134 protein-coding genes, 1 other RNA gene and 1 riboswitch (2 of these 136 only partly in view) are annotated in these 113390 nt (G+C 43.1%); of the genes, 23 read left to right on the plus strand and 112 right to left on the minus strand.

Annotated features, from left to right (window positions below; genetic code table 11):
• Positions 1-470: the final stretch of a spore maturation protein CgeB gene (gene cgeB, locus NSQ09_RS16700; protein WP_042976310.1), read on the plus strand. The gene continues 484 nt to the left of window position 1, outside the view; 470 of the gene's 954 nt are visible here — the last part of the coding sequence; its start codon lies off the left edge, out of view; the stop codon is at positions 468-470.
• Between the two features lie 70 nt (positions 471-540).
• Here the strand turns inward: cgeB and NSQ09_RS16705 are convergent, their stop codons facing one another.
• Positions 541-1689 carry a phytase gene (locus NSQ09_RS16705; RefSeq protein WP_024572012.1) on the minus strand — a complete coding sequence of 383 codons (1149 nt, stop codon included), beginning with the start codon at positions 1687-1689 and terminating at the stop codon, positions 541-543.
• A 370-nt stretch (positions 1690-2059) separates the two neighbouring features.
• Here NSQ09_RS16705 and NSQ09_RS16710 point away from each other — a divergent pair, with 370 nt between their 5' ends.
• The gene (locus tag NSQ09_RS16710; RefSeq protein WP_014477115.1) at positions 2060-3085 is read left to right on the plus strand and encodes an SDR family NAD(P)-dependent oxidoreductase; all 1026 of its coding nucleotides are present in this window, start codon (positions 2060-2062) and stop codon (positions 3083-3085) included.
• Positions 3086-3128: 43 nt separating this feature from the next.
• Here the strand turns inward: NSQ09_RS16710 and msrB are convergent, their stop codons facing one another.
• Entirely contained in the window at positions 3129-3563 is a 435-nt protein-coding gene (gene msrB / locus NSQ09_RS16715; protein WP_024572009.1) for a peptide-methionine (R)-S-oxide reductase MsrB, read from the minus strand.
• On the minus strand, positions 3564-4097 hold the full coding sequence (gene msrA, locus NSQ09_RS16720; RefSeq protein ID WP_041336395.1) for a peptide-methionine (S)-S-oxide reductase MsrA: 534 nt from the start codon (positions 4095-4097) through the stop codon (positions 3564-3566).
• Between the two features lie 131 nt (positions 4098-4228).
• Here msrA and NSQ09_RS16725 point away from each other — a divergent pair, with 131 nt between their 5' ends.
• Positions 4229-4654, plus strand: coding sequence for a MarR family transcriptional regulator (locus NSQ09_RS16725; RefSeq protein WP_004398634.1), 426 nt, complete (start codon positions 4229-4231; stop codon positions 4652-4654).
• A gap of 49 nt (positions 4655-4703) precedes the next feature.
• Here NSQ09_RS16725 and NSQ09_RS16730 read toward each other — a convergent pair whose 3' ends face one another.
• The 7 genes from NSQ09_RS16730 to ilvA form a co-directional block, all read right to left on the minus strand.
• Positions 4704-6041 carry an MATE family efflux transporter gene (locus NSQ09_RS16730; RefSeq protein WP_129093371.1) on the minus strand — a complete coding sequence of 446 codons (1338 nt, stop codon included), beginning with the start codon at positions 6039-6041 and terminating at the stop codon, positions 4704-4706.
• Between the two features lie 71 nt (positions 6042-6112).
• On the minus strand, positions 6113-6307 hold the full coding sequence (ypmT, locus tag NSQ09_RS16735; RefSeq protein WP_017696912.1) for a protein YpmT: 195 nt from the start codon (positions 6305-6307) through the stop codon (positions 6113-6115).
• A gap of 12 nt (positions 6308-6319) precedes the next feature.
• Positions 6320-6883 carry a YpmS family protein gene (locus NSQ09_RS16740; RefSeq protein ID WP_015251867.1) on the minus strand — a complete coding sequence of 188 codons (564 nt, stop codon included), beginning with the start codon at positions 6881-6883 and terminating at the stop codon, positions 6320-6322.
• 9 nt (positions 6884-6892) lie between these two features.
• Complete coding sequence (locus NSQ09_RS16745; RefSeq protein ID WP_041336393.1) at positions 6893-7660, minus strand: SGNH/GDSL hydrolase family protein; 768 nt, start codon at positions 7658-7660, stop codon at positions 6893-6895.
• 77 nt (positions 7661-7737) lie between these two features.
• On the minus strand, positions 7738-8319 hold the full coding sequence (gene scuA, locus NSQ09_RS16750) for a cytochrome c oxidase assembly accessory protein ScuA (RefSeq protein WP_017696914.1): 582 nt from the start codon (positions 8317-8319) through the stop codon (positions 7738-7740).
• A gap of 146 nt (positions 8320-8465) precedes the next feature.
• Positions 8466-8717 (minus strand): YpmP family protein, encoded by a 252-nt coding sequence (locus tag NSQ09_RS16755; protein WP_004399020.1) that lies wholly within the window; start codon positions 8715-8717, stop codon positions 8466-8468.
• An 85-nt stretch (positions 8718-8802) separates the two neighbouring features.
• Positions 8803-10071, minus strand: coding sequence for a threonine ammonia-lyase IlvA (ilvA, locus tag NSQ09_RS16760; protein ID WP_014480067.1), 1269 nt, complete (start codon positions 10069-10071; stop codon positions 8803-8805).
• 248 nt (positions 10072-10319) lie between these two features.
• Here ilvA and NSQ09_RS16765 point away from each other — a divergent pair, with 248 nt between their 5' ends.
• Positions 10320-11315, plus strand: a complete 996-nt coding sequence (locus tag NSQ09_RS16765) for a sigma-54-dependent transcriptional regulator (protein ID WP_341032126.1) — start codon at positions 10320-10322, stop codon at positions 11313-11315.
• A gap of 20 nt (positions 11316-11335) precedes the next feature.
• Positions 11336-11977 (plus strand): PAQR family membrane homeostasis protein TrhA, encoded by a 642-nt coding sequence (gene trhA, locus NSQ09_RS16770; RefSeq protein ID WP_004398522.1) that lies wholly within the window; start codon positions 11336-11338, stop codon positions 11975-11977.
• A 38-nt stretch (positions 11978-12015) separates the two neighbouring features.
• Here the strand turns inward: trhA and NSQ09_RS16775 are convergent, their stop codons facing one another.
• The 10 genes from NSQ09_RS16775 to NSQ09_RS16820 all read right to left on the minus strand — a co-directional run bounded on the left by NSQ09_RS16775 (position 12016) and on the right by NSQ09_RS16820 (position 20339).
• Positions 12016-12636 carry a 1-acyl-sn-glycerol-3-phosphate acyltransferase gene (locus NSQ09_RS16775; RefSeq protein WP_257986030.1) on the minus strand — a complete coding sequence of 207 codons (621 nt, stop codon included), beginning with the start codon at positions 12634-12636 and terminating at the stop codon, positions 12016-12018.
• On the minus strand, positions 12637-13143 hold the full coding sequence (gene dfrA, locus NSQ09_RS16780; protein WP_017696917.1) for a dihydrofolate reductase DfrA: 507 nt from the start codon (positions 13141-13143) through the stop codon (positions 12637-12639). It lies immediately after the preceding gene.
• Positions 13144-13285: 142 nt separating this feature from the next.
• The gene (locus tag NSQ09_RS16785; RefSeq protein ID WP_003230797.1) at positions 13286-13819 is read right to left on the minus strand and encodes a phosphatidylglycerophosphatase A family protein; all 534 of its coding nucleotides are present in this window, start codon (positions 13817-13819) and stop codon (positions 13286-13288) included.
• Between the two features lie 17 nt (positions 13820-13836).
• Entirely contained in the window at positions 13837-14448 is a 612-nt protein-coding gene (locus NSQ09_RS16790) for a YpjP family protein (protein WP_129137751.1), read from the minus strand.
• Positions 14449-14707: 259 nt separating this feature from the next.
• A complete protein-coding gene (locus tag NSQ09_RS16795) occupies positions 14708-15481 on the minus strand; it encodes a class I SAM-dependent methyltransferase (protein WP_029318014.1) in 774 nt (257 codons plus the stop codon).
• Positions 15482-15522: 41 nt separating this feature from the next.
• Positions 15523-15957: a bacilliredoxin BrxA gene (gene brxA, locus NSQ09_RS16800; protein ID WP_003230794.1), complete on the minus strand. Its 435-nt coding sequence runs from the start codon at positions 15955-15957 to the stop codon at positions 15523-15525.
• A 108-nt stretch (positions 15958-16065) separates the two neighbouring features.
• Entirely contained in the window at positions 16066-17742 is a 1677-nt protein-coding gene (gene ilvD, locus NSQ09_RS16805) for a dihydroxy-acid dehydratase (RefSeq protein ID WP_009967560.1), read from the minus strand.
• Positions 17743-18030: 288 nt separating this feature from the next.
• Positions 18031-19164, minus strand: coding sequence for a conserved virulence factor C family protein (locus NSQ09_RS16810; RefSeq protein WP_004398677.1), 1134 nt, complete (start codon positions 19162-19164; stop codon positions 18031-18033).
• A 59-nt stretch (positions 19165-19223) separates the two neighbouring features.
• On the minus strand, positions 19224-19841 hold the full coding sequence (gene hdhQ, locus NSQ09_RS16815; protein ID WP_003230787.1) for an Mn(2+)-dependent (deoxy)ribonucleoside pyrophosphohydrolase: 618 nt from the start codon (positions 19839-19841) through the stop codon (positions 19224-19226).
• Positions 19842-19856: 15 nt separating this feature from the next.
• A complete protein-coding gene (locus tag NSQ09_RS16820) occupies positions 19857-20339 on the minus strand; it encodes a glutathione peroxidase (protein ID WP_003230784.1) in 483 nt (160 codons plus the stop codon).
• 342 nt (positions 20340-20681) lie between these two features.
• Here NSQ09_RS16820 and metA point away from each other — a divergent pair, with 342 nt between their 5' ends.
• The 4 genes from metA to cspD all read left to right on the plus strand — a co-directional run bounded on the left by metA (position 20682) and on the right by cspD (position 23408).
• Complete coding sequence (metA, locus tag NSQ09_RS16825) at positions 20682-21587, plus strand: homoserine O-acetyltransferase MetA (RefSeq protein WP_015714134.1); 906 nt, start codon at positions 20682-20684, stop codon at positions 21585-21587.
• A 230-nt stretch (positions 21588-21817) separates the two neighbouring features.
• Positions 21818-22966 carry a diglucosyl diacylglycerol synthase gene (locus NSQ09_RS16830; protein WP_341032129.1) on the plus strand — a complete coding sequence of 383 codons (1149 nt, stop codon included), beginning with the start codon at positions 21818-21820 and terminating at the stop codon, positions 22964-22966.
• A gap of 79 nt (positions 22967-23045) precedes the next feature.
• On the plus strand, positions 23046-23192 hold the full coding sequence (locus NSQ09_RS16835; protein ID WP_123373170.1) for a hypothetical protein: 147 nt from the start codon (positions 23046-23048) through the stop codon (positions 23190-23192).
• Positions 23193-23207: 15 nt separating this feature from the next.
• Positions 23208-23408 carry a cold-shock protein CspD gene (cspD, locus tag NSQ09_RS16840; RefSeq protein ID WP_003230776.1) on the plus strand — a complete coding sequence of 67 codons (201 nt, stop codon included), beginning with the start codon at positions 23208-23210 and terminating at the stop codon, positions 23406-23408.
• 51 nt (positions 23409-23459) lie between these two features.
• Here the strand turns inward: cspD and degR are convergent, their stop codons facing one another.
• Positions 23460-23642, minus strand: a complete 183-nt coding sequence (gene degR / locus NSQ09_RS16845) for a transcriptional regulator DegR (protein WP_003230774.1) — start codon at positions 23640-23642, stop codon at positions 23460-23462.
• Positions 23643-23797: 155 nt separating this feature from the next.
• Here degR and NSQ09_RS16850 point away from each other — a divergent pair, with 155 nt between their 5' ends.
• Complete coding sequence (locus tag NSQ09_RS16850) at positions 23798-24067, plus strand: DUF2564 family protein (RefSeq protein ID WP_004398863.1); 270 nt, start codon at positions 23798-23800, stop codon at positions 24065-24067.
• A 27-nt stretch (positions 24068-24094) separates the two neighbouring features.
• Here NSQ09_RS16850 and NSQ09_RS16855 read toward each other — a convergent pair whose 3' ends face one another.
• Both NSQ09_RS16855 and NSQ09_RS16860 read right to left on the minus strand, forming a co-directional pair.
• The gene (locus tag NSQ09_RS16855) at positions 24095-24277 is read right to left on the minus strand and encodes a zinc-finger domain-containing protein (protein ID WP_004399003.1); all 183 of its coding nucleotides are present in this window, start codon (positions 24275-24277) and stop codon (positions 24095-24097) included.
• Entirely contained in the window at positions 24270-24950 is a 681-nt protein-coding gene (locus NSQ09_RS16860; protein WP_014477138.1) for a ribonuclease H family protein, read from the minus strand. Before NSQ09_RS16860 ends, NSQ09_RS16855 begins: the two co-directional genes overlap by 8 nt.
• Before the next feature lie 82 nt (positions 24951-25032).
• Here NSQ09_RS16860 and NSQ09_RS16865 point away from each other — a divergent pair, with 82 nt between their 5' ends.
• The 3 genes from NSQ09_RS16865 to sspL are packed head-to-tail and all read left to right on the plus strand — an operon-like array spanning position 25033 to position 26290.
• Positions 25033-25722 (plus strand): queuosine precursor transporter, encoded by a 690-nt coding sequence (locus tag NSQ09_RS16865; RefSeq protein WP_014477139.1) that lies wholly within the window; start codon positions 25033-25035, stop codon positions 25720-25722.
• Positions 25722-26120, plus strand: coding sequence for a reverse transcriptase-like protein (locus tag NSQ09_RS16870; RefSeq protein ID WP_015251853.1), 399 nt, complete (start codon positions 25722-25724; stop codon positions 26118-26120). Before NSQ09_RS16865 ends, NSQ09_RS16870 begins: the two co-directional genes overlap by 1 nt.
• A 41-nt stretch (positions 26121-26161) precedes the next feature.
• Positions 26162-26290, plus strand: coding sequence for a small, acid-soluble spore protein L (gene sspL / locus NSQ09_RS16875; protein ID WP_003218255.1), 129 nt, complete (start codon positions 26162-26164; stop codon positions 26288-26290).
• A 7-nt stretch (positions 26291-26297) separates the two neighbouring features.
• Here the strand turns inward: sspL and exnP are convergent, their stop codons facing one another.
• From exnP to kdgR, 14 genes are all read right to left on the minus strand, one after another.
• Positions 26298-27188 (minus strand): 5'-3' exonuclease ExnP, encoded by an 891-nt coding sequence (gene exnP, locus NSQ09_RS16880; protein WP_003230763.1) that lies wholly within the window; start codon positions 27186-27188, stop codon positions 26298-26300.
• A 101-nt stretch (positions 27189-27289) separates the two neighbouring features.
• On the minus strand, positions 27290-27436 hold the full coding sequence (locus tag NSQ09_RS16885) for a hypothetical protein (protein ID WP_072557089.1): 147 nt from the start codon (positions 27434-27436) through the stop codon (positions 27290-27292).
• 74 nt (positions 27437-27510) lie between these two features.
• On the minus strand, positions 27511-27768 hold the full coding sequence (locus NSQ09_RS16890; RefSeq protein ID WP_041053144.1) for a YpbS family protein: 258 nt from the start codon (positions 27766-27768) through the stop codon (positions 27511-27513).
• Between the two features lie 64 nt (positions 27769-27832).
• The gene (gene dynA / locus NSQ09_RS16895) at positions 27833-31414 is read right to left on the minus strand and encodes a dynamin GTPase (RefSeq protein WP_341032133.1); all 3582 of its coding nucleotides are present in this window, start codon (positions 31412-31414) and stop codon (positions 27833-27835) included.
• 175 nt (positions 31415-31589) lie between these two features.
• Complete coding sequence (fbpC, locus tag NSQ09_RS16900) at positions 31590-31679, minus strand: Fur-regulated basic protein FbpC (RefSeq protein ID WP_100069434.1); 90 nt, start codon at positions 31677-31679, stop codon at positions 31590-31592.
• Positions 31680-31749: 70 nt separating this feature from the next.
• Entirely contained in the window at positions 31750-32256 is a 507-nt protein-coding gene (gene bpsB / locus NSQ09_RS16905; RefSeq protein ID WP_004398552.1) for an alkylpyrone methyltransferase, read from the minus strand.
• A gap of 3 nt (positions 32257-32259) precedes the next feature.
• Positions 32260-33357 (minus strand): type III polyketide synthase BpsA, encoded by a 1098-nt coding sequence (gene bpsA / locus NSQ09_RS16910; protein WP_250622038.1) that lies wholly within the window; start codon positions 33355-33357, stop codon positions 32260-32262.
• Positions 33358-33429: 72 nt separating this feature from the next.
• Positions 33430-34746: a xanthine permease PbuX gene (gene pbuX, locus NSQ09_RS16915; RefSeq protein WP_015714141.1), complete on the minus strand. Its 1317-nt coding sequence runs from the start codon at positions 34744-34746 to the stop codon at positions 33430-33432.
• Positions 34743-35327, minus strand: coding sequence for a xanthine phosphoribosyltransferase (xpt, locus tag NSQ09_RS16920; RefSeq protein WP_015714142.1), 585 nt, complete (start codon positions 35325-35327; stop codon positions 34743-34745). The genes pbuX and xpt overlap by 4 nt, the downstream gene beginning before the upstream one ends.
• Positions 35328-35417: 90 nt before the next feature.
• Positions 35418-35517, minus strand: a riboswitch (purine riboswitch).
• A gap of 141 nt (positions 35518-35658) precedes the next feature.
• Positions 35659-37164 carry a carboxypeptidase gene (gene ypwA, locus NSQ09_RS16925; protein ID WP_076458046.1) on the minus strand — a complete coding sequence of 502 codons (1506 nt, stop codon included), beginning with the start codon at positions 37162-37164 and terminating at the stop codon, positions 35659-35661.
• A 111-nt stretch (positions 37165-37275) separates the two neighbouring features.
• A complete protein-coding gene (kdgT, locus tag NSQ09_RS16930) occupies positions 37276-38268 on the minus strand; it encodes a 2-keto-3-deoxygluconate transporter (protein ID WP_014477146.1) in 993 nt (330 codons plus the stop codon).
• 44 nt (positions 38269-38312) lie between these two features.
• The gene (gene eda / locus NSQ09_RS16935) at positions 38313-38903 is read right to left on the minus strand and encodes a bifunctional 4-hydroxy-2-oxoglutarate aldolase/2-dehydro-3-deoxy-phosphogluconate aldolase (protein ID WP_328206755.1); all 591 of its coding nucleotides are present in this window, start codon (positions 38901-38903) and stop codon (positions 38313-38315) included.
• Position 38904: 1 nt separating this feature from the next.
• Complete coding sequence (gene kdgK, locus NSQ09_RS16940; RefSeq protein ID WP_015251846.1) at positions 38905-39879, minus strand: 2-dehydro-3-deoxygluconokinase; 975 nt, start codon at positions 39877-39879, stop codon at positions 38905-38907.
• 37 nt (positions 39880-39916) lie between these two features.
• Positions 39917-40936: a pectin utilization transcriptional regulator KdgR gene (gene kdgR / locus NSQ09_RS16945; RefSeq protein ID WP_086344003.1), complete on the minus strand. Its 1020-nt coding sequence runs from the start codon at positions 40934-40936 to the stop codon at positions 39917-39919.
• A gap of 221 nt (positions 40937-41157) precedes the next feature.
• On the opposite strand from kdgR, the gene kduI reads away from it, so the two are divergent.
• Together kduI and kduD are read left to right on the plus strand one after the other, a co-directional pair.
• A complete protein-coding gene (gene kduI / locus NSQ09_RS16950) occupies positions 41158-41985 on the plus strand; it encodes a 5-dehydro-4-deoxy-D-glucuronate isomerase (RefSeq protein ID WP_086344004.1) in 828 nt (275 codons plus the stop codon).
• Position 41986: 1 nt separating this feature from the next.
• A complete protein-coding gene (gene kduD, locus NSQ09_RS16955; protein WP_095843796.1) occupies positions 41987-42751 on the plus strand; it encodes a 2-dehydro-3-deoxy-D-gluconate 5-dehydrogenase KduD in 765 nt (254 codons plus the stop codon).
• A gap of 41 nt (positions 42752-42792) precedes the next feature.
• Here the strand turns inward: kduD and NSQ09_RS16960 are convergent, their stop codons facing one another.
• Together NSQ09_RS16960 and NSQ09_RS16965 are read right to left on the minus strand one after the other, a co-directional pair.
• Positions 42793-44718 carry an ATP-dependent DNA helicase gene (locus NSQ09_RS16960; RefSeq protein ID WP_095843797.1) on the minus strand — a complete coding sequence of 642 codons (1926 nt, stop codon included), beginning with the start codon at positions 44716-44718 and terminating at the stop codon, positions 42793-42795.
• 102 nt (positions 44719-44820) lie between these two features.
• Complete coding sequence (locus tag NSQ09_RS16965; RefSeq protein WP_003246090.1) at positions 44821-45012, minus strand: hypothetical protein; 192 nt, start codon at positions 45010-45012, stop codon at positions 44821-44823.
• Between the two features lie 163 nt (positions 45013-45175).
• Between NSQ09_RS16965 and NSQ09_RS16970 the strand changes: the two genes are divergently transcribed.
• Entirely contained in the window at positions 45176-45328 is a 153-nt protein-coding gene (locus tag NSQ09_RS16970) for a YpzG family protein (RefSeq protein WP_010327933.1), read from the plus strand.
• A 52-nt stretch (positions 45329-45380) separates the two neighbouring features.
• Here the strand turns inward: NSQ09_RS16970 and NSQ09_RS16975 are convergent, their stop codons facing one another.
• The 9 genes from NSQ09_RS16975 to NSQ09_RS17015 form a co-directional block, all read right to left on the minus strand.
• Complete coding sequence (locus tag NSQ09_RS16975) at positions 45381-46538, minus strand: THUMP domain-containing class I SAM-dependent RNA methyltransferase (protein ID WP_017696986.1); 1158 nt, start codon at positions 46536-46538, stop codon at positions 45381-45383.
• A gap of 100 nt (positions 46539-46638) precedes the next feature.
• Positions 46639-47019, minus strand: an RNA gene (rnpB, locus tag NSQ09_RS16980) — RNase P RNA component class B.
• Positions 47020-47084: 65 nt separating this feature from the next.
• The gene (gene gpsB / locus NSQ09_RS16985) at positions 47085-47381 is read right to left on the minus strand and encodes a cell division regulator GpsB (protein WP_003225629.1); all 297 of its coding nucleotides are present in this window, start codon (positions 47379-47381) and stop codon (positions 47085-47087) included.
• A gap of 75 nt (positions 47382-47456) precedes the next feature.
• The gene (locus NSQ09_RS16990; RefSeq protein ID WP_026113706.1) at positions 47457-48002 is read right to left on the minus strand and encodes a DUF1273 domain-containing protein; all 546 of its coding nucleotides are present in this window, start codon (positions 48000-48002) and stop codon (positions 47457-47459) included.
• A gap of 88 nt (positions 48003-48090) precedes the next feature.
• Positions 48091-48318 (minus strand): spore coat protein CotD, encoded by a 228-nt coding sequence (cotD, locus tag NSQ09_RS16995; protein ID WP_072557090.1) that lies wholly within the window; start codon positions 48316-48318, stop codon positions 48091-48093.
• 83 nt (positions 48319-48401) lie between these two features.
• Positions 48402-48530 carry a hypothetical protein gene (locus NSQ09_RS17000; RefSeq protein ID WP_003230707.1) on the minus strand — a complete coding sequence of 43 codons (129 nt, stop codon included), beginning with the start codon at positions 48528-48530 and terminating at the stop codon, positions 48402-48404.
• A gap of 100 nt (positions 48531-48630) precedes the next feature.
• Entirely contained in the window at positions 48631-49872 is a 1242-nt protein-coding gene (gene mrfB / locus NSQ09_RS17005; RefSeq protein ID WP_069837596.1) for a metal-dependent exonucleaseMrfB, read from the minus strand.
• 20 nt (positions 49873-49892) lie between these two features.
• Positions 49893-52142 (minus strand): ATP-dependent helicase MrfA, encoded by a 2250-nt coding sequence (gene mrfA, locus NSQ09_RS17010; protein ID WP_014480101.1) that lies wholly within the window; start codon positions 52140-52142, stop codon positions 49893-49895.
• Between the two features lie 102 nt (positions 52143-52244).
• The gene (locus tag NSQ09_RS17015; protein ID WP_009967573.1) at positions 52245-52751 is read right to left on the minus strand and encodes a PTS sugar transporter subunit IIA; all 507 of its coding nucleotides are present in this window, start codon (positions 52749-52751) and stop codon (positions 52245-52247) included.
• Positions 52752-52888: 137 nt separating this feature from the next.
• Here NSQ09_RS17015 and NSQ09_RS17020 point away from each other — a divergent pair, with 137 nt between their 5' ends.
• Positions 52889-53308 (plus strand): Hsp20/alpha crystallin family protein, encoded by a 420-nt coding sequence (locus NSQ09_RS17020; RefSeq protein ID WP_004398640.1) that lies wholly within the window; start codon positions 52889-52891, stop codon positions 53306-53308.
• A gap of 20 nt (positions 53309-53328) precedes the next feature.
• On the opposite strand, the gene NSQ09_RS17025 is transcribed toward NSQ09_RS17020, so the two are convergent.
• Positions 53329-53706, minus strand: coding sequence for a YppG family protein (locus NSQ09_RS17025; protein WP_144453358.1), 378 nt, complete (start codon positions 53704-53706; stop codon positions 53329-53331).
• 187 nt (positions 53707-53893) lie between these two features.
• Between NSQ09_RS17025 and NSQ09_RS17030 the strand changes: the two genes are divergently transcribed.
• Positions 53894-54082: a YppF family protein gene (locus tag NSQ09_RS17030; RefSeq protein WP_003230690.1), complete on the plus strand. Its 189-nt coding sequence runs from the start codon at positions 53894-53896 to the stop codon at positions 54080-54082.
• A 38-nt stretch (positions 54083-54120) separates the two neighbouring features.
• On the opposite strand, the gene NSQ09_RS17035 is transcribed toward NSQ09_RS17030, so the two are convergent.
• Entirely contained in the window at positions 54121-54492 is a 372-nt protein-coding gene (locus NSQ09_RS17035; RefSeq protein WP_003246080.1) for a YppE family protein, read from the minus strand.
• A gap of 45 nt (positions 54493-54537) precedes the next feature.
• Complete coding sequence (locus tag NSQ09_RS17040; RefSeq protein WP_004398488.1) at positions 54538-54783, minus strand: YppD family protein; 246 nt, start codon at positions 54781-54783, stop codon at positions 54538-54540.
• Positions 54784-54981: 198 nt separating this feature from the next.
• Between NSQ09_RS17040 and sspM the strand changes: the two genes are divergently transcribed.
• Positions 54982-55086 carry an acid-soluble spore protein SspM gene (sspM, locus tag NSQ09_RS17045; protein WP_003225606.1) on the plus strand — a complete coding sequence of 35 codons (105 nt, stop codon included), beginning with the start codon at positions 54982-54984 and terminating at the stop codon, positions 55084-55086.
• A gap of 32 nt (positions 55087-55118) precedes the next feature.
• On the opposite strand, the gene NSQ09_RS17050 is transcribed toward sspM, so the two are convergent.
• On the minus strand, positions 55119-56045 hold the full coding sequence (locus tag NSQ09_RS17050; protein ID WP_144453356.1) for a DUF2515 domain-containing protein: 927 nt from the start codon (positions 56043-56045) through the stop codon (positions 55119-55121).
• Between the two features lie 40 nt (positions 56046-56085).
• On the opposite strand from NSQ09_RS17050, the gene recU reads away from it, so the two are divergent.
• Positions 56086-56706, plus strand: coding sequence for a Holliday junction resolvase RecU (recU, locus tag NSQ09_RS17055; RefSeq protein ID WP_004399067.1), 621 nt, complete (start codon positions 56086-56088; stop codon positions 56704-56706).
• Between the two features lie 21 nt (positions 56707-56727).
• Positions 56728-59466 (plus strand): PBP1A family penicillin-binding protein, encoded by a 2739-nt coding sequence (locus tag NSQ09_RS17060; protein ID WP_144461803.1) that lies wholly within the window; start codon positions 56728-56730, stop codon positions 59464-59466.
• Positions 59467-59541: 75 nt separating this feature from the next.
• Here the strand turns inward: NSQ09_RS17060 and NSQ09_RS17065 are convergent, their stop codons facing one another.
• From NSQ09_RS17065 to NSQ09_RS17150, 18 genes are all read right to left on the minus strand, one after another.
• A complete protein-coding gene (locus NSQ09_RS17065) occupies positions 59542-60036 on the minus strand; it encodes a YpoC family protein (protein WP_041351582.1) in 495 nt (164 codons plus the stop codon).
• Positions 60033-60692: an endonuclease III gene (nth, locus tag NSQ09_RS17070; RefSeq protein WP_009967580.1), complete on the minus strand. Its 660-nt coding sequence runs from the start codon at positions 60690-60692 to the stop codon at positions 60033-60035. Before nth ends, NSQ09_RS17065 begins: the two co-directional genes overlap by 4 nt.
• An 18-nt stretch (positions 60693-60710) precedes the next feature.
• The gene (gene dnaD, locus NSQ09_RS17075; protein WP_004398499.1) at positions 60711-61409 is read right to left on the minus strand and encodes a DNA replication protein DnaD; all 699 of its coding nucleotides are present in this window, start codon (positions 61407-61409) and stop codon (positions 60711-60713) included.
• Positions 61410-61501: 92 nt separating this feature from the next.
• Positions 61502-62794 carry an asparagine--tRNA ligase gene (gene asnS, locus NSQ09_RS17080; protein ID WP_004398777.1) on the minus strand — a complete coding sequence of 431 codons (1293 nt, stop codon included), beginning with the start codon at positions 62792-62794 and terminating at the stop codon, positions 61502-61504.
• A gap of 143 nt (positions 62795-62937) precedes the next feature.
• Positions 62938-64119 carry an aspartate transaminase AspB gene (gene aspB / locus NSQ09_RS17085; RefSeq protein WP_003230667.1) on the minus strand — a complete coding sequence of 394 codons (1182 nt, stop codon included), beginning with the start codon at positions 64117-64119 and terminating at the stop codon, positions 62938-62940.
• Between the two features lie 22 nt (positions 64120-64141).
• Positions 64142-64627 carry a cell wall elongation/penicillin-binding protein regulator TseB gene (gene tseB, locus NSQ09_RS17090; RefSeq protein WP_003230665.1) on the minus strand — a complete coding sequence of 162 codons (486 nt, stop codon included), beginning with the start codon at positions 64625-64627 and terminating at the stop codon, positions 64142-64144.
• Positions 64628-64635: 8 nt separating this feature from the next.
• Positions 64636-64806 (minus strand): YpmA family protein, encoded by a 171-nt coding sequence (locus NSQ09_RS17095; RefSeq protein ID WP_341032152.1) that lies wholly within the window; start codon positions 64804-64806, stop codon positions 64636-64638.
• A 142-nt stretch (positions 64807-64948) separates the two neighbouring features.
• Positions 64949-67744, minus strand: coding sequence for an ATP-dependent DNA helicase DinG (dinG, locus tag NSQ09_RS17100; protein WP_041336369.1), 2796 nt, complete (start codon positions 67742-67744; stop codon positions 64949-64951).
• 125 nt (positions 67745-67869) lie between these two features.
• Positions 67870-68253: an aspartate 1-decarboxylase gene (panD, locus tag NSQ09_RS17105; protein WP_003225586.1), complete on the minus strand. Its 384-nt coding sequence runs from the start codon at positions 68251-68253 to the stop codon at positions 67870-67872.
• Position 68254: 1 nt separating this feature from the next.
• Complete coding sequence (gene panC, locus NSQ09_RS17110; protein WP_024571841.1) at positions 68255-69115, minus strand: pantoate--beta-alanine ligase; 861 nt, start codon at positions 69113-69115, stop codon at positions 68255-68257.
• A 1-nt stretch (position 69116) separates the two neighbouring features.
• The gene (gene panB / locus NSQ09_RS17115; RefSeq protein ID WP_003230652.1) at positions 69117-69950 is read right to left on the minus strand and encodes a 3-methyl-2-oxobutanoate hydroxymethyltransferase; all 834 of its coding nucleotides are present in this window, start codon (positions 69948-69950) and stop codon (positions 69117-69119) included.
• Positions 69951-70195: 245 nt separating this feature from the next.
• Positions 70196-71173, minus strand: a complete 978-nt coding sequence (locus NSQ09_RS17120; RefSeq protein ID WP_341032157.1) for a biotin--[acetyl-CoA-carboxylase] ligase — start codon at positions 71171-71173, stop codon at positions 70196-70198.
• Positions 71158-72351: a CCA tRNA nucleotidyltransferase gene (locus tag NSQ09_RS17125; protein ID WP_131227536.1), complete on the minus strand. Its 1194-nt coding sequence runs from the start codon at positions 72349-72351 to the stop codon at positions 71158-71160. Before NSQ09_RS17125 ends, NSQ09_RS17120 begins: the two co-directional genes overlap by 16 nt.
• Before the next feature lie 4 nt (positions 72352-72355).
• On the minus strand, positions 72356-73489 hold the full coding sequence (bshA, locus tag NSQ09_RS17130; RefSeq protein WP_014480111.1) for an N-acetyl-alpha-D-glucosaminyl L-malate synthase BshA: 1134 nt from the start codon (positions 73487-73489) through the stop codon (positions 72356-72358).
• Positions 73486-74196: a bacillithiol biosynthesis deacetylase BshB1 gene (gene bshB1, locus NSQ09_RS17135; RefSeq protein ID WP_014480112.1), complete on the minus strand. Its 711-nt coding sequence runs from the start codon at positions 74194-74196 to the stop codon at positions 73486-73488. The genes bshA and bshB1 overlap by 4 nt, the downstream gene beginning before the upstream one ends.
• Positions 74189-74602 (minus strand): methylglyoxal synthase, encoded by a 414-nt coding sequence (mgsA, locus tag NSQ09_RS17140; protein ID WP_014477171.1) that lies wholly within the window; start codon positions 74600-74602, stop codon positions 74189-74191. Before mgsA ends, bshB1 begins: the two co-directional genes overlap by 8 nt.
• 15 nt (positions 74603-74617) lie before the next feature.
• Positions 74618-75421, minus strand: coding sequence for a 4-hydroxy-tetrahydrodipicolinate reductase (dapB, locus tag NSQ09_RS17145; RefSeq protein ID WP_003230638.1), 804 nt, complete (start codon positions 75419-75421; stop codon positions 74618-74620).
• A gap of 11 nt (positions 75422-75432) precedes the next feature.
• Positions 75433-75768: a nucleotide pyrophosphohydrolase gene (locus NSQ09_RS17150; RefSeq protein ID WP_004398044.1), complete on the minus strand. Its 336-nt coding sequence runs from the start codon at positions 75766-75768 to the stop codon at positions 75433-75435.
• A 139-nt stretch (positions 75769-75907) separates the two neighbouring features.
• On the opposite strand from NSQ09_RS17150, the gene NSQ09_RS17155 reads away from it, so the two are divergent.
• On the plus strand, positions 75908-76780 hold the full coding sequence (locus NSQ09_RS17155; RefSeq protein ID WP_003230635.1) for a YitT family protein: 873 nt from the start codon (positions 75908-75910) through the stop codon (positions 76778-76780).
• A gap of 41 nt (positions 76781-76821) precedes the next feature.
• On the opposite strand, the gene ypjB is transcribed toward NSQ09_RS17155, so the two are convergent.
• The 36 genes from ypjB to NSQ09_RS17335 form a co-directional block, all read right to left on the minus strand.
• The gene (ypjB, locus tag NSQ09_RS17160; RefSeq protein WP_015251822.1) at positions 76822-77616 is read right to left on the minus strand and encodes a sporulation protein YpjB; all 795 of its coding nucleotides are present in this window, start codon (positions 77614-77616) and stop codon (positions 76822-76824) included.
• A 68-nt stretch (positions 77617-77684) separates the two neighbouring features.
• Positions 77685-78278, minus strand: coding sequence for a DUF1405 domain-containing protein (locus tag NSQ09_RS17165; RefSeq protein ID WP_003230630.1), 594 nt, complete (start codon positions 78276-78278; stop codon positions 77685-77687).
• A gap of 110 nt (positions 78279-78388) precedes the next feature.
• Complete coding sequence (locus tag NSQ09_RS17170; protein ID WP_004398051.1) at positions 78389-79156, minus strand: menaquinol-cytochrome c reductase cytochrome b/c subunit; 768 nt, start codon at positions 79154-79156, stop codon at positions 78389-78391.
• Between the two features lie 34 nt (positions 79157-79190).
• The gene (gene qcrB / locus NSQ09_RS17175) at positions 79191-79865 is read right to left on the minus strand and encodes a menaquinol-cytochrome c reductase cytochrome b subunit (RefSeq protein WP_003225560.1); all 675 of its coding nucleotides are present in this window, start codon (positions 79863-79865) and stop codon (positions 79191-79193) included.
• Position 79866: 1 nt separating this feature from the next.
• A complete protein-coding gene (locus tag NSQ09_RS17180; protein WP_003230627.1) occupies positions 79867-80370 on the minus strand; it encodes a ubiquinol-cytochrome c reductase iron-sulfur subunit in 504 nt (167 codons plus the stop codon).
• A 142-nt stretch (positions 80371-80512) separates the two neighbouring features.
• A complete protein-coding gene (locus NSQ09_RS17185) occupies positions 80513-80959 on the minus strand; it encodes a YpiF family protein (RefSeq protein WP_341032164.1) in 447 nt (148 codons plus the stop codon).
• 54 nt (positions 80960-81013) lie between these two features.
• Entirely contained in the window at positions 81014-81553 is a 540-nt protein-coding gene (locus tag NSQ09_RS17190; RefSeq protein WP_014477176.1) for a ReoY family proteolytic degradation factor, read from the minus strand.
• A 71-nt stretch (positions 81554-81624) separates the two neighbouring features.
• On the minus strand, positions 81625-82896 hold the full coding sequence (locus NSQ09_RS17195; protein WP_341032169.1) for a tetratricopeptide repeat protein: 1272 nt from the start codon (positions 82894-82896) through the stop codon (positions 81625-81627).
• Positions 82897-83206: 310 nt separating this feature from the next.
• Positions 83207-84493: a 3-phosphoshikimate 1-carboxyvinyltransferase gene (gene aroA, locus NSQ09_RS17200; protein WP_003246068.1), complete on the minus strand. Its 1287-nt coding sequence runs from the start codon at positions 84491-84493 to the stop codon at positions 83207-83209.
• Between the two features lie 10 nt (positions 84494-84503).
• Complete coding sequence (locus tag NSQ09_RS17205) at positions 84504-85619, minus strand: prephenate dehydrogenase (protein WP_341032173.1); 1116 nt, start codon at positions 85617-85619, stop codon at positions 84504-84506.
• 48 nt (positions 85620-85667) lie between these two features.
• Positions 85668-86750: a histidinol-phosphate transaminase gene (gene hisC / locus NSQ09_RS17210; RefSeq protein ID WP_041336360.1), complete on the minus strand. Its 1083-nt coding sequence runs from the start codon at positions 86748-86750 to the stop codon at positions 85668-85670.
• A gap of 10 nt (positions 86751-86760) precedes the next feature.
• Positions 86761-87564, minus strand: coding sequence for a tryptophan synthase subunit alpha (gene trpA, locus NSQ09_RS17215; protein WP_124058510.1), 804 nt, complete (start codon positions 87562-87564; stop codon positions 86761-86763).
• Entirely contained in the window at positions 87557-88759 is a 1203-nt protein-coding gene (gene trpB / locus NSQ09_RS17220) for a tryptophan synthase subunit beta (RefSeq protein WP_128737986.1), read from the minus strand. The genes trpA and trpB overlap by 8 nt, the downstream gene beginning before the upstream one ends.
• Positions 88740-89387 carry a phosphoribosylanthranilate isomerase gene (locus NSQ09_RS17225; RefSeq protein ID WP_017696539.1) on the minus strand — a complete coding sequence of 216 codons (648 nt, stop codon included), beginning with the start codon at positions 89385-89387 and terminating at the stop codon, positions 88740-88742. The genes trpB and NSQ09_RS17225 overlap by 20 nt, the downstream gene beginning before the upstream one ends.
• Positions 89388-89391: 4 nt before the next feature.
• Positions 89392-90144, minus strand: coding sequence for an indole-3-glycerol phosphate synthase TrpC (trpC, locus tag NSQ09_RS17230; RefSeq protein WP_041053208.1), 753 nt, complete (start codon positions 90142-90144; stop codon positions 89392-89394).
• The gene (gene trpD, locus NSQ09_RS17235; RefSeq protein ID WP_069837599.1) at positions 90137-91153 is read right to left on the minus strand and encodes an anthranilate phosphoribosyltransferase; all 1017 of its coding nucleotides are present in this window, start codon (positions 91151-91153) and stop codon (positions 90137-90139) included. The genes trpC and trpD overlap by 8 nt, the downstream gene beginning before the upstream one ends.
• Positions 91125-92672, minus strand: a complete 1548-nt coding sequence (gene trpE, locus NSQ09_RS17240) for an anthranilate synthase component I (RefSeq protein WP_087614598.1) — start codon at positions 92670-92672, stop codon at positions 91125-91127. Before trpE ends, trpD begins: the two co-directional genes overlap by 29 nt.
• 215 nt (positions 92673-92887) lie before the next feature.
• Positions 92888-93271, minus strand: a complete 384-nt coding sequence (gene aroH / locus NSQ09_RS17245; RefSeq protein ID WP_004398675.1) for a chorismate mutase — start codon at positions 93269-93271, stop codon at positions 92888-92890.
• Positions 93268-94356 carry a 3-dehydroquinate synthase gene (gene aroB / locus NSQ09_RS17250; RefSeq protein WP_341032185.1) on the minus strand — a complete coding sequence of 363 codons (1089 nt, stop codon included), beginning with the start codon at positions 94354-94356 and terminating at the stop codon, positions 93268-93270. Before aroB ends, aroH begins: the two co-directional genes overlap by 4 nt.
• A complete protein-coding gene (gene aroC / locus NSQ09_RS17255) occupies positions 94356-95528 on the minus strand; it encodes a chorismate synthase (protein WP_004398727.1) in 1173 nt (390 codons plus the stop codon). Before aroC ends, aroB begins: the two co-directional genes overlap by 1 nt.
• Before the next feature lie 74 nt (positions 95529-95602).
• Positions 95603-96373 carry a protein-glutamate O-methyltransferase CheR gene (gene cheR / locus NSQ09_RS17260; protein WP_003230589.1) on the minus strand — a complete coding sequence of 257 codons (771 nt, stop codon included), beginning with the start codon at positions 96371-96373 and terminating at the stop codon, positions 95603-95605.
• A 236-nt stretch (positions 96374-96609) separates the two neighbouring features.
• Complete coding sequence (gene ndk, locus NSQ09_RS17265) at positions 96610-97059, minus strand: nucleoside-diphosphate kinase (protein WP_010886554.1); 450 nt, start codon at positions 97057-97059, stop codon at positions 96610-96612.
• A gap of 115 nt (positions 97060-97174) precedes the next feature.
• Positions 97175-98137 (minus strand): heptaprenyl diphosphate synthase component II, encoded by a 963-nt coding sequence (gene hepT / locus NSQ09_RS17270; protein WP_003246013.1) that lies wholly within the window; start codon positions 98135-98137, stop codon positions 97175-97177.
• Positions 98138-98162: 25 nt separating this feature from the next.
• Positions 98163-98864, minus strand: a complete 702-nt coding sequence (gene menG, locus NSQ09_RS17275) for a demethylmenaquinone methyltransferase (protein ID WP_041053214.1) — start codon at positions 98862-98864, stop codon at positions 98163-98165.
• 6 nt (positions 98865-98870) lie between these two features.
• Complete coding sequence (gene hepS / locus NSQ09_RS17280) at positions 98871-99626, minus strand: heptaprenyl diphosphate synthase component 1 (RefSeq protein ID WP_004398550.1); 756 nt, start codon at positions 99624-99626, stop codon at positions 98871-98873.
• Positions 99627-99789: 163 nt separating this feature from the next.
• Positions 99790-100017, minus strand: coding sequence for a trp RNA-binding attenuation protein MtrB (gene mtrB / locus NSQ09_RS17285; RefSeq protein WP_003230576.1), 228 nt, complete (start codon positions 100015-100017; stop codon positions 99790-99792).
• Between the two features lie 21 nt (positions 100018-100038).
• The gene (gene folE, locus NSQ09_RS17290; RefSeq protein ID WP_003225516.1) at positions 100039-100611 is read right to left on the minus strand and encodes a GTP cyclohydrolase I FolE; all 573 of its coding nucleotides are present in this window, start codon (positions 100609-100611) and stop codon (positions 100039-100041) included.
• A gap of 187 nt (positions 100612-100798) precedes the next feature.
• Positions 100799-101077, minus strand: a complete 279-nt coding sequence (gene hbs, locus NSQ09_RS17295) for a non-specific DNA-binding protein Hbs (RefSeq protein WP_003153447.1) — start codon at positions 101075-101077, stop codon at positions 100799-100801.
• 373 nt (positions 101078-101450) lie between these two features.
• Positions 101451-102929 carry a stage IV sporulation protein A gene (gene spoIVA / locus NSQ09_RS17300; RefSeq protein WP_003230572.1) on the minus strand — a complete coding sequence of 493 codons (1479 nt, stop codon included), beginning with the start codon at positions 102927-102929 and terminating at the stop codon, positions 101451-101453.
• A 180-nt stretch (positions 102930-103109) separates the two neighbouring features.
• Positions 103110-103844: a hypothetical protein gene (locus NSQ09_RS17305; RefSeq protein WP_341032189.1), complete on the minus strand. Its 735-nt coding sequence runs from the start codon at positions 103842-103844 to the stop codon at positions 103110-103112.
• A 21-nt stretch (positions 103845-103865) separates the two neighbouring features.
• Positions 103866-104069 carry a DUF2768 domain-containing protein gene (locus NSQ09_RS17310; RefSeq protein ID WP_004399143.1) on the minus strand — a complete coding sequence of 68 codons (204 nt, stop codon included), beginning with the start codon at positions 104067-104069 and terminating at the stop codon, positions 103866-103868.
• A gap of 338 nt (positions 104070-104407) precedes the next feature.
• Positions 104408-105445 (minus strand): NAD(P)H-dependent glycerol-3-phosphate dehydrogenase, encoded by a 1038-nt coding sequence (locus NSQ09_RS17315; protein ID WP_129137763.1) that lies wholly within the window; start codon positions 105443-105445, stop codon positions 104408-104410.
• A 17-nt stretch (positions 105446-105462) separates the two neighbouring features.
• A complete protein-coding gene (der, locus tag NSQ09_RS17320; RefSeq protein WP_003230565.1) occupies positions 105463-106773 on the minus strand; it encodes a ribosome biogenesis GTPase Der in 1311 nt (436 codons plus the stop codon).
• A 153-nt stretch (positions 106774-106926) separates the two neighbouring features.
• Entirely contained in the window at positions 106927-107121 is a 195-nt protein-coding gene (locus NSQ09_RS17325) for a capping complex subunit for YIEGIA (protein ID WP_341032192.1), read from the minus strand.
• Positions 107118-108011, minus strand: a complete 894-nt coding sequence (locus NSQ09_RS17330; RefSeq protein WP_029946258.1) for a YIEGIA family protein — start codon at positions 108009-108011, stop codon at positions 107118-107120. The genes NSQ09_RS17325 and NSQ09_RS17330 overlap by 4 nt, the downstream gene beginning before the upstream one ends.
• A complete protein-coding gene (locus NSQ09_RS17335) occupies positions 108008-108607 on the minus strand; it encodes a YphA family membrane protein (RefSeq protein WP_129137764.1) in 600 nt (199 codons plus the stop codon). Before NSQ09_RS17335 ends, NSQ09_RS17330 begins: the two co-directional genes overlap by 4 nt.
• Positions 108608-108684: 77 nt before the next feature.
• On the opposite strand from NSQ09_RS17335, the gene NSQ09_RS17340 reads away from it, so the two are divergent.
• Positions 108685-108816 (plus strand): YpzI family protein, encoded by a 132-nt coding sequence (locus NSQ09_RS17340; protein WP_003225499.1) that lies wholly within the window; start codon positions 108685-108687, stop codon positions 108814-108816.
• 42 nt (positions 108817-108858) lie between these two features.
• Here the strand turns inward: NSQ09_RS17340 and fni are convergent, their stop codons facing one another.
• The 6 genes from fni to ypeB all read right to left on the minus strand — a co-directional run.
• A complete protein-coding gene (gene fni / locus NSQ09_RS17345; protein WP_341032196.1) occupies positions 108859-109908 on the minus strand; it encodes a type 2 isopentenyl-diphosphate Delta-isomerase in 1050 nt (349 codons plus the stop codon).
• A 12-nt stretch (positions 109909-109920) separates the two neighbouring features.
• On the minus strand, positions 109921-111069 hold the full coding sequence (gene rpsA / locus NSQ09_RS17350; RefSeq protein ID WP_014477197.1) for a 30S ribosomal protein S1: 1149 nt from the start codon (positions 111067-111069) through the stop codon (positions 109921-109923).
• 232 nt (positions 111070-111301) lie between these two features.
• Positions 111302-111976, minus strand: coding sequence for a (d)CMP kinase (gene cmk, locus NSQ09_RS17355; protein ID WP_128993068.1), 675 nt, complete (start codon positions 111974-111976; stop codon positions 111302-111304).
• 78 nt (positions 111977-112054) lie between these two features.
• Positions 112055-112231, minus strand: coding sequence for a YpfB family protein (locus NSQ09_RS17360; RefSeq protein ID WP_341032199.1), 177 nt, complete (start codon positions 112229-112231; stop codon positions 112055-112057).
• A 44-nt stretch (positions 112232-112275) separates the two neighbouring features.
• Entirely contained in the window at positions 112276-112929 is a 654-nt protein-coding gene (gene dgrA / locus NSQ09_RS17365) for a cyclic di-GMP receptor DgrA (protein WP_341032202.1), read from the minus strand.
• Positions 112930-113021: 92 nt separating this feature from the next.
• A protein-coding gene (ypeB, locus tag NSQ09_RS17370) for a germination protein YpeB (RefSeq protein ID WP_003230547.1) crosses the window boundary here: on the minus strand, positions 113022-113390 show its 3' end. Its footprint extends 984 nt past the window's final position; 369 of the gene's 1353 nt are visible here — the last part of the coding sequence; the start codon falls outside the window, past its right edge; its stop codon occupies positions 113022-113024.

A 113390-nucleotide genomic window follows, 5' to 3' on the forward strand; every position in this document is an offset into this window, starting at 1 on the left:
CGGTCCATCTGCCATTCACGGTTCGGGTAATCGGCAAGGAATGGGGAAAATATCTGCCTAAAAAAGTGCTCAAACAGCCGCATATTGATGTCGTCAGCACATGGGTTCCACCCGAACAGGCCGTTCATTATTATAATGGGGCAGACATCGTAATTAATGCGCATCGTCCCTATCATTTTGCTTTCAACCAAAATACTATGCACATCAAAAATGCCAGTTTTAATAACCGAACGTTTGATATCGCTGCATGCGAAGCATTTCAATTAACAGATTTACCCGCGGCGCATCCTTTTTCATCCTTTATTTCTTATCACGGCATGAACGACTTTAAGGAAAAAGCCGCTTTCTATATCAACCACCCTGAAGAACGGCAAAAAGCTGCAGCAGCTAATTATAAAGAGATCGTACCCGCATTTACGTTTGATGAGCTTCCTGCAAAACTAAAAGCGATTCATCTGGCGCTCTCATGAAAAATCGTTCATTGCTATGAACGATTTTTTTATTCATAGAAAAAAGCAGCCGCACAAGCTGCTTTCTTTTCTAGCCGTCAGAACGGTCTTTCAGCTTCCTCGGGTTCACCTGTTTATGAAGATCAGGCATTTCGCCGAGATGCTGTGCAATTTGTTCCCACGATACAATTTTGAAATTTTGATTGACGGCTTGTCCGTTATCGATATTTTCGCCATCCTGCGCCACAAAAATCCCGTACGGATATTTTGGGCCAAGTCCGAAACCGAGAACATCAATACCATCCGTGTCACTAGTACCGTCTATCTTCTCGCCATCTGTAATCTCAAAGTTGGCTACATAGCGATTTTTCCCCTGCCGTTCATACATTGCATAGCTGTTATTTCCTTGACTTGAAGCCATGAGATATCCTTTGCCATTTGGTGCATAATAGATTGTCAGTCCTTCAATATCAGCTGTCAAATGATCTCCTGTCGCACGGTCAACTACCTGCCCCTTTGATCCTCCGCCAGGCTCAGCGTTAAATTTCCAGATGGCCTCATCTTCCTCTGCTATGTATAGGTTTCCGTACTCATCATCCGCAACAAGGCCTTCGGTCTGAGTATTCAACTTAAATTCACGCACCTTTTTCCCTGTTACATAACCCTTTCCACCATCAACAATTTCATACTGCTCAAATTCCCCTTGTTTGCCTGTCACTAATGCGTAAAATGCTCCTGTTTTCTGGCTGTGATACAAGCTGAATCCATAAACCTCAGAAATATTGGTGGAAATAGGATGTTTCGGATCTGTAATGCTTTTCAATTTTCCTTTATCCCCGTCTATTGCATATACTTCAATTGTATTTTTTCCTTCGGACCGGTTGGATGCGGCAGCAATATCAATTTTTTCGCCGTTCAATGGAAAATCATAGCGCAGATCGACATTATTGAGCTTGCCAAACTCATAAGAATGAAGCTGTTTTCCGTCTAAATCATACACGACGAGCCCTGACTTCTTATTTGTCGTAATCAACTTGCTTTTTTCCGGGTGTTTTTCATGAACCCAAATGGCCGGGTCATCTGCTGCGTCATCGCCAGATGCGACCGGATCTGTCTCCGTGTGTGCAGTCACTTTGAAATGATGTTCCTCATTCACATAATGAGCCGACACCGATGTTGCTGTCAGGCTAAGCAATAAACCCGCGGCAGTGCTTAGCAGCATTGTTTTTGAAACCTTCATTTGGTACCCTCCTCTTTTATCACTATCACTACTATTGTAAAATATATACAGGTGATTACCGTGAGGAAAATGAACCTTTTTTTATAGGGTTTCTGACTCATAAACAACTTTTCCCCAAAGAGGTACGTGAGATGGACTTTGTCAGGTTTGCTTTTGCGGAGCGAAATAAAAATATGTTGAATATTTAGTACATTGTTTATTTAGTTTCGTTGTTCCTTAGTTACGTCCGTTTTTCCATTTTCTATTAAAAAAGAACACTTTGTGACATGATCATTCCCCTAAATTTTGTTTTATTGGTTGCTTTCATTAATTCGATTACAAAGTTGAACATATGATGCATGGTAGAGAAACGAGAGTTGGAGGATAAGCCATGCCTAAACAGCAAACAGCAGAACTAAAACCATTTTTCCATAACAAAACAGTTTTAGTCACTGGCGGAACGGGTTCAATCGGGAGTCAAATTGTCAAACGCCTTTTGCTGCTTACACCTAAACAGGTGATTGTATTCAGCAAAGACGACAGTAAACAGTATGTCATGAGCCAAAAGTATGCGGAGGATAAGCGGCTATTATTTGTACTCGGAGATGTACGCGATCACAGAAGGGTGAATCAGGTGATGAAAGGCGTCGATATCGTCTTTCACGCGGCTGCGCTGAAACAGGTTCCGACATGTGAGGACCATCCATTTGAAGCGATCCAGACCAATCTCATCGGCGGACAAAATGTGGTGGAAGCTGCCCTTTCACACCGAGTGCAGCATGTCATTAATATCAGTACAGATAAAGCTGTATCTCCTGTGAACACAATGGGTGCCACCAAGCTATTATCTGAAAAGCTGTTTCATCAAGCAAACCGCCACGTCCAAAACAAAGGAACCTTGTTTTGTTCGGTCCGCTTTGGAAATGTTCTCGGTTCCAGAGGTTCGGTCATCCCCATATTATTTGAACAGATGATGGAGGGTGAACCTCTGACCATCACAGACAAAAACATGACCAGATTTTTCATGTCAATAGACGATGCAGCTACATTGACATTACAATCAGCTGCTATTACAAAAGGCGGAGAAACCTTTATTTTCAAAATGGAATCACTGAAACTTGAAGAACTGATTCATGGGTTTGAAGAATATGCATCGCAGCACGGGCTCCCGCGGCCGGCTGCAGTAGAAGTGGGCAAGCGTCCAGGTGAAAAGCTTCACGAAGAATTAACATCTCCACATGAAATTGAATCACTGTATGAATGGGGCAACCTTTATGCGATCCTTCCAGAGCCGGAAAAACATCCTGACTTTCGCAAAGTCAATCTGCCTGGGTATCAATCAGATCAAGCCCCGCTCATTACGAAAGAAAGGATTGCTCAGATTATTGAAGAATTGCATCAAGAGAAAAAGGCATAAAAACAAGCCTGTCTATCCATTAGGCAGGCCTGTTTTTAACACTTTATTTATTAAAGAGATGCAGATAGCTTTCGTATCCTTCTTCTTTCAGCTTATGCTTCGGAACAAACCGCAGCGCTGCTGAATTTATGCAGTAACGAAGTCCGTTTGGCCCCGGTCCGTCATTAAATACGTGGCCAAGATGAGAATCAGCAGTTCGGCTTCTTACTTCTGTGCGAATCATGCCGTGGCTCGTGTCCAGTTTTTCTTCCACTTCTTCTTCTTCAATCGGCTTTGTAAAGCTTGGCCAGCCGCAGTGGGAATCAAATTTATCCTTGGATGTAAACAATGGCTTGCCTGACACAATGTCTACATACAACCCTTCTTCCTTATGATCCCAATATTCATTTTGAAATGGCGGCTCCGTGCCGTTATTTTGCGTTACTTCATATTGCATGCGATTTAATGACTTCAATTTTTCTTCTTTATTGTACGCCATTTATTTAGCCCCCCAATGCTCGCTGATAAATCCCGCTCGTCCGGAACCTGTCCGGTAGCGCTGATAATGTGCTGGATTCTTTTTATAAAAATGCTGATGGTAGCCTTCCGCTTCATAGAAAGATTCAGCTTTTAAAATGTCCGTTACAATCGGATCTTTAAAGATGCCGCTTTCAGCCAGACGTTGCTTGGAAGCTTCCGCAAGCTCCTTTTGTTTATCATTATGATAAAAAATGGCTGCGCGATAGGAACTGCCGCGATCAGCAAATTGCCCCCCGGCATCTGTCGGATCGATTTGCTGCCAAAATAATTCAAGCAGTTTTTCATAAGGGAATACATCAGGATTAAACGTGATTTGAACGGCTTCACGATGTCCCGTCGTTTCACTGCACACCTCTTCATACGTAGGGTTTTCAGTATGGCCGCCTGTATACCCGGACACCACTTTTTCAATTCCCGGCTGTTCGTCAAAAGGTTTAACCATACACCAAAAACAGCCTCCTGCAAATGTGGCGATTTCTTTTTTTTCAGACATACTGGTGCCTCCTTTGTTAATACGTGGTATTATTATATTATAGCATGTAAAAATAGAATGAAAATGATTCTGCTTTTCAATAAAATCTATAGGTTTTAAGCAATATGCTTATGTAATGGAGGTTCACAAATTTGAAAGTAAGAACACAGATGATGTACGATATGGAAACTTTACTCCGTAAAGTCTTTAAACAAATACGCAATGAAATCAATGAAATTTTAGATAAAGAGCTGTCGCGGAATGAATTCACCATTCTTCGGATTCTCAGTGAACAAGGGCCTAAAAAAGTCACTGAATTTGCGCCTATTTTAGAGGTATCGGCAAGCCACATTACGGCTGTGACCGATGCGCTGGTAGAAAAGGAATGGATTACGAGAATCAGATCGAAGGAAGACAGACGCATCATCCGCATTCATATCACTGAAGCGGGCGAAAAAGTCCTTCAGCACTTTAACGAGAAAAAAACGGAATATTTCTTTAAACGCTTTGACTGCTACACTGATGCTGAACTTGCCACGTTAATCGAGCTCTTCAGCAAACTTGATAAAAAACGGTGAAAAAAAGCACATACCGATATATAGGTATGTGCTTTTCGCAGTGCTTCACTTATTTTTCAGTAAACAGCTTCATTGCTTTCCAGCGGCCATATCTATAATACAAAAATGCCGCGCAGCTGCTAAATAAAAAACTCATTCCGATTCCAAGCCCGATTCCTTTTTGTCCAAGCCAAGCTGAAAATAGAGCTGTGAAAGGATATCTCAACACCCAAAACGAGATCAAGTTTAATACCAGAACCTGCAGCATCGCTCCCGCGGCCCTGACGATTCCGTTCAGCACAAAATTAATCCCAATAAAAGGGTAGAAAAACGCGATCCACTTCAAATATTGTTCACCAAATGCGACCGCATCGGGCTCACTGATAAATAACCTTATGAGATATTTACCAAATACCCAAATCATAACCGCAATCACCAGCATGCAGGAAATAACAGCCATCACACCCAGCCTTGCAATTGTTCCCACTCTTTTTTCGTTTCCGATTCCAATATTTTGCCCTGCCATACTATTGACGGCCGTACCGGCAGCCATTGCTGGAAGCGTGATGATGCTATCAAGCCGCTGCACCGCGCCAAAGCCTGATACCACGTGATCTCCGTATGAGTTGACAACACTCATAATCGCCATCATACCGCCTGTAATCACCATCATCTGCAGACCTGCCGGAATCCCGAGTTTCAAAATCAGCGCGGACTCTTCCCACTTGGGCATTCTCGGAATCGAGAATGGCACAAGCTTGTGTTTGATGACATAAAACAACCCATACAAAAACGCAATGCCCTGTGACAAAATCGTTGAATAAGCCGCTCCCGCTATTCCCATGCGGAACACAGAAATAAAGAGCGGCGCAAGCACTGTATTCAGTACAACAGCAAACGCAATAAACCGGAGAGGTGTCTTGCTGTCACCCAGCGCACGAAGCACAGTACTGATAAAGTTATAACCAAACAAAAATAAAATGCCGATAAATTGAATCTGTAAATACGTCTCAGCAAGCGGAATCATTGACTCCGGCGTTTTTAGAAGACGCAGCAAAAGCTCTGAGAGAAAAAAACCGGCAACGCCGAATCCGATGCTTAGGCCTGTTAATAAAACAACAAAAGCGTTAATATACGACGCCATTCCTTTTACATCATCTTTTCCTTTTTGCTGAGATAAAATGGTTAACGTCGCATTGTTAAGGCCCAAAATAAAAGACAGCATGGTCAAAACAATCGTGCTTGATACCGCGGCTGCTCCAAGGGCCTTTGCCCCCAGTAAATTGCCGATCCACAAGCTGTCTATAAATTGAAAGGAAACCTGCAATGCGTTTCCGAGCATAATAGGCATTGAAAACAGTACAAGCTGTTTCAGCACGTTCCCCTGTGTAAAATCGTATGCTTTCATCTTTTCTCCTTGTGTTCTCAAATTTTCTTCGGACCGCACGAAAAAAGAGACGTTGTTTCATGTCTCTTTTTTCATGACTTATCGGTTTTTTTTCGGTCTCGCATACCGAATGTAAACACCATCACACTTAGGAACAAGGCACAATAGGAAACATTCAAATACATTTGATCCATGTCTTCAGCAGTCAGATGATGATAAGCAAGCCAGCCGAAGTACAGGGAAAATGTAAAGGATAATAAACTGAAATACTGGTAAATCCGTTTCATTTTCAGTCACCTCTATTGTTTAGGATGGTAATAGGAAAACTCAATTTCATCTTTTTCTAAATTTATCTTATCCGCTTTGACATACATTCCATTCGTTAAAGGCATTTCTGACAAACGCACTTCAATGCTTTTATCTCCGGGGTGAACATGGACAAATGACGGCAATTCATAAAAGCTGTCCATATAATTTAACACAAAGCTAATTGGTATACTCAATTTCCCTAACGAAAATTTCGTGACATTCAGCTCTACATCACCGTTTTTTTTCACGGTCGGTTCAAAAGCGATAAACGCATCAATAGACGTGGAAAATGCCTTGATTTTCCCTGCGACATGAACATCATCATCAATCTCTACTTTATAATCAAGCTTGTTTGATGCTTTGTCGTTTAAATATGAGTTAACAAACGCAGCTAATGATTCTTTTGTGCTTGTCACTTGAAATCCATACTCGCTCTCAGATGAATCCTTCACCTGAGCCTGTTCCCCCGGGAGCAAAACAAGTGCCACAAACCCGGCGGCGAGGATAAAATTAATTGCAAGCAATATAAAAAACAGTCGCTTCCACTTATTCATGCTGTCACCCTACTCTTTCGGTAATCCTTCTTTTTTAATGGCTTGATAGACGCGCTTTGCGATAAGAGAATAACCCGTACCATTAGGATGAAAATCATCTTCCTCAGAAATTCGGTTGCTGTCACTTTTTTGATTGAACAAATCTTCGATATGAACGATTTTTGCATGTTTATCTTTTTTCAGCTCTTTTTCAGCAATATGGTTCCAATCCGTGACGACACCATTTATTTCATTTAGTTCTGATAATGTAAACGTAAACGGATTGTACATGCTGACATAAACCAGCTCAGCGTGATCATTCAGCTCGCGAATTTCAGAAATGATTTTTTCAAAGCGCTTTTCGTACGGTTTTTCCGCTTCCTGAAACGGTTCAACGGTTAATTGCAGAAAGTTTTGGCGAAGGATTTTCATCAAATCATTACCGCCAATTGTAAAAAAGACATAATCTGCGTCCTTTATGCCTTTTTGAACCTTTTTATCTTTTAGTTTTTCTAATAAATCATCCGAACGGTTCCCTTTTACGGCATAATTTTTCACGTCGACCGTTTTGACTTGTTTATCTGACCGGATAGAATCCACCACCTTGCCGACATATCCCTTTCCGTCGGGATCTCCGATTCCTTCTGTCAGCGAATCTCCGACAGCCGCTATGACAATGTGTTCTTTTGTTTTCGTTTCATGGGCTTTTTGTTTTCCCTCAGATGATGTACGTATGCTCGTACACGCAGTAAGAAGCAAAATCAAACTGGCCATGATTGAAAAAATGCGCAGCTTCAATCTTGTTGCTCCTTCCCATTCTACTAGTGGAAAGTGTATCATGTTTTAGAAGATTTGCAAATGCCTAGTCTTCTAACTTACTTGAGTGCGCCTGCTGATTTTACATCGGCGATAATTTCATCGTACGGTGTATTTTCCACTCCATTATAATCTTTCAGCACCTTGCCGTTCGGGCCTACTAACCAAAAAGAAGATTGATGAATCACTTGGTCCTCTCCCTCCGGCTTCTTTACGATCGCTTTAAAGCTCTTAAGTGCGAACTCCTCAATCTCACTCTGGCTGTATCCAGTGAGAAAATCCCAGTTATCAAAAGATAATGGATAATTTGCGGCAAATTTCTTCAGCTGTTTCGGCTTATCGTTTTCTGGATCAACACTAAATGATATGATGCGGACATCTATATTTTCAGCTTTCAGTTTTTTTTGCAGATCGGTCATATGAGCGGTCATTGGCGGACATATAGTTTCACAATTGGTAAAAATAAAATCCGCCAGCCATACTTCTCCTTTTAAACTCTCTAAAGAAACGTTCTTGCCGTCTTGGTTTTGAAATGTAAAAGGCTCCACCTCGTAATTGAGCGGATTTTTAATCTGCTGTCCTCCGCATGCACACAAAAACAGAAAAAACAGCCCAGCCGTTAACCCCTTGATAACCTTCATGACATCCACCCTTTCCAGCCAGCATAAAAACGCTTTCTAAAACCGTCCTTACTGTCCCGTGTTTGTATTCGATACTGAGCAAAAAAAATCCTGCATGCCTCCCATTAACGATTACAAAGGAGGGCATGCAGGTAAAAAACGGCATGTTACGCGTTGTGCTTTAACACCTCTTGATGAAATACAGCCTGATAATCTGCCCACTTCATCCGGCGCTTCATATAATGTCGGAAAGAATACACTTTTGCCCTGCTGTTTGATGAAAACACTTCTTTTAAGTAGAATTGCAAATGGTGATGTAACATAAAGAAATAGTGCTCATCTTCCTTTAATACAGGTATTTCTGTCACTTTCACCTGAATCCCGTCACCGCGTTTGAACTCTAGGCTTTTGAGTAACAAGCTATCAATCCTCTTTTTTGTTTTTCTACTATTATATATGATGCCAGCCGGGCTGTCTGTCATTTTGCGCGGTTGTGTAAAAAAATTAGATTAGCAAATGGAACAAGTCCTCATCCTTGTTCACCTCTACATAATGAAACGGTTTTTTGTTCATCCGTTCAATCAGCGGCCCATAATCGGCTTTGTTCTGCAGCTCGATGCCGACAAGAGCAGGTCCGTTGCTTTTATTATTTTTCTTCGTATATTCAAACCTTGTAATGTCATCATTCGGTCCGAGGACTTCGTCAAGAAATTCGCGGAGCGCCCCCGCTCTTTGCGGAAAGTTGACGATAAAATAATGCTGAAGACCTTCAAAAATTAAGGAACGCTCCTTCATTTCCTGCATTCTTCCGATATCGTTATTGCCCCCGCTTACCACACACACCACGTTTTTCCCTTTAATTTCATCCTTGTACAAATCAAGCGCTGCGACAGAAAGAGCTCCAGCCGGTTCAGCAACAACCGCACATTCGTTATATAATTCAAGAATGGATGTACATACTTTTCCTTCAGGCACAAGGAGAATGTCATCAACGACAGTTTCCAGCGTCCGGAAGGTTTCTTCGCCAATTTTTTTAACAGCCGCACCATCTACAAACTTATCAATTTTATCAAGTGTGACGACATGCCCAGCTTTGTTTGATTCAAAGTAGGATGCCGCTCCCGCCGGCTCAACAGCAATTACCTTTGTATCAGGAGACACGTTTTTCAAATATGTACCTACCCCAGAGAGAAGGCCGCCGCCTCCGACACTTGCAAAAAGAAAATGCGGTTCTGTATCAATGTCGTTTAAAATCTCAACTGCGAGCGTTCCCTGTCCGGCCATCACATCCGGATCATCGAACGGATGGATAAACGTCCGAGATTCCGCCTCACAGCATTCAGCAGCGCTTTTATACGCGTCGTCAAACGTATCGCCTGTCAAAATAATATCGATAAATCCTTTTCCGAATAGTTCAACTTGAGATACTTTTTGTCTCGGTGTAGTAGACGGCATAAAAATTTTTCCGTGAATGCCAAGATGTTTACACGAAAATGCCACACCTTGAGCGTGGTTTCCGGCACTTGCACACACAACTCCGTTCTCTGTCTGCTCGCTGGAAAGCTGTTTCATTTTATGATAAGCCCCTCTGAGCTTAAAAGATCTGACAACTTGCAAGTCTTCGCGTTTTAAATAGATATTGCATTCATATCTCTCAGAAAGTCTGTCATTCCTCTGCAAAGGTGTGTGAATGACAACGTCCTTTACGTTTTGGTGAGCCTTCAAAATGTCTTTCACTTGGATGAGAGAGTTTTCTTTAAGCAACGGTTTCATGTACAGATTCCTTTCTTGTTTTAAATCCCTATTTAATATGCCATTATAACATGAATATTCAAAAAATAAGACAATTATTTTTATTTAATATTTAAAAAAATACAGACTATGTCCACCACATCTTGTGGTAACTTCTGTTCAACCATTATCCTGCAGAGCCAAGAAAAAAGATGATCGTAAAATAAAGGGTGTTTTCAACCAAAAGGCATGATATAATGAAACCAATTAGAACCAAAAGGAGCCAATTGATGAATAGTGCACCAAAACTCAATACATTTCAACATCTAATCGGAGAACATCAAACTTTTCTGGAAGCGAAGCGAATCGCCAAGCAGTTCTCGTTATCGGAGCTTCCTGTCTTAATAACAGGAAAAATCGGAACAGGCAAAAATCACTTCGCACATGCCATACACTTGGAATCTTCGAGATACAATGAACCGTTTATAAGCGTCAATTGCAGCACCCATTCGGAAGAAACCCTTATTCATGAGCTTTTTGGCCCTAACGGAAACACAGGTGTTTTTCAAAAAGCGGTACGAGGAACCCTTTTTCTTGATGATGTATGGCGCATGCCTGCTTCTGTACAAGCTCAGCTGTTAAAAGCGCTTGATTCAGACACGGAGAAACCGCGAATGATCTGTGCTTCTGCAGACCGATCCGTGGAACATACATTCAGGCAAGACTTATTCTACAGACTGAACATTTTAACGCTCACACTGCCCGAATTATCGGAACGAAAAAGCGATATTCCGCTTTTGACACAGCATTTTCTCTCAAATTCCGGTCAGCAATTGTTAATCGATCCCTCCGTTTTTCCCGTGCTTGAGAAGCATGCATTTGAAGGCAATGTCAGGGAATTAAAAAACGCTGCAGATTATATGGCGGCAGTATCAAGCGGAGGAACGATTCAGTCATATGACCTGCCGCCATATATTAGAGGCGCGATAGACGGAAAAACGTCGAAGAAAAAAGCGAAGCTGCTGACTTTAATGGAAAAAGCTGAGTTTTTGTTTATTTTGGAAACAATAAAAGTATTGAACGAAAAAGGAGAACCTGCCAGCAGACGGATCATTTCTGAACACAGCAAAAATACCCCAACCTCGTTAACTCCTCAGCAGGTCAGAAGCCGTCTCGACTATTTGGAGAAAAAAGATTATGTCACCAAAAGCCGCGGACGCGCAGGCACAAAAATTACCCTTGAGGGCTTGAGCTTTATAGAGACGTTAAAAAATCAAATGATCTAGCGATCGAAAGGAGAATGTACTTGTTTACAATCAAAGAAGAGATCGCCAATGCGATTACACACGGCATCGGTGTCCTCTTATCCATCCCAGCATTAGTGTTTCTAATCATATTTGCGGCTAATTACGGGTCTGCATGGGACATTGTCAGCTTTACAATATTCGGTGTCTCTATGCTGCTGTTATATTTGAGCTCCACCCTGCTTCACAGCATCACACATAAAAAAACGAAGGACATTTTGGAGATTATTGATCATAGCGCGATTTACGTACTCATCGCCGGAACCTACACGCCTTTTTTGCTTGGGCCGCTGAAAGGCACACTCGGCTTTACCCTGTTGGTTATCGTATGGTCACTTGCCCTAGGCGGAATCGTTTTTAAAATTTTCTTTGTGAAACGGTTTATCCTATTGTCAACCTTCGTGTATTTAGTCATGGGGTGGCTGATGATTATTGCAGTTAAACCTTTATATGCTTCACTGAGCGGAGCGGGATTCAGCCTCCTTTTTCTCGGCGGCATTTTATACTCTGTCGGAACCATCTTTTACATTTGGAAAAAGATCCCCTTCCATCACGCCATTTGGCATAGCTTTGTATTGGGCGGGAGCGCTGCCATGTTTTTCTGCGTGCTCTTCTATTGTGTAAAGGTGCCGTTCCTTTCGTAACAGTAACAGAAAAGCGCAGTCTTCACGACTGCGCTTTTTTATGCACGTAATTGTTTTTCATTGGCAGGTATATAAGCTTTTGAAAAGGACAATTCAATGTCTGCCGGTTTTAAGCGTTTAAAAAACGAGCCCTTTTGCATGTTATCTGTTCCTTTCGTTTCCACCATCACCAACGGAAGATGATAGCGGGCCGCAAGTTCTATAGGATCAATAGAACCATCTAGTGAAAGAATCAGGCTTTGTCCCTTTTCCAGCTGTTTTGTCACATCTTCATATACCTTTTCTGAATCACCGTCTGAAATCACATCCATCCGATCCAGCCATTGCCCGATAAAAGGCAAGCGGAACACTTTTGGGTTGGCGATAAAGCCGGCCGGTTCCTCAATATATCCAGCAATTAAGGCCAGTTCAGCCAAACGCAAACGGGGATGCACATACAAAACAGGACCGTGTGGTATTGGCTCTGGCTGATGGATCGTCACAACTGAACCGGAGATGCCGATACAGCCTTCCAAAAACGCCTTTGGCTGTTCGTACACAAGAGTCATCTGTTTTTTGTATGACAGACGGGGATCAAGCATTGTTCGATTAAATAATTGTTTCATATTTTTTAACAGCATATACACAATGTAAACCACTAGAAGGCTGTAGCGAACCAATTAAAATCCTCCCGCTTTAGAAGAATTCTTTTTTTCATACATTAGAAATTCGTAATCATACGGGTTTTTTACGTCTTTGATCCCCTGCTCAGAAGAAACCAGCTTCCAATTGGATTCATCAAATTCAGGGAAGTGACGGTCACCCTCAAACTCGTGATGAATTTTCGTCATATACAGTCTGTCCGCATAAGGGAAAAGGTCCGTATAGAGCTGAGCCCCTCCGATCACAAAGCATTCTTCAGGGCCTGAACAAATGTCCAGTACATCTTTTAATGAACCGACAACCGTGCATCCTGGAAATTCTGAAGCCGGCGCTGAGGTAACGACAATATTTTTCCGATTTGGAAGCGGACGTCCGATCGATTCAAATGTTTTTCGGCCCATAATGATTGAATGGCCCGATGTTACTTTCTTAAAGTATGCAAGATCATTGGGCAAATGCCACGGCAAATCATTATCTTTGCCGATAAGCCTGTTGGCATCCATCGCAAAAATGAATGAAATCATACGCTGACCGCCCCTTTTTGCTCTAAAACATGTCTGCATAAATCCTTATACTGTTTCATTTTTTTCATCCTTTAAAAGTAGTCTTCTAGTAGTGTAACACAATAAAAAATCATTTCTGAACCCAGAAATGATTTTTTTATAGTCAGCTGACGACAGGCTTTTCATCCTGTTCTTTTTCTTCATCTTGCAGATCCTGATGCGTATGTGCAATTCTGCTCGCCGCTGCTGCAGCAAGAGCTGCCACAATATCATCCAAAAAGGTGTGAATACCGTCTGGACTTTCATCAAGTTCCTTAATAATTCCAATCTTCTCTTTATCCAAATAACCGAAATTGGTCAAACCGATCGACCCGTACACATTAACGATTGAAAGCGGGATAATTTCATCTATGCCGTAAAGCGGTTCATCCGTTTCAACAAGGTGCTGCAGCGGTTCGGGGAGAAGTTTCTGTTCTGCAAGCTGATCGAGTGCAAGGCCTGTCAAAACAGCATGAATAATTTCACGTTTGTTCAGGACTTTTTCTACATTCTCCATGCAAACACTGAGCGGCAGATTTGGATTGTATTTTTCCTGAAGTTTTTGAACAATCCGTGCAATATCTTCTATCATAACGCCCCGTTTGTTCAGCATATCCTTTGTTATATCGACCATTTCATTCATTGTGTACTTTTTCATGTCTAATGGCATCTCCTTTAGGCACTCATCCAGTTGGGAGGCATGTTGCGGTCCCAATAAATGCTCCCAAGCTCATGATGTGATTGAAATCCATCTTCTGCTGTATGATAATGAAAATTAAACCAGTAGCCGTCATGAGGCGGGTGGTCTCTTCGCACATGGAATCTGAGAAGATCTTCTCCAGTTGTCCGATTGTAAACGTTGAAAATTTTTTCCGTTTTGCCCGCTGAAGGCATGCTTGAGATCACAACATCTTGGTACGCCTCATCATCTTGCAATGTCGCTAAATAATCACTAATCACATTTTCGATTTTTGGCAGGATCTCTTTCCGATAGTCATCCTCAATGACAGGAGCGATTCTGCTGCCGAATTTTAAAAAGGACTGATCCTCAGCGCTGTCAAGGAGCTGTTCCTTGTACGATTGAAAAAGCAGTTCAGGATTTTGCCTGTCATCCGACTCATCATCGTACAGGTCATGCTCATCATAAAAAGCGGTGTAATCATTCTGCTCAAGACTGCTCGGCTGTCCGGAAGGCTTGTCCGCCATAAGGGCAGCCGGAGGAGATACGAGCCCGAACGTTACAATGGTAAATAAAACCACAAGGGTCTTTCTCATCCACAATTTCATGACTGCTTATTCCTCTCTATTTTATTGTCATGTTTCTCTTATTTTAGCACATCCAAAACATGCAAGTCATGTACTATATGAAACTGATATGCAAATTAGGAGATTCGTTGCTATGCACTTTGTGTAAAAACGCTTACAATATTCCATGAAAGGAGGCTTTCCGCATGATTGACGCTCTGTTTGCCACAGTTTCACTCTTAACATTATTATACTTTGTCGTCATGGAGGTCACCGATTAACAGAAAGCCCGTGATATGAATCACGGGCTTGTTTGAATGACGCCATAATGGAACAGTGCTGTTTTTCTTTTCATGACGTTAAAACCAAACTGTTCAAACCGCGGACTTTTCCAGTGGTCTTTTAGCACAACGCTTTTTCTGGCGACTCGTACCGCTTCATTGATACATCCTTCGTGTAAAACTGAATCCTCTGCCAAATCACGTAAAGGCGCGATGCCGTCAGAGGTCTCTACAGGTTCATGAAACATTGGATCGAAATAAACCACATCAACAGAGTTGTCAGGAAGCTGTTTGATGTATTCTAAGCAATCACCATTCTTCACCTGGATTCTTCTCATCGCAGCTTGAAGCTCTTCTATACCCGTTTCCCATGAATGCAGCCCCGTCCTCACTAAAACAGACACAAGATGGTTTTTTTCAATCCCAACAACAGAACCCGTTTCGCCTACTGCCATACTTGCGATAATGGCATCTGACCCCAGCCCGAGTGTGCAATCTAAAAACGTATCCCCTTCAGATAATCCGGCAGCCCGAAGCATAGGCTCTTGCTCTCCCTGTAAGAAGCGTTTGGCTCTAAACATCGCTGTATTCGGATGAAAAAAGAATTTGGCACCTTGTTTCGTATACAGCTCAAACCGCTCTTTGCCGACCACAAGCAAATCACGTTCAGCTGACCTCAGCAGGTGTTCAACCGTTTGTTTATTCCGGCCGCAGTATGGCATATTTAGCTCTTTAGAAAGCTGCTTTGCGGTTTTTATGGTGTGTTCAGACGGTCTATAGCTTGTTGTTATCATCTTCTATACTCCCAAAAAGAAAATGCCCGGAAAACGGGCATTTAGCAGTGCGCATCGAAGGCAGCAGTCAGATTTTTCATGATTTCTTCCATATCGTGTCCTTCAATTTCATGACGCGGAATAAAATGTACGACTTCTTTGCCTTTCAAAAGAGCCATTGATGGTGAAGAAGGCTCCTGGCCAGTAAAATACTCACGCATTTTCGCAGTAGCTTCTTTATCTTGGCCCGCAAAAACAGTCACCGTATTGTCAGGTGTTTTGTCATTCTGGAGGACTGCCTGTGTAGCCGCAGGACGCGCAAGGCCTGCCGCGCAGCCGCATACAGAGTTAACGACTACAAGAGTTGTGCCCTCTGCCTTTTCCATAAAGTTTTCTACTTCTTCTGCTGTTGTTAACTCTTCAAAACCTGCTCCAGTCAGCTCGCGGCGCATCGGTACGACAAGCTGGCGCATGTATTCTTCATAAGCCATTGACATAAAAAAAGCCCCCTCTAGTATCCTTCATCTGAAGTAAAGGATACTATAGAGAGGGCCGGATTTCAAATGTTCACGCCTTAAAATATAGAAGTAAGTGTCCCCAGCTGTCTAGATTTTCATAATACCGCCGGTGTTGGCACTTGTCACAAGTTTAGAATAACGTGCCAGGTAGCCGGTTTTCACTTTCGGTTCAAAACCTTTCCAGTTCGCTTTTCGTTTTTCCCACTCTTCTTCTGGCACTTGTACATCCAAGATACGTTTTTCAATATCAACGATAATATGGTCTCCGTTTTCAACAAAGGCAAGTGGCCCGCCCTCAGCGGCCTCAGGTGATACGTGGCCGATTGAGAGGCCACGGGAGGCTCCGGAAAAACGTCCGTCCGTAATCAATGCCACTTTTGGCCCGAGTCCCATTCCAACGATTTGGGATGTTGGCGCCAGCATTTCCGGCATGCCAGGTCCGCCTTTTGGCCCTTCGTATCTGATGATGACAACGTCGCCTTCTTTTACTTTTCGGTTGATAATGCCGTCAAGCGCCTCGTCCTGAGAATCGAATACGACAGCCGGCCCTTCGTGTCTTGTAATCCCATTCTGTACGCCGCCTGTTTTAATGATAGCGCCGTCCGGAGCTAGATTACCGAATAAAACAGCAAGGCCTCCCTTTTCAGTGAATGGTTGATCCAGCGGGTGAATGACGTCATAATCCTTTACTTCATGTCCGGCAATGGTTTCTCCAAGAGTTTTTCCTGTAACAGTCAGCGCATCTAAATGAAGCGCTCCTTCTTTCTTCGAAAGCTCATTCAGAGCCGCTGAAACGCCGCCCGCTTCGTGAAGATCTTCAATAAACACATCCGATGCAGGCGCCAGCTTAGCCAAGTGCGGCACGCGCTCAGCGACTTCGTTAATGCGTTCTAAAGAGTATTCAACGCCGGCTTCGTTTGCAAGGGCAAGGGTATGAAGAACGGTATTTGTAGAACCTCCGAGCGCCATATCGAGTGCAAACGCGTTATCAATCGCTTTTACTGTAACAATATCACGCGGTTTGATATCTTTGCGAATCGTTTCCATTAATTGCGCAGCCGATTTTCTCACAAACTCTTTGCGTTCCGGAGATGTTGCCAGAATGGTTCCATTACCCGGCAAAGCAAGACCAAGTGCTTCTGACAGACAGTTCATTGAGTTCGCCGTAAACATGCCTGAGCAAGACCCGCACGTTGGGCATCCGAACTGCTCTAGTTCTTGAAGCTCGTTTTCGTTGATTTTCCCTGCTTGGTAGGCGCCTACCCCTTCGAATACTGAGGAAAGGGAGATTTTTCGCCCGTCACTTGTTCTTCCTGCCGCCATCGGTCCGCCGCTGACAAAAATCGTCGGAATGTTGATGCGCATTGCCGCCATAAGCATTCCCGGTGTGATTTTGTCGCAGTTCGGAATACAGACCATTCCGTCAAACCAGTGTGCGGATACAACCGTTTCCACAGAGTCTGCGATAATTTCACGGCTTGGCAGCGAATATCTCATACCGATATGCCCCATTGCGATGCCATCATCTACCCCAATGGTATTAAATTCAAACGGAACGCCCCCTGCTTCTCTGATTGCTTCTTTTACGATTTTCCCAAACTCCTGCAAGTGAACATGACCGGGAACGATATCAATGTATGAATTACACACCGCAATAAACGGCTTGCCGAAATCCTCTTCTTTTACCCCTGCTGCACGAAGCAAACTGCGGTGCGGAGCTCTATCGATTCCTTGTGTGATCATATTACTGCGTAATTCTGCCATGGTGATCCTCCTAAATTCTTTCAATTGTTTGATTGGATTTTATTTTGACAATTTTCAGTTTATTTATGGGCTGTTTTTGCAAATAAGATAAATACAGGCCGCCCTCACCTTGTTTTGTTCTTTCGTGTTTTTATATTTATATAGCTTTCTTTCGATTTGAACCCTCCAACTATTAATATTGTTACTTACTATAAATAGTTTTCGGATATTTTTCAACAATATTCGAAATAATTTTTATAAAAAGTGAATTCACATAAAAAAGGTGCATGATCTGCACCTTTTTTATCTTTATTCGCCTTTTTTTCTGCTTTCCGTCATTTGTTTCCAAACAGAACCTTTTGCTTCTTCTCCATGCTCAATACGTTCAAGCGCCATTTTGACTTGAAGGCTGACCTCAAATTCGGGATCATCTTCGGCAGCGCGCAAAGCTTCAATTGCACTTTCATCGCCGACTTCGTACAGGAACATGGCGGCACGCCAGCGAACAAGCTTGCTGGAGTCGCTTAATGACTTGATCATAGCAGGAATGGCTTGAGGATCGCCGATATCAGACAGGCAGTCTCCGGCCGTTCTTCTGACTGATACAGCTTTGTCCTCAAGTGCTTTATACAATAGAGGAAGAACATCAGGTGTTTCAATCATTCCTAAGTACACAACAGCCTGTCTTCTGATGGACACCTTTGGATCATCCAATGCCTTCTGTAAAACCGGGATATCCTCTTCTTTCGGATCCATCTGTTCCAAGTGTGCATAACGCTTTTTCCAGTCCTCATCATCCAGCATATCAAGCGTTACTTTATACGCTTTGCGCTGTACAGCTTGTTTTGCTTCGCCCTTTCCTTGAGCGGCTGCTTCAGTCAGTCGTTTCAGCCGTTCATCACTGTATGCCGCTTGAAGCTCTTCTGTCACATCATGGCCGATTTCATCAAAGTCACCGAATCTGACACCTTGTTCTTTCCAAGCCCGCTCAAACACAACATTGGAAGCTTCAGATCTAAGTTTTAAGATCGCCTGCTGAAAGCGTTCAGGTAAGCCGAAGCGTTCTTCCCGCTCTCCATCGGTTAATTTAACTTGCATAGGAATGCCGCTGAACATCTGCACAAAAACTTTTACCTCTCCAAAAGATTCTTGATCAGAACGATTTTCTTCTGCGCTTTCAGCACTTTCCATCCCAAATGCAGTGCGGACTTGCGGTAAAATGTCTTTCCAGTCGTATCTTGCATTCCGTTCAACAGCAAGAAAATCTGCGACGTGATATACCCCTTTAACTCCATCTATTTTAAGGATTTCCGCTATAACAAGCGGTGCACCTTCTGCTTGCTCAGGTTTATAGTTATTGCTTTTGCCCGCCGGAAGCTCTTCCGTTAAGATGACTTTCATTGTATTCGGGCTTGGTGTAGGTTCAATTGATTTTATCTTCATGATCGTCCTCCTATAGCATATCTGTGACTTATTCTATCATAGTCGCTCCAAGCCTTCTATTACGACGTTTCGGCATCAATCCCGGGTATGTCTTTTTCTAATTGGCGGACAAATTGAAGCATAAAATTGTGTCTTTCTTCTGCCAGTTCCCGTGCAGTGTCTGTATTCATCATATCTTTCAGCCGCAGCAGCTTATGAAAAAAATGAGCGTAGGCGCTTTGCTCATCTCCATAAAGGCCATGCCCTTTTGCGCCCGCAAACATGAAAGCTCTCGCAATGCCGACAGCACCAATCGCATCAAGTCTGTCAGCATCCTGTACGGCTTTTCCTTCAATTGAGAGCGGCTCCTTCGCCAATTTCCCCCTGTCCCGAAAGGACATCCTTGTTATAATATGAATCACCCTGTCAGCATTCTCTTTTCCTACTCCGAAAAAAACGAGCTGATCATATACTTCGCTCACAGAAAGCCTGACCGTGTCAGGCAGCTTCACATCAATTAAATCATGAACCAAAGCCGCCGTTTCAACAATGAACAAATCCGCTTTTTCCTTTTCTCCAATATACGCTGCAAGATCTGCTACTCTTGATACATGATGCCAGTCATGTCCAGAGCTTTCGTCAGTCAGGATAGATTGAACCCATGTCCTGATTTGCTCTGCCTGCTTCAATTCCTTCACAAAAACACCCTCTTTTTATTGCTCTAATAGCTTCACGATATCGTCTTCCAACTCTTTCGGATTTGTATTTGGTGAATAACGGCCAACGATTTCTCCATTTCTATCCACTATAAATTTCGTGAAATTCCACTTGATCGCCTTAGTTCCCAGCATCCCTTTCGCATGTTCTGTCAAATACACAAACAGCGGGTGGGCGTTTTTCCCGTTTACATCCACTTTTGAAAACATAGGAAATGTAACACCGTAATTTGTTTCACAAAATTCCTGTATGTCAGCCTCTTCACCAGGCTCTTGGTTCATGAATTGATTGCAGGGGAACCCTAAGATCTCCAGCCCCTCCTGCTGATATGTATCATATAATTCCTGCAGCTGCTTCAATTGGGAAGTAAAACCGCACTTACTTGCTGTATTCACGATCATCAGTACCTTTCCCGCGAAAGGCTGAAGTGTCATGTCTTTCCCTGTGATTGTACGTACCTTCATATGATAAATAGACATGTAAGTCCCTCCTATGTCCCTGGTGCTGATTATTTTACCTTTTTTAAATCGCAATTCAAAATGTAAACATCAATTAAGAACTCATAAGAAACCTAACGATATAAGCGTCCGTTCATTATCAATTCATATGGCTCGTTTTTTATCTTATCATTCTATAAAACATTACAATTCCCTCTGACATCTTTGAAAATCATCTTACTGTGAAACCAAAAGGCGTGTCAGTGCGTTTTATTTAAAGAGTTTTCTGTTGTTTCCCCCTCAACACGTATAGATAGATTGAAAATTGGCGTGAAAATTCCTATAATGAAGAAAATTAAACGGGGAAATAATGGAGGTGGCACGTTGCCTATTAATATACCAACACACCTGCCGGCAAAACAGGTGCTTGAAAGTGAACATATATTTGTAATGGATGAAAGCAGAGCATTTCATCAGGATATCCGGCCGCAAAAAATTATTATATTAAATTTGATGCCGAAAAAAATCCAAACAGAGACTCAGCTTCTCAGATTGCTTGGAAATTCGCCTTTACAGGTTCATTTCACATTTTTAATCCCAAGCACACACACGCCGAAAAATACTGCGAGAGAACACCTTGACGAATTTTACACGACTTTTTCCAATATCCGTCACAAGAGGTTTGACGGCATGATTATCACCGGTGCGCCGATCGAGCATTTGGCGTTTGAAGAGGTTTCATATTGGGAAGAGCTCAAGGAAATCATGGAGTGGAGCAAAACAAATGTCACTTCAACCTTGCATATTTGCTGGGGTGCTCAAGCAGGTTTGTACTACCATTACGGTGTGGAAAAAATTCAAATGCCGAAAAAAATCTTCGGTGTGTTCGAACATACCGTTCTTTCAAAACACGAAAGATTGGTAAGAGGTTTTGACGAGCTATACTACGTGCCGCATTCCCGGCATACAGATATAAATATGGAACAGCTTCAAGCAGTGCCCGAGTTAAACATTCTTACCGCATCAAAGGAAGCCGGGGTGTGCTTAATTGTGTCTAAAGACGAAAAACAAGTCTTTTTGACAGGGCACCCTGAATATGATACAAATACGCTTCTTCAAGAGTATGAAAGAGATTTGGAACGAAACCTTTCTACTGTCGAGGAGCCTAAACATTATTTTGCAAAAGGCAGCAACGAGCCAGTGAATCGCTGGAAAGCGCATGCCACATTATTGTTTATGAATTGGCTGAATTATTACGTTTACCAAGAAACTCCTTATGAATGGGACTAATTTTTCTTTTTTTAGTGATACGCTGAGCAAAAAATATGATAAAATACATCTGATTCAGTCTGCGTATAACAAAAATTTAAAATACTGGAATACAAATCATTTAAAATTAGCTTAACTTTTTCACTGCATTAATAATTCGATTATGTATTTGTGTTATGTTTATGTATAGACAATAACTCCTTACGATGCATGAAGCTTGCTTGTTGTTGATTACATTGAGGTGAATTTACTTGAATACCAATAAAAGAGTATTAATTTTGACTGCAAATTACGGAAATGGACATGTGCAGGTAGCCAAAACACTTTATGAACAATGTGTACGGCTCGGCTTTCAGCATGTAACAGTTTCTAATTTGTACCAAGAGTCAAATCCGATTGTTTCAGAGGTAACTCAATACCTTTATTTAAAAAGCTTCTCAATCGGGAAACAGTTTTATCGTTTGTTTTATTACGGAGTTGACAAAATCTATAATAAACGTAAATTCAATATTTACTTTAAAATGGGTAATAAAAGATTGGGCGAACTTGTCGATGAACATCATCCCGATATTATTATTAATACATTTCCGATGATCGTCGTGCCGGAATACAGACGCCGAACTGGAAGAGTCATTCCTACCTTCAACGTTATGACTGATTTTTGTCTTCATAAAATTTGGGTTCACGAAAACGTGGATAAATATTATGTGGCGACAGATTACGTGAAGGAAAAACTGCTGGAGATCGGCACTCATCCAAGCAACGTAAAAATCACAGGAATTCCAATCAGGCCGCAATTTGAAGAATCCATGCCGGTTGGCCCGATATATAAAAAGTACAATCTTTCACCAAACAAAAAAGTGCTTCTGATCATGGCAGGTGCTCACGGTGTATTAAAGAACGTAAAAGAGCTGTGCGAAAACCTTGTCAAAGATGACCAAGTGCAAGTGGTTGTCGTGTGCGGGAAAAATACGGCTTTAAAAGAATCTTTGAGTGCGCTTGAGGCGGAAAATGGTGACAAATTAAAAGTTCTGGGCTATGTGGAGCGCATTGATGAGCTATTCCGAATCACAGATTGCATGATTACCAAGCCCGGCGGCATTACTTTGACAGAAGCCACAGCCATTGGAGTGCCTGTCATTCTGTACAAACCCGTGCCTGGACAGGAAAAAGAAAATGCAAACTTCTTTGAAGACCGCGGAGCTGCCATCGTTGTGAACCGTCATGAAGAGATTCTCGAGTCAGTCACTTCCCTTCTTGCAGATGAAGATACCTTGCATCGCATGAAGAAAAACATTAAGGACCTTCATTTAGCAAACTCCTCTGAAGTGATTTTAGAGGATATCCTGAAGGAATCAGAAATGATGACTACCAAACAAAAAGCCAAAGTGCTATCGTAATGGCGTACTTGAGAGCATACGAAAATCGTGTGCTCTTTTTATTTATATTCAGCCATTAATAAAAGCGGTTACATTTTTTATGAAACTTGCCCTTCTTTTGAAAAATAAGCCGTTTCGAAACTTGACGGGTGCTCCCAGATGGTGTATAGTTGAACCATCATTTAACAATGAATCAAAGTTAGATGATGACAAAATTTTTTTTAGCACATGGGTGCTACAGTACTAGGAGGAATTAAGCAATATGCAAAACGGTAAAGTAAAATGGTTCAACAACGAAAAAGGATTCGGCTTCATTGAAGTTGAAGGCGGAGACGATGTATTTGTTCACTTCACAGCTATCGAAGGAGATGGATACAAATCATTAGAAGAAGGACAAGAAGTTTCTTTTGAAATTGTCGAAGGTAATCGTGGACCTCAAGCTTCTAATGTTGTAAAACTCTAAACTCAATACATGATGATGAGATGACAAATAGAGGAGAGGCATTCGCCTCTCCTATTTGATTTTCATCTGGATTTCAATCGCCAAAATGTTTTGTTTACACCTCTGTTCAATCTCTTCAACATACTTTTCCATTGATGGTTTTCCTTTTTTCGCGATATCCGCCAGTTCTTCTAAATCACTGTATATTTCTATAAATGTTTTGTGAAGGATCAACTTCAAGTCTTTATCATCCATAGCTGCGTTCCCCTTCTCTATCAAGATACCTCAAATAGTAAAACAGTCCTATTTATTCTGGTTCAATAGTTATATCGGCTTATTTTTATTTTCTTTTCTATTTTGGTACATAAATTTCAAAAAAACTCTGCAAAATAATGGCGGAGGTGTTTTTTGTGACTTCAGAATTTCATAATGAGGATCAGACTGGCTTTACGGATAAGCGGCAGCTGGAACTAGCGGTGGAAACAGCGCAGAAAACAACAGGAGCCGCGACGAGAGGCCAAAGCAAAACATTAGTCGACTCTGCATACCAAGCCATTGAGGATGCTAGAGAACTGTCACAATCTGAAGAGCTGGCAGCTCTCGATGATCCTGAATTTGTAAAGCAGCAACAGCAGCTGCTAGATGACAGCGAGCATCAGCTGGATGAATTCAAAGAATAAAAACCGCAGCTTCTGCGGTTTTTATTTTTAGTGATTGGTTAAGACATCTCCGTATTGTTTCAGCTTTTCACCAACCGTACATTTATTGATACAAAATGAATGCGCATAAGTTTTGCCAAATTCTTTGCGAAACTGCTTCTTAATAAAACAGTCCTTGCAATATTCATCGTGCAGTTCTGTCAGTTCTTTAAAGATCATTTTCTTATCCAATATCGTCATCTCCGTTACGGTCTAATTTCGTGTGGCTTTCTACGAATTGATGGGATAGAATTTTTTTAGCGAGGCCGTCAGCTTCCTGATTGTCTTTTCGTTGTATTGTTTCGTAGGTTGGAGTAAGCTTCAGCGATTCAAGGAGTGCTTCTATTTTGTCCAGCCATTCATTATGAGATGGATCATAACAAGGCCAGCTGCCGTCAAGCTGATTCAGCACAACAAGCGAGTCCCCTTTGATTGTAATTGAATTTCTGCTTGCCCCAAGCTCTCTTACTTCTCTTATTGCTTCATAAAGCGCTGCGTATTCAGCTTCATTATTGGTTTTCAGCCGGAAGCTTTTATTTTTTCTCAAGCGATGCCGGGTTCCTCCCAGTGAATAATAGATGACGATCCCGAGACCGGCCAGTTCGCTCTCCTTATCGAAACTGCCGTCAAAATAAACAGTAATGTCATCAGGCTCTTGAGCAAGCTCCTCTGTCAGCTTTTCCAATTCCTTCAGCGTCCAGCTGCCGCCTTTCTCGTCTTCGAACTCTAGCTCTTTCATGTATGGAAAACGTCCAAGTTCTCTGGCGAGCATACGTGCCTGCTGTGCTGTCAGCCAGTCTTCGCTAAAAAATGAGACGGATCCTGTTCCTTTTGCTTCTATTTTCAAATGCGGTCTGAGCTTCATTACAATCACCTTACCATTCATTAGTTGCCGGGCTTATGCTATAATCAAACCAATCTTACCCCGGAAAGGAAGCTTTTTCATCTTGTTTAATAATTCGTTTTGGATCTTTTTTGCGATCATTCATTTTATCATTGTTCTTTTATTTTATAAAGGATTTGGCAAAATGGGACTGTTTGTTTGGATCGGTTTTGCGACAGTCTGCGCCAACCTCCAAGTCGTCAAAACAGTGGAACTGTTTGGCTTAACAGCGACACTCGGGAATGTGATGTATGGCACAATCTTTTTTGCGACAGATGTGCTGAATGAAAAATACGGACCAGCTGAAGCCAGAAAAGCGGTATGGCTCGGATTCTCAACGCTCCTGACGCTGACATTTGTCATGCAGGGCGTGCTGCTTTTCGAACCGGCTTCCAGCGACATATCACAAACAGCGCTGGAAACGATCTTCGGATTCCTTCCGCGAGTTGCGTTAGGAAGTCTGCTTGCCTTTATCTTCAGCCAAACGCTGGATGTTTATGTATATTCGGCAATTAGAAGGATATTTCCTTCTGATCGGCTTTTATGGCTCAGAAACGGCGGCAGTACAGCAGTCAGCCAGCTGTTTGATACATTCATATTCACTGCAGTCGCCTTTCTCGGCATTTATCCGGCAGGCGTGTGGCTTCATATTTTTATTTCTACATATTTGATTAAGTTTGCGGTATCTTTGATTTCATTGCCTTATGCTTATGCAGCCAAAAAAATGATACCTAAAGATGAAAGGAGTTCATAATGCCTACAGAAATATACGTAGACGGCGCAAGCGCTGGTAATCCCGGACCTTCCGGTATCGGCATTTTTATCAAACATGAGGGAACAGCAGAATCCTTCTCTATTCCAATCGGAGTGCATACAAATCAAGAAGCGGAATTTCTTGCATTAATTGAAGGGATGAAGCTATGTGCAACGCGCGGGTATCAATCGGTTTCCTTTCGAACCGATTCAGATATTGTGGAACGCGCCACTGAGCTTGAAATGGTTAAAAATAAAACGTTTCAACCGTTCGTAGAAGAAATCATCCGATTAAAAGCGGCATTCCCTCTATTTTTCATCAAATGGATACCGGGCAAGCAAAACCAAAAAGCCGATCTTCTGGCAAAAGAAGCGATTCGGCTGAATGAAAAGAATTAAATCTTGATCATTGGTTCATCCTAATGGCGAGGTGAACTAACATGAAAAAGAAAGATAAAGGCCGGCTGACCGGCGGTGTTACTCCGCAAGGCGACCTGGAAGGCAATACACATAATGACCCTAAAACAGAGCTTGAGGAGAGAGCAAAAAAAAGCAATACAAAACGCTAGAGAAGATCTAAACGATCTCTCTAGCGTTCAGCTTTTCAAGCATACGCTCAATTCCTTTGATTTGGTGGCGGCGAAGCATGTCAGCCGCCTGCTCCATTTGCAAAGTAAATAAAGCGTCTTTCAGTGTGCAGGCCAGCGGCACTGAGCAATGAATTTCCGCAAGCTTCCTCGACATCTCCAAATCGCTTAAACCTTGCTGAATTTTTCCCTGCTGTCCTTTTGGAAGAAGAGAAAGATTTTCCAATAAACGGTCAATCGTTTCGTATTCACGAATCAGTTTGTAGGCTGTTTTTTCTCCAATCCCTTTGACTCCGGGATAGTTATCACTGGAATCACCCATAAGCGCTTTAATATCAATCAAAGCCTTCGGCATTACGCCTGTTTCTTCATAAAAAGTCTCTTTTGTATAGACTTTATAATTTCCGATTCCTTTTTGAAGCAAAGCAACGCTTACTTTATCCGTTAACAGCTGAAGTAAATCTCTGTCCCCTGTTACGACCGTAATGTCCGCTTCATTCGCAAATAAATCGGCAAGAGTACCGATACAGTCATCCGCTTCATAGCCGGCAAAGCCAATATTCATGATTCCAAGCTCTGCGGCTGCTTCCTTTGCCAAATCAAACTGCGGAATCAGCTCCACAGGCGGCGCGCTGCGGTTGGCCTTATAATCTTGGAACAAGTCATTTCGGTACGTTTTGCTCCCCATGTCCCAGCAGCAGACGACGTGTGTCGGCTGGAATGTTTCCACAGCTGTAATCAAATGCTTTAAAAAGCCGTTGACGCCGTTCGTCGGCACCCCGCTGTCATTTATCATAAAGTTGCGATGTACGGCCGTGGCAAAAAAGGCCCGGAATAAAAGAGCCATGCCGTCAACCAGCAATAGTTTATTATTATTCATTAAATAACTCCCTTTTCTTTCATTCCTTCTATTTTATCATAAAGCAGCCCAAAAATAAAAAACAGTATCTCTTTTAACTAGAGATACTGTTTGGATATTTATCAATCGCTGTGTCTTTTGTTGCTGGCGATCAGCTTTTCAGCTTCGCGTCCTGCGTAAGAGTCAAAATGGGTTTGAAATCCGTTTTTCTTTTTGGCATTGTTATTCGCCTGTGCATTTCTGTTTCCGAGCTTTGTTCTGCCCAACATGAATCCCCCCTTACGTCGGATGCATATAGTATATGCTTCCGGCAGGAGGTTCACTCGCGACAGGATCATCCAGCTTACATGCGGCTTACGTATTCTCTGACCATTTCTTTTGATACAAGCCGTCTTGTCGGGACGATGCCTTTTTTAGCGAGCTGATTCATTTGCTCGGTAATTTCATTAATTGCATCTGTAGTATAAGGTTCATCGTTTTTGCATTTCGCAATAGCTTCTTCAATCGCCAATTCACGCATATTTTCAAGACGCATAAATGCTTTGATATGCTCGTGCTGTTTTGATGAATGTGCTGAAATTGCTTTATGTACCTCTGACATTAATCGTTCATCTCGCTTTTTTCTATTTAGTCTATCATGACTTGAAATACAAGCCAACTGAATTTTACATTTTTATTGTATTGTCTGAATTTTTCCAGGAGATGCACGCCTGGTACGCCATTTCAATCTCTTTCGCATGTTCCCCTTCCGCATACCCTCTTAAATATGTCTCTTTTTGATCCGTTATTTGCGCGATTGCTTTTTCACCCATATCTTCCTGTAAGCGTCTGAGGTGAGCAGTGTAATGAAAGATCAGGCTTTCTTCTTCATTTTTTATCCATGCCTCTGTGATTTTCGTAAGTTTCATCCGTACAGCTTCGATAAAGGCCGCTTTTCCTTTCTGCTCAAAAAACTGCTTCGGTGATTTGATCTCTTTTAGTTCCTGCTCAAAAGCACGTTCTTCTATTTCCGGTTCAACTTCCTTCAACTGTATGCCGTTCGAATGCTGATCACCCGCATAAACGGAAAAATAACCGTCCTCGTTTAATGTTTTTTGAAAATGATCCAGCCATTCTTCATTGATATACCGTTCGATGAAACCGCTCATGCGAACATCAAGCGTTTTGATTTCCTGAATATATTCAAATTGATATTCATGTAAGGCTGTTGTCATCGCCTTACTGACGTTCTTTTTCCAATCCCCGTTTTGCAGCCCGGGATGAAATGCCGATTTTAATAAATCATTTGCAAAATATGATAATCGCTGTGCAATGTGATATAGCTGCTCTCTTGTATCTTTTTTTACTTTTTCAATGATGGTTTCTGAGTTCCGCCGTTTCTCGATATCGGCCGCTGTCCGCTCAAATGACAGCATAAGACGCTGTTTCTGCGCTTCCTTCTCTTCTCGGGACTGATGCTGGGATTGGTGAAGCTGAAAAACGGTTCCGCATAGTTTGTCTGCCTCCGAACTGAGCTGCGCTGCTGACGCTTTTTTTACATCCACTTCGATAAACCGGTCTAAGTGTTTTCTTACTTTCGAGAACTGATTATAAAATGACTCCGGTTTTCCCACCAGTTCCTCCTTACTTGATACAGTAAAGAGCTGCGGTTCATAAACCCCTTCTTTTACAAGCTCTGCGCTGACATAATCGGTCACTGTTTCGAGTTCTGTTTTATCTTTTGCAAGGTCTGCAGCATTAATAATAAAAAACATTTTATCCATGCTGAGCGATTCTTTCACAAGTCCAAGCTTTCGCAAAAATGAACGGTCTCCTTTTGAAAACGAGTGCTGATAGTAAGTCATATAAAAAAATGCATCAGCATCTTTGATATATTGGAATGCCAGCTCTGTATGCCGTTTATTCATGCTGCTCGCGCCGGGTGTATCAACGATCGTAATCCCTTTTTCAGTGAGCGGACATGTATAGTAGACCGTTACCTCTTTCACAGCACAGGCCGTTGTTTCCTCTGCTACATACGGCTTTAATTCAGAGAGCGGAATCGTTAATTTCTTCTGTTCCTGTATATACTGCTGATACTTCTCGTATGCAAGCAGAAAATTGCTGATCAATTTCACGTGTTCTTCCTGCAGCCTGTTTTTTTTGACTGCCTTTTCCCACTTCTCTGTGAAGGAACGGCCTGCCGGTTCCTTTGATATTCCGGTGAGCTGCAAAATCTCAGCCGTTATGTCATCCTCTGTCTTAAACACTACATCCGCTGTTTTGTTTAAGTTGCCATTGATTGGCTTTGTGATCTTGTTAATTGTCGCTGTGGTTGGCGTTGGTGAGGATGGCAGCACTCTTTCGCCGACAAGCGCATTGGCAAATGATGATTTCCCCGAGCTAAAGCCTCCAAAAAGAGCGAGTGTAAATTTCCGTTCCTCAAGCCTTTTCACCCTTTCACGAAACGCTGAAGTTTGCTTTAACAACATGCTGTATTCGCCTAAAAGGTCAGACAAAGTGTAAAAGCTTTTGATTTGGTCTTGAAGCGGCATTTCTTGTTCCATTTTGATTTCTGATTTCGGCATCGGCTGCGCCGTCAGCTGGCTTCGGCCTTGTTTCTGCTCTGGAGCCGCCACTCTTGTTTTCTTCGATTTAAACCATTCTGTGTCTATATGCATTGGGCATGCGGACTCTTCTTCCCAAATGGCCCACAGGCGATCGGTTTTCTCTCGGGCATTATTCTCTAAACGCGCCTGTTCTTGAAGAAAGACAAGTTTTTCTGATTCTTGGACGAGCCGGTCGTTAATTGTTTGCACATCTTTGGAAACACGCTCTTTCACCATAGCGGAGAGCACCTTTATGATGTCTGCGGCTTCTCTTTTCGCCTCTTTCCGGATGAGCTCTGCCAAGTCTTTTGTATATTGCAATACATATTCAGAGGAAAAGGCTGCACCATGCTTGACCGCGCGTTCAATGATGCTTATATCAAGCGGTGTGCGATAGGCCTGAATCAGCTTTTCACTTTCAGCGGTATAGACATCAAATACCTTGGCGAGTTTATGAAGCGTGTCTATCATATGCCAATCCGCTTCGGCCTCTGTTCGTTTTGCCACATCAGAGAAAAAAGCATTCCGCCTTTTATCTCTTTCCTGTGCAGTTTTCGCTTTAGAAAAGAAAAAGCCGGTTTTAAAAGAAGGCTCTTGTGATTCTAAAAATGCAGCTGCCAATTCACGCATTTCAAAAGGCGTCAGGTTTGCGTTTTTTAAAATACGATTGATTTCTTCCTGCATCCTCTTCTCTGCCTCAGTCGTTTGTTTTTCGGCCTCATTCAATTGATCACGCAGCGATTGGACCAGTCCAATTTGGATATTAAGCTGTTCAGCGAAACTCGGAGCACCTGTTTCGTCTTTCTTCAGCATTTCCGTATGTTCCTTTAGCAGATTACGGACTTTTTGTTCCGTTAAAGCCTGCATATTGCTTTTTGATTGCTGTTCTATTCTTCTTAACTCTTCTCTCAGGGCCCCCATCTGATTGAACGGGTGATCCGGTTCTGTTACTGATGTAAAATAGAGCGCTTCCCTTGAAATCCCTTCATTGCAAAGCATCTCCTCTACCTGCGCTTGATAGTCTCCAAATTTCGTCTCCGTCTCATCATGGCGGTCAATTTGATTGACGATAAAATACACATTCGGAATGCTTTCTTTTATTGATCTGAGAAACTTTACATTTTCCTCAGAGTGCACGTGATTATAGTGAACGACGTAAAACAGCGCATCCGCTTGGTGAAGAATAGAAGCAGCCGATAGAAAATGAGCATCATCTGTTGAATCTATCCCTGGAGTATCAATATACGCAACCCCGGAATCGATCTCAGTATACCTGTCAAAAATTTCGACGCTTTCAATCTGTTCCCCGTCTTTACAATATTGCTGCACCTTGTCTTTCTGGTAAGTCCCTTCCAGCTCAGCACACGCTCCGTCTGTTGTATGAAGCAGAACTCGCTTTTCCCCGTTTCTGATCACAACAAGGTTAGCGCTTGTCGGAATCGGGCTTGTCGGCAAAATATTCTCCATTAACAGGCAGTTCAGCAGTGACGATTTTCCCGCTGAATAATGCCCGGTAAACGCGATATAAACCTCTTCATCAGCCGCTTTTTTCATGACCGCAGCCAGTTTAGCAGCCCTTTGTTCATCTTGATTCTCAATAAATTGCTTATAAATTTCCCCAGTTTTTTGCAAAAGCTCTTTTCTGTTTTGATCTGTCATAAGTCTGAACCCCTTTGTGCCGTTTCAATTGTGAACCTTTTTCGAAAGATCTGAATTCATTCCCTTTACATTTTACACAAGAATAAACCAAATTTCTTTAGGAGAATAGAAAAAAGCCGCCATTACGGCAGCTTCTATAAAAGAAAATCTGCAACTTTTACAAGTTCCAGATTCATCAAACAGATTTATTAGAGATTCCTTTTAATACAAAACCAATTAATACACTATATGTACAAACCGCTCCAAGCAAAAACAGCATTGTCATTTGCTTCACCATCCTGATTGAGAATCTTTTTCAAATTCATTTTAACATGGTTGAGAATGATTTTCAATCGCTATTTTACGCTGTATTCCTGTAATGCTTTGTCTTCTGCGCGAATTCTGACGCTTAACAACACGGCATTGAAAATGGAAAACAGACACATGGTGACGTATGCTTGATAAAGCAGCGGAATCAGCAAAATTTCGAGTATAACAACGGCATAGTTTGGATGTTTCATCCATTTATATGGACCTTTTTTTACAAGCTCTACACCTGGAACAACAAGGATTTTCGTATTCCAATATGCCCCTAAGGAACAAAGCGCCCAATACCGTACGATCTGTACGCTTAAAATCACTGCAGCGATACCGAGCCACCAGCTGGACGGCTGTTTATTCATCAGCAGCACTTCGGCAATTAAGGACAGGAAAAAAAGGATATGCATCGTAATGATATATGGATAGTGGCTCTCGCCAAATTCAATTGCTCCTTGCTTCTTTACCTTTTGTTCGTTTTGCCTGGCCACTGCCATTTCTGCTGCTCTTTGAACAATGAGAATGGCGATCAACAACCAAAACATGAGTCAGGCCCCCTTTTCCCAGCTGAATAATAGCAACTCTGATGAAAAACCTGGCCCTAATGCGCCAATCAGTCCTCGTTCATCTTCCTTTTTATGTCCGTTCTGCAGATGGTCTTTGATCACATACAAGATTGTGGCTGAAGACATATTTCCGTGCTTTTGCAAAATGCTTTGCGCAGATGAAAGCTTTTCTGACGACAGCCCGAGACTTTTGATGTATGCATCGATCACTTTTTTTCCGCCTGGATGCGCCAAAAAAACACTGATATCATGGAATGACAACTTATGTTTGTCCAAAAAAATCTGTACATTTGTTTTGAGCCATTTTTCCACCAAGGTCGGAATATCTCGTGAGAAAATGACTTTGAATCCTTGATCGGTAAAGTCCCAGCCCATGACATCTTCTGATTGTTTCATCAAAACAGATTGGGCGTCCATTATCTTCGGCGCAAGCTTCAGCTTTGACATCCTGCGGTCCGCCTTCTCTCCGCATAATAAAGCTGCGGCAATGCCGTCACCAAAAAGCGAGGTGCCAATCAGATTGCTTTTCGTTTTATCTTCCGGCTGGAATGTCAGGCTGCACAGCTCGGCAGCAATGACAAGCACAAAAGCCTCAGGATACGCTTTGCAGTATTCGGCTGCACGCGCAAGTCCGCTGGCTCCTCCTGCACAGCCAAGCCCCCAAATCGGAATCCGCTTCGTATATGGAGAAAACGGAAGTTCATTCATAAGCCGCGCCTCGATACTCGGTGTGGAAAGACCTGTGCTGGAGACGAAAAAAACAGCTTCCACTTTCTCATAAGGAATGGCTTCTTGAAAAAATTCCGGATGAGAGAGGCACTCACGAACAGCCGCTCTGCTGTGTTTAAGTGTTTCTTCTATGTATATTTGATTTTTTTCTTCAAAGCTGTGCCCCTCTTTATACCATTCAATCGGCTTAACAAACTGTCTCGAATGGATTTGCCCGTTTTTAAAGGAGGATAACAGCCGGTCAATATCCTTAAAAGAATGCTGAAACATATAGCGGGCGAACTCGGCCGCTTTCTCTTGGTTTACATTATACGCAGGAAGACTTGTTCCAATGGATAAAATAAACGCCATGCGATCACCTCTTTGCATACATTGTGCCGCAACAATCTTTTTTATATGCAAAAAAACTCCGCCGCGGCGGAGTTAGACTGCTGTTTTTTGTTCAGCGAGGTCAGCTTCTTGTTCTGTTTTTTTAGCTTTAGAAAAAACGTTATATACAATATTTAAGACGACTGCAGTAAAGCTGCCCGCCACAATGCCATTCGTTGTAAGCAGCGTTAAGGCACTCGGAAGCTGTTTGAAAATATCCGGCACAACGGTCACACCGAGCCCCAATCCCACTGAGCAGGCAACAATCAGCAGATTTTCCTGTTTCGCAAAATCAATGCGGCTGAGCATTTTAATTCCGTAAGCGATCACCATTCCAAACATCGCCACCATTGCACCGCCCAAAACAGCGGATGGAATAATGGTCGTGAAAGCAGCGATCTTTGGAAACAGCCCAAATGCCATTAGTATCACACCTGTGACCACAATGACGGCATTTTTTTTGATCCCTGTGAGCTGAACAAGCCCGACATTTTGAGAGAATGCCGTATAAGGAAAAGCGTTAAAAATACCGCCCAGAAGCACAGCCAGTCCTTCAGCTCGATAGCCTTTAGACAAATCTTTCTCTGTCAAACGGCGGTTTGTCAGGTCACCTAAAGCAAAGTAAACACCAGTTGACTCCACAAGGCTGACAATTGCAACGATGGACATCGTAATGATAGGCGCTGCGTGAAAAGACGGCGCGCCGAAGTAAAATGGCTGAATCATTTGAACAACTGCCGCGTCCGAAACATTATCAAATTGAACTTTCCCCATAAAATAAGCGATGAAGGTGCCAATCAAAATACCGATCAAAATCGAGACGGACTTGATAAAGCCTTTTGTAAAACGGTACAGAAGCACAATGATACTCAACACGGTAAAAGCAAGAGCAAGGTTGGAGAGATCTCCGAAATCTGCACTTCCTTCTCCGCCGGCCATGTTATTCATGGCAACCGGCATCAATGTAATACCGATAATCGTAACAACAGAGCCTGTCACGACCGGCGGAAAAAACGATACGAGCTTTCCAAAGAAAAATGAAATAAAAATGACAAGAATGCCTGAAGCGATAATGCTGCCGTAAACTGTTGAAACCCCATATTCAGATCCAATCGCAATCATTGGCGATACAGCTGTAAAGGTACATCCAAGCACTACCGGAAGCCCGATCCCAAAAAATCGGTTGCTCCACACTTGCAGAAGGGTAGCCACACCGCACATAAAAATATCAATCGATACTAAGTAAGTCAGCTGCTCGACAGTCAGTCCCATTGCTTTTCCAACAATCAGAGGAACAACAATAGCGCCGGCATACATGGCAAGAACATGCTGAATCCCTAAAGACAGCGTTTTGCCGAATCCATTTCTCATGAATGAACCTCCTGTACGAAGGACACTTTCCCTTCTTCTAAAGACTGAATTCTTGCCAAAGATTCCACTCGGTAGCCCAGTTTCACAAGTTCATCTCTTCCCGGCTGAAATGACTTTTCAATAACAATGCCAATTCCCGCAATAGAAGCTCCCGCTTGCTTCACAATCGACACAAGCCCGTGCGCTGCCTGTCCATTTGCCAAAAAATCATCGATAATCAGCACATGATCCTGATCCGACAGGTGGGTCCCAGACACTGCGATTTGGCTTTCTGTTTGTTTCGTAAAGGAATAAACAGACGCTGTCAGCAAATTGTCGGTGAGTGTTAACGATTTATGCTTTCTCGCGAAGACAACTGGCACACCCAGCTTCAAGCCCGTCATTACAGCGGGAGCGATACCTGATGATTCGATTGTCACAATTTTGGTAATACCGTCTTTTGCAAACCTGGACGCAAATTCGTCACCAACTCTCTGCATAAGCAGCGGATCAATTTGGTGATTCAAAAAAGAATCCACTTTCAATACCTGATCAGATAATACGACGCCTTCTTCCTCTATTTTCCGTTTCAGTGCTTCCATCTTGTCTTACCTCCGTTATGAGAATAAAAAAAGCATTGCCCGCTCAAATAAAGAGCAAGCAATGCTGATATCACAAAAAACCGTACACGTGCGGTTCCATTGCTCACCCATAGTCGGACATTTACGGTGCCCGGTAGAAACTTGCGTGCCATATCCACGCGATTATATGAGTGTTCCTATTACATTGTAATAAATTATATCAAGATTCTAATCCCTTGCATAGGCTGAAAATAAAAATTCCCGAACTTTATTTTTGTTTTTTTAGATATCATTCGTATTTCAAGGGAATTCGATATAAAAGAGCCTGACGACCGCGCCGCCAGGCTTTTGATTATGACAGATAGAGATTTGAATATTTGTTTGATAAATAATCAATTAAATAGCGGACATTCAGCTCTTCTCCTGTTGCATCTTTAATAATGTCTAACGGCTTTTTCCGTTTTCCGTGAATGTGCACCTTTTCCGTCAGCCATTGCTTTATCGGATGGAACTCTCCTCTTTCCAAGAGAGCGTCAAATTCAGGGAGATCCTCAAGCATTTTTTGTTTCAGCTGAGCCGCATACATGTAGCCGAGCGCATAGGATGGGAAGTAGCCGAAATCACCACCTGCCCAATGGACGTCCTGTAAAATCCCCTCTGCGTCGGTCTGCGGTGTAATCCCTAAATAATCTTGGTATTTTTGATTCCAAAGCGACGGCAGATCTTCCACAGACACTTCATTGCTGAAAATCGCTTTTTCAATTTCATAACGGATGATGATATGAAGAGGATACGTTAATTCATCCGCTTCGACCCTGATAAATGAAGGTTTTGATTCATTGATTGCCCGGACAAAATCATCCAGGGAGATGTCCTTGAACTGTTCAGGTGATGCTTCTTGAATCTTCTGATAGTACGGTGTCCAAAAATGCTTGTTGCGGCCGATAAAATTCTCGTAAAATAATGATTGCGATTCATGAATTCCCATTGATGCGCCGTCTGACAAATTCGTGCCACTGAGTGCTTCATCAATATTTTGCTCGTAAATCGCGTGCCCGCACTCATGAATGGTGCCAAAGATCGCCGTCCGGAAATCTTTTTCATCATATCTCGTCGTGACCCGGACGTCTCCCCGATTCAGCGTAGTTGCAAACGGATGAACGGTTTCATCAAGTCTTCCGCCATCAAAATCGTAGCCAAGCTCCTGTAAAAAATACAGACTGAGCTCTTTTTGCTTTTCTTTCGGGAACGCTTTTGTAAGAAAGCTTGTATCTGGTTTATTTCCGGAAGCTGTCACCTGTTTAACAAGAGGGATAATCGCTTCCTTCAGCTCAGCAAACAGCTGATCAAGCACCTTTACCGTGACGCCGGGCTCAAACAAATCAAGCAATGCATCATAAGGATGCTCTTGATATCCCCAATACGTAATAAAACGTTTATTGAATTCAATCAGCTGTTCTAAATAAGGAGAAAACAAGCTGAAATCAGATTTTCCTTTCGCTTCCTCCCACGCTGTTTCTGCCTTTGAACACAGAATCACGTATTCTTTGTATTCAGCCTCAGGGATTTTCTTATTCTCTTCATACTCTTTTTTCGCCAGTTCCACTGCTTTTTTCGTATCTTCCGACAAGTCATCAAATCGTTCATACAGGACATCGATAAGCTCCTTCATTCGATCTGATATTTGGATATTGAATATATCTGTTGAAAGCTGGCCGATGCTTTCGGCACGATCCTCTGAGCCGTTTTTCGGCGCGCCTGTTCTGGAGTCCCAGTGCATTAACGCAACTGCTTCGCTGTAATGTGAGATTCTTTTTAAAAGATCAAAAAATTCTTTTTCATATGTATGTATCTCCATATCCATTCCCTCCCTATTCTAGCCGTTCCATTACAGGCTAATGGAAGGGGGTATGAAAGTCAAATTGTTTGTATAAAAGGCTGCCGGTATGTTTTGCGGCAGCCTTTTTATTCAGTTGATCGTCATTTGATTTTTTGGAGGAGGTGTTCTCCGCTTTTTCTGCTTGATTTTTTTATCTACCCACACTGTTGCCAGCGGGGTTAAGAGCGAGGTGACAATAACGCTTGTCGCGATAATTGCAGTTGCCGACTCAGCAACTGGCGCAAATGAGGCATTCGCTTCCGCTAATGCATATGGCACGGCTACAGCCGCCCCTGCCGTAGAAGAAGCGGCCACTCCCGCGACACCATCTCCCCGCGCAATAAAACGATCAAGCAAAAACAAAGAACTGCCCGATAAAATGACGACAGAAACTCCGATAAAAATGCCGAGCAGCCCTGATTGGATCAGCATTCCAAAATTCAAGGTATTGCCGAGCGAAAAGGCGAAAAATGGAATGATCGCCGGCACAACCTTGCTGAATAAGTCTCTGAGATCATGATCCAGATTTCCAAGTATACATCCAAGTAAAAACGGGATGACTGTCGCTGCCAGCGTTTCCCATGGGAATGCGGCAAGTCCCGTCACACCAAACGTCACCATGGTCATAAAAGGACCAGATTCTGTACTGATAAAGGCGAAAGCGCCCGCATCCTCTTTTCTTCCCATGTGATTCATGAGCGCCAAATACAGTCCGCCGTTCGTTTCATTCATTACCGCGACAATTGCTAAAACAGAAAGGCCTGCAAAAAAGCCGGATTGTATGCCTTCGTCAGGTATAAATTGCGCTGCGATCACGCCAAGCAGCGCCGCAAATCCGACCTTTCCCAATAATAACGTGATTCCTTTTCTTGCGATATAGCCTGAAGAACGAAAATCAATCGTTGCTCCTACGCAAAAGATAAAAACACCCAGTATCGGCAGCGTTCCGGTAATCAAAGCACCCGTAAACCCTCCAAAGAACTCCGCTGTTCCAGGCGCAAACGTGTTGAGCGCCGCTCCAAGAAATAGCGGAATAATCATCATTCCGCCAGGTACCCGTTCAATTGTCGCCTTGATTTTCATATTGTGGATTCTCCCATCCTCCGGTTATGAAAAAACAATTCCGCTTACACTTGGAAAACAGCCTGCAAATCCTCTTTTGAACAGCTGCCCAGCTGGCTGCCGACTCCGACGGCGCCAGCTCCGGCTCTAAGCCAATCCGGCACTTCAGACGGATGTATCCCGCCTGTCGGAATAAAGGTCACCTGCGGGAAAGGACCCGCTAAATTTTTCATAAACGGGATGCCAAACACACCGCTTGGGAACAGCTTTAATGTCGTAAAACCGAATGTCAGCGCTTCCATAATTTCGCTCGGAGTCAAGACGCCGGGGATATAATGTGTCTTTACAAAAGATAGATGTTCAGCAAGATCAGCTGAAAAACCCGGACTGACAATAAACTGCGCGCCAGCCTCAGCAGCTTCCCCAGCTTGCTGCGCGGTGATGACCGTGCCCGCGCCAATTAAAATATCTTCCCTATTACGGAAGGATTCGATAATATTTGATGCCCCGGGGGTCGTATACGTCACTTCAACTGCACGAATCCCTTTATCTAACAAACTCTCAATCTGCTGACAGGCCTCCTGCGTATCCTTTGAACGAATGACTGCAATCAGCTTTGCTTCTTTCAGACGGTTTTCAACGACTTTGGACTCCATATTAATAATCCCCTTTCTTTTGGTGAACCGTTCTTTGAGCAGATAAAAAAGAAGCTAATTTCTCCCTGGTCGGCAAACCGTCCATATCTCCCGGTGCCTGCACTTGCAAAGCGCCAATCGCATTTCCCCTTTGCACCGCATCCTTGTACGACAAGCCGTCTAGGATACCGCTGATTACACCGACTGCAAATCCGTCTCCGGCGCCGACCGTATCAACCACCCGGTCGACCCGGCAGCCTTCTAGAAATCCTTCACTTGTCCCCGTTTTAAAGTAAGCGCCTTCTTTTCCGAGTTTAATAGCGACAAAGCTGGCACCTTTTTTCAAATAATAGTCGGCAATGCCTTCAGGTGTTTTTTCTCCGGTCAATAGCTCTCCCTCTGCGATACCCGGGAAAAACCAGTCTGCAAGCCCAGCCAGATCGTTGATTGTGTGTACCATTGTTGCTTGATCAGGCCAAAGCGAAGGTCTTACATTAGGGTCGAATGAAATGGTTTTCCCTGCGTTTCTCATGTCGTTCATGACATGGTACGTGAAGTCTTTCATCTCGGCTGATAAGGCAGGCGGAATACCTGTCACATGCAAATGACCTGCGCATTGAAAATAATCTCTCGGATATTCAGCAGAAGTTAATGTGCTTGCAGCTGAGTTTTTCCTATAGTAGGTAACTTGCGGGTCGCCTTCTTTCACTTTTGACTTAAGCAGCAGCCCGGTGGGATTTTCGTCCTGCGAGCGGATCACGCGGGACACATCCACTCCCTCTTTTTTAAGCTCTTGTAAAATAAACGTTCCGAGCTGATCATTGCCGACCTTGCTCATCCATCCCATTCGGAATCCGAGTCTGGCAAGGCCGCAGGCGACATTGCTTTCTGCTCCGGCAAGCCCTTTAGAAAAAGTGGATACTTCATGAAGGCCTCCATACTCATTTGCGTAAAACATGGCCATTGATTCCCCGAATGTCACCGCATCAAGCTTCATCTCTTCCCAACCTCCTCTTAGTTGAGGGCACCTAGGATTAAAGTGACTTTCTCATGATGACTTTTGCCTCTAATTCAATGGTTTGAGGCGCTCCTTTGTCACCTTCAATCCTTTTTAATACACGTTCCATCGCCGTCCTGCCCATATCATGTGACGGCTGGGCGATCGTTGTAATGCCTGGACCGATCAGTTTGTACCACTCCGTATCATCGAATCCTGCAATCCCTATATCTTGAGGGATGCGCAGGCCAAGCTCTTCCATACAGCTGATGATTTTCAGCATAATCAAGCCATTCAAAGCCAGAATCGCTTTTTTTTGCTCCGACATTTCCTTGTGAAAAGAACGAAGCGCCGCCTTAAGCTGCTCCTTGTCTTTTACGTCAATTTCATGCAATCTGACAAGCCCGTTCACATTTTGAACCGAAGCCATTTCCTGATACACAGCTGCTCTTTCTGCACGAGGGCTGATAGAGGAAATCGGTTCGGTAAACAGCGCGACATCAGTATACCCTTTGCTGTACACCTTCTGAAGAATCTCTTTTGTGATCCATCTGTTGTCAGTCGTTACGGTATCCAGTTTCAGATCCGGCAGTTTCCGGTCAATTAAGATTGTTGGAATTTGCTGTTCAGCAAAAGCGCGGAGTACATCCTTGTTTTCCCCTGTTGCGTTTAAAATCAAGCCCTCAACCGAATGGGCTTCTAGCTTTAAGAGCATTTCCCGCTCTTTTTCAGGACTGTTATCTGTGTTGCACACCATAATGCTGTATCCATATTGATCACAAACCTCTTCGACTCCCCTAAAAGCAGCGACCGAAAAAGGATTTGTAATGTCAGCTACAACAAATCCGATTAACTTGCTTTTTTTTATTTTCAAACCTTGTGCCATTTTACTCGGCCGATAATTCAATTCTGCGATTGCCTTTTTAATGTTTTTCACTTTTTCAGGAGAAATCGCGTCAATTTTTCCGTTAATATAGCGGGAAACTGTCGATTTCGAAACTCCTGCACATTCAGCTACATCTTTGATGGTTGTATGGCCTGTTGTTTTCTTTTTCATTCAAGTGCTCCTGTATCTCATATATTTGAAACCGATTTCAAAACCGTTACAACAAAAGAATACCATAATTTTAAAATTTGGGAAGAGTTTTTTTAATAATGTGTCAATTCATTATTTTTTCGTTGACTCTTTTCACTATTTATCCTAAAATTTTCTTTGAAACCGTTACCAAAATATTTTCATTCAAGTGATGCTGAAATCCTAACCAAGGAGGAAATATAATGGAAAATCGTTATTCTGTACATCCTGAACAAGTAAAACGCTTTACAACAGAGGAGCTTCGCAGTCATTTCTTAATGGATTCTTTATTTACAGAAAACAAACTTACGATGTATTACTCACATGAAGACCGGGTTGTCATCGGCGGAGCGGCTCCAGGGCAAAGTGAACTGAAGCTTGATGCAGGTGATTTTCTAAAAACAGACTTCTTTTTGGAACGGCGTGAAATCGGGATTATTAATGTCGGCCAGCCTGGCGCTGTCAGGGTTGGCGATGATGAATATGTGCTTCAAACAAAGGATTTTCTCTATATTGGAATGGGCAATCAGGATGTATCGTTTTCAAGCCTGAACGGGGAAAAAGCGAAGTTTTACTTCGTCTCCGCTTGCGCCCACAAAAGCTATCCGACACAAAAAGCCGCCCTACCTGAACTGACACCGGACCGCCTTGGTGATGATGCAGCGTCTAATGTCAGAAGTCTGTACAAAGTCATTCATCAGGATGGCATTAAAAGCTGTCAGCTGATGATGGGAATAACGATGTTAGATCAAAACAACAACTGGAATACCATGCCAGCACACGTTCATGACCGTCGGATGGAGGCTTATCTTTATCTGGATCTTGAAAAGGACTCAAAGGTATTTCATTTCATGGGCCAGCCGGATGAAACACGCCATCTTGTTGTTGGAAATGAGCAGGCTGTCCTTTCTCCCGCCTGGTCTATTCATTCTGGCGCAGGAACATCAAACTATAGCTTTGTGTGGGCGATGGCTGGAGAAAATTACACATTTACGGACATGGATCTCGTTCCGATGGATGGGCTGAAATAAGATGGGTTATCTACATGACGCCTTTTCATTAGAAGGAAAAACAGCGCTGGTGACAGGCCCGGGAACAGGGATCGGTCAAGGAATAGCCAAAGCCCTAGCCGGGGCTGGCGCTGATATTATCGGCACATCACATACAAGCAGTCTGTCTGAAACACAGCAGCTTGTGGAACAGGAAGGCCGGATATTTACATCTTTTACATTGGACATGAGCAAGCCGGAAGCGATAAAGGATTCTGCAGCTGAGCTGTTTGAAAACAGGCAGATCGACATCCTTGTCAATAATGCCGGCATTATTCATCGGGAAAAAGCGGATGATTTTCCAGAAGAGAACTGGCAGCACGTACTGAATGTCAATCTAAACAGCCTGTTTATTCTGACACAGCTTGCTGGCAGGCACATGCTGAAAAGAGGTCATGGAAAGATTATTAATATTGCCTCTCTCCTGTCTTTTCAAGGCGGCATCCTCGTTCCGGCTTACACCGCGAGCAAACACGCTGTTGCCGGTTTGACAAAATCATTTGCAAATGAGTGGGCAGCGTCAGGTATTCAGGTCAACGCAATCGCCCCAGGCTATATTTCTACTGCGAATACAAAGCCTATTCGGGATGACGAAAAGCGAAATGAGGACATTTTAAAGAGAATTCCTGCCGGCCGCTGGGGCCAAGCGGATGATATCGGGGGGACTGCAGTCTTTTTGGCATCACGTGCTTCAGATTATGTAAATGGACATATTTTAGCAGTTGATGGCGGCTGGCTATCCCGCTGACAAATAAAAAAAGCTGACGAACGATCGTCAGCTTTTTTCCATTACATCATGTGCGGTTCAACAGGCAAGACCTTTTTGACCTCATCAATGATGCGTTCATTTTCTCCGCCAGCGTAAATGTGAATCGAGCCGCTGTCTTGATTCGAGCGAATCAGGCGCCCGATGCCCTGCCGTACACGTAACAACATATATGGCAGATCAACTTCTTCGAACGGATCTTTTTTCGCTCCGTTGCGCTTCGCTGTAAATACAGGATCGTGTGGCGGGAACGGCAATGACCAAATGGTAACATTCTTCAATGCGTCACCGGGAATGTCGAGTCCTTCCCATAAGTGAACTGAACAAAGTACTGTTTCCTCTTCCTCTTGGAATTTCTCTACTAAGCTGCTGATTTCCTCATCACCTTCAAAGAAAATTGGATACGGCAGCTCCCATGCCGCCGACAGCTCTTTAAACTCGTTTAATTCTTCAAAAGAAGGGAAAAGCACCAGCGTTCTTCCTTTGTAACGTTTGATTGTTTCAACCGTTTCAGCCGTTTTTTGTTCAGCGGCCATATCTGTTTTTGCGTATAGATTAATACTCATTTGCTCGTCATAATCATAAGGGGAATCAACAGTTAATGACAAATAATCATGAATCCCAAGACTGTCGGCAATATAATCAAACGAACCGCCTTCTGACAGCGTAGCAGAAGAAAAGATATAAGGAATTTTCTTAGAAAACACTTTTTCGCCAAGTACTTCTGCTACCGTTCTCGGCATCACGACAAAGGTTGATTCTGCTTCCTTTTTCTCCAGCCAGCTGATCGCATCCTTTTGATATAGAGATAATGAATACGCCATTTGTTCAACATATTCTTCCACTACTGACAGCTCGTATTGATCAATCGTATACATTTCAGACTCAAATACAAGTGCCTCACCGATTTTATCAAGTAAACGGCAAAGCTCGTCCGCCGCCTTTTTGACACGCTGGTCATTTTTTATTTCTAAACGGTGTGAACCGGCTACTTCCTTTGATTCTTCAGAAAGAACATAGAAAAATTCGTCGTTTGCGAGAAGCGCATCTTCAATCAATTCTGCAAACTCTTCTCTGATGTCATTTTGCAGCAATCGTTCTAAAAACAATTCAAGAGTAGACTGCTTCACTCTATAGGTTAGCGCTTTTTGCGCAGCAAACTCTAACAAATGCCCCTCATCAAATACAACTGCACTATGATCAGGCAAGAGCGGCAGCTGGCCCTCTCGTTTGCGTGATTCTTCCGTCCACACATGCTCCATATAAAAATCATGGGAACAAATGATTAAGTCCGTTGACTTGCGGTAGTAATCTCTGGAAAGTGTCAGACCGCATCTGTGTCTCATATCACAAGTCAGACAGTCCTGAAACGAGTCGTAGCTTACGTCAGACCACTCTTCATTCGATAGATTTGCGTACTGCTTACGGTCGCCATACGGATAAAAGCGCTGCATCGCCTGTGACTCGTGGACAAATGACGGTAACGACTCATAAAGATCCAGCCATTTATCATCATCAGAACGCTGCATTGTTTTTTCAAGCTTCTTCAAGCATAAATATTGTTCATGTGATTTTGACAGTCTTGTATCAATTTTCAGATCAAGATGCTCAGCCAGCTTAGAAATATCGCCCTCTTTTTTCACCAGCTGTTCAATTAATGTTTCATCTGCACAAGCGATGATGGCGGGTTTGCCGACATACCTTGCATAGCTGATTGCAAAAAGAAGATAAACCAGCGTTTTCCCCGTTCCCACTCCAGCTTCGGCGAACATGACTTTTTTCTCTTTAAACGCCCGCTCCAGCTGAAAAGCCATAAATACTTGCTCGTCCCGAAGATCAAACCCTTTTTCGGGAAGGATATCGTAAAACACGTCACCAATCCAATTGTTCAATTCTTCATAAAAATTCTTTGTTTTCGTTAAAGAAAAAGGCAAACGTGATGTTGTCACCTAGTTCCAACCCCCAACTATTCGACATTCAGACCACCAATAATATCATTTTCCGCTGATGAATACAATAAAAAAACTTGGCAATGCCAAGTTTTTTGCAGTTTACTTACGATTGATCACATGCGACGATAAAAAAGGATGGTCTGTTGAATAAATATGTTCTACCGCTTTTTCTAAATCAGTTTGCGCATGCGAAATCACAGACGGAGACGAATCAGTTCCGAGCTCCTTCAGCTCGTTTGCTGTTGCGTCAAGCGCCCTTTGAATAAGATTAAAATGTTCGCTGTTCAGCATGAGATCACCTCTGATGGAAATAATCATCATTGTATGCGAACTTTTCATTTTATATACATGCTTTACCGCATGTTATCACCGGAACATGCACAAACTACACTTGATATTCCGTCTCCGGATTATCCGTCTTATCAACAATATTCTATCAGGGAGTGATGTTGACATGAGTTATAGAAACCGATTAGATCAGCATTCTGAACTGTTTCATCACAATTGGACGCGGCCTAAACGTTCTAAGTCTCAAGTAAACGGTCACACTGAAATGTCCCAAACCAACATTATATTGAGAAGCAACGCGAAAGCTCACCGTTGGTAACGATAGAATAGGGCTGAAAGATGAAAGAAGACGCATGCAGAGCGTCTTCTTTTTATGCGTTTTCTGTTTTCTTGCGCTGCGGTCTTACTTTTGACCAGTATTGATAATAATCCGTTTTAATAAACCCGTTAAAGAGTTTTCGTTTCTTCGTTGCTTTTCTGCCATATGCTTCCTCAAAGTTTTCATTTGATGTCAGCATATACACAGACCAAGTATCAAGCGGCTCGAACGCCTGCCCCATTTCTTTGTACATCTGCTCAACGGCTTTTTTCTCGCCGAGACGCTCTCCATATGGCGGGTTGCCGACAATTACGCCAAACTCCAGATTTGTGGTAAAATCTTTGACCTGCATCTGCTTGAACTGGATTAAATCTCCCAGTCCTGCTTCCTCTGCATTTTCTTTTGCGATTTGAACCATGCGGTGGTCTATGTCGCTAGCGAAAATTGTAAGCGGCTGATCATAATTTGCCTTTTCTTCGACTTCAAGCCGCGCTTTGTTCCACAGATCTTTACCGATCCATTCCCAATCCTCTGATACAAAATCGCGGTTGAATCCCGGGGCGATGTTTTGGCCAATTAACGCCGCTTCTATCGCAATTGTTCCGGAGCCGCAGAAAGGATCAACAAACGGGCGGTCGGGCGTCCAATTGGTTAATTGCACCAAAGCTGCAGCAAGTGTTTCTTTAATCGGCGCACCGCCCTGATCGACACGGTATCCTCGTTTGTGAAGGCCCGTCCCTGATGAGTCCAGCGTAATCAGAGCCTGATCTTTCAATAAAGAAATTTCCACTTTATATTCGGCACCTGTTTCTTCAATCCAATCATTAGCTTTGCCGGACTGCAGCTTGAGCTTTTCGACAATTGCTTTTTTGACGATCCGCTGACAGTCGGGAACGCTTGCAAGTGTTGATTTTACCGATTTTCCGATGACAGGGAATTTCCCGTTTTCAGGTATAAATGAGCGCCAGTTAATCGCTTTCGTTTTTTCAAACAGTTCATCAAATGTTTTCGCTTTAAAAGAAGCAACCTGAACCTTTATGCGGTCGGCTGTTCTAAGCCAAAGGTTCGAACGGCAGATGGCAAGTGCATCACCTTCAAAAATAACTTTCCCGTTATCAACCTTGCATTCGTATCCTAAATCTCGTACTTCCTTTGCGACAACAGCTTCAATGCCCATCGGCGCCGTTGCAATTAGTGTATACTTCTTCATCGTATCACCCTGTCTTTTAAAACTTTTCTCTTTTCAAGATAAAAGCTCTCCTTATACGGGAGAGCTTGTTTTCATCATTTTAAATGTAAGTGGTCTAACGTTCTGTAAGCCATGTTTTGTTCCGTCGTACTGCAAACGGCTCATCACCTCGTACTCAGGCGGCAATCATCTATCTACAGAAAGCATTCTGTCCTTCTCTCCGTTGAATTCCGTTAAGAAGGTTCCCCTACCAAAATTTGGGTTTCTCGCTCGAGGGGTTTACCGCGTTCCACTCTCACCATTTCTAGTGAGACTTCGTCACTGTGGCACTTTCAAGGATACTCAGCCATATCCGAAGACGTAGGCTTTTTTCCTGCCGTCAGCCTCTAAAGACTGCCCTAGCTTATGACTTCGCTAGGCACGAACACTACGGGCATCTCAGCACCGTGCGAGCATGGACTTTCCTCTACAGATTCAAGATCTGCAGCGATTACCCGAACGTTAAGAACATGAATTATTATATAACAACTGATTACAATTTACAAGCGCCATTTTTTTCAAGCGTGATCAATCATAAAGCTTGCTGCCAAAAACGTGTTTTTCTAAGTTAGACAGCCGTTTTAAAATATCAAAGTTTGTTGTGTTAGATTGCACAGGCTGTTTTTTACTTGCTTCTTCAAGCTGTTTTTTCAGCTGAAGATTTTCCTGCTGCAGTTCTTCAATTTCTTGATGGAAGGTTTCATAATCCTTAATAATCATATCTAAAAATTTGTCAACGTCTTCTTGCTTGTAGCCTCTAACGCCTGTTTTAAATTCTTTTTCCAAAATTTCTTTCGCAGAAAGCTTTACTTTATCAGCAAGCATCTTTTTCACCTCGTATCGTGAATCATCACATATATTTTTTCAGAAATCTGTACGGTTGTCAAATTTCTCTTATTGCTATGAGTAGCTGTCTTCCTCTACTGTCACTCTCAAGTCATCCATTGTAATAAAGTAGATGGGATAGCCATCCTGTTCGCGCCTTTTTTCCGCTGACCCAAGCATATACTTAGGGGAGCCTTCCTTTTCCAGGTCATATAAAAGCAGAAGCCCGTCGGACTTATCAATGAAGAACTGATTTTTTTGTTTGAATTGAAGCGGGCTTTCATAAGGACGGTGAGTCAGGCTTGCTTCATAGTCTGCCTGAGCCAGAACTGCTTCATACTGTTCCTTATTCGGTTCTTTCCAGTTCTTTTCCTGCTCGTAAAATGGTGTGATGACAGCTACCTTTAAGTCAGGGTATTCCTCCTGCAAATCATATGCAGCTTCTGCCGCCCACAGCTCCGCTCCAAGCTGGCCCGAAATTAAAATCCATTCTAATCCTTCATCCAAAAAAGCAATCAGCCGGTTCTTAATGGCTTTTTTTATGTAATACAGCGCCTTGTCATCCTGCTTAAATATCCCGAGTTCAAACGGTTTATAGCCCGTTATTGCCAATACTTTCATCATTTCACCTGCTTTAAAAAATGGGGCTCCCGTGGGCCCCATTTGTTGTGCTGCATTGTTTACACCATCAAGCTGCACGTTTTCCATACTAGTAGTCGCAGCAAGGTTTTCCTGCTTGAAAATGCTGATGCGTAGCCGAGTCAACATTTGAGAAAGTGTGTGGAAAGTAATGAACGTGCTGAAAATGCTGGTGGTTTACGTTTGTTGTATGCTGTGGGTGAATGTGCGGCACGATAGTCTTCGAAAACGTATGGTGTTCACAGCAATGAGTAGGATGGACAATTGGCGCCATCATATGCGGTCTGCAGTGATGCATGATAAAATCCCCTTTCCATAAACTTTATTACAATACTAAGCTATGAAAAATAAGGGGTACATGTTCTGATGCAAAGACCTATTTTAAAAGTGTGCAATTAAGCTGTCTTTAAAGTTTGAAAACACAAAAGCAATCAAAAATACCACAACAAAGAACAAGTAGAAAACACCCTTATACATACCAACTCTCCCTTTAAAAATAACTAACGTCATTTTACAGGATTCGCCGCTATTCTACAACAAAATCAATGTGAATTCAGCAAAAAAAATTCATGGCGAAACAAGTCGTCTTTTGCGCTTTCCCGGGGAATATTTAAGAGGAATATTTCCTCTTCAGCCGGGCAATTCTCACATGCAGTTTTTCAGTTTCTTTCTCTGATAAGCATGCCGCATCGCTAAGCAATTGCTCTGCTATTTGCAATGCTTTTCCGAATTTTTTTTTCTTATGCTCAAAATATTTCGCGAGCTCTATTACAGCAGCGTACCTGCACTTCTGGTTTTGCGAGCGGGACAGCTTTTCCCAAAGCGGCACTGCTTCTTCCAAGCGATTTTGTTTTTTGTACAGGAGCGATAAATCCAGCCGTGCACTGTCCTGGTCCTCAAACGATTTTTCTATAAGCCTTTCCAACTGCTTCATCGCTTGGTCCGTTTCTTTATGAGCCATAAACCATTTCGCCATAGCATAGGCTTCACTGTGTTCTTTTGGCGCATGTGATTCTGAAAGGATTTTTTTAGACATATGGATGTACAATGAAATGAGTGATAACACATCCATTTCATTATGATGCAGGACACCTTTTAAAAGATCCGGCTCTTGCGCCTTGATAAAATGAAAGTAAAGCATTGGCGCCAAGTAGCCCGGTGTGTCTTCTAGCCTGCGGATGCCGAGCTCCTCTTTTTCAACCGTGCCAAGAGATACACGGTCCATTTTGTGTTTCCACAGGCGTCTAGCTCCATGCAAAAGATCAAAGTGGCCAAACTCCGGAAGCTTCGGAAGTCTGTCACGGATCAAGGTGTGCCTTGTTTTCACCTGCGGCCAATCAAAGGCTTTGCCGTTGTAGGTCACAAGTGATGTAATGTCAACCTCGCTTAAAAAGCTTTGGTACAAGGCGACTTCGTTCCCCGGTTTGGGCAAAAGATGCTGTTTGACTGTCACTCGGTCTTCATATACTCTCGCATGCCCAAGCAAAAAAATGGTATTCCCAGCTCCACCCCCAAGACCGGTTGTTTCTGTATCAAAGAAAAAGAGGTTGTTTTTGTTATACCCTTTTGCTGACAACGTATGCGACAGGCCGCTTTGATTCCACAGTGTGATCACTTCCTCAAGCTCAGAAAAGCTGTATAACCCATGGCGGTGAGAAAGCGGATATTCTACTTCTCTGATGAGGCAATATTCATCTTCGAAGATGAAAGGCTTCATGCCAAAAGCCTCCCACTCTTCTAAAAACGGGATGTCATCAAAGTGGTTTTCTTGTTTGCCTGCTTCTATTTTTTGTTCTCCTTCGTCGAGCACCATGTGCTTTTTCATCCGCTGGAGTTTCCCTTTTAATGACATATCCGGCCTCGCCTCCCTCCTTACGACATTTGATCCAACAGCTGCAAAATTCTTTCCTTTGCTTTTATCCCTTCTATTTCCGTACCTATACAAGACGGACAGCCGTCATGACAAGGACAATGTGTAATCAGTTGTTTCGCCGCTTCATTAATGTCTGAAAAACGTTTAAAGACTTCCTCCGCCAAACCGATACCGCCCGGATAATGATCATATAAAAATATAGTTGGCAATCCGGTATGGGCTGCTTTAATTTGAGAAACAACATGAACATCATTTCGATCACACATGATATACACAGGGACAATATGCTGCAGCACATTCGAGATGCCAAGAAGCAGCTGTTCCAGTGTCTTTTCCCCGATGTCTTCATCCGCTGTTTTGATTTCGAGCCAAGCTGCACTTGTATGCAGTTCTTCTTCCGGCAAATGAATAGGTCCAGACCCAATATTTTCAAAAGTGGTCATTTTTATTTTTTTAAAAATGGTCGGCAGGGCATTGACAGTGACGTCTCCGTAGTGCAATGACGTACGGCTTTTTTCTTTCGTTTTATCGATTTCTAATACCTTCAGCTGAACTGCCAGGTTTGCATCCGTATAATATTCGACATCGACTTTTCTGACATACGCCTTTTTATGGTCCCAATCGAGCTTCTCAACTTGATACTGAACGCCTTCATGCAAATAAATCGCTTCATCATGCAAAAGCGTCATCGCGCTAAAACGGTCCATTTCACCGATAATCCTTACATTTGCAATATCCGACTGATCAACTATAACGACATTTTCCTGGGAGGCGGAACGCAAACTGATGTTTGAAGCAGGAAACGACTCACTTGCCCAATGGTACCGTTCGCCGTTGCGGTGAAGAACAGCCTCTTCCTGAAGATACTCAAGAATATCACTGACTTCCATGGCTCCAAATTCTTCATCAGCTCTAAAAGGAAGCTCATAAGCCGCACACTTTAAGTGGTCTACTAAAATAATCAAATTCTCCGGATTGATTCTTGCAGATTCCGGCGAACGATTAAAGAAATATTCAGGATGCCGCACAATATATTGGTCAATCGGTGTTGAATTGGCTACCAAAATAATCAAAGATTCACCGTGTCTTCTGCCGGCTCGTCCGGCCTGCTGCCAAGCACTTGCAACACTTCCGGGATACCCAGTCATTACACACACTTGCAGCTGGCCGATATCAACACCAAGCTCTAAGGCATTCGTACTGACCACTCCTAAAATGTCGCCTTCTCTCAGGCCTCTTTCGATTTCTCTTCGCTCTTTCGGCAGATAGCCTCCCCGATAGCCTCTGATTGATTTTGTTCCAATCTCTTTTTTCACAAGCTCCTGAATATGGCTTAAAATAATTTCCACCCGAACTCTGCTTCTGGCAAAAACAATGGTCTGCACTTTGTTTTTAAGGAACTCTTTCGCCAGTTCATTCACTTCTGCGGTTGCGCTCCTTCTAATATTCAGCGGTTTGTTCACAATTGGCGGATTGTAAAACACAAAATGCTTGCGTCCGCTCGGTGCGCCGTTGTCATCGACCAGCCGCATCGGTTTGCCTGTCAGCTGCTCTCCCAATTCCTTTGGGTTGGCAATCGTTGCGGAAGTACAAATAAAAACTGGATCACTTCCATAAAACCGGCAGATCCGCTTCAGCCGCCGGATCACATTTGCCACATGGCTGCCGAACACACCTCGATACGTATGAAGCTCATCGATGACGATATACTTAAGGTTTTCAAACAAACTGACCCATTTCGTATGATGCGGTAGAATGGCAGAATGCAGCATATCGGGGTTTGTAATGACAATATGACCTGCTTTTCTCACCTTTTGTCTGATTGCCGGAGACGTATCCCCGTCATATGTAAAGCTTTTAATATCAATGCCCATTTCATCAATAATTTCATTTAGCTCGCTCTTTTGGTCTTGTGCCAGCGCTTTAGTCGGAAATAAATATAACGCCCGGTTTGTTTCATCTTGGGCGATGGACTGCAGGACTGGGAGGTTGTAGCATAACGTTTTTCCTGATGCTGTTGGCGTTACGGTAACGATGCTCTCTCCTTTTTGCACATATTGAAAAGCGGAATATTGGTGAGTATATAGTTCATCAATGCCCCTTTTCGAAAGGGCCGCTTTGATTCTCTCGTCTATACTTTCGGGCATAGGCCTTGTTTTTGCTTCCCGAGGCTCAATTTCATGCCAATTCACAACGTTTTCATTTCCTTTTAAATCAGAAATGAGTTCAGTCAGTGATTTCTTTTTCATTCTTTACACCTCTTTGTCAAGTACAGTTTACCGAATATTTGTTTGCATGGCTAGGTGCAAATTTTATACAATTGAATAAAAAAAGCAAGGCATACGCCCTGCTTATTTCGCTTTTATTGTAAAGAGCTTTGATTCGCCTTTACGAGCAGCCTTTTCGCCTGCCGATACCATTGATCCTACAGCCTCACCATTCATTATAACGATTGGGATGACTGTGCTGCTCGCTTTTTCTTTTATTAATTCCAAATCACATGTAATCAGCGGGTCACCGACCTTCACTTTATCCCCTTCTTTAATGTGGGCAGTAAATCCTTCTCCGTTCATATTGACTGTCTCCAGCCCGACATGAATTAACAGCTCAATTCCCGAGCGAGTCCGAATGCCAACGGCGTGTTTGGTGTGGAAAATCTGAATGACTTCACCTTCAGCGGGAGAAACGATTTCACCGCTAGAAGGTTCCACCGCTATTCCTTCTCCCATCATTTTCTGTGAAAAAACAGGGTCCGGCACATCTGACAGGTCCATTACTGTACCGTCTGCCGGAGAATAAATAACCTCTTCTGTCACCTTTTCCTGAATTTTGCCCATTCCGAATAATTTTTTCAGCAATGTATTTTCTCCCTTCTCATTCACTTCAACCGTTATCCCTTCATTCACCACTATTTAACCACACTTTCAATTTTGCTTCAATTTATAACAACATCTGGCATAGACGCATAATCTGGTTAAAAAAGGCGGTGGCGATATTGGAATTCCATGATGACAAAAAGAACGAACTGCAAAAGAAAGAAGAAATCATAACGGAGGCAATCGACACTCTTTTTCAATCCTCAGCGTTCGGCAACCTTATAAACGGATTTCAGAACCTAATCAACTCGAGTTTAAAGGATGTGCAGACGACCATACATGTCAGAGAAAGAGATACTGGGCTGTATATCGATATTACCATTCCGGCGACGTTTCGAGATGGCGAGATCGTCGTTGATGTTAAATCGAGGTATCTCCATGTAACACTCCAAGAAAAACAGAAACACCAAAATGAGGCTACCTTTACAAGCATGACAAGAACGGTTCAGCTGCCTTATGAAGTTCGCCAAGAAGATATGGAAACGTCTTGGAACGAGCAGACAATGACACTTTTCTTTCCAAAAAATAAGCATGAATGAACGATTCATTCATGCTTCTGTCATTTAAAAAAGCTGGTAAATCCCTTTATTAAAGATCCGACCTGATTCATTGCACTCATTACTTGACCTGTCGTATCCATCATTTTATTAAAATCAAATTTCCCATTGGCTTTTTTGAACTGCGACATAATGCTTTGAAATTGTGAAGGCTGCTGTTGATTAGGCCTTGGGATAGGATAAGGGTTAGAAAATACAGGCGGCTGCATAGGCATAGGCTGGATCGGAGCATAAGGCTGATAATAATCCTGCTGTCCATAATGCTGCTGAGGCAGTTGTTGCTCTAAATAACCGGGTGCAGCCTGCTGATAATATCCTTGCATATGCTGAGGATAATAATAGCCCATTTGCCGAGGATAGCTTCGAGAGCTCCCGTTCATTGCGATTCCCCCCTAAACACAACATATTTCTCTTCTATATATGTATGAATGACTTCTATTGTTTGTGTCACAAGTGATGATTAGCATTTGTCAAATTGTGTCGAAAGTTTAAATTTTTCAAAAACAGAAAAAAGTCGAATCATTATGGTACCATATTTTCAATACAGATGAGAGGGGATGCACCATAATGAACGTATCATACTTAAGCAAACGTTTTGCAGAAATGAAGAAATATGAAACAGACTGTATGAATAAACTGATGGACTTTGCCAAGTTCCTCTATATTCAAGGACATCTCAGCATAACTGAGTTTCGTAACAGTATGAAGGTTCTCGAAGCAAATGGAGCAGAAAGCCCGGCATATGAGATGAATTAACGTCCGGCCCCCTATAAAAACGAAAAGAAGACAGCCTTTTACCGGCTGTCTTCTCTTGCAATTTCATCCTTTACTGCGTGCAATGTATAAAGGACTGACTCAGTGATGTCCTTGAATCGTTTTTTATGAATATGATGAACATAAGATTGAAGGACCAATTCCAGGAAATTATCCTTTACGGCCTCAATTTGCTCTTTATGCACATATTTTGGCCGGCGGACTTTTATCAATTCAAGAGCACCCTCTGCCCAGCGAGCAGCCAGTTCATCATTCTCTTCAACTGCAGGCTTTATCGTCTCAAAAAAATCATAAGAATGATTACTGTTTTTTCCTTCCTGATACCGATCAGCGCCTTTTTCAGCAACTTCAATCATTTGCTCGGTCATTTCCAGCAAAGTTTGTGATAGCAATATCTTTCACCTCAATGCCTATCGTACCAAATTTCACTCACAAATTCAGCCGATGCGGTATACCTTCTCAAACGCATACCTGTGTTCAGGCGATTGATACAGCTCATTTATACAAATATGAAGATCTATGATTTCTTCTTCGAGCACACTTAGGCGATCGTTCTCCGTTTCCCGCATCTCAGCCTCTAATGCATTTACAGAATGATTCAGGCTTTGCTCAGCTCGCGTTAATTCATCTTCTATATCAGAAAGCATACGGAGAATATCTGTCTTGCATACATAACCGGACATTCGTGTACCTCCCTTTCCTTGTCTCTCCCGGTTAACATTCTTTGCTCTCAAGGCTCTTTCCTTCCTCATGACAAAACTAGAAGCAAATCGCCAAACAAACAGGTATTCCACGAAAAGCTGAAGTTTTCGACAAAAACACCCGCAAAAATTGTATGATCCTCCTCATTAATGCAAACGATACTTGTGAGGAGGTGCCGTATGAAAACAAGACCGAAAAAAGCCGGCCAGCAAAAAAAGACTGAATCAAAGGCAATCGATTCTTTAGATAAAAAATTAGGCGGCCCGAACCGCCCTTCTACGTAAGAAGCAAGGAATTTCCTTGCTTCTTTATTTTTTCAGCCACTGCTCCTTTTATGTAAATACCAGTCTGTCAATTCAATCTGCTTCGGCAATTCCTCGCGCCTAAAGAACGTTTTCTTTATCTTTCCATGAAACCAATCTGTTTTCGTTCCGTCTAATGAGTGGATTAACTCAGGGTAGCATGTCCTTAGCATAGGAGATGTTCTTTTTGTAATCCCGATCATCTTTTCCATATCAAAACGGGAACCTGTGTGCGGCACTGTGTGCAAAAAGTGATAAAAAGAGGAGAACAATTCTGGCTTGAACAGCAATTGAGACAGCTGCTTTCCCAGCCTTATCCTTTCCTCCGCCTTTGAAAAGCGTTTCACTGAAATGCCGTAAAGAAACCCATTTGAGGAAGGAAAAATAACGGTGTTAAAATGCAACCAATCACTTAAATAAAAAGGAATCGTGTCAAAAACATTCTTTTTAAACGAAGGATTTTGTATAATAGGTGTTTGGATAGTGTTTTGTTCATTTATAATGAGGGCATACATTAGCCGCTCCGTATTTCGCTCATGCCAAAAACGGGTCCATTCTTCCGTCATAAATTGTGAGACGCCAAACACATGCAGCAGATGAAACAGCGGCTTCCCGACTCTTTTTGACCATTGGTATAATAGAAGCTGCGGATAGGCATCCGAAAATATAAGCCAGTTCGCTCTTTCATAGGCTAAAAAGAACCATTTTTGCTGTCTCTCACGGAGTCCAAGCTGAAACAGACTGCCTTTTAAGTCAGTCATTGACCAGCCTGCATTACGAGAAACGAAAGAAGCCAAAAGCGACCATTTGATTTCCGGATGACGGTCGTAAAATGCTTTATAAGCATTTGTTCTTGAAATGTTATCCGCGTTTTTTATTTTTGTCTGCCGCTCAATCCGGCTCAGAAGCTTTCTGATGGTCTGTTGTTCTTGCACGTTCATTCACTTCCGTCATGATTAGTTTAATAAGGAGGATGAGAAAGTGATTCGGTATCCTAACGGAAAAACATTTCAGCCGAAACATTCGGTTTCATCCCAAAACAGTCAGAAAAGGGCGCCGTCTTACAGTAATCGCGGAATGACCCTCGAAGATGACTTAAACGAAACGAATAAGTATTATCTGACAAACCAAATTGCCGTTATACACAAAAAGCCGACACCTGTTCAAATTGTAAATGTCCATTATCCAAAAAGAAGTGCCGCAGTGATTAAAGAAGCTTACTTTAAACAATCATCGACAACAGACTACAATGGGATTTACAAAGGGCGGTATATTGATTTTGAGGCGAAAGAAACGAAAAACAAGACCTCTTTCCCCCTGCAGAATTTTCATGACCATCAAATCGAGCATATGAAGCAGGTAAAGGCTCAAGACGGTATTTGTTTTGTTATTATATCCGCTTTCGACCAGGTTTATTTTTTGGAAGCCGATAAGCTGTTTTATTTCTGGGACAGAAAAGAAAAAAACGGCAGAAAATCAATTCGAAAAGATGAGTTGGAAGAAACAGCTTATCCGATTTCTCTTGGATACGCACCCAGAATTGATTATATTAGTATTATTGAACAGCTTTATTTTTCGCCATCATCTGGTGCGAAAGGTTGATTAACGAAAGGTTGAGATGTTATGTCAGATCAATTTAACAGCCGTGAAGCTCGACGAAAAGCGAACAGCAAGTCGAGTCCTTCACCGAAAAAAGGCAAGAAACGAAAAAAGGGCGGATTGTTTAAAAAGACCCTTTTCACTTTACTCATTCTGTTTGTTTTAGGCGTAGTCGGCGGTGCTGTTACATTTGCCGTCATGGTTTCTGATGCGCCGTCCCTTGATGAAAGCAAATTGAAGACGCCTTATTCATCAACGATTTATGATAAAAATGGAAAAGAGATCGCCGAAGTCGGCGCCGAAAAACGGACCTACGTCTCGATAGATGAAATTCCCGATGTTGTAAAAGAAGCCTTTATCGCGACAGAAGACGCTCGTTTTTATGAGCACCACGGGATTGACCCTGTCCGTATCGGCGGTGCTTTAGTTGCCAACTTTAAAGACGGCTTCGGGGCTGAAGGCGGAAGTACGATCACCCAGCAGGTCGTCAAAAACTCCCTTCTTTCACATCAGAAGACGTTGAAACGGAAGGTCCAGGAAGTATGGCTTTCGATTCAGCTGGAGCGCAATTACTCTAAAGATGAAATTTTAGAAATGTATTTAAACCGGATTTATTTTTCTCCTAGAGCATACGGAATCGGAAAAGCGGCGGAAGAATTTTTCGGCGTTACAGATTTAAGCAAATTGACTGTCGAACAGGCTGCGACGCTTGCAGGAATGCCGCAGAGCCCAACAGCGTACAACCCGGTCAAAAACCCGGATAAAGCGGAAAAACGACGCAACATCGTACTCAGTCTGATGAAAAAGCAAGGATTTATTTCTGATTCTCAATATAACAAAGCGAAAAAAGTGGCAGTGAAAGACGAAGGCGTCGTGTCACAGAAGGAATATGAAAAAGCAAGTACAAACAAATACAGCGCATTTGTTGAAGAGGTTATGAAGGAAATTGATGAAAAATCTGATGTCGATCCATCTGCTGACGGATTAAAGATCTATACGACATTAGATACAAAAGCACAAGATAAACTAGATGAATTAATGGACGGAGACACCGTCGGATTTACTGAAGGCATGCAGGGCGGTGTGACGCTTCTCGATACCAAAAACGGAGAAGTCCGAGCGATTGGTGCGGGACGCAATCAGCCTGTCGGAGGCTTTAACTATGCTACTCAAACTAAGGCACAGCCTGGTTCGACCATAAAACCGATTTTGGACTACGGACCAGTTATTGAAAATAAGAAATGGTCCACATACGAACAAATTGATGACTCAGCTTATACGTATTCTAACGGAAAACCGATTCGTGATTGGGACCGCAAATATCTAGGGCCTATCTCAATGCGTTACGCTCTGGCCCAATCAAGAAATATACCTGCTTTAAAAGCATTCCAGGCAGTCGGTAAAGATACTGCTGTAGACTTTGCAAATGGACTCGGGCTTGGTTTAACAAAAGATAATGTAACAGAGGCCTATTCTATTGGCGGTTTCGGTGGGAACGATGGTGTTTCTCCTCTGACAATGGCAGGTGCATACAGCGCGTTTGGAAATAACGGAACGTATAATGAACCGCATTTTGTAAAATCTATCGAATTTAACGATGGCACGAAGCTTGACTTAACACCAAAATCAAAATCAGCCATGAGTGATTATACTGCGTTTATGATTACAGATATGCTGAAAACAGCTGTGAAGACAGGTACTGGACAGCTTGCACAAGTACCTGGTGTAGAAGTTGCAGGAAAAACAGGAACGACTAACTTTGATGATAATGAAGTCAAAAGGTACAATATCGCTAGCGGTGGCGCCCGAGATTCTTGGTTCGTTGGCTACACACCGCAATATACAGCTGCCGTCTGGACGGGAATGGGAGAAAACGAGGCTGGAAAGAAATCACTTTCAGCTGAAGAGCAAAAAGTTGCAAAGCGCATCTTCGCCCAGCTCATCGCCGATGTCGATGACGGAAGCGGATCATTTGAGAAGCCTGACAGCGTAGTGGAAGCCACCGTAGAAAAAGGTTCTAATCCGGCAAAACTGGCAGGGCCAAATACGCCAAGCGATAAGAAGCTCACAGAGTACTTTGTTAAAGGCACAGCTCCTTCTACTGTTTCTAAAACATATGAGAAAGAAGAAAAAGAGGAAACAGCTAAACTGTCTGGTTTAAACGTGAAATACGATAAAGACAATCAATCTTTAACGTTAAGCTGGAATTACGACGGAGATGCGACCTTTGCTGTTAAGCAATCTGTTGACGGCGGCAGCTACTCGGAAATTCAAAACAGCTCTGCAAAAGAGGCAGTTATTTCGGGTGTGCAGCCAGGATCTGTATACAAATTCGAAGTAACAGCCGTCAGTGATGATGGCAAAAGTACAGCTTCCACATCTTATGAGGTGCCAAAAGCTGAAGACGATGAAGATAAAAAAGACCAGCAACAAACGGATGATGAAAAACAAGATGATGAGAAGACTCAGGATGATACACAAACTGATGATTCTCAAAAAGATGACGGTCAGACGGATCAAGATCAGACAGATGATTCAACAAACGATCAAGACAAAAAACAAGACAATACGAACACCAATCCGTCCGACAACAATAACCAAGACCAATCAAACGATAACGATAACAGTAACAACCAGGATACGTCGGATGGTGATTCGAACTCTGATAAGAATGATTCAACAGGTTCTGACACGAATAAAAATAAAACAGACACATCTAATAAAACACAAACAAACTCATCATCAATTGAAAAAACAAATTAACCAAAAAAGCCGTCACCTTTGGGGTGATGGCTTTTTTGGTACACAATAAAAAACCTCCCGTTTTAACAGGAGGTTTTATCGATTCATCGCATGATATTTATAAAAATGCTTTTTCATTTCGGTAATCAGCTCATCAAGCTGAATAAAGCAATGGTATTGGGTCGGCTTAAGAAGAATAAATTCCACTCGTTCAGCCCAATTAATCGGCTTTGCGGGATATGATTTCTCCCTCAGTTCTTGCCAATCGAGCGATTTCACCGGCTCACCTGCTGTCCAATGTAACGAAGCCAGCAAACACACAATGCCCTTTAACATTTCGTTTTGGTCACATCTCGATTTTCGTGTTTGAAAGACTGGGAGAAGTGATGCTTTGATGTCATCCCACACTTCAAATAAAAGCGGAACGTATTTCCCGCTGTCTTCCCATGGCAAATCGCCTTGTAATTCCGTGCAGAAATCAAAATACACGGGATTGGTCTGCAAGGTTTTCTTCATATCCGAGGAACTCTTCTGGCCAAGACCGCGCAAGTATTGCTCATAGGAAGCCAACACTTCTTTTGCTTGCGTCATCGTTTCACCAGTCCTTTTTTATCTCTCTTCTGCCCTTCTCTGCACAAAGAAAGCAGCGGACACTCCGCACAGCGCGGAGATTGGGCTTTACAGTGATATCTGCCGAAGAAAATAAGCCGGTGATGCGTAACGGACCAGTCTTCTTTGGGAACCTTGCGCATCAGCGTCTTTTCAACTTCCAGAACCGAGTCCTTCCACCGGCAAATGCCCAATCGTTTGCTGACTCTCTCCACATGGGTATCTACGGCTATGGCCGGCACGCCAAACGCAACGGATACCACTACGTTTGCGGTCTTTCTCCCGACCCCTGGCAGTTTGACAAGCTCATCACGGTCTCTCGGCACTTCTCCGCCGTAATCTTCAATAATCATTTTACTCAGCTTTTGAATATTTTTCGCTTTATTACGATATAAACCGATTGATTTAATATCCTGCTGAAGCTCTTCCAGCGGAACAGCCAAATAGTCTTCCGGCCGTTTATATTTTTGGAATAATGTTTTGGTCACTCTGTTTACAAGTGCATCTGTACATTGCGCAGATAAAGCAACAGCCACCACTAATTCAAAAGGATTGGAATGAACCAGTTCACACTCCGCATGAGGAAACATGTCACCTATCTTGTCTAAACAGAATTCAATTTGTTTTAGATTTAACACGATTGTCACCTTTTCACTTTATTGTTCAAGCCAATTGTAAAAAGGAACCTGCCTTTTATACTCTTTTTGCGGTTCATTCTGCTTTGCTTGTACACGCCGGAATTTTTGGCTGTGTATTTTTGCCTGCTCCACAGTTTTAAGCCCGTTTTTCTTCCATTCAAACAAAATCCGGTCAATGTAGCGGAAACTGAGTTTTCCTGATAGTACAGCCTCTTTTAACGCGTGTTTGATCAGTTGTGCGTCATGCTGATCCTGGTCCTGCCAGATCGCCAGCGTTTCACACTCCAAAGGCGATAACGGTCTTGCGAACTCTTCCTCAAAAATGGTATAAAGGCTTTTTTGTTCCCCTTCTGCTTTTCTTTCCTGTGTTTGATTCTGTGCAAGCTGAATATACTCGTACAGCTTGCCCCATAAAGGCTGAAGAGAATATTTCTCAAATTTGATGCCGTTTTGATCCTCGCATTCTTCAATAAACAGAAAGCCTTTTTGAATAAACATCCGCAATCTGTTTGTACATTCTTCAACAGAAATTGACATACCTTCCTGCAGCTGATTCGGTGTAGGAAAATATGATCCTTTTTCTAAATGCATTTTAATTTTTAACAGCAGAATAAGTTCTGTTTCATTAAGCCCAAGCTGTTTATAATGCGTGAGCAGAAGATTGGGGATGGTTGATGTTCCCTGCTCCTGCATATCAATAAATTGCTGTTTTTTCATCGTCACACCTCTTACTGTAAAGGATTGTGATTGCCCCTTTACTGTAAAAAGCCTCCCTTGCAGGAGACTCTTTTTTGTTTCATTTGAATGTATTACGGATACAGACGGTTTAACAGTCTTGGGAACGGAATCGTTTCACGAACGTGAGGCGCTCCGCTGATCCAAGCTACTGTCCGCTCTAATCCAAGGCCGAAGCCGGAATGAGGAACTGATCCATATTTTCTAAGTTCAGCATACCATTTATAAGCGTCAGAATCCAGTCCATGTTCTTTAAGACGCGATTCCAAAAGTTCCATATCGTGAATCCGTTCAGACCCGCCGATGATTTCTCCATAGCCTTCCGGCGCAATCAAGTCAGCGCAAAGCACAACGTCCTCACGGTCAGAAGCCGGCTGCATATAGAACGGTTTTAAGGACGTCGGATAGCGAGTGATGAATACCGGTTTGTCATAATGTTCAGCAATCGCTGTTTCATGAGGCGCTCCGAAATCATCTCCCCACTCGATATCGTCAAAGCCTTTTTCTTTCAGAAATTCAATCGCTTCATCATACGTAATTCTTGGGAACGGGGCTTTGATTTGCTCAAGTTTTGACGTGTCTCTTCCCAATGTGTTTAGTTCAATTTTGCAATTTTTAAGAACTGATTGCACGATGAAAGAAACGTAATTTTCCTGTACTTGAAGGTTTTCTTCAAATTCTACAAACGCCATTTCCGGTTCGATCATCCAGAATTCGATTAAGTGACGCTTTGTTTTAGACTTTTCCGCTCTGAATGTCGGTCCGAAAGAGAATACTTTTCCTAAAGCCATTGCCGCAGCTTCCATGTAGAGCTGTCCGCTTTGAGACAGATATGCATCTTCATCAAAGTACTTTGTCGCAAAGAGTTCTGTTGTTCCTTCAGGTGCGCTTCCAGTCAAAATCGGCGGATCCACTTTTACGAAGCCTTCGTTATTAAAGAATTCGTAAGTCGCGCGAATGATTTCATTACGGATTTTCATGATCGCATGCTGGCGCTTTGAACGCAGCCATAAATGTCTGTGATCCATCAAAAATTCCGTTCCGTGTTCTTTTGGTGTAATTGGATAATCGGTCGCTTCGTGAATGACTTCAATATCTGTCACAGCAAGTTCATATCCAAGCGGAGAACGCTCGTCCTCTTTGACAATCCCTTTTATATAGAGCGACGTTTCCTGCGTCACTGATTTAGCTGTTTGGAAAATGCTTTCTTCCACTTCCGCTTTTACTACGACACCCTGAATAAAACCGGTACCGTCCCGAAGCTGTAAAAACGCAATTTTCCCGCTTGAACGCTTATTAGCGACCCAAGCTCCGATCGTTACTTCCTCACCTACGTGCTTGTACACTTGGTTGATTGTTGTTTTCAACATATTTCCCTCCAAAACAAGAAAGACATTCGGAAGCTCATTGCCCCGCGAACTCTTTTATCATCACTTTATTATACCCGCTCTTAACTAACCGGGTCAATGCAGATAAAAAGCGGCTTTTCTGTCAGCCGCTTTTTGATCTGTTAGCTATGTTTTTCTACAAAACGCTTGATTCTTTCAATGGCTTTTTCAAGAAGATCTAACGATGTTGCATAAGAAAGACGGACATTCTCAGGAGAGCCAAATCCGGATCCTGGAACAATCGCAACTTTTTCCTCCTCGAGAAGCGCTTTAACAAATTCATCTACATCTTTGAAACCGCAAGATTGAGCTGCCTCTTTTGCATTCGGGAACAAGTAAAAAGCACCTTCCGGCTTCACACAGCTGAACCCTGGGATTTCTATGAGCTTTGCATAGATCGTATTTAATCTATGTTCAAATGCTTCTCTCATTTCTTCCAATGGCTCAGAAGGCCCGTTATAAGCAGCAATCGCTCCGTATTGTGCGATTGATGTCGGGTTTGACGTGCTGTGGCTTGCAAGGTTCGTCATCGCTTTAATAATGTCTTCAGAGCCTGCCGCATAACCGATTCTCCAGCCTGTCATGCTGTGGGACTTCGATACGCCGTTTATAATGACCGTTTGCTCTTTCAGTCTGTCTGACAGCTGTGCAATGGAAACATGTTTCTTTCCGCCGTATGTAAGTTTTTCATAAATTTCATCTGACACAATCAAGATATCATGTTCAAGGCACACTTCACCGAGCGCAGATAGTTCTTCTTCCGTATACATGACACCAGTCGGGTTGCTTGGAGAGTTAATAACGATTGCTTTTGTTTTTTCCGTAATTGCATTTTTCAGCTGCTCAGGCGAAATTTTGAAGTGATTTTCCTCAAGCCCTTCTACATAAACAGGCTTTCCGCCAGCGAGTTTCACCTGCTCCGGGTAGCTTACCCAGTAAGGCGTTGGAATAATAACTTCATCTTCTTCATCCAAAATCACTTGGAAAAGGGTATACAGAGCATGTTTGGCACCAGTGCAGACAATAATTTGAGACGGTTTGTATTCAATATTCTGGTCGCGTTTAAATTTCTCTGCAATGCTGTTTTTCAGTTCAGCCAAACCACCGGAAGGCGTGTATTTCGTATGGCCCTCGTTCATCGAACGCACAGCGGCATCAATAATATGCTGCGGTGTATTGAAGTCAGGCTCGCCTGCTCCTAAGCCGATGACATCATGGCCTGCGGCTTTCAGTTCTTTCGCTTTCGCTGTGATTGCCAGTGTGGTTGATGGTGTTAATGCGGATACTCTTTTTGCCAGTTTCAACTTGAACTCCCCCTAATTCGTCTTAAGGCGTGATATTTTTGAGAATCTTTCCAGTTGTAAAGTCCACATAACTTAAACTGTATTGCCCTTCTTTGTCTAAGTACGTCACTTCCCAAAGCAGGACGTTTCCTTCTCTTGCCAGATGAACCTCTTTTTGCTTTGAAACCAGCCCTTCATCCTTTATGATTTTCGCCGCTTTGTCTTCAGAGATTCCCTCTTTCGCTTCTTTTGAGAGAATTTTTGCTTTTTTATCAGCAGGAACCCAGACATATAATGCAGTGCCTTTTTTATCCGTTCCCTTTACAACATAATATTTTTCTTTTCCGACAAATGTTTCGACTTGATCAACATGGGCGAGATCGGTTTCTTTTTTAGCTTCAGCAGCTGCTGCTTCGTGCCCCTCTTCCTTTTGTGCCATGGCTGATTTATAAATGCTTGCCGAGACAAGAAGTACTGCTAAAAAAATAATACCAAAAATGACGGTAAATATTAATGCTTTTTTTCTCATCTTCTCACCTACGTACGATAAATGGTAAAAACGGCTTGGTTTTTGTTTTCTTCATCCAGCGCAAGGCCGAACATCAGATTGTCTCTTTTCAGTGTACGATTCAATGTGTCCACAATTTTATACAGATCATCAGAATGCTCTACATTAATTGTTGAAAGAATTTCGATTTTACTTTGCATTTTTTCATCCTCCAGTTTGAACAAATATTGTTAGTCATACTCCATTTCAGGACACGCCATACTAGTATCACAGAGCGGGAAATCCGCTTTTAAATAAAACACCATCCTACTCCCACACCGCAAAAGCCGCTTTATGCGGCTTTTATTCTTTTTCCCCTGCAACATAAGCTTCAAGCTCGCTGTCAGTCATTTCGGATACTGAGGTTGTCGGCAAGGCATCAAGAAACAGCCGGCCGTAACCAGCGGTTTTAATCCGTCTGTCCAATATAATAATCGTTCCCTTGTCTCCCGCAGAACGCAGCAAGCGTCCGATTCCTTGCCTGAAGGTCAGCACAGCTTCCGGTAATGACACTGTTTGAAACGGATTCTTTCCTTTTTTGCGGGCAAGCTCACATTTTGCAGCATGAAGCGGGTGATCAGGGGACCGGAATGGGAGCCTCACGATCATTACTGTCGTCAGCTCATCACCAGGGAAATCAACGCCTTCCCAAAAATGATTTGTTCCGAGCAGGATCGCCTGATTGGATGTTTTAAAAGTCTTCATCAGTTTGCCGGGACTTCCGCCTGTAATCCCTTGTGCCAAGAGCTGAATGCCGGAAGCACTCATGTTATGCTTAAGCTCCTGGTGAACCTTTTTCAGCATATCATGGGATGTAAACAGCACAAGGATTTTAGGCTGTTTTTCCTTTGCCATCAGTTCGATATAACGGGCTGTATCCTGTATAAATTCAGGTTGCCCTGTATCCTGAATTGATTTCATTTCTTTTGGAATCATCACCTGCATACGCTCATCGTAAGAAAAGGGTGACTCAATTCTCATTGTCCGCGGGAAAAAGTCACTCAGTCCCAGTCGTTCAATCATAAATTGAAAAGAACCTTCGACTGTAAGGGTTGCAGATGTCAGCACCACACTATTTTTGCGCGCGAAAAACTGATCAGCCAGAAGTTCACCAGGTTCAAGAGGCTGTGCGTAAATGGCCACTGCATTTTTCGCACCCTTTGCATCTATTTCAATCCAAACCGCTTCATCATCATCAGACCCAAAGAAGAGCTTCTGCAACGTCTGACAGTAATGCTGCAAGCCTTTCATGCTTCTTTGGTATTCATCGGCTAAAAAGACGGTTTTGCTCTTCATACCCTTCAAATGTTTTTCCATCAGGGATGACTGCGCCTCAAAAAGCTGCTGCAAATTTGTCAGCATGGAACAAAGCCTCTCCGCACCATCCGTTAAGATCGACCAGCTTTTATCCTGGCTTTCTTTGTTCACCTTAAACACTAGACGGTTTAAGTCTTCTTTAGGTTTTCTTCGTTTGACAAAAGAATGTACAGAGCTGAAGAAAGCATCACTTTCTGCTTGAACGTGCTGAAGCCACTCTTCCAATTCGAAAAATGAATCAACCGGCAGGCTGTTTCGCTGGAATAGCTGTCTCATCTTTTTTAGAAGTCCCTGCTCCTTCAGAGTGCCGATTCTGCTCAATTTCGTATGCAATTCTATGTACGTGGCTCTTTTCCCTAAATGTTCGCTTGCCGCACGTTCAAAATGGTGTGCTTCATCAATAATAAATGTCCCGCTTTCGGGAAGCCTTTTTTTCTGGCTGCCTTCATCGGTCAGCAAAAGGGAATGATTGGTGATCACCAAATCGGAGCGCATAGCAATCTGTTTGGCCCGCTCGTAAAAACCGATCACATGCTCACTGCGACTTCTTTTATAGGAGTCATCGTCATAAGCCAATCTGTCCCACAGCAATTTTCCGCCTGAAGGCAAATTCAGTTCCGCTACATCTCCTGTATTTGTCTCTGTCAGCCAAACAAGAAGCTGTGCCTTTGTCAGTACGGCATCATAATTATCATCTTCTTCATGAAGCACCTGCTCAAATTTATACAGGCATAAATAATGCGATTGCCCTTTTAAAATCGCCGCTGTTACCGGAAATGGAAACAGATCTTGGACAATCGGCAAATCCTTTGTGAGAATCTGCTGCTGTAAAAGCGTCGAATACGTGCTGATTATGACCGGCTTTTTTGATTTCTTGGCAAAAAGCGCAGCCGGAATAAGATAGCCAATCGTTTTTCCGATGCCTGGAGGAGCTTCAATCAGCGCATGCTCACGATTGGCAAACGCATCAGCCACCTCTCTCATCATCATCATTTGGCCGTCTCTTTTTTCATACCCAGGCAGTAACTCTGACAGCGCTTTTTCATTTCCCGCTTCCCAGCTTTCGATCTCAAATGAGAAGTTCTCGTCCTCATTTATACGAACATCGATAGCTTCAGGTTCTCTGACAGAAAACGAAGAAAAGCGCGTATAGCCCGGTATCTCGGTATGTCTGTTTTCATTAATGAACATATCCAACAAATGCGTCAGATCACTGATGAAATGCTGCGAAAGCCTTCTTAACTGCTTTAATGTCGGATAAGGAAGCTGCCGCAGCTTTTCAAGGATTTCCAAAAAAATAAGCCCTGTCACTTCAGCATCGCTGTCAGCCCGGTGCGGCTGATCATGCCGCAGCTGAAGCTCCTCGCTTAATTCCGTCAGCTTATACCCTTCAAATCCCGGAAAAACAATGCGTGAGAGCTCGACAGTATCAAGCACTTCACAATCTGGGAGCTGAAAGCCCGCCTTATGCAGCTCATACTTGACAAATCCAAGGTCAAAATGGATATTGTGGGCGACAAAATAAGCGCCGTCAAGCAATTGGAATACTTCTTCAGCAACTGCTTCAAATGGCTGTTCATTTTCTACCATTTGATTAGAGATTCCAGTAAGCTGCTCAATAAAAGCAGGGATTGATTTATTTGGATTAATGTATTTTGAAAACCGCTCAGTAATTTGTCCATTTTCGATTACAACCGCTGCGATTTGTATGATTTTATCGCCTTTCTTCGGCGAATTCCCTGTTGTCTCTACATCTATAACAACGAACCGTTGCTTATTCATTAAAATGGACACCTCAATTCTTGCATACGACAAAAGTGTAACACGTTTTGTACGGAAATGGAGCGGCAAAACCGTTTTACTCTCAAAATCTTAAAAGAAAACCCCCGATAAAGGGGGCTTTTCTTCTACAAAATTGTACGGGCGGGTTCGTTTCCCAGCATTTGTTCAATTTTGTTTTGATCATTCAGAACAGCCACTTTCGGCTCGTGGCTTGCCGCTTCTTGATCAGACATCATTTTGTAAGAAATAATAATGACCTTATCTCCTTCCTGCACAAGGCGTGCGGCTGCACCGTTTAAGCATATGACACCGCTTCCCCGTTTACCAGGAATAATATACGTTTCAAGACGTGCTCCATTATTATTATTCACAATTTGTACTTTTTCATTAGGAAGCATTCCCACAGCATCAATGAGATCTTCATCAATTGTAATGCTTCCCACATAGTTCAGGTTTGCTTCCGTAACAGTTGCCCTGTGAAGCTTGCCGCTCATCATTGTTCGATACATATTATATTCTCTCCATTTCTCGAATATCAATAATGATATTATCTATTAAACGCGCTTTTGAAAAAGCAACTGCAACAGCGAGAATCATCTTTCCAGCAATTTCATTCACAGGCTCGAGTTCCGGATAGGAATAAAGCTCTACATAGTCTATGGTTCCGCTAGTCGTTTCAATGATTTCTTTTGCAGCTTTTATCACCGCTTCAGGATCTCTTTCACCGGCTTGGATCAGCTCCGCACTTGTTTGAAGGGCCCGATACAGCTTAGGCGCTTCTTTTCTTTCCTCAGCTGTTAAGTATACATTGCGAGAGCTTTTGGCTAAGCCGTCTTCCTCTCTGACCGTATCGACAGGAACCAATTCAATATCCATGAAGAAGTCACTGATTAACCCATCAACAACAGCTACCTGCTGCGCATCTTTTAAACCGAAATAGGCACGAGTCGGCTTGACTAGGTTGAAAAGCTTCGTCAGTACGATCGCGACCCCGTCAAAATGTCCTTCTCTTGAGCGCCCGCATAACACGTCTGTGCGTCTTTCTACATGAATCGTGACATTCTTTTCACCGGGATACATATCATGAGCATCTGGCGTAAATAAAATATCGACTCCGGCGTTTTCTGCAAGAGCTGCATCCCGCTCAATATCGCGCGGATATGCTTCAAAATCTTCATTAGGGCCGAATTGTGCAGGATTCACAAAAATACTCATAATAACGGCGTCGTTTTCTTGTCTTGCTTTGTCTGCTAAGGTTAAATGCCCCTCATGCAGAAACCCCATCGTCGGAACAAATCCGATTGACTTGCCCTCTGAATGGTATTGTTTTATGGCTTCTTTCAGCTGTGAAATATCAGTAATCTGTCTCATCTTATTTTCCCCCGTACAAGCCGTCAAGCACTGTCTGGTTCATTTGAAAGGAATGCTTTTGTTCAGGGAAAGCACGATGTCTTACATCCTGAACATATCCGCTGATTGCTGTTTCGATGGTTTCATCAATGCGCGTATATTGCTTTACAAATTTAGGTGTTCTCTCAACACCATGGCCGATAATATCATGATAAACGAGAACTTGTCCGTCCGCTTTCACACCAGCCCCGATTCCAATGACCGGTATGCTTAGCGTCTCGGCAATTTTGGCTGTGAGTTCTGCCGGCACACATTCCAGCACAAGCATCATAGCTCCTGCTTCTTCGCATTTTATACTGTCTTCTATTAATTTTTTGGCGCTTTGTTCGTCTTTGCCCTGTACTTTATAGCCGCCCAGTACGCCGACTGACTGCGGTGTCAAACCTAAGTGGCTGACTACTGGAATGCCTCCAAGCGTTAATGCGCGAATGGATTCAAACACGCCTTCTCCGCCCTCAAGCTTCAGTGCGTCAGCTCCGCTTTCCTGAACGATAGCCGCTGCATTTTTCAGCGTATCTTCCTTAGACAGGTGATAAGACATAAACGGCATATCTGTCACAATAAAGGTATTCGGCGCACCCCTTTTAACGGCTTTTGTATGATGGATCATGTCCGCAACTGTCACACCGACAGTTGAATCAAGGCCGAGGACGACCATTCCAAGTGAATCACCGACTAAAATCATGTCAACTCCCGCTTGTTCAGCAAGTTTAGCTGCCGGATAATCATAAGCGGTCAGCATGACAATCGGTTCTTCAGACTCCTTCATTTTTAGAAAATCCAGTTTTGTTTTCATGTTTTCTCCTCCTCATGTTTAGAGGAGATGATCTGCCGTTTTCTTCTGCAAGCCAAAAAACCTTCCGTTACAACGAGAAGGATTCTTCACTTTCTAAAGTTCGGCGAGTTTCATCCCTCTGTCCCAGTCCTTTTTTGGATCAAGGCAGACTGCTGCAATGTCTATCTATTTTAATAATAGGTGCAGTTCGCAGGCGATACTGCCCAATGGAAGTATACCAAAATCAACGGGCTTGTACCAACACATTAGCCCAATTCGATATCGGCAGAATAGATTTTTTTAATGCCTTCGTTCGTTTCTAAAAGCAGAACGCCTTCATCATCTATACCTAACGCCTTACCGTAAAAGGTTCCGTTTAACGTTCTGGCTCTCATATTAGTGCCAATACCGAGCGCATAGCTTTCCCATAAAAGCTTAATCGGCGTAAATCCGTGCGTCATATAATCCCGGTACCGTTTCTCAAAGCATAGTAAAATATGCTGGATGACGCCGGCCCGATCAATTTTTTCCCCAGCAGCTTGTCTGAGGCTTGTCGCGATGTCCTTCAATTCATCTGGAAAATCATTAGGCTGCTGGTTAACGTTAATGCCGATCCCAATGATCACTGAACGTACGCGGTCTTCTTCAGCCTGCATTTCCGTTAGGATACCGACTGTTTTTTTTCCGTTAATCAAAATATCATTTGGCCATTTAATATCCGTTTGGATGCCTGCTGCCTCTTCTATTCCCTGCACAACAGCTACTGCAGCAAGCAGAGTCAGCTGGGGTGTTTTTTGGAGCGGAATGTCAGGCCGCAAAATCAGGCTCATCCAAACACCGTTTCCTTCTTGAGAATGCCATACCCTAGACATTCGGCCCCTTCCGGCTGTTTGTTTGTCAGCCACCACAAGGGTGCCTTCCGGTGCGTTATTATTCGCGAGCTCATGAGCCGTTTTTTGCGTGCTTGAAAGAACGTCATGGTAAATAAGATGCTGGCCCATCACTTCCGTTTTTAATCCAAAACGAATTTCGCTTTCACTGAGTTTTCCGGGTTTTTTGATGAGCCGATATCCTTTTCTTCTAACGGCTTCTACTTCATAACCCTCTTTCCGAAGCTCTTCAATATGCTTCCACACAGCAGTTCTTGAACAGCCGAGAGCATCACTGATTTTTTGGCCGGAAATAAATTCATTGCCGGCCTGAGAAAATAATTCAATAAGGTCTTTTCTTAATGTTGACCGCATGTCTTCAGCCACTCCTCTATGTGTTTCTTTTGATTGGAGAGCTTCCCTGTCACAACAGCCTGCTCGATCCGCTGTAATTCTTCCGACACCCATTTTCCAGCCGGCCGGTTTCGAAGCGCAAGCAAGTCCTTACCCGTGATATCAAGATCCTTAAGGCTTTTGATCGGCAGGTTTTGATAAGCGTACTGAATGTCCTTCAGTTTCTTTTCATCCAGTTTTTCGTTTTGCCGAAGCTGCGATATTTTGGCCGCAGAGAGCAGTGCTTTTTCCCCAGCTCTGTACATTGTCATTACGTCAAGGCTCTGGCCAAACGTATCAGCAATGTGAATGGCTTCCTTGATCACTTTTCCCGGGAGCTTCCAGGCTTTCAGGAAAAGGGGCGCGTCTTTCAAGACTATGCCAAGGTTAATTAAAAGAGCAGCCCAAAGCTCCTCACGGGATGTTAAAGAGAAGAATGGAAACTCACTCGTTGAAATCAGGTTTTCTCGTTTATGATAAAAACCAGGAAGCTCTTCATACAATCTCGTTTGAATGAGCGTTTGAAGCGCCTGGCGAGAAGCTCTTCCCTGCAGCAATTTCTCGAACTCTATAGTTTTTCGTTCGACTGAAACATGGGAGAGGAGTGATTTTTCTTTCGCAATGGCTTCTTCTGTTTCCGGTGAAAGCGTAAAGCCAAGCTGGCTCATAAAACGTACGGCTCTCAGCATACGAAGCGCATCCTCTTGAAATCTATCCTCAGGCTTTCCAACGGTTCGAATCACTTTCTGATCAATATCTTTCTTGCCGCCAAAATAATCAAGCACCTTCCCGTCCGCTGTCATGGCCATCGCATTGATCGTTAAATCTCTGCGTTTTAGATCCTCTTCTAATGATGAGATAAATTGCACTTCTGACGGTCTTCTGAAATCAACATAATCAGATTCAGTCCGGAATGTCGTGACTTCATAGGTTTCATCCTCCCAGAGCACAATAATGGTCCCGTGCTCTTTGCCTACATCAACAGTCCGCTGAAACAGCCGTTCTACTTGATCAGGTGCCGCATCTGTCGCGATATCGACATCTCCGATCGTTCGTTTCATATAGCTGTCACGAACTGCGCCTCCGACAAAATAAGCCTGATGGCCTGCTTCGATTAAGATGCGGAGCACGGGAAGTGCTTTGATAAAAACTTTTTCCATGTGATCACTCCGGTTCTGCTAAATCGGCATAAATCTGTTCATACTGGCTGACAATTTTTTTAGAAGAAAATTCATTTTCAAGCATCTCTATTGCCGCCTTTGTAAAACGATTGCTTAGCTGTTCATCTTCTAAAATGCTCATCGCGCGGGCTGTTGCGGCCGTAACATCACCGACATCCACCAAAAATCCGCTCACATTGTTTTTTATAACCTCAGGGATACCGCCAATGTTTGTTCCAATACAAGGCACTCCGCAAGCCATCGCTTCAAGCAGGACAAGGCCAAAGCTTTCTTTTTCAGATAGCAGCAGCTTCAAATCGCTAATAGAATAAAGCTCTTCAACACGGTCTTGATTTCCAAGCATTAAGACTTGGTCTTCCAAGCCATATTTTCTGATAAGCTCGCAGGCTGTCGATTTCTCCGGACCGTCTCCGACTAAAAGCAGCTTCGCTTTCGTTTTGCCAGCGATATTGCGGAACACACGGATGACGTCCTGCACGCGTTTAACCTTTCTAAAGTTGGACACATGGATGACGACTTTTTCATCTGGTAAAATTCCATGTTTCTCTTTAATCACCGCTGTGTTTTTCTTCAGATACACGCGCTCGTCTATAAAGTTATAAATCGTTTCAATTTTTTTCTCCGGTTTAATTAAATCGTACGTTTCAGCCGCAAGCGCTGAGGAGACGGCCGTCACCCTGTCTGATGACTCAATAGCAAAACGGATCAGATCTTTTAGAGACGGATCATAACCTAACACCGTGATATCCGTGCCATGCAAAGTTGTAACAATGCCGATATTGCGTTTCAGCATTTGTTTTGCAAGATAGGCGCAAACGGCATGCGGGAGAGCATAGTGAGCATGGATAATGTCTAAATTCTCCCGTTCCGCCACCTCTGCGATTTTGCTTGCCAATGTCAAATCATACGGAGGATACTTAAAAACAGCATATTGATTAACCTCAACTTCATGAAAATGAATATTGGGATGATATGTATTCAGTCTAAACGGAATGCTTGATGTGATGAAATGGATTTCATGTCCCTTTTCAGCAAGCTGCTTCCCCAGTTCTGTCGCAATGATACCTGAGCCTCCAACGCTCGGATAGCATGTGATTCCTATTTTTAGTTTTCTCATTGTTCGCCCCCAAGCACATCATGATCAAGCATCAGCATCCGTTTGGAAAAGAAACCTTCGGCATACTCCACGCCCGCTTCTTTACCGTAAAGCTTTTCTCTCGCTTCAACGATCTCGATATAACCATTCGTCAGAGGAGTAGAAACTGAATCCTTTGACGGGATAAACTGGCTTTTGTAGGCGTTGAGGCTTTGTTTCTTTGCCTCTATTGTATCCGAGATATCAATGACAAAATCCGGCTGATGAAAACCATTTATCATATAATAGTAAACCTTGCTGACTTTATGCGCCGGAAGGCTTTTTTCATCTTTATATTTATGGATTCCGGCGGAAAAGATCGCTTCTTCCACCAGTGCAGCCGCATTGCCGTGATCCGGATGGCGATCCTTTTTATACGGCATAAAAACCGCTTTTGGGCGGCAGGTTCTGATGACAGTGACAATCGACCGAATTGCCTGATCACTCATTATTAGGCCGCGGTCTGGAAGCGTCAGCTGAATTCTTTTATCTGCGCCTAATATGCGGGCTGCTTCAGCTGCTTCTTCTTTACGTAAACTGACCGTACCGTTAGAAGAGAGTTCCGCTTCTGTCAAGTCGCATATCATTACTTTTTTTCCCTGTTTGACAAACTTCGCTATTGTGCCGCCCATTCCGATCTCGACATCATCACTGTGGGCGCCAAAAGCAAGAACGTCAGCATTATACATTCGGCTCTTCTCCCCGAAGAAGGTCACGGAATTCGAAAACACCTTCATCAAGTGTGCGCACAAGAATTTCCGCAGTACCCATATTTGTGGCGAGCGGAATGGAATACACATCACATAACCGGATTAATGCCGAGACATCCGGTTCATGCGGCTGCGCGGTCAGCGGGTCGCGCAAAAAAATGACAAGATCGAGTGCATTGGCAGCGATCAGTGCACCGATTTGCTGGTCTCCCCCTAAAGGGCCGGATTGAAAACGTTCAATTTGAAGACCTGTCGCCTCTTGAATTTTCAACCCTGTGGTTCCGGTTGCGTATAGATCATGATTCTTTAAAATATCCCGATAGGCAGTCGTAAATTGAACCATATCCTGTTTTTTCTTGTCATGCGCGATCAAAGCAATTTTCATTGTTTATCCCCCCGTCTAATCAATGATATTTTCTAAACCGTACACAAGCTGATCAATCTTCATGACTTGTTCGACTGACAGTTTAACGCCTGACATGAAAGAAGCCCGGTTATAAGAATCATGGCGTATCTGAAGCGTTTGGCCATCCATGCCGAACATGACCTCCTGATGCGCGATCAGTCCCGGAAGACGGACGCTGTGCAAGCGAATGCCGTTTTGCTCCGCTCCTCTTGCTCCTGGGAGAATTTCTTTTTCATCCGGATGTCCTTGCTGCTTTTCTTTACGGACTTCTGAAATCATTTCCGCTGTTTTAAGCGCAGTTCCGCTTGGTGCGTCAAGCTTCTGGTCATGATGAAGCTCAATAATCTCAACATCCTCAAAATAGTTGGCAGCCATTTTTGAAAATTTCATCATCAGTATCGCACCGAGCGCAAAATTTGGCGCGATGATGGCTCCGATCCCTTTTTCTTCTGTTAAAGATGTGAGCTCTTTTAAATCAGCTTCTGAGAAACCGGTTGTTCCGACAACTGGACGGACTCCGTGCTCTAATGCAATTTTTGTATGTACTTTTCCGATTTCGGGCGTTGTTAAATCAATCAAGACATCCGGTTGTGTTTCTGTAAAACAGGCATGGATATCTGTATAAATGAAAGCATCTGACTCAACAGGCATCACATCAGATAATTTTTGCTGATCGTATGTATGGTCTATGGCCCCGACAAGGTCAAAATGAGGTGTTCGTTCTGCCAATTTAACAGCTTCCTGCCCCATTCTTCCACGCGGTCCCGCAATGACTACTTTAATTGTTTCGTTTGACATCTCGATCTCCTCTACTTTCCTTCTTCTTTTCTGGTCCAGCGATCTTTATCTCTTGTATTAAATTTATGCATGACTCGGTCGTGGGCTTCCTCTAAAGAGATATCAAGGGAGTTGGCTAAACAAACCAATACAAATAGCACATCGCCCATTTCCTCTTCCATGCTTTTATCATCTTCAGTCGCTTTTTTTGGTTTTTCTCCATAACGGTGATTCACTTCTCTGGCAAGCTCGCCCAGTTCTTCAGTCAGCCTCGCCATCATGGCCAGCGGGCTGAAATATCCTTCTTTAAATTGGCCGATGTAACGGTCTACTTCAGCCTGTATGTCTTTCATTGTTTTATCACTCACTGAACGAAACCTCCTATCATCCTCTTACATGTTAGCTAATTCAGATACGTTTGACAAATGTTTAAGCACGTTTGCTGTTTTCTTTTTCATCCACTATAATATAAACGCTATCTAATGGAAGGAAAAGGGGTTTTGTGTGATGCTTGGAGAAATTAGATTAAAAAACATATTTTTTATTTTAATCGGAGCGGCAATTTTTTCATTTGGCTTGGTTCATTTCAATATGCAGAACAATCTGGCTGAGGGCGGTTTTACAGGTATTACACTTTTGCTTTATGCCCTTTTCCACATCAGCCCCTCTATCTCGAACCTGGTGTTGAACATTCCGATTTTTTTTATTGGCTGGCGTTTGCTCGGCAGGACAATGTTTGTTTATACTCTTGTCGGCACTGTAGCCTTGTCTTTGTTCCTCAGCATCTTTCAGCGATATGAAATCCATATGCCCCTTCAGCACGACTTAGCGCTCGCCGCTTTATTTGCCGGCGTATTCATCGGAGCCGGACTGGGTATTATATTCAAGTTCGGCGGTACGACAGGCGGTGTTGATATCATCGCACGTTTAGTGAATAAGTATTTTGGAATCCCGATGGGCAGAACGATGTTTGCTTTCGATGCCTGCGTCATCATTTTGTCTTTGCTTACTTATCTCTCCTATAAAGAAGCGATGTATACGCTGGTAGCTGTATTTGTAGCGGCAAGATTAATCGATTTTATTCAGGAAGGCGGATACGCTGCTAAAGGCGCTACGATCATCTCTTCGAAAAACGACCTGATTCAGAAAAAGATTCTTGAAGAAATGGAACGGGGCGTCACCATTTTGAAAGGACAAGGTTCCTACACAAAAGAGGATATAGATGTACTTTATTGTGTGGTGCCGAAAAACGAATTGGTGATGCTGAAAAGCGTGATTAACTCCATTGATCCCCATGCCTTTGTAGCGGTAAGCGATGTTCACGATGTGCTCGGAGAAGGATTTACGCTTGATGAAAATAAAAATCCGCTTCCGCGCTGACATGTAATAGAAAAAAGGCGGCTGACCGCCGCCCCTCACCCTTATTTAGGGTAGTCCCTTTTTTTCAGCTTGTTTTTTTCCGCCTTGTACTTTCTGTAACCGACATAGGTAAGAGCAGTAATGATGATACTGCCGGTTGTAATCATCACCCAGAGTAAAGACGGATCGGCATCATCCTCCTCCACCCTGTCAAACACATTTTTCAGGTCATGCTGAAGAAGGGAAAGCCGTTCAAGCTTCGTGCTCTCTGTCATTTGCTGAAATTCCTCTTGCTCAATAACATCTATATGTTTTCCGACTGTTTCAAGCTGATCCTCTGATACATCGATTGTAAGACTGGGGTAAATCAAGTCATATAAACTGATAAATTCATTCCATTTTTCATGAAAGCTTGTGCTTCCATTCTTCTGGACATCTCGCTTCAGCTCAGTAAAAGCTTCCATAATCGGTTTTTCCAGTGAGCCCCAAAGCGGGTCAGACCGATTGTCAACCGCATCCATCAGCATTCTGAACTGCGCGGCTGCTCTGAGTTTTTGTGTGTCTGATGTATCAGCTTGCTTTAAACTCCGAACCATATCATTATAGCCCAATGTGATTTGACGAATTTGGGCTCCCGTTAGCATGGGGTCTTGCTGTTTTTTCTCAGCGGATTTTAATGTTTTTTCAAAATACTCCAAGACTTGAAGCGCCTCTTCATATTTCGCCTGTCGGGTCATTTGAAAGACTGTATCGGATAAATCATTCAATTCCTCGAGGCTTCCCCGCTCTGCAGCCTTGGCATTTCCATTATAAAAAATAAGTGCAATCAACAAACAGATCGTCAGCTTTCGTTTCATGCAGGTCCCTCCCACTCTCTCTCCTTACAGAATATGAAGAAAGGGACAAGGATAGACCAACATTGTCTTTACATCAGCTCAAGCTTCGTTTGTTTTTTTGAGACCACAAGAAAGTAAGCAAGCGCGATTGAAAAGATGCTTAGCCAAAATGTTCCGTATCCTATTTCAGTCATATAATCAGAAAGCATAGAGTATTGCGGCATCATATCAAACAAGTAGTCAATGACATCGTTATGCAGTGTCCAGACTGCAGCAATTGCAAGATGCCAAAATGAAAAACGAAAATACGGACTGTATAATACGCCTTGAACTGCCATTGCAAAATGCGAAGCAATTAGCATGTAGCCCTCCCACGGCAAGTCACCAGTTACTGCAAGCACAAGAAAATTCATAGCCACCGCCCATAGGCCATACTTTACGAGGGTAACTAGCGCAAGAGCCTCAAAGAACGGAGCATTCCGTTTCATGAGAAAGGCAAGCAGCACAAACAGAAAGAAAAACGTTGCTGTCGGACTGTCCGGAACAAAAATCAGGAAACGTGCCGGTGTCTCCAAAAGCTGCGGCAAGTACCAATAGTAGCCGTAAACCGTTCCCAGAAAATTAATGGCTAAGACAAGAATAAGCATCGGCCGCTGCCCTAATACATATTGAAACCATTTCACATCGAATCAACTCTCAGTCTGTAAAAATAATATGTCCAAATAAAAAAGCTGACGCCGGGTCAGCTTTTGATAATAAAAGTATATCCTTCCATTTGACAATTCACAATACGTTATTTTGCGGTTGTTTCAGAAATAAATTTTGCAAGTTCTTCGAGCTGCTTATCATTTCCTTTGAACACACCTGCCGGCATTTTGCCTTTCCCTTCAACAGCGATTTTTTTGATTTCTTCCGGTTTCAGCCCGCTGTCAACCAATGAAGGCCCGGCCGCTCCTCCCTGAAGGTTATCCCCATGGCAAGAAATACAGCCCTGTTCCTTAAAGACCTTATATCCTTCGGCATTGGTGTCAATGTCGGCTTCTTTTGTGATTTTCCCCTGTTCTTCTGCCTTGGCCCAGTCATGAGTAGCAACTGACTGCCACGTCAAAAATACAGCAGCGGAAATGGCCAGAAGCATCATACCGACAGCGACCGGACGCTTCCACGGCCTTCTTTCTGTCCCTCTGTCTAGGAATGGAGCCAAAAGCAGGGCCCCAAAAGCGAGACCTGGCATAATCATGGCGCCGACCACTGTAAAGCTTCCGGCGGCGTATTCATACTTCAACAGCTGGTATAAGAAAAGAAAATACCAATCCGGCAGCGGAATATAACCAGTATCAGTCGGGTCCGCCATCCGCTCCAAAGGCGGCTGATGCACAATCGTCAAAACGAGAAAACCGATGAGAAAGACAGCTCCAACCATCCATTCCTTTAACAAGAAATTTGGCCAGAAAGCCTCTGTTTTACCGGGATACTCCGAATAATCCTTCGGTATATTCGGCTTTTTTTCAGCCGGTATCCTTGAGTCGCCTACAAATTTCATCCCTTTGCCCCGGTGCATGTCATCCCCTCCCTTTTATTCGCAGATCAAGAGTTTAAAGCGGTCCTGAAATCCCCTGCTTCCGGATCATAATAAAATGTGCAGCCATCAGCCCGAACAATGCGGCAGGAAGAAAAAATACATGGATCGCAAAAAACCTAGTCAGCGTTTGGGCGCCTACAATATCCGGATGCCCTGCAAGGAGCGTTTTAACTTGCGTTCCGATCAAAGGCGTGGCTTCGGCGATCTGCAGCCCGACTTTTGTTGCAAACAGAGCCTTCATATCCCAAGGAAGCAAGTAGCCTGTAAAGCCAAGACCGAGCATAACAAAAAAGATCAGCACACCGACAATCCAGTTCAGCTCGCGCGGTTTTTTATACGCGCCTTGGAAAAAGACCCTCAGCGTATGTAAAAACATCATCACAATGACCAGGCTCGCACCCCAGTGGTGCATCCCCCTGACAATCTGGCCGAATGCCACTTCATTTTGCAAATAATATACCGATTCCCAGGCATTTTTGATATCAGGCACATAATACATCGTTAAAAACATTCCAGATAATACTTGGATAACGGTTACAAAAAACGTCAGTCCCCCAAAGCAATACACAAACGCAGAGAAATGATGGGCGGGATTCACATGTTCCGGTACTTCGTGATCGGCAATATCCCTCCACATCGGTGTAATATCAAGCCGCTCGTCTACCCAGTCATAAATTTTGTTCAGCATGTCACCCTTCCCCCTTAGGCTTTGCTTTTCCAAGATACAGGAAGCCGTCTTTTACTTCTTGCTCATAATGATCAAGAGGCGCAAGCGGCGGCGTGCCAGGGACATTGGTGCCGTCCTTTTCATAGAGTCCGTAATGGCATGGACAAAAGAATTTATTCGGGTTTTTAGGATCACTATTCCAGTTCACCGTACACCCTAAATGCTTACAAATTGGCGAAAGTGCTACAATTTCATCCCCGTTTTTGAAGACCCAGGCTGATCTTGACTCTTCTGACTCATACCAGGCATCGACTTGATTAATTTTAAAATCAAAGCGCTGCGGCTCTTTTGTCAACTCATCAACGCTGACAACCTGAACCATATCCTGCTTCCCTGTCGATTTTAATACCGGGTCGAGTGCGAAGCGAACCATAGGCATGAGCATACTAGCCGCCATAAAACCTCCTACGCCTGTGAGCGTGTAATTCAAAAATTGACGTCTGGATATATCATGTTTTCCGCCCATCTCTTCTCCCCCCTCTAGGTCACCCCTGCAAACTGACTAAAATAGAAAATATTGCAATAACTCTAGACACCCTCATAATATATGAATCTCTCAGCAAGGTCAATATATCCAAAATATTGTTCATAAGGAAATGTAAGTGTTTTTATGAAGTGCTCCATAACTGTAACAAAACGTTCAAAATTTCAGCAGTGCGTTCATCCAATATTTTTCTTTTTAAAGAGTCATTTAAATGCTCTAATGGAACAGACGGTGTAACAATCATTTTGCCTAACGCATCCTCAGCTCTCCAACTTTCGTCAGATGTGAGCAGGACAACATGCGGAAATTCTGTTATCAGCTCTTCCCGCAAATCCTTAAGCCCTTGAACGGTTATTTCATTTCTATCAACATATGTATAAGGAGGAAGTAAATATACCCGTCCCTTTAACTGCCTTTCAAGTTCTTCTGAGATAAGCTGCGTAAACTCGCCTTTCTCCGCCGCCATTTTAAAATGGTTATTAACCCTTATGTTAATTAATGGTATGACAGCGGTATCAATGTAATCCTTAGCTTGTAAATAGTCCTTGGCATCAGTGATTCTCCACCTCATCGTTCTCCCCCTTTACGGCAACAAGCCTTGCAATTCTCTGCAAGGCTGGTCATATTATGTGAGCTGATTTAATTGGCGCGATAATTGTTCAAATGCCTCTTTATCATGACGATCTAACGCCTCGTCAATGTCTTTTAATAATTTTTCTCTTTGGAATGTGGAAATAGCGTGCTCTAAAATCTGTTCCGCCAATCCCTGATCTTTTTTATTCTCAAAAAGATCTTTCGGAATATGCGGGTTGGACTCCAGCACCGCCGCATATTCAGGTGAGCTGTAAGCCGAACGGAAATTAAGCTGGATAAACAAATCCTGCTGTTTATTTAATCTAATATCATGAAAAGATTTTTCCGCGTCGGTAGTCATGACATTCTCTTTATAGAACCGGAACGGAACTTCTTCAACACAATGTGTTGACATTATAATGCCTCTCGGGCAAAATTCAGCCTGCTCCACAAAATGAACCTTCTCCATGAGAGAATCATGGCTCATTAAGTAGTTCAAGATCCAAACGCACTCTCGGCGCTTTAACTGATAATGGTTTAAAAACCAACGGATAAAATCTTTTTTCTCATTGACAGAAACAGGGGTCTGCATGTAATTCCCTCCTCTATCGTTCGTATAATCTATATACTTATATGTTCCACATGAATGGTTAATATTCCTGCTTATCTAGAAAATTCATCCTCGATTCGCAAAATCGTTTCTTCCAGCTCTTCATTGGCTCTGTCCATTTCAAGAACCTTTTTCAAAAGCGGCAGCGCTTCTTTTTGAAGGCCTTCTTCTAATAGGAAGCTTGCGTATTCATATAAGAAATCTCTATCCTCCCGGTAATGAAGATAGGCAGCCTCAAAGGATTGTTTTGCTTCCTCGTATTGCTCTAATTCAGTATATGCGCTTGCAAGATACCAATTGTATTTCGGATCTTCTTCACCGTAGCTTCGAACCTCTTGAATAAGATCAATGATCTGATCATAATCCTCTTCTTTGTGATACACGGCAAGAAGTGTATGAAGCGCCTCGACAAAGCCCGGATCAAGCGCAAGCGCCTCCTGAAGCAGCTTTTTTCCCTCTTCTGACTTCCCGATTTTTAAGGCCATTTTGGCGGCATAAAGGAAAAGTTCTTTGTTATATTCATCATATCTGATCCCCTCTTTTGCCGTTTTTAATGCCTCTTCATACATTCCTTCAGCTTCATAGCTTTTCGAGAGCGGCATATAAAGTGAAGTATAAGATGGATCAAGCTCCTTTAAATCAGACAGCTGCTTAATAGCTGTTTTCACAAGCCCCGCCTGTAAGGCTGTAAAACCATAGCCGAAAATCGTATTAGGATCAGGATTCTCATCGACAGCTTTCTCGTACCATGGAATGGCATCCTCAAATTCACCTGAGGCACTTAACGATTCTGCCAGTCTTTGATGGACATTAACGCCTCCGATCTCACTCTGCTCCTCAGCCGTTGTTTTAAAATATTGAACCGCTTTTGCATAGGCTCCCTGAGCAAAGTAAAGTTCTCCCAGTGCAAAATCAATAACAGGTTCATTATTCAGAATGGACTTTGCCTGTAAAAGCTTTTGTTCACTGACTTCGAATAACCCCTGCATCTGATAAAGATCCGCCATAAGCAGCAAACTTTCCGGATATGATGGATCTGTTTCCGGAATAGTCTCCAGCACAGCGAGGGCTTTTTCTTCTTCGTCAATATCTATTAAAAGTTCAGCGTAGAAATTCGTCAGTTCTGTTTCATTTGGATATAAATCATGTAGATCACTAATCAGTGAAATTGCTTTTTCTACATCGCCCCACTCGTAATAAAGCTGGGCTGCAATGGCTTTATCTTCATCATGCAGCTGTTTTTCAGCCTTCGAGAGCGTGTTGAGGCCTTTTTCTGTTTCACCTGCTTCAACTAATTTTATGGCTTCTTGAATCAATGTATTCAAATCGGACCGGTCCTTTCTTTTCCTATACAACATCAACCATACAAAAAAGCTTTATTTGTTCGGGTTAATCTTATCATAATTCAGACGAATGCCCCCGGCAAATAAGATGCTTCTGTACGGAAGGGAATTATTGAGTCTTATTAGTTTACCAAAAGATCTTGAGATAGAAAATGAAAAAAGGAAGATCGCCCTCTGTACAGCTTGTAAGTAAAGCTCATCCCCCCTTTTCGTTTTTCTATCCCCTCTATAAGACAAGCTATGTTTTTTCGCCCCGAATTATGATCTGCATAAAAAATCCTGAAGTAAAACTTCAGGATTTTTTCGAAAGCTTATTTAAATGCTCAAAGAAGGTTGGATAAGAAACGTGAATGGCGTCCGTGTGCTCGATTTCAATCGGCTCCTCCGTTATACAGGAAGCAATACCAAGCATCATTCCGATTCGATGATCTCCGTGGCTGGACACTGCAGCGCCGCCTTTCAACGTTTGTTTGCCATAAACCTTCATTCCATCTGCTGTCGGTTCAATTTCAGCACCCAGCTTGCGAAGCTCAGAAACAACAGTATCAATGCGGTTTGTTTCTTTCACTTTTAGCTCTGCCGCGTCCTTGATAACGGTGGTTCCTTCCGCCTGAGTCGCAAGAAGCGCGATGATAGGGATCTCATCAATTAAACGCGGAATAATATCTCCTCCGATTTCAACTGCCTTTAGAGATGACGTTTCTATAATCAAATCTCCATAAGGCTCTGCACCGCTATCAGCAGATGGTTTGATTTCAAGTTTTGCCCCCATGTTTTGAAGGACGTCAATAATACCTGTCCGAGTCGGATTTAAACCTACGTTTTTCAATACAATTCTGCTGTTTGGAACCATCGCGCCAGCAGCAAGGAAAAACGCGGCTGAAGAAATGTCTCCAGGAACAAAAATATCAGCAGCTGTCAGTTTCTGGCCACCAGCAATGGAAACACTCGTTTGATCTTCAGAAAGCTTAACGCCAAAAGCAGAAAGCATCCGCTCAGTGTGGTCCCGAGATTTATGGGGCTCTGTTACAGTTGTTGTGCCCTCAGCCTGTAATCCGGCCAGCAAAACAGCAGATTTAATTTGCGCGCTTGCAACAGGTGATACATAATCAATTCCTTTTAATGAAGCGCCGCTCACTGACAGCGGTGTAAACTCTCCGCCGGCTCTGCCGTCGATTTTAGCCCCCATTTTTTTCAAAGGCTCAGTCACACGCTTCATTGGGCGTTTCGCAATGCTCTCATCTCCGGCTACCGCGCTGTAAAAAGGACGGCCCGCCAATATTCCGAGCATCAGGCGAATCGTTGTACCTGAATTTCCGACATCTAAAAGGCTTTCTGGCTCTTTCAGGGCATCGATTCCTTTTCCGTGAATCACGACATCGCTGCTGCTTTGCTCAATGTGAACACCCATTTTTCTAAAGCAATCGATCGTGCTCAGACAATCTGCTCCCGGCAGAAAGTTTTTAACTGTTGTTGTGCCTGCCGCTAGCGCGCCAAACATAACAGAGCGGTGAGAAATGGATTTATCACCGGGAATATGTATTTCTCCATGTAAGGTCTGCACCTTATCTCGTTTCATTTTTTCCACCTCAATCAGCATAAAAAGTTTCATATTCCGCCCGGGCTTCAATGCATTGTTCTGCCCTTTTGCGGTCGTCATCAGACTGAAAACTGATCCTTAAAATCCCGTTAATATCCTCTCGTGTTTCGATAATGCGGATATTCGTGATACTGATGCGCTCCGCAGCTAAGATCGCTGTTATCACGGATATTACACCCGGATGATCGGGTACATCCACATATAAATCATAAAATGCAGGTATCGCTCCCTTCTGCCGAAGCGGCAGCCCGTCGCGATAATCCTTGGCTGTTTTAAAATAACGAAATAGATTTTCCGCATCTTCTTGTTCTACATATGTACGGATCTTGTCAATTTCACGAATCCACTCATCAAAACGGTCTAAGATTTTATCTTTATTATGTAATAAAATATCCCGCCACATTGCCGGGCTGCTTGATGCAATCCTTGTAATATCTCTGAACCCGCCGGCAGCAAAACGCTTAACAAGCGGATACAGGTTTTCCGAATGATGGGTTTGGTGAACAAGGCTAGCTGCTACAATATGCGGAAAATGACTGATTACGCTTGTAACGCCATCATGCTCCTCTGGCGACATTTCCACAAAATGGGCATTCGTCCCCTTCAGCAGGTTTTTTAACTGTTCCACAGCTTGTTTGTCCGTTTTCTGGCCTGGCGTTAAAATATAAAATGCATTTTCAAACAGGAACTCCTTCGCAGCGGCCACTCCTGATTTATGTGAACCCGCCATCGGATGCCCTCCGACAAATTGATAGCGGCTAGGCAGCACTTGATCAGCGTAATCAACCACTTTTTGCTTTGTGCTTCCTACATCCGTAATCAAAAGCTCATGTTCAATTCCTGAATGAGCCAGCTCTTCAAGCATAACCAGTGTTTGTTCAACAGGTGTCGCAATGATTACTGTAGCTGCCTCTTTCACACCGCTAATAAACGAATCAGCACGATCGTCTATCACGCCTAATTTTAATGCCGCTACCGCCTGTTCATCAGAGATGTCGATTCCGATAATCCGTTTGCCGGGATGATTTTTTTTGATGGCTAGGGCAATCGAACCGCCTATCAATCCGAGACCGGCGAGCAATATTGTATCTTTCATTTGATTCATACGTCATCACCTGGTTTATAGACTAAAGAGGTGATATTTGATCACCTCTTATAAAATTTCAGCTAAAATGGCAAGTATTTCTTCATTTTGCTCTTTTGTTCCGATCGTAATCCGGAGTGATGTCGGGAAACCTAATGCGTTTCCTGACCGGACGATATAGCCTTTTTCCAGCAGAGCCTGAAACAGTTCATCAGCAGGACGTTTAAAGTCAATTAACACAAAATTTGTCTGTGAAGGGTAGCACTTTAAACCATGAGTTTTCGCAAAATCATAATACTGCTGAAGGCCTGCATTATTTTGCTCGACACAGGAAGCAATAAACGCTTGATCATCAAGTGCTGCAATCGCCGCAGCCTGGCCCAGACGGCTCGTATTAAACGGCTCTCTCGCCGGCTCAATCTGGCGAATCAGGTTCTCGTCAGCAATTCCGTATCCGACTCTGAGCGCTGCCAGACCGTATGCCTTTGAAAATGTGCGCAAAATCATCAAATTGGAATACTTGCTTAAGAACGGCACGGTTTCCGGGTAATCCTCTGCTGTTACATATTCATAATATGCTTCGTCAAGAACAACAAGGACACGTGAAGGAACGCGCTCCAGAAATGCGAGTAATTCTCCTTCAGATGTATAAGTGCCAGTCGGATTATTCGGGCTGCATATCCAAACGACTTGTGTCTGTTCGTCGATGGCTTCTAACATGGCGTCTAAATCATGTGAGCCGTCGGGACGAAGTGCAATTTCACGCACTTCAGCACCTTCAATAACCGCATTATGTTTATATTGCGGAAAAGTCGGGGCAGCAGTGATCGTATTGGTTTTATTGTTTAGAAATGCCCGGCAGATGATCTGAATGATTTCATCAGAACCGTTGCCGAAAATAAGTGATGTTTCGCTGACATTGAGGTGCTTACTGAGCCTTGTCCGCAAAGCGGCGCTATACCCGTCCGGGTAAAGGGCAAGCTGTTGAATCTCATGATGAAGCGCCTCTTTTGCAGCCTCTGAACAGCCGTAAGGATTCTCGTTTGAAGCAAGCTTCACCACTTTATCCAAGCCATATTCTGATTTCACTGCTTCAATCGGCTTTCCAGGCTGATAAGGCTTCAGCTGTTTTAAATGTTCTTTGATACGCAAATCAGTCACCTCATTTTAAACTGTACAAGCCGCTAAACGCCATTGCATAATCTTCAAACTCCTGCAGCGCCTGATTTCTCGTTTCAGCGCTGATGAGCCGGTCCTTTAATTCTTCTATTTTTCTGACGAGCGCACTTCCCACTACGACACCGTCACTAATTTCATTCATCTTTATGACCTGTTCACGGTTTGATATACCGAACCCTACAGCAACCGGAACAGTGCTGAGATTCTTCACAGTCCGAATGAACGGGTACACGGATGAATTGAACTCATTGCGGACACCGGTCACACCCAGAGAAGATACACAGTAGACGAACCCCTCGGCTTGTTCAATAATGGTTTTCAAACGGCTTTCGCTTGTCGGCGCAACCAAAGAAATATACGTCACCTCATGGCTTTTACATTCCTCTTGAAGGCTGTTGCTTTCTTCTAATGGCAGATCCGGAACAAGCAGACCGTCAATATGATTTTCCCGCAGTAAAGCGAAAAAGTATTCTTTGTTCAATTGTAACACAGGATTATAATACGTAAAGAGGATAATCGGAATATTCACTCCGTTTTTTTTCATTTCTCCGCCTAATTCGATTGCCTTTACGATATTCATCCCTTGATCAAGTGCCCGCTTTGAAGCCCGCTGGATCACCGGACCGTCTGCAAGCGGGTCAGAGTATGCAACACCAAGCTCCAATGCTGTGGCGCCTGCTTTTTGGAGTGACTTCGCCAGTTCAATCGAAACCTCAGGAACTGGATCGCCCGCCGTAATAAACGGGATAAACAATTTTTCTGATGGTTGAAGATTCAATTTAAACATGGGCTTTCACCTCTTTTTCCAATACATTCATTAATGTGTTGACATCCTTGTCTCCCCGTCCTGATAAACAGACGAGAATGAGTTGACCGCGATCCATTCCTTTGGCGAGTTTGAATGCTTTCGCTAACGCATGGGCAGATTCGATTGCCGGCAAAATCCCCTCTTTTTCTGACAAAAGCTTTAATGCATCCACCGCTTCTTCATCAGTGATACTGTCATAAGTGACACGGCCGCTCTTATGCAAGTATGCGTGCTCCGGACCGATTCCAGGATAGTCGAGACCGGCTGAAATAGAGTAGGGCTCAATAATTTGCCCGAACTCATCCTGAATGAGATAAGTCAATGAACCGTGAATAACCCCTACGGTTCCTTTCGAAATAGTGGCGGCATGAAGAGGCGTATCAATTCCTTTTCCTGCTGCTTCAGCGCCGATCAGTTCAACATCTTCATTTAAAAATGCCTGAAACATCCCCATCGCATTGCTTCCTCCGCCTACACATGCCACTACTTTATCAGGCAGAGTGCCTTCAATGCGTTTCAACTGATCCTTCGCTTCCTCTCCGATCATTTTTTGAAATTCACGGACCACTTGCGGATAAGGATGCGGGCCGACAACTGATCCAATCATATAAAAGTGATCCTCACAATGCTGAACCCAGTACCGGATCGCCTCATTTGTGGCATCCTTCAATGTTCCGTTTCCGCTTGTTACAGGCACTACCTCCGCTCCAAGAAGCTTCATGCGGAAAACGTTCAGAGACTGGCGGGCAACATCCTCTTCACCCATAAACACAGTACAGGAAAAGCCGAATTTGGCTGCAACTGTTGCAGCGGCAACGCCATGCTGGCCGGCACCGGTTTCAGCAATGATTTTCGTTTTGCCCATTTTTTTAGCAAGCAGCGCTTGACCTAGCGCATTATTGATTTTATGAGAACCTGTATGGTTTAAATCTTCTCGTTTCAAATAGATTTTCGCGCCGCCTAAGTATTCAGTGACTCGATCAGCGTATGTTAAGGCAGTCGGCCGTCCGGAATAGTCCTTTAACAGCTTATAATACTCTTCACGAAAAGCGGGATCATCCTTGATTTGTTTAAACGCTGTTTCTATTTCATCTAACGGCTGCATGAGTGTTTCCGGAACAAACTTTCCGCCAAAATCACCGTATCTGCCTATTTCATTCGGATATGGATACATATCGGTTCATCCTTTCTTCTAAAAGCCTCATCAGATTCTGATCTTTTTGTCCGTTTTTTTCAATTCCGCTGGCAAGGTCAATTCCTTCTGGCTGCCATTTCAATAGGCCTGTGATGCTATCCGGATTCACGCCGCCAGCGATAAAGCAGCGTTTACCAATAGCCGCCTGCTGATATTCCGGCACACATTCCCAAGAAAATGCAACACCAGTTCCGCCTCTAGACCCTTTTACAGATGAATCAATCACAAAGCCGTCAACATTATCTTTAAAGCGGGCTATTTCTTGAGTTGTGTTATCTTGATGGTGAAGCGCCTTCCATATTTCACAGCCTGTCAGCTTGCGAAGAGCATCAGCATCCGCCGGTTTTTCATCACCGTGAAGCTGAATGACGTCGAGCTTCAAGCTCTTGGCAATACGTGACATCGTCTCTATTGATTCATTAACAAAAACACCTGCAACCTGTTTTTCGACACGAGCTTGGTTCAGCCATTTTTTCACATCTTGCGGAGATACTTTTCGTTTGCTTTCAGCAAAAATAAATCCTAGGTAATCAGCCTGTGATTCCGCCGCAAGCTGCAAATCCTTTAGTGACCGAATACCGCAATATTTTAATGCCGGTTTCTTCACAACCTCACTCCCCAAACAAAGCATGGATTGCTTTACGCTGAGAAGTTTGTCTCATCAATGATTCACCGATAAGTACAGCCCGCGCCCCATGTTCATTGACAAATGTTAAATGTTCTAAAGAACCGATTCCGCTTTCGCTGACAAGCAAGGATTCTTTCGGAACGAGAGATGCGATTTGTTCTGTCTGCTTTACGGATGTTTCAAACGTTTTTAGGTTTCGATTATTTACACCGAGAATGTCGGGTGTGAACACTTTCAATATTTGTTCTAGCGTTGATGCATCATGAACCTCCACTAACACGTCCATCCCCTTTTCACCTGCTTCAAGATATAATTCATGAAGGTGTAAGGGATCAAGCACCTCGCCGATTAACAATATCGCATCCGCTCCGATTCTTCTTGATTCCTCTACTTGAAGAGAATCAATAATAAAATCTTTTCTAAGTACAGGAATCGAAACAGCACGCTTTACGTCTGATAAATAGCTGTTTTCCCCTTGAAAAAACGGGGTGTCTGTTAAAACAGAAATCGCATCTGCCTTCGCAGCCTCATAGTCTTTTGCAATCTGCACAGGCACAAAATCCTCTTTAATAAGCCCTTTTGACGGCGATGCTTTCTTCACTTCGGCAATCAACCCGATAAACCGATTCGGGCTTGCCAGCGCCTCCTTAAATGAACGTTTCTCGAAAGGCTGCTCTACCGGCAGAACCAGTGTTTCCACTTCTTCTTTCTTTTGTTTGATGATTTTTTCAAGCATAGATCTCTTCCTCTTTCTGCTTTAGTCGTTCAAGCTGCGCGGCAGCGCCTCCGCTTGTAATCGTCTCTAACGCCAGCTCCGTTCCTTCCTTGAGTGAGGCGGTAATTCCCGCCGTGTAAATCGCAGCACCCGCATTAAAGGCCGTAATAGATATAGCGGAACTGCTGCTTTTATTTTCAAAAATATTCTGAATGAGATAGGCGCTCTCTTTCGGTGACTGCACCTGTAAATCTTCAAGTCTGCCATTTTTGAAACCGAAATCTTCGGGTGAAACGGTATATTCCCGGCGCTCTCCGTCCTTTAATTCAATCACGTCGGTCGGTGCTGTAATTGAAAGCTCATCTAAACCGTCACGGCTTGATACAAACATAACGTGCTTCGGCTGAAACGTTTCCAGTGCGCTTGCCATCAGTCCAGCTTTTTCAACAGAATAGACCCCAATCACCTGACGCTTCGCCTGTAAAGGATTGCTGAGCGGCCCAAGCAGATTAAATACCGTTCTGAAACCTAGCTCTTTTCTAGTACCTGCTACATGTTTCATAGACGAATAGTAAAGCGGCGCAAAAAGAAATCCCATGTTGTTTGTTTCAATGCTGCTTTTGACCTTTTCGGGAGTGGTTTGAATAGAAACCTCTAGTTCCTCTAAAACATCAGCGCTTCCGCTTTTAGAAGAGACAGAGCGATTGCCATGCTTAGCGATTTTCGCGCCAGCTGCCGAGGCAACAATTGCCGAGGCCGTTGAGATATTAAAAGTGGAAATACCGTCTCCCCCTGTTCCGCATGTATCAACAATATCAGGAAGTCCATCGACTGTAAGAGCGTGTGCCCGCATTGCCTTCACAAAACCCGCAAGCTCTTCTGGCGTCTCCCCCCGATGAGCAAGAATTGACAATATACCACCCATTTCAGAAGGAGTCATTTCCGCTGCCATCATCATATTCATCAGCGTTTCAGCCTCACCGGCAGTAAGGGTTTTTCCGTCAACGCACAATTGTAGAAATCTGTTCATCAGCTTTATCCTCCTTGCTATGAAACATGTCTTCTGCAATATGAATCGTTTTCAGCAGCGCACCGGCTTTATTACAGCTTTCTTCGTATTCGGCTTCCGGAACAGAATCAGCAACAATGCCAGCACCTGCCTGTATCGATGCAACGCCGTTCTTTACACTCATCGTGCGAATCGTAATACAAGAGTCGATATTCCCGTCAAACCCAATGTAGGCAATACATCCTCCGTATGTCTCTCTCGGTGTTGGCTCGAGCTCTTGCAAAAGCTGCATGGCACGGATTTTGGGTGCGCCTGTTAAAGTCCCCGCCGGGAAAGCAGACATCAGTGCATCGACAGGATGAACCCCTTTTTTCAATCGGCCTGTAACCACCGAGATAATGTGCATGACATGTGAAAAGGAAACAATTTTTGTGAACTCCGGCACAGAAACAGAACCATACTCTGCTACTCTGCCGATATCGTTTCGGGCAAGATCAACGAGCATGTAATGCTCCGCCTTTTCTTTTTCATCCTTCATCAGCTCAACCTTCAATCTCTCATCTTCAGCTTTGTCTGCACCGCGTTTTCTCGTACCGGCAATCGGATGGATTTCTAAGTGCCCGTCTTGAACGTGTATTAACCGTTCCGGAGAGCTGCCGACTATTTCTCTGTCTAGCAGTTTCATATAATACATATACGGCGAAGGATTGACGATCCTAAGCACTCGGTATAACTCAAAAGCATCTGCTTTTATCGGCACCTCAAATTTTTGTGATAAAACACCCTGGAAGATATCGCCTGCTTTTATATAGCTTTTGATTTTTTCTACATCAGCCATAAAAGCCGATTTTTCATAATTAGAAGATACTGTCTCAAAGCTGGGTGTCTTGTATGAATCAGCAGAAAGAAACAGCTCTTTTATGTTTTTTTGGTCCATCATTTTTTCAATGAGATTTTGAAGCTCCAGATGATTTTGATGGAATACATCCATTTTTTCGTTTTTTGTTTCCTCTCCAGTGAGCCTTGCATATTGGATAAAGCGGACGTTTTTGGTTTCATGATCATACGCAATTAATGTCCGGCAAACAAACAGCATACACTTTTCCATGTCTGTTTCTTTGGTATGCGAAGGAACAGAAGGCTCAATCAGCGGGATCATATCATAGCTTAAGTACCCGACAGCTCCGCCGACAAAAGGAATGCCAAGCTCAGGTGTTTTGATTTTGTATGTGGTATTCATCCAGTTCAGCACTTCTTTTAGTTCATTTCCTGTGTAAAGAGATTTGCTGTCCTGATCAGCGGCCGAAAAACGGCCCTGCTCTTCTTTAATTGTGAGAAATGGATTCAGGCCGATAAACGAATATCTGGACCAAGTGGATGTATCGTCCTTGCTTTCAAGAAGATACGTAATCTCCCTGTCAAGCTTCTCTATCATTTGAATGGGTGTCAGTGTATCGACTGTGAAGGTCTCCACAATCGGTATCGTGTGGTGGGACAAGCTGTCCTCTAAAAATGCGGAAATGTTTGATTGGAAATTCATTGCTCTCACTCCTTATGGCAAGGAGAATGAGAAGATGGCATGAGAGGATAAAATACTATATAACAAATAAACCCAAAAGAAAGACTTCTTTTGGGTAGAATAAACATAATGTCTCAGCTCAACTAAACTCATTCTCTGCTACCCTATTCTCTAACTCAACTCATTCTAATCGCTTTATACACACTCTTGTGTATTTCTAAGCTGTTCTTATCGTATTACAATTCAGTATTTTTTGTCAATGATAAATCGGGCCTCAATACGACAGCTTTTTCTAAATATACATGTCTGATCTGATCCTGAGGGACATCTGTCTGGACCGTCATCATGACTCTTATGCACTTTTTCAGACCGCCTGTTACGTCCATTTCCTGCATACATGTTACCGGTACATACTGCCATCCTGAAAGCTCGCGAACAGCTTTTGCCGGGAAAACAGCGTGCAAATCAGGTGTAGCCGACAGAAGCATTTGAACAACATCTTCCGGTTTTGTATGATTTTCTTCTATGATTTTCTCTAACAGCTGTTTAGTTTTTTGTAAAATTTCTTCTTCAGTATCCCGTTCAACTGTAGTTGCTCCGCGAATTCCGCGAATCATCATGATGTCTCCTCCAATCGCCATTTGTTCAGCCAGCTCTCAAGTTCATTTCTGGAAAATGTATGATCAGCAACTTTCCCTAATTCATTGAGCACAATAAACTGAATCTTCCCGCCACGGGTTTTCTTATCATTCATCATACGGTCCAAGAGAACCGAAGTTTCCGTCTCTTTTCTGATTTGACTTGGATAACCCAGGCTTTTTAGCCAGCTGACCAAACGTTTTCTGTCCATTTCACAGCCTACAGTCTTTTCGCTTATATATAAAGCAAACTGCATTCCGAGGGCTACGGCATCACCGTGAGTGATCTGCCCGTATCCATATTCCGCCTCAACGGCATGACCGAGCGTATGCCCGAAGTTTAAGTAAGCTCTTATCCCCTCTTCTTTTTCATCCTGCTGAACGACAGACGCTTTAATTGAAATGCCTTTAAAAATCATGTCATTCAGCTGATCATTAGTGATATCACGCAGTGAGTGGATATTCAGCAGCTCCTCCAGAAACGCTCTGTCATAGATAAAAGCGTGTTTAATCACTTCTGCCATTCCGGACCTAAGCTCTTTTTCAGGCAGAGAACGCAGGAAATCTGTATCATAGAGCACGGCTTTCGGCTGATAAAACGCACCGATTAGATTTTTTCCAAGCGGATGGTTCACGGCTACTTTTCCTCCGACTGCGCTGTCATGCGCCAAGAGCGTCGTAGGCATTTGGATGAAATCAATGCCGCGCATAAAAGTGGCAGCCACAAAACCGGCAAGATCCCCTACAACACCGCCACCGAATGCGATGATGCATGAGGAGCGATCCAAATGAAAACGAATCGCTTCACTCTGCAATTTTGTGTACATGTCCATGGATTTTGCCTGCTCTCCACTCGGTACCGTCACTTTTTTCACAGGCCATTTATCTTGCGGCAAATGGAGCATTTCATCACCATACAGGCGGTCCACTTCTTCATCCGTGACAAGCATAATCCTTGTTAAAGGCCTGTTTAAAGAGGTTAATAGTTCGCAAGCCTTTTTTCTGATACCTTGTCCGATAAAAACAGGATATGACGAGGAAGCAGTTTGAACATGCAGTGTCTTCATTAAAATTCCCTCGACAGTTTTCTCATATTCTCCACATTTTCTCTAATGCGGTCAATTTGATCTAATCCGAATTGTTCAACGACTGCGTTCGCAATTTCCCAAGCGACAGCCGCTTCAGCGACTACACTTGCCGCAGGAACAGCACAGCTGTCTGAACGTTCAATGCTGGCGGAAAACGGTTCTTTCGTTTCAATATCGACACTTTTCAGAGGTTTATACAAAGTCGGAATCGGCTTCATGACTCCGCGGACAACGATTGGCATCCCTGTCGTCATGCCGCCTTCCAGTCCGCCAAGTCTGTTAGTAGCACGGGTGTATCCTTTTTCCTCGTCCCAAATGATCTCGTCATGGACTTCGCTTCCATTTCGGCCTGCCGCCTCAAATCCGATCCCGAATTCCACACCTTTAAATGCATTAATTGACAGTACAGCGGCAGCAAGCTTGCTATCCAGCTTGCGGTCATAATGGACATAGCTGCCCACGCCTACCGGCATTCCCTCGACAATGACTTCTACTATTCCGCCGATGGAATCTCCGTTTGCCTTTGCTTCATCAATGGCAGCCATCATTTTTTTGCCTGCCTCTTCATCGTAGCATCTGACAGGAGACTCTTCCGTTACGCGCTGCAGGTCTTCAATTGACGTATATTCTGTTTTTTCAGCTTTAACAGCGCCAATTTGCAACACGTGGCCCGCCACCTTAATGCCAAGCTCAGAAAGAATCTTTTTAGCTACAGCCCCTGCCGCCACTCTGACAGTTGTTTCCCTTGCTGAAGAACGCTCAAGCACATTTCTCATATCACGATGATTATATTTAATTGCACCGTTTAAGTCAGCGTGCCCAGGTCTAGGTCTGGAAATCTGGCGCTTCATTTCCTTTTCTTCATCTTCTGTAATCGGAGCGGCGCCCATGATTTTTGTCCAATGCTTCCAATCGTTATTTTCAACTACGAGAGCAATTGGTGAACCGAGTGTACGTGCATGGCGCACCCCGCTCATAATTTTGGCCTGGTCTTTTTCGATCTGCATGCGGCGGCCGCGGCCGTGCCCTTTTTGGCGTCTGGCAAGCTCAAAATTGATATCTTCCTCCGTTATGTAAAGCCCGGCAGGTACACCCTCAATAATGGTTGTCAGTTGGGGGCCGTGTGATTCTCCGGCTGTTAAATATCTCATGACTTCTTCTCCCTTCATCGCATTAACGCTTTTAAGTAAGACTACTATAACATATTTTTCAGCAAAAAGTCAGTCTATCTTTTTTGATAAAAGAATGTATCGGCTGGGACTAGGCCAAACTTCTCGGGATTGAAGATTTGCTCGGTGCTGCCGACAAAAAGAACTCCATTCTTCTTCAAGCTATGTGCCATTTTTAAATACAGCTCTTCCTTCGCGCTTTCTGTAAAATAAATAAATACATTGCGGCACACGATTAAGTCAAAGTCTTGTTCATAACGATCCGCCAGCAAATTGTGCTTTTTGAATGTAATATTCTTTTTGATTTCCGTTTTCACTTCATAACTTCTATTTGCGTTTTGCGTAAAATAACGATCTTTCACAGATAGCGGCACTTCCTGTAAAGACCGCTCCTGATAAACGCCTTTTTTCGCTTTTTCCAATGCTTTTTCATCAATATCCGTCGCTAAAATCTGATAGCCCGGAAGACCTTTTTGCTGGTCCAAAAGCATGGCAAGCGTGTATGGCTCCTCCCCCGTTGAGCAGGCGGCACTCCAAATTTTTAAAGGCCTAGAGGTCTTGATTAACGGCAGAATTGCAGTCTCAAGAACTTCCCATCTTTTATAATTACGATAAAATTCTGAAACATTGATCGTCATTCTGTCCAATGTTTCATTTAAGAGAGCTTGATCCTTTTCCAATGCCGCAGCAAAGTCCTTAAAGCTTTGGAACCCCTTTTTCTCATAAAGTGACGTTAGCCTTCTCTTCATTTGTGCTTCTTTATATAGTGTTAAATCGACTCCGGTTAATTGTTTCCATTTCGTTGTAAATACGCTGTATGTATCCATCTCTACTCTCCCAGTCTCGCTGTCTTTTTGTCCTAGTATAGCTTGTTTTATCAGGAAATTGTATTGTTTCAATAAAAAAATCAGCTTTTCAGCTGATTTTAGATCGTTGGGAAAGGCAGAGGTCTGATGCACACTGCCATTCAACCCTTTATTCACTTTAATGTAAACCTTTACAAAACAGATCAAAAACCGGCGGCGTTATATGTTGCCGGCTCTGTTACTTATTTTCACAATGATTAATAGATCCAGCCTGCCATAAGCTGCTGATATGATACTAATTCTTCATTCTTAAAGAAAATGTTAATCTCGCGTTCTGCACTTTCGAGAGAATCAGAGCCGTGGATGATGTTTTTTCCGACAAACATGCCATAATCCCCACGAATCGTACCAGGTAAAGCTTCTTTAGGGTTTGTTTTCCCGATCAGCTGTCTCGTCACTTCAATGACATTTTCGCCTTCCCACACCATTGCGAATACAGGTCCTGAAGTAATAAACTCAACGAGCTCTCCGAAGAAAGGCTTTCCTTGATGTTCGGCGTAGTGTTTCTCAGCCATTTGTTCAGTCACTCTCATTAACTTGGCGCCAGCTAATTGTAAGCCCTTACGTTCGAATCTAGATAAAATGTCCCCAATGAGCTGACGTTGGACACCGTCTGGTTTCACCATGATAAAAGTCTTTTCCATCATATTCTCCACCCCATCATTATGTATGTATAGGCTTTCACACTGCACACCGAAATCGTAACATCTTTCTGATAATTAATCAATCCGGGGCGGAGAAATTTCTTAATATCTACAAAAATTAAAATTTTCTTTTACCGATATATTTTGCGATGGCTGCAAGAGACGAGCGCGCGCGCCCTCGAGGAAGCGTGTTTAATTTCTGAAAAGCTTTCTGCAGATACATTTCGCTTACTGCCATAGATGCTTCAATTGCATCTGTTTTTTTGATTTCTTCAATGATTGGTTCAAGCTGTTCCTGCGTTGTCTCACTGTTAATCAATTTAAGCTGGTTTTTTAATGCAGGATTTTTCAGGGCATACAGCACTGGCAATGTGACGTTTCCTTGAAGCAAATCTCCTCCTACGGGTTTACCCAGCTCTTCCTCAGTTGAAGTAAAATCAAGAATATCATCAATAATCTGATAAGACATGCCGACGTAATACCCAAACCAGTACAATGCCTTATGAATCTTCTCATCAGCTCCAGACGCAATAGCACCGAGCTGGCAGCTGACCGCGATCAAGAGAGCCGTTTTTCTTTTGATACGGCGGAGATACGTTCTGAGATTTTGTTCCATGTTGTATTTGTCTTTGATCTGCTCAATTTCCCCTAGACAAACTTCAACGATCGTCTGTGACAAAATCCTATGGGCTTTCGGTTCGTTAATTCTCGTCATCATTTCAAGAGATCCCGCAAGCATATAATCGCCTGTGTACATCGCAATACGATTGTCCCACTTTGCTTTGATTGTCGGTTTTCCTCGGCGAAGCTCCGCATCATCAATGACATCATCATGAACCAAAGAAGCCATGTGAATCATTTCCAGAGTGACGGCGACATATTTAATCTTATTAATATCGTAATCGCCAAACATGCCGGAAAGCAGCACGAAAACAGGACGAATACGTTTCCCTCCGGCCTGCAGCAGGTGAAGACCTGCCTCGCTTAAAAGCGGGTAATCGGAACGTACGGTTTGTTCAAGTTCTCTTTCGATTACATCAATATCGTCATTTAAAAAAGAGTAGGCCATTTTAAATTTCATATCATTCACCCAAACATCTGTGTTTTCATTTCCATCCGATATGCGTGGCAGCGACTCCGCCAGTAAACGAATGATATTTAACATTTTTCAGGCCCGCCTCTTCAAACAGGCCTGCCAGTTCCTTCATTCCAGGGAAATCTCTGGCTGATTCTTGAAGCCAAGAATATTCTTTATAGCTCTTCGCAAACAGTTTCCCGAAAAACGGCATAATATACTTAAAGTACATAAAGTAAGCCTGTCTGAATCCGAACATTTCCGGCTGGGACGTTTCCAGACATACCACCTGCCCGCCCGGCTTCACTACACGTCTCATCTCTTTCAGTACAGTCAAGTAATCAGGGACATTGCGGAGCCCGAAGCCAATGGTGACATAATCAAATGTATCATCATCAAAAGGAAGCTCCATCGCATTTCCGTGCAGCAGTTCAATTTGGCTGAATCCGCCGTCTTTTACTTTCTGCTCGCCGACACTCAGCATATTTTCACTGAAATCCAAGCCCTTGATCTCGCCGCTTTTGCCGGCCGCTTTTGCAAGAGCGATCGTCCAGTCAGCCGTTCCGCAGCAGACATCAAGTGCTGTTGCGCCTTCTTTTACATTCATGATGCGCATCGTTTTGTCGCGCCATTTTTTATGCTGCTGAAAACTGATGACAGAGTTCATTTGGTCATAGTTTTTATATATTTTTTCAAATACTCCGTGTACGCGCTGTTCTTTTGAGTCCTGCATAATGGTTTACCCTTCTTCCACTTTCTGATGATAGGTTTGATCTTGGCTGATTGTCTTCAGACGGTTTATTAAAATGTTCTGAATAGGTGAATTTAGAGGCAGAAGTGACTCAATGCTGTTTTTCGCTTTTTTAAAACAATCTTCTAATATCTCTTCTTTTGTTTTTCCCAGCTGTATAAAACTGCCGATCACATCCAGAAATGCATCATTTCCGTTCATAAGCCGCTTAAATACAAAAAAATCACTCGACAGCTTTTTCCAGCGCGGAAGGTTGAAGTGTTCCGCCACACGATGGAATAAAGCTGATTCAACGATGCCGACACTTTCGAAAAAATCGTTTTCGTCCTTGAAAGAACGGTCATACAGACGAATTTTATGTTCGTTGATTTCTTTAATGGCTGTAGCAAGCGTCCGAATCATGTAGATATCCTTCATTTCAGATAGTAAAGAGTAGTACAGCCCGCTGAAATAATCGCCCGCGAGAACAGTCAATTGGCGGTTTTTGTTTTCGTCTCGTTTTATGACTCTAGCTGTCGTCACTTCATCATGGGTATCAAGGGCGCTTTGTACAAGCATCGCTGTTACAATATAATTTTCTCTGTCGTTGTTTTTTATGTCGGCTTCTTCAAATAAAGCATGAAAAAGAAGAAGCTTATCCTCATCAATTTTCGGCGCAGAAATATGCTTCGCTAAATAAGGATGAGACAGCTTTTGTTTTAATTTCGTGTTCAGATTGGCTAAAGTTCCGTAGATGTCTTGCAAAAATATCACCCTTGTCCCCAAATTCACATTTATTTCTTAATCTATGTATGAGTTTTATCTTTTCATTCGCTTACGCAGGTATCATTATAGCATAAAAAAAAGAAATTGGCTGTATCCTCCCGCTGTTTGCGAGCATTTGCTTTTAACAGCAGGGACAGCCAGCTTATTTTTTTTCGCTTTTCATTTCTCCGTACGCGGTTTGAATCAGTGCCTCTCCTCTGACTTTAATGGCAGAAGTATGCTCTGTAAACTGAGCGATGATCACTTCTCCCTTGTCGAGTTTTTCGGAATGGTGAAACTTTGTGTCTGTTCCTCTTGTCAGGCCGATCACATTCACTCCGTCCTCAACGGCTTTAATGACGACAAAATCACTTGAATGCTTTTGGTTCATTTATAGCACCCTCTATCTTTATTAGTCCTGGCGTTTAATATGTTCCAATACTTCTGCACGGGCAGCGGCATCATCTTTAAAAACACCTCTGACTGCTGAAGTCACAGTTTTCGCACCCGGTTTTCTTACACCGCGCATCGTCATGCACATGTGTTCCGCTTCAACCACTACCATTACGCCATGCGGATCAAGCGTTTCTACGATGCTTTCTGCAATTGTAGAAGTGATGCGTTCCTGAAGCTGCGGGCGCTTTGCAACGGCTTCAACGGCACGTGCCAGTTTGCTGAGTCCTGTGACCTTTCCGCCTCGCGGGATATATGCAACATGTGCTTTTCCATAAAAGGGAACAAGGTGATGCTCACACATAGAATGAAACGCGATATCTTTTACAAGAACAAGCTCCTCATGGTTTTCACCGAAGATAGTCTGGAAATGTTCTTTTGGATCTTCATTCAAGCCGGAGAATACTTCGGCATACATCTTTGCGACTCTTTTCGGAGTATCAAGAAGCCCTTCTCTATTCGGGTCTTCTCCGATCGCTTCTAAAATTTGACGAACAGCTTGTTCGATTTGCTCTTTATTAACTTCTTTCATGTTCTATGTCCTCCACCAATGAATACATTTAATTTCGATTCTAGCACATATGCCCCGCTAAAAGCAAAGTGAATGCCCTGTCAGGAAGCCCATGCTCTTGAAATATGAAAAGCCCCTTAGAAAGGGGCTTTTCTGTGAAGAAATAAAGTGTATGTAAGCTAGATGCATACACGATCTATATTCACAATTATTTTCCGGCAACTGCGTCTTTAAGCGCTTTACCTGGTTTGAAAGCAGGTACTTTGCTTGCTGGAATTTCGATTTCTTCACCTGTTTGAGGGTTGCGTCCTTTACGTGCAGAACGTTCACGCACCTCGAAGTTACCAAAACCGATCAGTTGGATTTTATCACCGTTTTTAAGTGCATCTAAGATCGTATCAAAAACAGAGTCAACTGCTTTTGTAGCGTCTTTTTTAGACAATTCGCTTGCTTCTGCAACCGCATTGATAAGTTCTGTTTTGTTCATGCCTTTCACCTCCTCCCAAAAGGATACATTCAGTTCGTTTATTATCATTTCTTCACAGTTCAGTCTGATTCTAAACCTGTCTCAGAAAAAAATGAGAGCAAGTAAGAGAAAGACAATTAAACGGCTTTTTAAGAAAAACTGCACTCTGAGGAATGTTTGTCCAACAAAGTGAAGAATTTCTGTATGTAGAGTAACACATATAAAAAGCCATATCAAGCATTTTAAAGCGTCAATCCCTTGCTCGTCAAGGATTTAAGGTGATTTACCGAACGAATATTCCTTTTTTTCCTTTTTTCATCCTATTCCTTGATCCTTTTCCATTATTAAGAGCAAAGAAAAAAGACCTCCCATTCTATAAAGAGGTCTACCGGTATTACAGGATGATGGCGATTAAGCCGCCAGAGCCTTCGTTTATGATTCTTTCTAATGTTTCTTTTAATTTATACCGTGCGTTTTCAGGCATTAATGACAGCTTTGCCTGAATCCCTTCTCTCACAATTGAGCTCAGCGACCTTCCAAAGATATCGGAATTCCAGATGGAGAGCGGATCATCCTCAAAGTCCTGCATTAAATAGCGTACAAGCTCTTCACTTTGTTTTTCCGTTCCGATAATCGGGGCGAATTCGCTTTCGACATCGACTTTGATCATATGGATCGACGGAGCGACAGCTTTCAGCCTCACACCGAATCGCGAGCCCTGCCTTATAATTTCCGGCTCATCGAGACTCATATCAGCTAAAGCAGGCGCTGCAATGCCGTATCCCGTCTGTTTGACCATTTTTAAGGCATCAGACACTTGATCATATTCTGTTTTCGCATGGGCGAAGTCTTGCATGAGCTCAAGCAGATGGTCTCTTCCTCTGATTTCGACGCCCACAACTTCTTTTAGGATTTGATCATATAGATGATCAGGCGCGTACAAATCAATTTCTGCCACCCCTTGGCCCAGCTCAATTCCGGCTAATCCGGCACTTTCAATGAATTCAAACTCGCTGAATTGGCCGACAACCCTGTCTACGTCCCGGAGCCGTTTAATATCCTTAACCGTTTCCTTCACGGACTCCTGATAGCTTTCACGCAGCCAATGGTTTTCTTTCAGCACCATTACCCAGCTTGGGAGATTGACATTCACTTCTAGCACCGGAAACTCGTAGAGGGCCTCTCTGAGCACACTCAGCACATCTGATTCCCGCATGCTCTCTACACTCATTGCCAATACCGGGATATCATATTTTTCGCTTAAATCCTGGCGCATGGCTTCCGTTTCCGGGTGATACGGCCTGACTGAGTTGATGACCATAATAAAAGGTTTGCCAACCTCTTTCAGCTCTTCAATGACTCTTTCTTCAGCCTCTATATAGTCACTTCTGGCGATATCTCCAATGGTGCCGTCTGTCGTAATGACAACTCCGATGGTCGAGTGTTCTTGAATGACTTTTCGAGTGCCGATTTCAGCAGCCTCATGAAATGGGATCGGTTCTTCGTACCAAGGCGTATTGATCATCCGCGGCCCGTTTTCATCTTCATATCCTTTAGCGCCGGGCACTGTGTAACCTACACAATCTACTAATCTTATATTCACATCGAGTCCGTCTGACACATGAACAGACATCGCCTGATTCGGAACAAATTTAGGCTCTGTAGTCATAATGGTTTTGCCGGCTGCGCTCTGCGGCAGTTCATCCTGCGCTCGGGCCCGGTCTGCTTCGTTACTGATATTCGGGAGCACCACAAGCTCCATAAATTTTTTAATGAACGTGGATTTTCCTGTACGGACAGCACCTACGACTCCTAAGTATATATCGCCTCCTGTTCGTTCAGCGATATCCTTGAAAATATCGACCTTTTCCAAGTGATCCCCTCCCGGACTTCCTATCCTTTTCAATTTTATTAAGCTCTTTCAATCAAACACAGGACACTATATGTGTATGACGTTGTCCTATTTGAATATGACATCTTTAGAAAATTTCTCATCCTCAATCTATTAATATAAAAAAACCTTTCTCCCTATTTGTATGCAAGGGAGAAAGGTTCATTCCTTTTTCATATCATTTTCTAAAAAAACAGGTTCCTGTTTGTCATTTACCGTATATTTTACAGAAAACACGGGGACAAAGGGGGTTTCCTGCCAAATCATATCCTGGATTTCAGTCCCGGGTTTAAACGTTTTTTTGCTTTTTTTGAGGCAAGAAGCCAGCTCAGTCCGGTAATCGGCATATATTTCTCCGTCTCCGTCAATCATAAGCGGCAAGGAATTCCCTGAGATTGGGCTTGTCACTGTAAGAGAGCTGCCATCCCCAAGCTTCTTCTCATCGAGTGTAAATAAATCACGAGATAGCACATCCTTGTAAGGCGGATATTGATGCTCCTGACGATACATTTGGATGCGCAATTTCACATCGCGAATTTTTTCTGCCATCTTTAGATCAATTAATTTAACAGTCGGATCGTTCTCTACGTCAACAAGCACGTATTGATAGTCTCCCCCGCTTTCAAATGCCGTACTTGGAGGTTCAGCTATGTATCTTGGCGCTAACCGGTTAAAGTCTATCGGATATTTTTGATATAGCGGTGTCGACATATCTTTGGTTTGAATAGGAAGCAGCCCTCCATTTGCCTTTTGAAATTCATCAACAGCAGATTGAACCTGCTTTAGCCGGTCTTGATAAGGAATGGCATGCACACTGCTTTTCCGTTCATTTGGATATAAACATCCGGATAAAAACACGACTGCCGCAAAAATGATTGCGCACTTCAGTTTACCCATACAGCACTTCCTTTTACAGCTTTATTCATTGACAGGACCGCTAAAAACCACGACAAACACAATAATTCCAGATATGAGCATACACATGTATGCGAATGATGAAATCGCAATCTTCAAAAAACGGTTTTGGCACTTAAAGCGGCTTAAATAGATGGAAGCTACAGCCAAAAACATCAGACCCATGGACCCTAGAGCAAACCACATTTTCATCAATGCCAGATTCAATGACGTGCGCCTCCCCGATATGTATGATGTAAGCGTTATATTATATTTTAATATACAGCGCCGGAAAAGATCAACCAGATTTTCCATCCTTTGATAGAACAAAAAAAACTGAAGCAAAGAGGGGGACCTTCGCTTCAGTCAACTTGACTATATTCACCTGCACGTTTAAGAAACACTCTCTTGGACTTCGATGCTATAGTATGCGACTTGGCATACAGATGCATCCTCTATTGCCTAAATCGGCAAAATGTTTCAGGAGATCCCAAGACTTGGGTGTTCTTCTGTTTTTCGGGCTTTCGTTCAATTAAGATATGCGTTTCACCATACGATTGATACTTTTACTTCACTTGATTTTCAAACGTATTTACCAAATCCTCCATCTCGTGGGTTTTCCCTCTCGCCATTAAAGATTCAACAGCGGTTTCCACTTTTTGTCCGTTGAACAGGACCTGATGGAGAGCTTCTGTAATCGGCATTTTAACATCATATTTCTTCGAAAGCTGGTAAGCCGCTTTCGTCGTGCGGACGCCTTCGACTACCATTCCCATCTCTTCAAGAACATCTTCAAGCTTGTACCCTTTTCCGAGCAAATTGCCCGCACGCCAGTTTCTGGAATGAACACTTGTGCACGTCACAATCAGATCGCCTACTCCTGTCAATCCAGAGAACGTCAAAGGATTTCCGCCCATTTTCGTTCCGAGTCTCGCGATTTCGGCAAGTCCGCGTGTAATCAAAGCAGCTTTGGCATTGTCGCCGTACCCTAAACCATCTGTAATCCCTGCAGCAAGGGCAATAATATTCTTTAAAGCCCCTCCGATTTCAACTCCGATAATATCAGGATTTGTGTACACCCGAAAATTGTGATTAATAAATAGATCCTGCACCTCTTCTGCTGCCCTCATGCTCTTTGAAGATGCAGTAACAGTTGTGGGGTGCCGCAGCCCTACTTCTTCCGCATGACTCGGGCCGGAAAGGACAACGATATCTTTTCTGACATCACTCGGGATCTCAATTTCCATAATTTCAGAAATGCGCAGAAGTGAATCTGGCTCAATACCCTTGCTGACATGAACAAAGACTGCCTTTTTCGTTATAAAAGGGACAGCCTGTCTCAGCACTTCCCGAATTGCTTTTGTCGGGACCGCAACGATAATGAAATCCGCGTCTGAAACAGCTGTCTTCATATCCGTTGTTGCCTCTATTGATTCTGGAAGCTTGACGTTCGGCAAATAATCTTTATTTTCATGCTGATCATTGATTTGATGGATCAGATCTGCACGGTGCCCCCACATGGTTACATCGTGATGATTATCAGCTAACACTAAAGCCAGTGCTGTTCCCCAGCTCCCCGCTCCGAGCATTGTGACTTTTTTCATATTTGCTTCACACCTTTTTATTTTCTAGCTCTTGCAAATATTTTGATTGGTGTCCCCTCAAAACCGAACGCGTCTCTGATTCGGTTTTCTAAAAACCGTTCGTATGAAAAATGCATCAATTCCGGATCGTTTACAAACACAACGAAGCTTGGCGGCTTTACCGACACTTGAGTCGCATAGTAAATTTTCAAACGAGAACCGTTATGAGTCGGTGTCGGATTCATTGCCACAGCGTCCATGATGACATCATTTAAGACGTTTGTCTGAACTCGAAGTGAATGATTTTCACTAGCTTTGATAATCGCAGGCATCAGAGTATGGATCCGTTTTTTCGTTAAGGCAGACATAAATAGGATTGGCGCATAATCCAGAAATTGAAAATGATCGCGAATATTTTCTTCAAATTCTTTCATCGTGCTCTCATCTTTGTCAACAGCATCCCATTTGTTTACGACGATGACGACGGCCTTGCCCGCTTCGTGTGCATAGCCGGCGATGCGCTTATCCTGTTCAATAATGCCTTCTTCGCCATCCAGCACAACCGCCACGACTTCTGAGCGGTCAATCGCTTTCAGCGCCCGCAGTACACTATACTTCTCAGTCGTTTCATAGACTTTCCCTTTTTTTCGCATACCTGCAGTATCGACAATGACAAACTCCTGCTGGTTGTAAGTAAATGACGTATCAACAGCATCTCTTGTCGTTCCAGCCACGTTGCTGACAATAACGCGTTCTTCGCCGAGCATCGCATTCACAAGTGAGGACTTTCCGACATTTGGACGTCCGATCAGACAGAATTGAATAACTTCTTCATTGTATTTCGTTTCAGGAATGTTTTTAAAATGCTCTGCAACGGCATCCAGTAAATCACCCAGTCCGAGTCCGTGTGTTCCCGAAATTGGATATGGCTCGCCAAAGCCTAGCGAATAAAAATCATAAATATTCGCTCTCATTTCTGTGTTATCCAGTTTATTAACCGCTAAAACAACAGGCTTTTTTGTGCGGTACAAAATTTTCGCCACTTCTTCATCAGCAGCTGTCACGCCTTCACGGCCGTTCACCATAAAAATAATCACGTCCGCTTCATCCATGGCGATTTCAGCCTGCTGGCGAATCTGCGCTAAGAACGGCTCATCACCGATATCAATACCGCCCGTATCAATCAAATTAAAATCATAATTCAGCCATTCAGCCGAGCTGTATATCCGATCCCTTGTCACGCCAGGGGTATCTTCTACAATTGAAATTCTTTCTCCCGCAATCCGGTTAAAGATTGTGGATTTTCCTACATTTGGTCTCCCGACAATGGCTACGACAGGTTTACCCATAGTACCCTTCCTTTCAATCCAGCCGCTTTCATTTTTACATAAATTTTCAACCGGTTATTAAAATCAGTTCATTCACTTTTATGAAAAGAAACCCTTCAGAGGAAGGGCTTAACTCATTTATTATATCAGTTTTTACTGGGATCACAACTATTCTTAAAAATGTTTCACGATCAAATACACGTCATCTCCGATTCTGTGAGCTATTCCATCAAGGATCGCTTCAAGATTTTTAGCGAAAAGCTCCATCTCCTTTTGGTCATTGCAAAAAAAGACAGGTGCTCCCCCTGCAGCCCGGTTTCGATTTGTCGTGATTATAGACAAAATCACTTTCGTAAGAGATTCACTCATCCTATCACCTTATCCTGATTCTTGATAAATTCAGTCGGCATTCTAATCGCATTTTCCAGGGTTGGAACATTGCTAATAATTTGAACAGCCGTTTCGGGATGGTGAATTTGCGGGAGAACAAATACTGCCACTCTCCCATCATTTAAATCCCGTTTTGCAATTGGTGTCAAAGATGGCTCTCCTGAATCCCGATAAACCCCGAGCACATTGGAAACATCAAATAAAATGGCCTGACGCTGCCCTAAATTTGCTATCGTCGCTGCTGAATTAAAGTTTTTTGGCGTTAAGATAAAGCCCATGCCATGCTTTAAAATCAGTTCCTGTTTCTCTGGAAGCCCGATATTCATCATATAAATATTATCAATAAACAGTCCCGGACCGTCAAAGCGCGGCTTTATGTACTCGATGTCTACAATATCCTTCAACACACTGCCCGACATAAACTTCATGGCCAGTAAAAAACAAACGACAGCCGCTATGACTGCAGCCCAGATGGATAAAAACACATACGCAGAGGTTGTCAAAAGCGCTGTAAAGATCACAATATAATTTCTGCTTTCAAACGCAATGGCAATCCCCTCAATATATGTGCTTCCTCTTGAGACAAGCTCATACGAATCCATTTGCGTCAATGTGTTCCGCTCCATGTTTCGGACATCTCTAAATTGCGTCGCTGCCAATGTTAAAAATGTGATGGCCGTAAATTCCTCCTGCAAAAGCGCCGGCATAATAATTGCACCTAAACCAGCCGCTATCAACCCCAGTGCGATGTGAATCACTTTCCCATGAACATAGGTGGGATACTGGCGGTAATCTGTTTTCAGCATATAAAGCCTTGTCGCAATTCCGGCAATGACCCCAGCAATAATCGGATAGATGTAATCACTCATGACATTTTGGTAGCTCCTTTGTTTGATCTTTTGCTTTTCTGACTAATCTGGCTTGCGAGGTGTTCGTATTTAGATATGCCAAACAGCAATATCATCCCCGCAGAACACGCATTCAGCCATTGAAAGCCGCCGACAGCCATAGCCCCGGCCAACTTCTGGATCACAAATGAATACACCAGTTCGCCTTGGCACATCCCTAGAACAAATAAGACAAGCTGCTTCTCAAAATTCCTTTCAACAGAAGCTGTTAAAAGCACTATTAATATAACAGCAGCCCACTCAGGTTTTATGATGAACCAAACCGGGTCATATAATGCAAAAAGATAAACAAACGCATACGCGGCAACAAGCGTCAGATAGACCATGATGTAACGAAAACGATACATTCTCAAAAACCCGGCATAGACACATCCGCAAACGAAAAACATCATATATGCAGCATTCAGGGAAAAATATAAAGCGATGTCATGTATGCTTAGAATAATATTAGTTAAAATAAAGACAGAGACGGCAATTCGTCTTTTCGTCTTTTCAAAAATAAATGTTGTCAAAACCCACAGAAACCACATTGACCAATAGTAATAAAATTGTTCCATTTTACTTCCTCCATATTCCCAGTATGGAGTTCAAGCACATTTTTTAAACAATCGATCTCACATTAAGGAGTATGATCATGGGAAAAGACAGACAAGAGAAAAAACTCAAAGCTTCAGGCAGAGTCGAATCAGACCGCGACCAGTCCATTCACTATGACGGAGCGACAAGCCTTGAACAAAACGGAAGATTCAAAAAGCGAAAATCATAATACAAAAAGCCCAAACCACATATGGTTTTGGGCTTTCATCATTTATCGCACACTATAGCTTGATGTATTGATCCCTCTCTCTGTGAGCCAATGATGGGTTTCACCTTTGATCACAAGGGGCGCCTTTTGTAAATCGTCAATCGTTCTGGCGCCCAGCACGGTCATAATCATCTTTAATTCCTCAAGGATCAGCTGAATCTCCTCAAGCAGTCCTTCCTCACCGCTGTCAGTCAGCGCTTTTAAAAAATGCCCTGCCATTCCGGTGCAAGAGGCCCCAAGCGCAATTGCCTTTGCCACATCAAGTGCATCTTGCAGACCGCCAGAGGCGATCATGGTGCTTGCAGGAAACTCAGAGTGGATTTCCGCCAAACTTGCAGCTGTCGAAATCCCCCACGAGTTAAAAAAGGAGATTTGCCGCTGTCTTCGGAGATTTTCGATTTTCGAGAAATTTGTTCCCCCATAACCGCCAATATCAATAGCTGCAGCACCAGCTTCATACAGCTTTCCTGCTGATGCTTTGCTCATACCGAATCCGACTTCTTTCACAATGACTGGTACACTGACATGACTGCAAATTTGTTCAATACGTTCCAGTGCGCCGCTAAAGCTTCTGTCTCCTTCAGGCATCACAATTTCCTGAATCACATTGAGGTGGATCTGCAGTGCGTTTGCTCCAATCATCTCAACAGCTTCCTTTGCCTGAGCAGCCGTTGCCTCGCTTCCCAGGTTGGCAAAAATCAGCCCGTTTGGGTTTTCCTTTCGAACAATTTCATAGGAAAGACGCTCTGATGGATCTTTTAATGCTGACATTTGCGATCCCACAGCAAGGGGAATTCCAGCCTGAGAAGCCGCTCGCGCAAGCGATTTATTAATCTCATATGTAAGTTTTCCACCGCCGCCAGTCATTGCATTGATAAAAATCGGCGAACTGCTTGAAAGTTCGCCGATTTTTGTGGAAATATCTACTTGTTCTAATGCAAGATCGGGCAGACTGACGTGAACAAACGTAATATCATCAAGACCTGTTTCCCGCTTCTGGCCGGTGGACAAGGCATGATTGATGTGTTGTCTTTTTCGTTCTGCTCGAGTCACGTTTATCACCAATTATTTTAGTTTATTCAGCTTATCTCCGATCAGATCTCCAAGCTGGAAGCCAGTGCTTGTTTCTTCCTTCGCTTGATATTGACGGTAATCTTCCTGGTCAGCTTTAGGCGTTTCTTCAAGTTCACGCATGCTTAATGAAATGCGCTCCTCATTTTCATTCACATCAAGAACCTTCACTTTTACAGTCTGTCCTTCTTCAAGGACTTCATGCGGCGTGCCGATGTGTTTATTGGAAATTTGAGAAATATGAACGAGACCTTCAACACCTGGAAGGATTTCAACAAAGGCACCGAAGCTTACAAGACGCTGTACAGTTCCTTCAAGCACATCGCCAGGCTTCACTTTTTCGCCGATTTGGCTCCAAGGTCCAGGCAGTGTATCTTTGATCGATAAAGAAATACGTTCATTATCACGGTCAACCGATAACACTTTCACTTTTACTTCTTGTCCCTCTTCAACAACGTCAGACGGCTTCTCTACATGAGAGTGGGAAAGCTGTGAAATGTGTACAAGTCCATCGATGCCGCCGATATCAACAAACGCGCCAAAATCAGTCAGGCGCTGTACTTTGCCATCAAGTACACTTCCAACTTCAAGAGACTGAAGAAGTTCTTGTTTTTTATTCGCTTGTTCACTTTCAACAACAGCACGGTGTGAAAGGATCACGCGGTTTTTATCACGGTCAAGCTCTACAACGAGCAGTGACAGTGTTTTTCCTTTATAGTCAGTGAAGTCTTCAACGAAATGTGCTTCAACAAGTGATGCCGGAATAAAACCGCGAACGCCGATATCAACGACGAGGCCGCCTTTCACGACATCTTTCACTTCAGCTTCAAACACTTCTTTTGTTTCAAATTTTTTCTCAAGGTCTTCCCAAGCGCGGTCTGCATCAACAGCACGTTTAGATAAAATCAAAGCATCGTCTTCCACTTTTGTTACTTTCAGGTCAAGCTCGTCGTCTACTTTAACAACATCCGATGCTTTCTCTACATGAAGACTTGATAATTCACTGATTGGAATAATACCGGATTGTTTGACATTGATGATTTCTACATCTACATGTTTGTCTTCTACCTTTGTCACAATCCCTTTAACTACATCTCCAACCTCTGGCACTTGAACATCAATTTGATTCATTTCCTCTGTCATTTGAATAACCTCCTTGGTCCAAACCTACACAGCTTAATTAAAACGGTTTGAAAGCTGAACATATAACATGCCCGCTTTTAGCCGAATATGTATTAAAGAATCATCCAAAAAAGTTTTTTGAATGATCAATAAAAAGTTTTATTAGTATTAACTTCTAATAAAAGGACAGGTTTGTCAAGCAATAACATTCTATCTTCGTTGAAAAATTCAAAAAAAGTGGCATTTGCCATCCTCAGCGGGACTTTTGCTCCACAGCCTCGAGGATTTTATCAGCTACCTCTTGAATGGAAAGCGATGTCGTGTCGATTTCAAGAGCGTCTTCTGCTTTACGCAGCGGAGATACTTCGCGCTCTGAATCAAGCTTGTCTCTTCTTGCAATTTCCTCAATTAATGTTTCGTAGTTGACATCAAAGCCTTTTTTTACATTTTCTTCATAACGGCGTTTCGCTCTCTCTTCCACAGATGCCAAAAGAAAGATTTTTACTTCTGCATTTGGCAGCACATGCGTCCCGATGTCACGACCATCCATGACGACGCCGCCTTTTTCCCCAAGCTGCTGCTGGCGTTTCACCATTTCTTCTCTGACACTTCTGTGCTTGGCCGCAATTGAAACTTGGTTGCTTATTTCATCTGTTCTGATCGCCTCAGTTACATCGGTGCCGTTTACAAGCACTTTTTGTCCATCTTTTGTTGTAATCAGCTCAATGTCTGTCCGCTTTAGCAGCTCAGCCAGTTTTTCTTCATCTGTCAGATCAACGTTTTCCTGTAAAGCCGCGTACGTAATCGCCCGATACATCGCTCCTGTATCAATATATATGTACGATTTTTTCTCAGCCACAATTTTGGCAACGGTGCTTTTCCCCGCAGCTGCCGGGCCGTCGATTGCAATCGATAATTTCTTTTCCATAATTCCTCTCCTTGCTCTTTTCTCCTCTATGGATTGTATCACGAACTTTATGAAAAAGGGTGAAAAATTGATGAATAATTAATGTTTGAAGGTTTCAATCCTATTGTTTTCCTCCATTTTATCCACCCCTTCATATTGAATCACTTTTGATACGTATGGTTCAATATGCTGATAGTGAAAAAGAAATTGGACACTAAGTAAAATGATGGCCTGAATGAACAATAATTTGATCAGCAGCCGTTCAAATGTTTTCATTGGAGCACCTCCATTACAAATAGTATGGAAGTGTTTGCCGATGTTTATTCCATTCGGGCCTTTCTTCTCTTATTTAACTGGCGCCTGATGCAGTATTGAAGCAAAGCCTGCTGGTCACCTGCTGCAATTTCTGAATACTCTAAAGTCATTTTTCGTTTTTCTGACTTGGGGTCATTAAAGATTCGTCTGACAACTGCTTCTGTTTCTATTTGACGTGTGTGCTCCTCTTCAGGAAGACGGATGATCAGGCGCAATGATTCCCCCGATTGAAAAGAAAGGCCATCAGCTAAAACCACGGCGATGCCGCCTGCACTGATGTTATAAGATAGTGTGCGGATCTCTTCTTCATTTCCCGGCAGAATTTGCACATCTAATACCGCATCAGTTCTTACATATTGGCGGCGCTGGATTCTTTTCATTTTTTCACGTGGAGGCACTTCAAGACAGATCATTTGAAGTTTGTCCTTCACTTTACCTTTTATACGGCTTATAAAGCGATAAGGAACTTCGTCTTTTCCCACAAACTCTACCGTTACTTCCATATCGTTATGTAAAATCACAGTTCGCCCTGTAACTACATCAACAGGATACGCGATCAAAAGTTCATTGTTTTCGATGCTGACCGCCTTGCTTTTTGCCTTTTTCAATTCATTTTCTTCTATATATTCTAAAAGTACAGTTTCTCCAATCTCTATCATTGACTTCACTCTTTCGCATTCAATATACTCACGTTTTTATTAAAGCACGTAATGAAAAAAAGGAAAAGACATTTAGTCCTTTCCTCCTGTTTTTATAGGTCTTTATATATAGGTTCTGCATTTTTTAGTTTTTCAACCTTTTCTTCCGATCCGTCTTTGGCATTGATATACATTCTGAATGTGTCATTTTCAATTGTTCCAAGCATTTCGTAACATAACACTTCTTGACCTAGTTCATTTGTAATCAAAGCGAGCCTTGTTTCTCTCACTTGTACATTTTTATTTAATTTAGACTTTGCCTCTGCTTCAGTAATTGCAGGCTTAGGTATGGTTCTTTTTCTGTGAGATGTGAGGAAGTCTCTTGCTGAAAAGCCGACAACCTCACCGTCATCCAAGGCCACTTTCATACGAATTGCCTCCGGGTACATCCGGACTTTATTTTCAACAGGAACATATGAAAA

It is taken from the genome of Bacillus sp. FSL W8-1202 (assembly GCF_038006165.1).
GTDB classification, from domain to species: Bacteria; Bacillota; Bacilli; order Bacillales; family Bacillaceae; genus Bacillus; species Bacillus subtilis.

Coding starts and splice junctions, on each gene's coding strand:
- NSQ09_RS16870 (WP_015251853.1), top strand. CDS start 25,722: ATGCCTACAGAAATATACGTAGACGGCGCAAGCGCTGGTAATCCCGGA.
- xpt (WP_015714142.1), bottom strand. CDS start 35,327: ATGGAAGCACTGAAACGGAAAATAGAGGAAGAAGGCGTCGTATTATCT.
- kdgK (WP_015251846.1), bottom strand. CDS start 39,879: ATGAAGCTTGATGCGGTGACATTCGGGGAATCAATGGCCATGTTTTAC.
- ilvA (WP_014480067.1), bottom strand. CDS start 10,071: ATGAAACCGTTGCTTAAAGAAAACTCTCTCATCCAAGTGAAAGACATT.
- menG (WP_041053214.1), bottom strand. CDS start 98,864: ATGCAGGACTCAAAAGAACAGCGCGTACACGGAGTATTTGAAAAAATA.
- dynA (WP_341032133.1), bottom strand. CDS start 31,414: ATGACAGATCAAAACAGAAAAGAGCTTTTGCAAAAAACTGGGGAAATT.
- der (WP_003230565.1), bottom strand. CDS start 106,773: ATGGGTAAACCTGTCGTAGCCATTGTCGGGAGACCAAATGTAGGAAAA.
- NSQ09_RS17315 (WP_129137763.1), bottom strand. CDS start 105,445: ATGAAAAAAGTCACAATGCTCGGAGCGGGGAGCTGGGGAACAGCACTG.
- cheR (WP_003230589.1), bottom strand. CDS start 96,373: ATGGATACATACAGCGTATTTACAACGAAATGGAAACAATTAACCGGA.
- NSQ09_RS17360 (WP_341032199.1), bottom strand. CDS start 112,231: ATGAAAACATTTGAACGGCTGCTGATCAAATTATTGTTCATTCAGGCC.
- NSQ09_RS17155 (WP_003230635.1), top strand. CDS start 75,908: ATGCTTGGAGAAATTAGATTAAAAAACATATTTTTTATTTTAATCGGA.
- trpB (WP_128737986.1), bottom strand. CDS start 88,759: ATGTATCCATATCCGAATGAAATAGGCAGATACGGTGATTTTGGCGGA.
- dgrA (WP_341032202.1), bottom strand. CDS start 112,929: ATGATAGAGATTGGAGAAACTGTACTTTTAGAATATATAGAAGAAAAT.
- NSQ09_RS16970 (WP_010327933.1), top strand. CDS start 45,176: ATGAGTTATAGAAACCGATTAGATCAGCATTCTGAACTGTTTCATCAC.
- cspD (WP_003230776.1), top strand. CDS start 23,208: ATGCAAAACGGTAAAGTAAAATGGTTCAACAACGAAAAAGGATTCGGC.
- NSQ09_RS17340 (WP_003225499.1), top strand. CDS start 108,685: ATGGGAAAAGACAGACAAGAGAAAAAACTCAAAGCTTCAGGCAGAGTC.
- cmk (WP_128993068.1), bottom strand. CDS start 111,976: ATGGAAAAGAAATTATCGATTGCAATCGACGGCCCGGCAGCTGCGGGG.
- NSQ09_RS16795 (WP_029318014.1), bottom strand. CDS start 15,481: ATGATAACAACAAGCTATAGACCGTCTGAACACACCATAAAAACCGCA.
- ypjB (WP_015251822.1), bottom strand. CDS start 77,616: ATGAAACGAAAGCTGACGATCTGTTTGTTGATTGCACTTATTTTTTAT.
- panD (WP_003225586.1), bottom strand. CDS start 68,253: ATGTATCGAACAATGATGAGCGGCAAGCTTCACAGGGCAACTGTTACG.
- fbpC (WP_100069434.1), bottom strand. CDS start 31,679: ATGACAATGCTGTTTTTGCTTGGAGCGGTTTGTACATATAGTGTATTA.
- NSQ09_RS16810 (WP_004398677.1), bottom strand. CDS start 19,164: ATGAAGATAAAATCAATTGAACCTACACCAAGCCCGAATACAATGAAA.
- NSQ09_RS16965 (WP_003246090.1), bottom strand. CDS start 45,012: ATGCTGAACAGCGAACATTTTAATCTTATTCAAAGGGCGCTTGACGCA.
- bshA (WP_014480111.1), bottom strand. CDS start 73,489: ATGAGAAAACTAAAAATAGGAATCACATGCTATCCGAGCGTTGGAGGC.
- exnP (WP_003230763.1), bottom strand. CDS start 27,188: ATGAATAATAATAAACTATTGCTGGTTGACGGCATGGCTCTTTTATTC.
- NSQ09_RS16740 (WP_015251867.1), bottom strand. CDS start 6,883: ATGAATAAGTGGAAGCGACTGTTTTTTATATTGCTTGCAATTAATTTT.
- NSQ09_RS17305 (WP_341032189.1), bottom strand. CDS start 103,844: ATGGGTAAACTGAAGTGCGCAATCATTTTTGCGGCAGTCGTGTTTTTA.
- NSQ09_RS16975 (WP_017696986.1), bottom strand. CDS start 46,538: ATGAAGAAGTATACACTAATTGCAACGGCGCCGATGGGCATTGAAGCT.
- bshB1 (WP_014480112.1), bottom strand. CDS start 74,196: ATGTATAATGCTGACGTTCTTGCTTTTGGCGCCCACAGTGATGATGTC.
- ypwA (WP_076458046.1), bottom strand. CDS start 37,164: ATGGAGATACATACATATGAAAAAGAATTTTTTGATCTTTTAAAAAGA.
- gpsB (WP_003225629.1), bottom strand. CDS start 47,381: ATGCTTGCTGATAAAGTAAAGCTTTCTGCGAAAGAAATTTTGGAAAAA.
- trpC (WP_041053208.1), bottom strand. CDS start 90,144: ATGCTTGAAAAAATCATCAAACAAAAGAAAGAAGAAGTGGAAACACTG.
- eda (WP_328206755.1), bottom strand. CDS start 38,903: ATGGAGTCCAAAGTCGTTGAAAACCGTCTGAAAGAAGCAAAGCTGATT.
- NSQ09_RS17205 (WP_341032173.1), bottom strand. CDS start 85,619: ATGAATCAAATGAAAGATACAATATTGCTCGCCGGTCTCGGATTGATA.
- NSQ09_RS17335 (WP_129137764.1), bottom strand. CDS start 108,607: ATGGAACAATTTTATTACTATTGGTCAATGTGGTTTCTGTGGGTTTTG.
- NSQ09_RS17325 (WP_341032192.1), bottom strand. CDS start 107,121: ATGAGTGAATCTCTTACGAAAGTGATTTTGTCTATAATCACGACAAAT.
- NSQ09_RS17185 (WP_341032164.1), bottom strand. CDS start 80,959: ATGAGGTGGAGAATCACTGATGCCAAGGACTATTTACAAGCTAAGGAT.
- panC (WP_024571841.1), bottom strand. CDS start 69,115: ATGAGACAGATTACTGATATTTCACAGCTGAAAGAAGCCATAAAACAA.
- kdgR (WP_086344003.1), bottom strand. CDS start 40,936: ATGAAAAAGAAAACAACAGGCCATACAACCATCAAAGATGTAGCTGAA.
- folE (WP_003225516.1), bottom strand. CDS start 100,611: ATGAAAGAAGTTAATAAAGAGCAAATCGAACAAGCTGTTCGTCAAATT.
- qcrB (WP_003225560.1), bottom strand. CDS start 79,865: ATGCTGAACAAAATTTATGACTGGGTAGACGAGCGGCTTGATATTACA.
- NSQ09_RS17180 (WP_003230627.1), bottom strand. CDS start 80,370: ATGGGCGGAAAACATGATATATCCAGACGTCAATTTTTGAATTACACG.
- aroC (WP_004398727.1), bottom strand. CDS start 95,528: ATGAGATATTTAACAGCCGGAGAATCACACGGCCCCCAACTGACAACC.
- bpsA (WP_250622038.1), bottom strand. CDS start 33,357: ATGGCGTTTATTTTATCCATTGGAACAAGTCTTCCTGCGTATAATGTA.
- msrA (WP_041336395.1), bottom strand. CDS start 4,097: ATGTCTGAAAAAAAAGAAATCGCCACATTTGCAGGAGGCTGTTTTTGG.
- sspL (WP_003218255.1), top strand. CDS start 26,162: ATGAAAAAGAAAGATAAAGGCCGGCTGACCGGCGGTGTTACTCCGCAA.
- NSQ09_RS16890 (WP_041053144.1), bottom strand. CDS start 27,768: ATGTCAGAGGTACATAAAGCAATTTCAGCACATTCATCAAAACAGCAC.
- rpsA (WP_014477197.1), bottom strand. CDS start 111,069: ATGACAGAGGAAATGAATCAAATTGATGTTCAAGTGCCAGAGGTTGGA.
- dinG (WP_041336369.1), bottom strand. CDS start 67,744: ATGAATAAGCAACGGTTCGTTGTTATAGATGTAGAGACAACAGGGAAT.
- NSQ09_RS17060 (WP_144461803.1), top strand. CDS start 56,728: ATGTCAGATCAATTTAACAGCCGTGAAGCTCGACGAAAAGCGAACAGC.
- NSQ09_RS16765 (WP_341032126.1), top strand. CDS start 10,320: ATGAATAGTGCACCAAAACTCAATACATTTCAACATCTAATCGGAGAA.
- scuA (WP_017696914.1), bottom strand. CDS start 8,319: ATGAAGGTTATCAAGGGGTTAACGGCTGGGCTGTTTTTTCTGTTTTTG.
- kdgT (WP_014477146.1), bottom strand. CDS start 38,268: ATGAAAATCAAGGCGACAATTGAACGGGTACCTGGCGGAATGATGATT.
- trpE (WP_087614598.1), bottom strand. CDS start 92,672: ATGAATTTCCAATCAAACATTTCCGCATTTTTAGAGGACAGCTTGTCC.
- mrfA (WP_014480101.1), bottom strand. CDS start 52,142: ATGAAAAAGAAATCACTGACTGAACTCATTTCTGATTTAAAAGGAAAT.
- NSQ09_RS17050 (WP_144453356.1), bottom strand. CDS start 56,045: ATGAACGTGCAAGAACAACAGACCATCAGAAAGCTTCTGAGCCGGATT.
- NSQ09_RS16790 (WP_129137751.1), bottom strand. CDS start 14,448: ATGAAATTGTGGATGAGAAAGACCCTTGTGGTTTTATTTACCATTGTA.
- NSQ09_RS17025 (WP_144453358.1), bottom strand. CDS start 53,706: ATGAACGGGAGCTCTCGAAGCTATCCTCGGCAAATGGGCTATTATTAT.
- NSQ09_RS17125 (WP_131227536.1), bottom strand. CDS start 72,351: ATGGAAAAAGTTTTTATCAAAGCACTTCCCGTGCTCCGCATCTTAATC.
- hbs (WP_003153447.1), bottom strand. CDS start 101,077: ATGAACAAAACAGAACTTATCAATGCGGTTGCAGAAGCAAGCGAATTG.
- aroB (WP_341032185.1), bottom strand. CDS start 94,356: ATGAAGACACTGCATGTTCAAACTGCTTCCTCGTCATATCCTGTTTTT.
- NSQ09_RS16885 (WP_072557089.1), bottom strand. CDS start 27,436: ATGTTGGGCAGAACAAAGCTCGGAAACAGAAATGCACAGGCGAATAAC.
- NSQ09_RS16730 (WP_129093371.1), bottom strand. CDS start 6,041: ATGAAAGCATACGATTTTACACAGGGGAACGTGCTGAAACAGCTTGTA.
- NSQ09_RS17030 (WP_003230690.1), top strand. CDS start 53,894: ATGAACGTATCATACTTAAGCAAACGTTTTGCAGAAATGAAGAAATAT.
- brxA (WP_003230794.1), bottom strand. CDS start 15,957: ATGTCAATGGCTTATGAAGAATACATGCGCCAGCTTGTCGTACCGATG.
- hepT (WP_003246013.1), bottom strand. CDS start 98,137: ATGAAATTTAAAATGGCCTACTCTTTTTTAAATGACGATATTGATGTA.
- NSQ09_RS17095 (WP_341032152.1), bottom strand. CDS start 64,806: ATGCAAAGTAAAATCGAAATTCTTTCAACAATTAATGTAGAGCATTCT.
- NSQ09_RS16860 (WP_014477138.1), bottom strand. CDS start 24,950: ATGAAGCTCAGACCGCATTTGAAAATAGAAGCAAAAGGAACAGGATCC.
- NSQ09_RS17170 (WP_004398051.1), bottom strand. CDS start 79,156: ATGCACCGGGGCAAAGGGATGAAATTTGTAGGCGACTCAAGGATACCG.
- NSQ09_RS17120 (WP_341032157.1), bottom strand. CDS start 71,173: ATGCGGTCAACATTAAGAAAAGACCTTATTGAATTATTTTCTCAGGCC.
- panB (WP_003230652.1), bottom strand. CDS start 69,950: ATGAAAACAAAACTGGATTTTCTAAAAATGAAGGAGTCTGAAGAACCG.
- aroH (WP_004398675.1), bottom strand. CDS start 93,271: ATGATGATTCGCGGAATTCGCGGAGCAACTACAGTTGAACGGGATACT.
- dapB (WP_003230638.1), bottom strand. CDS start 75,421: ATGTCAAACGAAACAATTAAAGTAGTCATTGCGGGACCGCGTGGAAGA.
- kduD (WP_095843796.1), top strand. CDS start 41,987: ATGGGTTATCTACATGACGCCTTTTCATTAGAAGGAAAAACAGCGCTG.
- NSQ09_RS17000 (WP_003230707.1), bottom strand. CDS start 48,530: ATGACGTTAGTTATTTTTAAAGGGAGAGTTGGTATGTATAAGGGTGTT.
- NSQ09_RS17065 (WP_041351582.1), bottom strand. CDS start 60,036: ATGACGCAAGCAAAAGAAGTGTTGGCTTCCTATGAGCAATACTTGCGC.
- bpsB (WP_004398552.1), bottom strand. CDS start 32,256: ATGTTTTGGTTGTTGATCGCCATTCTCATTGTTCAAAGAGCAGCAGAA.
- NSQ09_RS16710 (WP_014477115.1), top strand. CDS start 2,060: ATGCCTAAACAGCAAACAGCAGAACTAAAACCATTTTTCCATAACAAA.
- NSQ09_RS16785 (WP_003230797.1), bottom strand. CDS start 13,819: ATGAAAAAGTACACAATGAATGAAATGGTCGATATAACAAAGGATATG.
- dnaD (WP_004398499.1), bottom strand. CDS start 61,409: ATGAAAAAACAGCAATTTATTGATATGCAGGAGCAGGGAACATCAACC.
- cotD (WP_072557090.1), bottom strand. CDS start 48,318: ATGCATCACTGCAGACCGCATATGATGGCGCCAATTGTCCATCCTACT.
- mtrB (WP_003230576.1), bottom strand. CDS start 100,017: ATGAACCAAAAGCATTCAAGTGATTTTGTCGTCATTAAAGCCGTTGAG.
- NSQ09_RS16820 (WP_003230784.1), bottom strand. CDS start 20,339: ATGTCTATTTATCATATGAAGGTACGTACAATCACAGGGAAAGACATG.
- ypmT (WP_017696912.1), bottom strand. CDS start 6,307: ATGAAACGGATTTACCAGTATTTCAGTTTATTATCCTTTACATTTTCC.
- mrfB (WP_069837596.1), bottom strand. CDS start 49,872: ATGTCATTAAAAGGGAAACTCCAGCGGATGAAAAAGCACATGGTGCTC.
- kduI (WP_086344004.1), top strand. CDS start 41,158: ATGGAAAATCGTTATTCTGTACATCCTGAACAAGTAAAACGCTTTACA.
- NSQ09_RS16835 (WP_123373170.1), top strand. CDS start 23,046: ATGAAACTTGCCCTTCTTTTGAAAAATAAGCCGTTTCGAAACTTGACG.
- ndk (WP_010886554.1), bottom strand. CDS start 97,059: ATGATGGAAAAGACTTTTATCATGGTGAAACCAGACGGTGTCCAACGT.
- trpD (WP_069837599.1), bottom strand. CDS start 91,153: ATGAACAGATTTCTACAATTGTGCGTTGACGGAAAAACCCTTACTGCC.
- ilvD (WP_009967560.1), bottom strand. CDS start 17,742: ATGGCAGAATTACGCAGTAATATGATCACACAAGGAATCGATAGAGCT.
- sspM (WP_003225606.1), top strand. CDS start 54,982: ATGAAAACAAGACCGAAAAAAGCCGGCCAGCAAAAAAAGACTGAATCA.
- NSQ09_RS16990 (WP_026113706.1), bottom strand. CDS start 48,002: ATGAAAGTATTGGCAATAACGGGCTATAAACCGTTTGAACTCGGGATA.
- msrB (WP_024572009.1), bottom strand. CDS start 3,563: ATGGCGTACAATAAAGAAGAAAAATTGAAGTCATTAAATCGCATGCAA.
- tseB (WP_003230665.1), bottom strand. CDS start 64,627: ATGAGAAAAAAAGCATTAATATTTACCGTCATTTTTGGTATTATTTTT.
- aroA (WP_003246068.1), bottom strand. CDS start 84,493: ATGAAACGAGATAAGGTGCAGACCTTACATGGAGAAATACATATTCCC.
- NSQ09_RS17190 (WP_014477176.1), bottom strand. CDS start 81,553: ATGCAGACCCCTGTTTCTGTCAATGAGAAAAAAGATTTTATCCGTTGG.
- pbuX (WP_015714141.1), bottom strand. CDS start 34,746: ATGAGAAATGGATTCGGCAAAACGCTGTCTTTAGGGATTCAGCATGTT.
- dfrA (WP_017696917.1), bottom strand. CDS start 13,143: ATGATTTCATTCATTTTTGCGATGGATGCCAACAGGCTTATCGGCAAA.
- trpA (WP_124058510.1), bottom strand. CDS start 87,564: ATGTTTAAATTGAATCTTCAACCATCAGAAAAATTGTTTATCCCGTTT.
- NSQ09_RS17040 (WP_004398488.1), bottom strand. CDS start 54,783: ATGTCCGGTTATGTATGCAAGACAGATATTCTCCGTATGCTTTCTGAT.
- degR (WP_003230774.1), bottom strand. CDS start 23,642: ATGGATGATAAAGACTTGAAGTTGATCCTTCACAAAACATTTATAGAA.
- NSQ09_RS17330 (WP_029946258.1), bottom strand. CDS start 108,011: ATGAGTGATTACATCTATCCGATTATTGCTGGGGTCATTGCCGGAATT.
- mgsA (WP_014477171.1), bottom strand. CDS start 74,602: ATGAAAATTGCTTTGATCGCGCATGACAAGAAAAAACAGGATATGGTT.
- NSQ09_RS16705 (WP_024572012.1), bottom strand. CDS start 1,689: ATGAAGGTTTCAAAAACAATGCTGCTAAGCACTGCCGCGGGTTTATTG.